Below are 115,343 nucleotides of genomic sequence, written 5' to 3' on the forward strand. Positions count from 1 at the left end.
GATCACTCCGAAGGGCTTTTGTGTTTTCAGGCCCCCAAGAAAAGGAACCCGAACCACCCATTATTCAAGCCAGCTAGATAGCTGGCTTTTTTTGTTCATCCTCATCCCATCTATTCTGGAGGATTCTGATGCCTAGTAACTTGTATAGATAAAGCCAACTGAATATGGTTTGCTGATCGCTGTTAGAAGTGTTTTGGCCTTGTTTAAGGGGTCTACTTAGGAGGATTGACCCTTTTCTTACCAACAATTAAATTGGCCTAAGTGGTGCTTAAAATGCTTCGGATGAAATAATTCCCATTCCTGGTGATTCAACATTCCAAAACGGGGATGATTCGTCAATCCATCAGGGTTTTCTTCAAAAAATGTATTGTATTCCCTGATCGCTTTTAACAACTGGATTTTTGCTTCCTGTAAGGAGGGGTACTTTAAAGGCATTAATTCATGTGTTTTAATTCCAGGTGCCTTAATCCCCTTTGGAAATTCCATGGGAGTAAACAATAAAGCCTGCTTCCATTCCAATTGTTGTTCACTGGGCGTGAAAGGAGGATAGGCAATTCTTCCAGATGCCAATTTAAGAGTGATCGTGAGGTGCTCTACCATATGCTGGGCAGTCATCATTCCAAATACTGCTTGACTTTCCTCATTCAATGAGGTCAGCTTTTGTTCTATCAGGGATAGGTCCATGTCTTTAATTTTAATTGGATATAAAAAAAGCGTTTGATATAATCAAACGCATTTTATCATTTAACGAACTCTAAATATTTTAACTTCCACACATTTCGCATCCTTCCGGATCATCTAATGAACAGGAAATAGCGTCTTGCTTTTGTGTTTTTGAATCAATTTCTACCTGCTGTGCTTTTTCTGCTTTTGGTTCTAAATTGGTTTTATCCAATGTGAACTTAATAGCACTTGCTGCAGCTTGAGATCTCAAATAGTACATACCGGTTTTTAGACCTTTCTTCCAAGCATAGAAATGCATGGATGTAAGCTTTCCAAAATTCGGATCCTGAAGGAAAACATTCATACTTTGAGATTGACAGATATATGCTCCTCTATCAGCTGCCATATCAATCACCACTTTCTGAGAAATCTCCCAAACGGTTTTATAAAGATCTTTAATATTCTGAGGTACTCCAGGAAGAGATTGAACAGAACCATTGGTAGAAATCAATCTGTTTCTCATGGTATCATTCCATAGACCCAATTGAATCAAATCTTTCATCAAATGCTTGTTCACTACAATGAATTCTCCGGAAAGGGTTCTTCTCGTGTAAATATTGGTAGTGTAAGGCTCAAAGCATTCGTTATTACCTAATATTTGAGAGGTAGAAGCTGTTGGCATTGGAGCTACCAATAAGGAATTTCTCATTCCGTTTTTCTTCACTTTCTCTTTCAACGAATCCCAATTCCAACGTCCTGATTTTGGAGTTACCCCCCACATATCAAACTGTAGAATTCCTTTAGAAGCTGGTGATCCTTCATATGTTTCATAGGTGCCTTCTACGGTAGCTAGTTCCATAGAAGTTTCTACTGCTGCATAATAGATCGTTTCGAAGATGTCTTCGTTTAGACCTTTAGCTTCCGCTGATTCAAAAGGCATTCTCAACATGATGAATGCATCAGCTAAACCCTGTACACCTAAACCAATTGGTCTATGTCTGAAATTAGATCGTCTTGCTTCTTCAACAGGGTAGTAGTTTACATCAATTACCTTGTTTAGGTTTCTGGTAGCGACCTTTGTAATTTCATACAATTTCTGATGGTCGAAGAATCGTTTACCATCAGGTCCTGTTCTTACAAATTTTGGAAGGGCCAAAGAAGCCAAATTGCAAACTGCTACTTCATCTGGAGCAGTATATTCAATGATTTCAGTACAAAGATTGGAAGACTTAATAGTTCCTAGATTCTTCTGGTTTGACTTTCCATTGGCAGCATCTTTATAGAGCATGTATGGGGTTCCAGTCTCAATTTGTGATTCTAGGATTTCGAACCAAAGTTCCTGTGCCTTGATGGTCTCTCGAGCCCTACCTTCTTTTTCATACTTTTCGTAAAGTCTTTCGAACTCCTCACCATGGCATTCAGATAATCCTGGCGCTTCATTTGGACAGAAAAGAGACCAGCTTTCATTTTGCTCTACTCGCTTCATGAATAAATCTGGAATCCAAAGCGCATAGAATAAATCTCTCGCTCTCATTTCCTCTTTACCATGGTTCCTTTTCAATTCTAAGAAATCCTTCACATCTGCATGCCAAGGCTCCAAGTAAATAGCAAAGCTACCCTTTCTCTTACCACCACCTTGATCTACGTATCGAGCAGTCATGTCAAAGTTTCTGAGCATTGGGACAATTCCATTGGAAACTCCATTGGTTCCTTTGATATAGGAGCCTTTTGCTCTTACATGGTGAATAGATAGACCGATTCCACCTGCTGATTGGGAGATTTTAGCACATTGCTTTAAGGTATCATAAATACCATCAATGCTATCATCTTTCATTGTCAATAAGAAACAAGAAGAGAGTTGAGGCTTTGGAGTACCCGCATTGAAAAGAGTAGGAGTCGCGTGCGTAAACCACTTTTCAGAAAGTAGGTTATAGGTTTCCAATACAGAATCCATATCCCCTTTATGAATACCTACAGCCACTCTCATCAACATATGTTGAGGTCTTTCTACCACTTTGCCATCGAGACGGATCAGATAACTTCTCTCCAAAGTTTTATATCCGAAATAATCATACCCGAAATCCCTTTTGTAGTCAATGGCAGCATCTAGTTTTGCTGCATTCTTTTTAATTATACCGTAAACTTCCGGATCAATTAAAGATGCGTTTTCACCAGTCTTAGGATTGATATAAGTGTACAATCTCTTCATGGTATTAGAGAAAGACTGACTAGTGGTTTTATGTAGGTTTGAAATAGCAATTCTAGCGGCTAGAATTGCATAATCAGGGTGCTTAACGGTAAGAGATGCACAAACTTCTGCTGCAAGATTATCTAGCTCAGTAGTGGTTACGCCATCGTACAATCCATCAATTACTTTTTTTGCTACCTCAATTGGCTGTATGAATTTTGGGTCTAATTCATAACATAGATTTTCGATCCGAGTCGTGATTTTGTCAAATCTAACGGACTCTCTTCTTCCGTCTCTTTTAATTACTAACATATACTTTGGAGATTTAGGGTAGGTAGATTGATATTGTTAAAAGTCCTCACCAATGGAGAATCTTGGGGATGAATCTGGTGCTTCAGTGGATTTCATCACCCCGGCTTTTTGGTAATCTCCAACCCTCTTCTCAAAGAAATTGGTTTTACCTTGAAGGGAAATCATGTCCATAAAGTCAAACGGATTAGTACTGTTCCAAACTTTTTCACAGCCTAGTTCCATTAATAATCTATCAGCAACAAACTCTATATATTGACACATTAAGTCCGCATTCATACCGATTAGTCGTACAGGGAGCGCATCGGTTACAAATTCTTTTTCGATGGTCACCGCATCGATGATGATTTCTTTTACAGTCTCTTTTGGCAATTGATTTACCACATGCTCCGTGTAGAGGTGACAAGCAAAATCGCAGTGTAGTCCTTCATCTCTTGAGATTAATTCATTGGAAAAAGTAAGGCCTGGCATCAAGCCCCTTTTTTTCAACCAGAATATTGAGCAGAAAGAACCTGAGAAGAAAATTCCTTCCACAGCGGCAAATGCAATTAGTCTTTCCTGGAAAGATCCATTATCAATCCATCGAAGAGCCCAGTCTGCTTTTTTCTTCACACAATCTATATGTTCGATTGCATTCAAAAGTTTATCTCTTTCAGCTGCATCTTTAATATAGGTATCTATAAGAAGGCTATAAGTTTCAGAGTGGATGTTTTCCATGGCGATTTGAAATCCATAGAAAAACTTAGCTTCTGTATATTGTACTTCAGCTACAAAGTGCTCGGCCAAATTCTCATTGACAATACCATCACTCGCGGCAAAGAATGCAAGTACATGGGAGATGAAATGTCTTTCACCATCATTCAGACTTTTCCAGTCTACCATATCTTGGCCTAAGTCAATTTCTTCTGCTGTCCAAAAACTTGCTTCAGCTTTTTTATAAAACTGCCAGATGTCGGCATGCTGAATTGGAAATAACACGAATCGGTTTTTGTTCTCTGATAAAATTGGTTCTTGCTGCATCGTTCTCTGTAAATTTGAATCCCTAATTAAGCTGTTTGGGTTTTCTATTTATTATTTAAATCTCCCTTTTGATAGGAAAAGCTGCCCTTTCAGTACAGCCCATGAACAAATATGTGAACCAAATCGGACAAATAAAACCCCTAAAGACCTACTTAAAGGTTAATATTGACCTTCGGTCAAAAGCTGTTTAAATTTCAGTATACCAATGAATTATAATGAGTCATATAAAGTAAGAGATAAGCTATAATGGCCGAAAATGGCGCTTTAAAATTTTTTGAGAAAGTTTAAAAAAGTTTTTTTTACCAAAATTCAAGCTTGTTTTTGAACGTTGGTCAAAAAATATTCTTTTCAAAAAAGAAAAATAATCAATTGATAATCAATCAATAGCCCGAGTGTCAGTTCGATTTTATGTCAAATGGGAAAGAAAATTTAGAAGGAATTTTTTATTCAAAATAGATCAGTTTATTTTAAGCGAATCCTACTTGGCAGGACGAAGGTACAAGACTTTAGATATTTTTCTGCATTGTTTTTTTGTTCCAATCATCTTCCTTATATTTGCACTCCGATTTCGACTAAGAATTCAAAATACTCATGTACGCAATTGTAAACATCGCAGGAAAGCAGTTCAAAGTAACAAAAGATCAGTTCGTCTTCGCTCCAAAGCTTGAAGGTGAAGCTGGCGCTTCCGTGGAATTTGACCAAGTCTTGTTAGCAGAAGCTGACGGCTCTGTGTCTGTAGGAGCTCCCTTATTAGAAGGAGCCAAGGTATCTGGGAAAATCCTGGATCATGTAAAAGGTGATAAAGTCATCGTCTTCAAAAAGAAGCGTCGTAAAGGCTACAAAAAGAAGAACGGTCACAGACAAGACTTCACTAAAGTTTTGATCGAAAATATTGTACTATAAGTTTTCTCTCTGAAAACATAAAAGAATAAAACCATGGCACACAAAAAAGGCGTCGGTAGTTCCAAAAACGGTAGAGAGTCACATTCCAAAAGATTGGGTGTGAAGAAATTTGGTGGTGAGCAAGTAATTGCTGGAAACATCATTATTAGACAAAGAGGTACAAAGCATCATGCTGGAGAGAATGTTGGTGTTGGTAAAGACCATACCTTGTTCGCTCTTTCTGATGGAGTTGTAACATTCAAGAAAAAGTTTGATGGTAAGTCTTATGTAAGTGTATTACCTGCAGAAGCTTAAAATCATCTAATATATAATGAAAGCCCCTTCGAAAGTTGGGGCTTTTTTTATGCCTTCATTTTTTTATTCTGCCGACAGTCATTTTTTTGAATGTTGTTCCAAAGACTTTTCCTATTTTTTGAATTGAAACCACCAAATTAATTCTTATGATTAAACTAATACGTTACGGAATACTAGGTATTCTGATGGGAATAGCAGCAGTTTCTTCTGCTCAGGAAATCCCTAAAACCGAAATATACGACGCCTTAGAATGGAGGCTGGTTGGACCTCATCGCGGAGGCAGATCTGATGGCGTTACCGGAGTAGAAGGGAGCGACCACACTTATTATTTCGCATCCACTGGAGGAGGTATTTGGAAGACTGTAGACTCAGGCGCTACTTGGAAGCCTGTATCCGATGGTTTCTTTGGAGGATCTATGGGAGCTGTAGCAGTTTCAAAAAGTGATACAAGTGTGGTTTACGCAGGCGGTGGTGAAAAAACCGTACGTGGTAATGTTTCTTTTGGCTATGGAGTTTGGAAAAGTGTTGATGCAGGGAAAACCTGGGAAAGAGCAGGGTTGGATAAAAGTAGATTTATCTCTCGAATGCGAATTCATCCAGACAATCCAGATGTAGTTTATGCTGCAGTGCTGGGAGATATTTTTAAGCCTGATGCCACTCGCGGAGTATATAAAACTACGGATGGAGGTAAAACCTGGGACCAGGTTCTTTTCGCTTCGGATGTAGCAGGCGCTGTAGATTTGGTGATGGATCCCAATAATCCTGAAGTCCTTTTTGCGACTACTTGGGACATTAAAAGAACTCCATATAGTTTAGAAAGCGGTGGGCCAAACTCTAAAATGTTTAAATCAACTGATGGAGGTCAGACTTGGGAAGACATGACCAAGAAAGAAGGCTTTCCAGAAGGATTACTTGGAATTATGGGGGTTTCTATTTCCCCCGTCAATTCAGATAGAATCTACGCCATTATTGAAAATGAAAATGGTGGTGTTTTTGTATCCAAGGATGGAGGAGAGTCATGGGAGAAAACTAATGAAGATCGAAACCTCAGACAAAGAGCTTGGTATTACACAAGAATTTTTGCTGACCCTCAAGACGAGGAAACAGTTTATGTGTTGAATGTGAGCTACCATAAATCTACCGATGGAGGTAAGACTTTTGAAAGTGCCAATGCTCCTCATGGTGATCACCATGATCTTTGGATAGACTCGGAAAATAACCAACGTATGATTATAGCGGATGATGGAGGTGCTCAAGTTACGGAAGATGGAGGGACTACCTGGTCATCCTTGATGAATCAGCCTACTTCACAGTTCTATCGAGTGACCACGGACAATAGTTTTCCATACAGAATCTATGGTGCACAGCAAGATAATTCGACAGTAAGGATTGCACATAGAAATGATGGAAGAGCCATTACGGAAGCAGATTGGGAGCCTACCGCTGGAGGTGAAAGTGGTTGGATTGCGCCTGATCCTTTGAACAATGATATTGTATATGGTGGATCTTATGGTGGTTATTTGACTAGGGAGAATCATGACAATGGTACCTCTAGGACAGTCAATGTGTATCCAAATAATCCAATGGGACATGGAGCTGAAGATATGAAGTACCGGTTTCAGTGGAATTTTCCTATTTTCTTTTCTCCTCATAATCCTAAACTGCTTTACACTACCAGTAACCAATTCCATCGATCTACAAACGAGGGACAAAGTTGGGAAGTGTTCTCGCCGGATTTGACTAGAAATGATAAAAGTAAGTTAGGTCCTTCGGGAGGACCAATAACGAAGGATAATACTTCTGTAGAATATTATGCAACCATCTTTACGGCTGCAGAATCTCCAGTGAAAGAAGGGGTCCTATGGGCTGGTTCTGATGATGGGTTGGTACATGTCACACAAGATAATGGTGTTACCTGGCAGAATGTAACTCCTTCCGAAATGCCAGAGTGGTTGCAAATCAACAGTATTGAAGCGAGTCCATATGACCCTGCTGAGGCTTATTTTGCCGCTACTGGCTATAAAAGTGGTAATTATGAACCATACCTTTATAAGACCAAGGATTATGGTAAAACCTGGACAAAAATTACCAATGGAATTGATCCAGAGCATTTCACTAGGGTTGTAAGAGCAGACCCTGTAAAAAGAGGTATGCTCTACGCTGGTACAGAGACAGGCATGTATTACTCCAAAGATGATGGAGCTTCTTGGCATTCGCTTCAATTAAATCTTCCGATTGTTCCGATTACAGATTTGGCGATCAAGGAGAATAATTTGATTGCTGCTACCCAAGGTCGTTCGTTTTGGATTATTGATGATTTGACCGTTTTGCATCAAGCTGAGCCTGGAATGGAAAACAGTTCCTTGACTTTATTCAAACCACAGGATTCTTATAGAATAGATGGTGTGAGTAGAAAAAGCGCAACTGCAGGAACGAATAGAGCAGGAGGGGTATTGGTTTATTACTACATCAAGGAAGAACCAAAAGAAGAGTTGAAAATCGAATTCTTTGACGCGAATGACATTCCATTGAGAGCATTCTCTACGAATGGGATTAATGGAGATACCTTGAAAGTCAAAGCTGGTAGCAATGAATTTAATTGGAACCTTCGTGTAGAAGATGCAGAAGGATTTGAAGGATTGATTATGTGGGGTGGAAATTTAAGAGGTCCAAAAGTTGTTCCTGGTACCTATAAAGTAAAAATGACCTTGGACGGGGAATCCCAAGAAAAGACATTCAAAGTGCTCGCTGATCCAAGGTATGAATCTTCGCAGCAGGATTTGGTCGCACAATATGACTATTTATTGGATGTCAGAGATAAACTGACTGAGACCCATCGAGTAATTAAATTGATTCGTCAATACAGAACTGAAATGGATAGCTTAGAGACGAAACCAGCCAACTTAGAATTGATCAAGGAGGAAATGGATGAAATTGAAAAGACCTTGTATCAGACTCAAAATCAAAGTCGTCAGGATCCGTTGAACTTCCCGATCAGATTGAATAACAAACTGGCTCATTTGAGCTCGGTAGTTGGAAATGGAGATTGGGCCCCTACGGACCAGTCGTATGAAGTGAAGGAGGAATTGACTGAGAAAATCAATGTTCAGTTAGCTCGCTTCAAGGAATTGGAACAAAACCAGATCTCCAAGATTTTCAATATTGATGAAATGAGGACCAAACTGGATATCAAGAAATAAATGAAAAAGCTCCCGATTTATCGGGAGCTTTTTTTAAAATGGTCTATACGACTTGATTTGTTCTATAAATTGTAAAAGACTCTCGGGTGAAATAATTAATATAAATAAGATCCCGAAAATAGCTCCATACAGGTGGGCGTCATGATTGATCGCATCATCTGAATTTTTTCCTTTCACGTAGGAGTAGATTAAGAAGATTCCACCTAGAATAAACCCAGGAAGACATAAAATCCCAAACAAACAGATGTCTGCTAAAGGCATGATGATGATACTTGCAAACACAGTGGCTGCAGTCCCTCCAGAAGCTCCCAGAGCCCTGTAGTAGCTGTTGTCTTGATTTTTTAAATAGGTAGGGATGTCAGAAACGATGATTCCTATTAAATAGAAAAGGATAAAGATGATTCCACCTGAAGTGCCTCCAAATTGATAGGCCAGAAACTGTTCCACAAAACCTCCAAAAAAATAGAAGGTGAACATGTTGAATAGCAGGTGCATGTAATCCTTATGGATAAATCCAGAAGTGATAAATCGGTCCCATTGTTTTCTGTTCTTTATCAAATAAGGGATGAACATCCATCGGTTGATAAACTCTGGTTTGTTAAAACCAATCATGCTGGTTGCAACCGTGATCATAATCAGGACCACTGTGATAGATAAATTCATGCTTATTTTTCTCGGTGAATTAGATCTTCGGTGATCTGCTTGAGTTCTTCAAAATAGGAGGAATGATTGCATTTGATGGAATCAAATAAATCAAATCCAGCTTGGAAATACCGATTCATTTCATCCTCTGCGATGGACTTAATTCCAAGTTTTTGATATACGTCTTTCACCGCTTTTACCTTCTCTTCTTTATCAAACTCCTCCAGAGATAACCAATAAGCCAAGTCCTCTTCATCTTTACCAGAAGCTAATTCCAAGGCTTTGATGAGTAAAAATGTCTTTTTGTTGGAGATGATATCTCCTCCCACCTGCTTGCCAAATTTGGCTTGGTCGGCATACACATCCAGTAAGTCATCTTTGAGTTGGAAGCCAATCCCGATATTCACTCCGAAATCATATATTTTATTGGCTTCTGACTCATTTGCTCCACCTAACAATGCTCCCATTTTCAAGGCACACCCCAAAAGTACCGCGGTTTTTAGGCGGATCATATTGATGTATTCCGAAACCTTTACGTTTGAAATACTTTCGAAATTCATATCGAACTGCTGTCCTTCACAAACCTCCGCTGCGGTCTTATTAAACAGCTGGATTACTTCGTGTAACAGGCTAGGAGGGGTTTCCAGAAGCAAGTCATATGCTCTTACCAACATGACATCTCCGGAAAGAATAGCAGTATTGGCATTCCATTTCTCATGGACCGTATCCTTTCCTCTTCGGAGCGGGGCTTGGTCCATGATGTCATCATGCATCAGGGTGAAGTTATGGAAAACTTCAATGGCAGAAGCTTGTTTCAGGATTGATTCAGGATCATTTTTATACATCCCATATGCCATTAGGCTTAATAAAGGCCTAATTCTCTTGCCTCCAAGGCTTAAGATGTATTCTAAAGGTTCATAAAGCTCTTTGGGTGATTCTCCAAAACGTTGTGACTTTAAAAAAGTCTCTAATTTATCTAATAGCTCGGCCGCGTGGCTTTTTTCCTTCATTGTCTGCAAATTCCAAATCTATTGTTCTACGGTCTATATCCGTGTTCACTACTCTGACCTTCACTTTGTCACCCAGAGTGATCATTTTCTTTGTTTTTGATCCGATCAATCTCATGTTTTTCTGATCGAAATCATAATAATCATCATCCATGTCTTGTACACGAATCATACCTTCACACTTCGTTTCCGAAATCTCCACAAATACCCCCCATTCAGTCACACCACTCACGATTCCTTCATAGTCCTTTTCTTCAGCAAGGGACATATATTCTACTTGCTTGTACTTGATAGATGCTCTTTCAGCATCTGCTGCTCTCTTTTCTCTTTCGGAAGAATGAACGCATTTTTGTTCCCATTCTTCCGCATCTGGAGATTTCCCTCCCTGAAGATAATGATCCAATAATCGGTGGACCATCATGTCGGGATATCTCCTGATGGGTGAGGTGAAGTGTGTATAATGTGCAAACGCTAACCCAAAGTGCCCTTTTGGCTCAGTGGTATATTTTGCTTTTGCCATGCTTCTTATAGCAAGTTGTTCGAGTACATTTTGCTCTGGCTTGCCTTGAATCTCATCCATTAACTTATTCAATGCAGTGGAGATTTTTCGCTCGTTCTCAATGTCGAATTCATGCCCAAATCGTTTGGCAAATCCTGAGAAAGTATCCAAGCGCTCCATGTCTGGGGAATCATGGGTCCGGTAAACAAAGGTATCAGTTCCTTTACCTTTTTTAAAGATAAATTCTGCTACATATTTATTTGCCAACAACATGAATTCCTCAATCAGTTTATGAATATCTTTCCGCTCTTTGACAATCAGGCCTAAAGGGGTTCCTTTTTCGTCCAGTTTGAATTTCACTTCAACGGTTTCAAAATTTACAGCGCCGTGATCAAACCTTCTTTTACGAACTTTTTTTGCCAAATTGTTTAAAAGCGTCAATTCACTAAAGAAATCACCGGATTGAGAGTCGATATTTTCTTGGGCCTCTTCGTAAGCAAATCTTCGATCGGAATGAATAACTGTTCTACCTATCCAATGTTTAATAACATTGGCATCTCTGTCCATTTCAAATACACAAGAGAAGGTAAGTTTATCTTCGTTGGGTCTTAAGGAGCACAAGCCATTACTTAGTCTTTCAGGAAGCATTGGAATCGTTCTGTCTACCAAATAAACAGAAGTAGCTCTATTGTATGCCTCTTTTTCCAAAGCAGTTTTAGGTTGAACATAATGCGTGACATCAGCGATATGAACTCCTACTTCTAAATTGCCATTAGGGAGCACTTGATAAGATATGGCATCATCGAAATCTTTGGCATCGGCCGGGTCAATGGTGAAAGTGGGAATATCCCTAAAATCCTTTCTTGCTTTGATTTCCTTTACCGTTATTTTATCTGATATGGCATTGGCCTCTGCATCTGGCTCCTGAGGGTATTCAAAAGGAAGACCGAATTCCGCCATAATGGAATGGATTTCCACTTCGTGCAAGCCTGCCTGTCCTAAAACTCTTGTGACTTTGCCAGTTGGATTTTTGTCACCATCTCTCCATTCCGTGAGTTTAACAACTACCTTTTGATTATGTTCTGCTCCTAAAAGATCTCCTCTGTGCACAAATATGTCTTTGTGCATTTTTTTGAAATCCGGAACTACAAAAGCGAATCGAGGAGATATTTCTACTCTACCCACAAATTCGTCCCGGTCTCTCTCAATGATCTCTAAAATTTTACCTTCGGATTTTCCGAATTTCCCCTTTAGGGGCTTGACCATGACTCTCACTTTGTCTCCATCAAGAGCTTGCTTCATATCAGCTTCTTTGACTAGAATGTCTCCATCGTTTTGAGTGGGATCATCCGGGATTACAAAGGCAAACCTCGGGTTGACATAATCAACCGTTCCAATAATAAAGTTTGGGTCTTTGGTAGAGGAATAATAGTTACGAGGGTTTTTTGAAACATGACCACTCTCTAACAGTTTGGAAAGCAAAGAATCTACCGCTCCTTTACTGAGGGAATCCCGTATTTCTAATTTTTTGATAATCTGTTTCGAGTTGAACTCTTCTCCATAGTTGGAGTCTAAAAATTGGACGATACGTCTCGTTAAATTTGCCGTATCGTTGCTATGTCCTCTTTTCTTATTTTTTGTTTTTTTTCTGTCTGATTTTCTTCCCATGTGTCGGGGTTGTTGTGTTAATCCAATGTATAAAGATTATGGTGCCTTTTGGCATTAATCTTTATGATCTTTTGGTGAATCTTCTAAGTGTACTATTTCTAGCTCCATCTCGTCTAATTGTGGATGCATGGCTAAATAAACGCGGGCAGTAACTTCTACGTCTTTGCGACAGTACTTCTTGATTCGGTTAATGTCTTTTTCTAAATGAAAAGTGGTGTTGACCTGGCTGCCATCCAAGTCTTCTTTGGAAGTGGGGATGCCAAAAACTGCAGCTAAAAGTTCCAGTCGGGTGTAATGTTTGTAATCGCCAAACTTCCAAAGTTCTAAAGTATCCAAATGCCTAACTTCCCAGGGCTTTTTCCCTGCTATTTGTAAGGGTTCAGGCAAGGAAACTCCTTGTACCAGCATTCTCCTACAAAGGTAAGGGTAATCAAACTCTTTACCATTATGCGCACAAAGAATCCATTTTTTCTTCCCTAATAAGCTATTAAATGACAAAAGAAGTTCCCGTTCGTCAGGATTTGCAAAAACTTTAGATCTAAAAATGAGCTTCTTGTCCTTTTTTTTCCACTGAAAATACCCTACTCCAATACAAATGACTTGGCCAAATTCAGCATGAATTCCAGCTTTATCAAAGTATAAGGCTCCTGGCTCTATCTTTCCATGATCACTTTGGATCAATTTTTCTTTTTTGACCCATTCATCCTGCAATCTGGAACTCAAGTCCTCAAATTTCTCTGTAAGAGATGCAGTTTCAATATCCAGAAAAAGGATGTCTCCTAATTGATCAAAAAAATTAGCCATAAACATTGGAGTTATGCGTGAAGAATCCCTTCTAAACCTAACTCAGGGATCATTTGAATGTTGGCAGGATCAAAGCTGCCTGGAGTAAATATAAACTTTTTATCAAATATCTGATCAAGGATATAATAACTCACCCAAAATTCATTGGTCAGCGAAAAGACTGCGGGATCAATTGGTTCAATCTTGGCCATTTCTTCTGGCCCCAACTCTTCAATCATATGGCGCAAGGTAGAAGTCTGTCTTTTCTCCCCATCCAATATCCCATATCCTTTGGATGTAATCATGATGGTTTTCAATTCTATCAAATTAAGATTGAAAATATAAACGCCCCATTCTACTCCATTAGCGGTCTCTTGTTTAGCAATAGCAAGTTTTACTCCTGTAACTGGATGAAAATCGATATCCTTTTTCATGTATTAATCTACTAATTCCATCTCAAATAAGTCGATGAGATGATTTTTAACTTTTTCTTTTACTTCTTGAAGATTAACCTCTCTTCCTAATTCTTGGCTCAAGGAGGTTACTGCTTTATCATCAATCCCACAAGGAATGATGTTTCCAAAATAACTTAGATCTGGGTTGACATTGAAAGCAAACCCATGCATGGTCACCCATCGACTGGACTTTACTCCCAAAGCACATATCTTTCTTGGATTCTTTTGTTCTATATAGTCAATCCAGACTCCAGTTAATCCTTCAATTCTTCCAGCCTCTATTTGGTATTCTTTCAGAGTCAGTATGATGGCTTCTTCTAAGAGCCTCAAATATTTATGGATGTCAGTAAAAAAATTATCCAAGTCCAGAATAGGGTATCCTACGAGCTGCCCTGGGCCATGGTAGGTGATATCTCCACCTCGATTGATCTTATAATAGGTAGCTTTTTTTTCTTCAAGACCTTTCTGGTCTAACAATAAATTTTCCTCTTTACCACTTTTCCCTAAAGTATAGACATGAGGATGTTCTACAAAAAACACATAGTTTTCTGTGGGTGTCTGTTGATCTACTGAAGATTTCCGGTTTTCAATTTTTTGGGCAACCGTTTTAGCAAATATTGATTCTTGAAAATCCCAGGCATCCTGGTAATCCATCAAACCCAAGTCTCGGAATTTTACCTTTTTATTAATAATTTCGTTCATTTAGTAGATTAATTGGTTTTCCTTAAAACCATTTTTGAACCTGTCTTTCAATATTTTTTCAAAATTAAGCAATTATTCAAGATGGCAGAACACAATAAATCAGGGAGAATGGCGGAGGAGCTCGCAGCTCAATGGCTCATTTCAAAAGGATATGAATTGAAGCAGATGAATTTCCGCCATGGTTATGCAGAAATAGATTTAATTCTTTCTTATCAAAAGCTGTTGTTTTTGTAGAAGTGAAATATCGCTCTGGCACTGGTTTTGGTTATGCAGAGGAGTTTGTAGACTACACCAAAAGGAAGTTAATCATCAAGGCTGCGGATCAGTATATACATGATAATAATTGGAATTTTGATATCCGATTTGACATTATTGGCGTTTACAGGAACAAATCAGGCGAAATAAACTTCAAGCATTTGAAGATGCCTTTTATTGAAAACAAACCATTTATTAGTTAGAAAAATGAAAAAGTTAGTATTCACCCTCAGTATGTCATTTTTAGCATGTGTTGCTTTTGCCCAAAATGATAAAGACAAGAAGATTATTGAAGACAGTGAAGAAGCAAAAGCTGCCTTTTTAAAAGATGATCCAGACATGCAGGAATTTTTCGATCACTCTTATGCCTATATTATTTTGCCAAATGTGGGTAAAGGGGGACTAGGAGTAGGAGGAGCTGCAGGAAATGGGGTTGCTTTTGAGCAGGGAGAAATGATCGGATATGCCAGAATGACTCAGGTGACTATTGGATTTCAAGCTGGTGGGCAGGCTTATAGTGAGGTAGTTTTTTTTGAATCTGAGGAAGAATTTGATCGATTTAAAGAAGGTAAGATTGAAATGGCGGCACAGGTTTCTGCTGTGGCAGCTGCATCAGGTGCGTCTTTAAATGCAGAATACATTGATGGTGTGGCGGTATTTACCAGAGCCAAAGGAGGGTTAATGTATGAAGCTTCTGTAGGTGGCCAGCAATTTAGATATAGAGAAAAATAAGGGATTACATCTCTTTTCTGTAAACCAAGTTTCCGTCCTTATCCCATTCTGCACGAATATAAGGGCGGAAATTTTTTGTATAGGGCTCCTCCTGATATTGGATTTCTCGCTTTCGAATCGCTTTCGTATTTCCAGTGTCCCAATATTCTGTCCAAAGTCCCACTTTTTCTCCGTATTGATATTCCCCAGTTACGGCAACTTGTTTGTCGTCGTAGAAATAGAAATAATTTCCTTCCTCCAAGCCATACTGAATCGGGATGATTTCTTCGACGGATCTTGAGCTAGATTCATAATAAGAGATTCGAGATTCTTTTGGCCAGCCTTCCGTATAATGGTTTTTGTCTTGAAGCACATTGTTAGAGTCGAACAGCATCCAGGTTTTATGCTTTGTCCCATAGTAGAACATGCCACTTTCTACTACCGTCTCATTGATGGTTCGCTCGTAAGGCCCATGCAATAAATAACCTTTTCCTTCCTCATAACCTGAAGTACGGATGCTTCTTTCTTGTGTATCAAACCAATATACATCTCGGATATAAGGGTCCAGTCTTCTAGAGTCTTCGGTATAGTTGAAGTACTCATAAATTTCCTGGCCGCGAATTTCTCTTTTGGCATACCCTCTCCTGGTTTTAATTCCAAACCAGATGTTTTTACGTTCCTTTTTCTTCTTTTCCTTTTTCTCTTCTTTTTCTTTGTTTTCGTCAAATAGGAGAAGAGGCATGGTGGTAGGCAATAGACTGGAGTTGACAACACCTGAAGAGTCAGGGTCTGCGTTGGAGTCATTATTTTGAGTCCATGCTACTTTACTAAGTAAAAGGAAGAATAGAAGAAGAAAAGAAAACTTGCTCATTATATGCAGAAAACGGAATTTCCTCCCGAGTATTTCATTTCAAAAATAACATTTCATTATCAAAAGCAGACAATTGTTTAGATTTTATAATCTTCTCTCTATTTTTGAGGGATTTTGAATAAACCACAGAAAATAATGAATTCTATTCTATCAGATCGGATTATTAATATGGAAGAATCAGCTACCCTGGCAATGGCAAAGAAAGCCAGAGAGCTGAAGTCCCAAGGCATTGACATCATTGGATTGAGCCTCGGTGAACCAGATTTTAAAACACCTAAGCACATCCAAGAAGCAGCCAAAGATGCGATCGATGAGGGGAAATATTTCTCTTATCCTCCTGTGGCAGGTTATCAGGATTTGAGAGAGGCTATCGCAAAGAAATTAAGAGAAGAGAATGAAATCTCTCAAGCGAAAGCAGAAAATATAGTAGTATCTACAGGAGCGAAGCACTCTATTGCTAATGTCTTCATGTGTATGATCAATGAAGGAGATGAAGTAGTGATTTTTTCTCCTTATTGGGTAAGTTATGCAGAGATTATCAAATTGGCTGGTGGTGTTCCGGTATTGATTGAAGGAACTCTTGAAAACAATTTTAAAGCTACTGCCGCACAATTAGAAGCAGCGATCACTCCAAAAACCAAGGCAGTGATTTACTCTTCTCCTTGTAACCCAACTGGATCAGTATTCAGTAAAGAAGAATTAGAAGCAATTTCTGAAGTGATTTTGAAGCATGATAATATCATGGTGATCGCTGATGAAATTTATGAATTGATCAACTTCGTGGGTAGAAATTACAGTATTGCTTCTTTCCCTGGAATGTTTGAAAGAACAATTACAGTAAATGGTTTCTCCAAAGGATATGCAATGACAGGCTGGAGAGTGGGTTATATCTGCGCTCCTTTGTTTATGGCAAAAGCAGTAGAAAAAATCCAAGGTCAGTTTACTTCAGGAGGCACTGGTATCGCTCAAAGAGCTGCTTTGGCAGGAATCTCTGGGGATCAGACTCCATCAAAAGAAATGGCGGAAGCTTATTTCAAAAGAAGAGAGTTGGTGATGGGATTATTGAAAGAGATTCCAGGAATCAAAACACATGTGCCTGAGGGTGCATTCTATTTCTTCCCTGATGTGACTGCCTTCTTCGGTAAATCCGCTCATGGCAAAACCATCAATAATGCAGATGACCTTTGTTTGTATTTGTTGGAGGTAGCTAATGTGTCATTGGTTACTGGAGCTGCTTTCGGTGCACCTTCCTGTGTGAGACTTTCTTACGCTGCTTCTGAGGAGGAGTTGAAAGAAGCCTTGGGAAGAATGAAAAAAGCCCTAGGAGAACTAGCTTAAGGTTTTGAATGTAGATAGAATAACCCTGAAGAATTTCAGGGTTATTTTTTTGCCTTGGCGGAAAGCCTTAATTTTGAACAAATCTTTTTTATGATCTACGCGATTGTCATCACCCCCGTTAAAAATTCCATTGAAACCACATTGGATACTGCAAGAGCAATTGCAGCTTCATCTGTTCCTGTAAAGCATGTGATTTTTAATGATTTCAGTACGGAAGAAACGAAATTGAAACTGAAGGAGGAACAGGCTGAAATTGGATATGAATTGATCCATATAGAAGACCTTACCGATCATCCATCTCCGAATTACAAATTGGTTTTGCAAATGGCCCAAAAGATGGGGCTTGAAGAGAACTTACCTGTGTTGGTGATAGAATCGGATGTGGTGGTAAAACCAGATACAATAGAAAGCTTATTGGAATTTCAAGAAAGCCATCCGAAATCCGGATTGGTGGGTTCTGTGACAGTAGATGAACAAGGGGGTGTAAATTTCCCTTATTTGAAGTTCAAAGGGGTAAAAGAATCAGTTATTTCAACTCATAGAAGCCTAAGCTTTTGCTGTACTCTTTTTTCACTTCCTTTTTTGAAAGCGTTTGATTTTACTGAATTGGATGAGGCCAAAGATTGGTATGATACTTTTATATCAAAAAAATCTATTGAGCTGGATTTTGAGAATTACGTCCTGATGGATTCTCCTGTATGGCATAGACCTCATGCGAGCAGACCTTGGAAACAATTGAAATATACCAATCCTTTGAAGTACTACTTTTTGAAATTCTGGAAAGGCTTGGATAAGATCTGATTAAAGTTTTCCAAAGAATTTTAAAAGGGTGTTGTAAGGTTTTGACCAGGTCCTTTGAAAACGTAATGGGCCATTTAATTCCCGCTCAAAGAATTCAGGGTATTTGGCATTGAGATATGCGATTCTTTTCCGTTTGGCTTCATCAGAACCAGTACGCTTTCTCAGGCTATTGATCCCTCCAGTGAGTCGATAATAGAAGCCTATGAATGGCAGTTGGACAACTTCCCCTCCATCTTTAAGCATGTTGATCCAAAATTCCCAATCTGCCCTTCCGAGATTATAATCCTCTGCATATCCTCCAATCTTTTCCCAGTCTTTCCTTCTATATAGTGCGGAAACAAAAATCATATTGTCTCTTGCTAGTGCATTAATGTCAAATGGTTTCAGCTTCCAATATTTTTTGCCCTTTGGGCCAAATTTCATTGCTTCACAATACACTACTTTTACTTGAGGATTGTTTTCCAAAACTTTTACTGCCTCACTGATGTAATTGGTTGCAATCAGGTCATCTCCATCTAAGGGAAGAATATAAGTTCCTGAGGCTGCTTTAATTCCAGTATTCCTTGCGATCTCTACTCCTTGATTTTTTTGATGAATATAACTTACCAATTCATGTTTGGAAGTAAGGTTTTTTGCGATTTCCTCACTGCCATCCGTCGATCCATCATTAATAATAATTATTTCTAAAGGAGAATAATCTGACGCTAAGGCTGATAAAACTGTCTCCTCTAAATATTCAGCTTGGTTGTAGCAAGGGATAATAATTGAAACTAGAGGGGATGGATTGCTCATAGGGCTTTGATTGTAGTAAAAGAGAAAGGTTGGCGTTCAGTAAAATCAGATTATTAATTATGCTATTAATCAAAGTTAAAGCCTTTTTTTATTTGAATAAACTAAAAAAATCCAAACAATAATTTGTTTAATTAAATGAATATGATAAATTTATAACGGTGATTAAACAACTTTTCTCTATTATTTGATTTTTTAAGACTTTGAATTCGAATAGAATTCCATTTTTCGAACTCTATCAGTTTTCAAAAATCCGGATTACGATCCGGATTTTTTTTTGTCAAAATTAAATAGAACTTTTAGGATTAATTCATTTGAATGGCTCGATTTCCTAAATACTTCATTTATCTATTTTTCTGTCTTGTTCCCATTTTAGCTGTTACAGCTCAGGAAAAGAAATCTGGTTATGATTCCAGCTATGTAGAGCGTGCATCTAATAAAATGTTGTTTCGCCTATATACCTCACGAAAATATACTGACTTGGTAGTAAATGTGCCTGGGGCAGATCAAGGCTATCGCTATAATCCAAATACTGGATTGAACTTGGGGGTGGGTTTCACCTATCAAGGGGTCACCATTAATGTGGCTGCTCCTTTAGGTTTCATGAATCCTAACCGATATAAGAATTGGCCAAAATACCTGGATTTACAAGCGCACACCTATCCTAAAAATTTCATTATTGATTTTTTAGGTCAGTTTTATAAAGGGTATTCCATAGATTCTGATTTCCTTCAAAATTCAACGGAACCTTATCCAAGGAGAGATATGAGGTTAATCACGGTTGGGTTAAATGTGAATTACCTGTTTTTTGGAGAGAAGTTGTCTCTTCAAGCATCTTTTACCCAAGAGGATATCCAAAAAAGATCAGCTTTTTCTCCATTTGTAGGTTTTGAAGCTTATGGTGGATCTATTGAAGGAGATTCTCTATTGATCCCTACCACAGAGCAAATAGACGCGAAATACAATTTTAGAAAATCTAGGTATTTCCAAGGAGGACCAAATGCAGGCCTAGCAGGAACCTTGGTTTTCGGAGGAGGTTTCTTTCTTACGGGAGTGGCTTCAGCAAACCTAAGTTTGGGATTCTCTGAATGGGAAAATCAAGATCAGGCAAAAAGTTGGGGGGTAGTCCCAACCTATTATTTGAGAGGGTTTTTCGGATATAATAATGACAGGTTTTCCATCAATGCAAACTATGTTTACAAGCAGTCCGATTTAGTAAAAGTAGCTGATTATAATAATGCAATCAATACTGGGAACTATCGAATCAATCTCATTTATAAAATTAATACTAGTGATAAATTTGATAGAGGGTTCAGAAAAATCAATCTCCTGTCCATCTTGGGGCTGAATTAAAGAGCAGGTTCTATAATGATTCCTTCAAATATTTTTAGCTTTGAAAGCATTAAATAAACAACCCAAATTATGACTGATCATTTTGGAATCCAGGAATCTTTAAAGAAGCTAGGGATTCAACCAAAAAATCTTGGTGCATCTACCGGAGTAAATTGGCAGGAGTCAGGAGAAACATTTATTTCTTCATATTCACCCGCTGACGGTAAATTGATTGCCGAAGTCCAATTGGCAAATAAAGATAGTTATGATGCCCTGATTGAACAGGCGCAAAAGGCTTTTATCCAATGGAGGAAAGTTCCTGCCCCTCAAAGAGGGGAAATTGTTAGAGAGATTGGAAATGCGTTAAGAGAGGTAAAGGCCGATCTGGGAAAATTGGTATCATACGAAATGGGGAAATCCTACCAGGAAGGGTTAGGAGAGGTTCAGGAGATGATTGATATCTGCGATTTTGCGGTAGGTCTTTCCAGACAACTTTATGGATTGACCATGCATTCTGAACGTCCAGGACATCGCATGTATGAACAATGGCATCCATTAGGGATTGTAGGGATTATTTCCGCCTTCAATTTCCCGGTAGCTGTTTGGTCCTGGAATGCTGCATTGGCATGGGTTTGCGGAGATGTATGTCTTTGGAAGCCTTCTGAAAAAGCACCTTTGTCAGGAATTGCTTGTCAAAAAATCGCCTCTGCTGTATTTGCAAAACATGGAATGCCTGAAGGAATTTGTTCCTTGATTATAGGGGATTACAAAGTTGGAGAAATGATCTCTCATGATCCTAGAGTTCCTTTGGTTTCCGCGACTGGTTCTACCCGAATGGGGAAATTGGTTGGTCAAGCTGTAGGGAGCAGATTAGGTCGGTCTTTGTTGGAACTGGGAGGCAACAATGCGATCATCATTACTGCGGAGGCTGATATGGATATGGCGATCAGAGGTGCCTTGTTTGGGGCCGTTGGGACAGCAGGGCAACGTTGTACTTCTACCCGAAGATTAATCATACATTCCTCTGTATTTGAGGAGGTAAAAACCAGGTTGGCAAATGCCTATTCGAAACTAGTAATTGGAAACCCCCTGGATGAGAAAAATCATGTAGGTCCATTAATAGATCAGGATGCTGTTAATATGTATCTGGCAGCAACCAAAAAAGTGATGGAAGAAGGAGGGAAGGTTGTGGTGGAAGGTGGTGTGCTGAAAGGGGAAGGCTATGAGTCTGGATGCTATGTGAAACCTGCAATCTATGAAGCAGAAAATCATTACCAGATTGTGCAACATGAGACTTTTGCTCCAATTCTATATTTAATCAAATATGAAACCATTGAGGAGGCAATTGCCATCCAAAATGGGGTGCCGCAAGGCTTGTCCTCAGCAATCATGACTTTAAATATGCGGGAAGCTGAAGCCTTCTTGTCTGTGGCTGGATCTGATTGTGGTATAGCTAATGTCAACATAGGGACTTCAGGAGCGGAAATAGGCGGAGCTTTTGGAGGTGAAAAGGAGACTGGTGGAGGGAGAGAATCTGGTTCAGATGCATGGAAGGCCTATATGCGTAGACAAACCAATACGATTAATTATTCTTCGGAACTTCCCTTGGCACAAGGGATAAAATTTGATATTTAAGAATCTGGTAAAAGGTCAATGGAGCAATTCATTGACCTTTTTTAATTTAATTCTTTTCTACTTTTTCATAGTGTGTTTTGAATCTGCCTAGGGATTGGTCTCTATTTAGGTAGACTAGGACGAGTTCTTTATCGTTGATTTTCATGATTTTTGCCTGAAGAACTTTAGGGGCAAATTTGGATTGCCAAGTAATTACAGAATCTGCTTCACGAATATTCCAAATAGACTTTTCCTGGATGATTTCGGTTCGATCCAAAATGGTGTTGGTCATAGAATCTCTGGAGAAAAAATTTTTGTAGCTCTGATCGTGAAGTCTGTCCATGAGCTCATAAAACTTTTCCATTTCGTCTTCTGGTCTGGATTGAGCGTCTGGTGAGTTAATGAAGAACAAGTAGCCTTCGTCTTTGGTGAGTTTCCATTTTCCTAATAATTGGTCCTGTATGTCTTGCGCATTTGATTTACCTGCAATTATTAAAATTAGTAAGATGAGGAGTCCTGTATACTGCTTCATTTAAAAAAAGAGTTTGTTTTAGTTAGTCAGATATATTGCCATTTATATGACAAAAAAGTATTAGAAATTTAGTCTTCTAGGCAAAAGGGGGGAGCTATTATAAGATGAAAAAGGCTTTTTTGATACCAACACGGTAATGGGTTAGAACAAAAAAAAAGCCCCAGAAAACTCTGAGGCTATTGTGGGAGTTGAGGGATTCGAACCCCCGACCCTCTGCTTGTAAGGCAGATGCTCTGAACCAACTGAGCTAAACTCCCAAGAAATGAACAATGCTCTAACTGAGCCGAATTTAAGATGTGGGAGTTGAGGGATTCGAACCCCCGACCCTCTGCTTGTAAGGCAGATGCTCTGAACCAACTGAGCTAAACTCCCATCTTTGTATTCCTTTCCTTTCGAAAGGGAATGCAAAGGTAGTTTGAAATTTATTTGTAGCAAATATTGGGTTGCTTTTTTTTAAACTCTCTAAATAATTGCTTGATAATGAGAGTGAAAATTATTTTTAAAGACAAGCCTTAATTGCCAGAGTCCAAATTCAACATAAACCCGGCTCGAAACCATCTTCCCGGCATTTGTATAGTGGCTGCCTCGATGTATTCGGTGTTTGTTAGATTAGATGCTTCGGCAAATAGCCCTATTTTTCCAATCCGATTATAGTCTACCCTCATGTCCATCAAGAAGTAAGGATCCTGATTCATCCTTTCTATGTATCGCATTTTGGTGTTCCATTCCAGTTTTTTTCCTATTCCTACCAATACTCCTCCGATCATTTGATTCTTTAAAGCAGTGAAGGCATACCTGGTTTCTACGCCAGGCTGCTGGATTAAATCTGCATGGATATAGTTGTATGAAAAGTTGAATTCCTTTACCTGAATAGTGGTAGCACTAGGATTGACGCGATAGTATAAAGAAGCTTCTATACCATTAAATTTCACCTCATTAAAATTTTGTGGCTGCCATGGGGTTTCTTCATCCGGCCTGGTCCATTCGATCAAATTTTCGGTATTTCTTAAGAAATAAACCAGTTCAGCTCTGAATCCAGACTTTGCCCATTTTGCCCCGATTTCAAAATTTTGTGCTTCCTCGGGAGTAAGTTGATCATTTCCGATATTCGTAGGTCCTACATAATAAAGGTCTGTGAATGTAGGAATCCTATAACTAACTCCGTATCCGGTATAGAGACGGAGTTCTTGGTTGGCCTGAAAGCCAATTTCTGCCCCAGGGAAGTGCTTCCATCCATATCCTGTGTTATAATTGGAGTATATACCCGCTCTAACATCTACTTTAGAACCCAGGTTGATTAATTGTTCCAAGAAAATTCCGCTCAAAGTTCTTTCACGATCACCTAGGTTATTGCTTTCTAGTTTTTCTTTTCTAGTCTCAATTCCAAATCCAGTAGTCCCGAACTTTGTTTTAAAATTGCCATTGGCTTCCAAGGCAAAAACTTCGGAGATATGATTGTTTTGATAAAATTCAGGTTCATTTCTCCTCAATCTATATTCATCCGCATTGTTTCGGTAGTACGCTCTTGTATTCAAATAGAAGTTAGAGAGACTAAGCGTATGACTTAAGGAAGCCAAAGTAGTTTGGATACTTTCCCATTGATCTGGAAAAGAACTGGAATAAAAACTATTTGCCCCAAATGTCCTGTCAGTATAGGCAATCATTCCTCTTAGGGCGTTTTGATTGTTTATCTCAATTCCACCCTCATAAAAGACATTGCTGACTTGGTAGTCCGTGTTATATTGATATCCATTGGAGTCATCATAGGAGATAGAAAGGTTTTGCTTGTAGTTACCAGTCGGCAAAGAACCCGCAAAATTGATCCCTTTCATACCAAAATCACCTGCGTAACCTTGCACTCTCAGGTACCGCTCATCAGTTAGACTAGTAATTACATTGATTGCACCGGCATAGGCATTTTGCCCAAAGATTCTTGATCCTGGCCCTTTCAATACTTCCACCCGATCTATATTCACCAAAGGGACGGGAATATTCATCATATGATGTCCAGTTTGAGGGTCAGATAATTTAATCCCGTTCAACAGCATGAGGGTTTGAGCGAAAGAACCGCCCCGAATGCCGATGTCCGCTTGTACTCCAGTTACACCTCTTTGCCTCACGTCTACCCCTGGAACAAATGATAAAATTTCTTGCAAACTCCTGGCGGGAGTAGTTTCTATCGCTTGCTTATCAACCAAAGCTATGTTTCTACTCTGTTTAGAAAAGGGAATTTGAATACGGTTTTCTTGAATGATAACTGTTTCAAGATTTTGGGTTGTGGTATCAGTTTGGGCTTTTAATTGGAAAAACAAGCCGAAACTAGTGATACATAATAGTGTTTTTTTCATATGAATTTTTAAAAATCCAGCCCAAAGAACTGGCTAAAAAAGTCTAAATCCAACCCTAGAATAATTGTGAAATTTAGTTAATGCTTAAATGCTAGTGTAAAAGAAACTGGGTGTTCCAAAGGATATCCTTATTTTTGGTGCCTATTATTTAACAAGTAGTATGAAAAGAAAACTAATGTTATCACTTCTTCTGGCCGGAATCGGTTTTGCAGAAGTGTCCAATTCATTTGCCCAAGAGGTAAAAGAAAATAATCAAAGTGTTTTTGGAGAGTTTATGGACCGAAGAGGGACCATCTCTAGAACGGCATCCGGCAAACCTGGTGTTGGGTACTGGCAAAATACTGCCGATTACCAAATTGAAGCTACCCTTGATGATCAAGCTCATACCTTGACTGGACAAGTAACCCTGACCTATACCAACAATAGCCCAGAGAGCCTGGATTTTATCTGGATGCAATTGGAGCAAAATCGGTTTAAGGAAGATTCTAGAGGTACCTTGACTACGCCGATTCAGGGAAATAGGTACAATGGAGATACTGATGGAGGATTTGATATCAGCAATGTGTCCGCTAAAGTGGGTTCCAAAGGAGCAGTTTCCAATAAGCACATTATTTCTGATACCAGAATGCAAGTTTGGTTTGCGGAACCTATTCCAGCAAAAGGTGGAAAAGCTACCGTGTCAATGAATTTTTCTTTCAAAATCCCTGAGAAGGGAATGGATAGAATGGGGAGATTGGATGTGGAGGATGGAACCATCTATGCATTGGCTCAATGGTATCCTAAAGTAGCGGTATTTGATCAAATCGAAGGATGGAATGTAGAGCCTTATCTTGGAGCAGGTGAGTTCTATTTGGAATATGGCGCTTTTGACTATAAAATCACCGTTCCTTATGACCATATTGTAGTTGGATCTGGGGAGTTGTTGAATCCAAAAGAGGTATTGAGTAAGGAGCTTCAAGATCGTTATGCAAAAGCAAAAGAAAGCGATGAAACAGTATATTTGGTTTCTCCCGAAGAAATCGGAAATACCGAACTAACCAGACCTAAGCAAGAAGGAATGGTGACTTGGCATTTTGCTATTGAAAACAGCAGAGACATAGCCTTTGCTTCTTCTAAAGCCTTTATCTGGGACGCAGCCAAGATCAACCTCCCAAGCGGGAAAAAGATATTGGCCCAATCAGTTTATCCAAAAGAATCGGATGGAATAGAGGCTTGGTCAAGATCTACTGAGTATTCCAAGGCATCCATTGAATACTATTCTGAAACTTGGTTTGAATTCCCTTACGCAACGGCCACCAATGTGGCTGCAGAAATTGGAGGGATGGAATACCCTGGCTTGAATTTCTGTCATTTTAGATCCAAAGGTAGAGGTCTTTGGGGGGTGACTGATCACGAGTTTGGTCATAACTGGTTCCCAATGATCGTAGGTTCAAATGAAAGGCGATATGCTTGGATGGATGAGGGTTTCAATACCTTTATCAACCACTACAGCACCTTGGCTTTCAATAATGGAGAATATCCTTCTAGATTACAGCAAACCAGAAGGTCATTGAATTATTTCAATAGCGAAACCAGAGAAGGAATTGATACCTACCCAGATGTAGTAAATACTTCCAATTTGGGAATGGTGGCCTATAATAAGCCTGCTATTGGCCTGATCGTGTTAAGAGAATATATATTGGGTCCAGAGCGATTTGACAATGCGTTCAAATCCTATATCAAAACTTGGGCTTATAAACACCCTCAACCTTCCGATTTCTTTAATCATATGGAAAATGTAGGTGGGGAAAACCTTTCTTGGTTCTGGCAAGGTTGGTTTTATGGAAACGGAAATATTGATTTAGGAATCAATGGTGTGTTCCCTTATTCAGGAAATTATTTGTTGAGTATTTCCAACAAAGGAGATATCCCTATGCCTGTTTTGTTTGAGGTGACCTATGAAGATGACTCTATGGAGCGATTTACTTTACCAGTAGAGATTTGGCAAAGAGGTGACACTTGGAACCATATCATCAAAACAGATAAGAAAGTGAAATCTGTAGTATTGGACCCGGATAAGATTCTTCCAGATGTCAACTTAGGCAATGACAGCTGGCCTCAGGAGATTTACGATAACTAAAAAAAATAGCCCGATCGATCAATCGGGCTATTTTTTTTGCTCTCCTTATTAGATCAATAATCATCGTTGATCTCCAACCACATTCCATCAGGGTCTTGGATATAAATTTGTCTGATTCCATCCACTCGAATAGTTACCTTCCCTTTTTCACCTACCCAGCTTTCGAAGGGGTAATTCGTGTCTTTCAACGTTTGAATAAAAGAGTCCATGTCTTCCATACTGAAACAAAGATGATTGACTTTGGAGATCTCCGTAGGAGTGTTTGGAGCTTCAATGATGTGTAGTGCGGCTCCACTGCCAATGTCATACCAAGCGTGAAGACCATCTTTAAAAGGTTCTTCAATTTCTTTAAGACCAACTATGTTTTCATAAAACTTTTTGCTGGCTTCTAATTCTGAAACATGAACCGCAATGTGATTGACTTTGATCTGCGAATGTGAGGTCATGATGACTCCAGAAAATAATAGGAAGGTTAAAAGGGCTTTCATTAGCTTATTGATTAGTTGAGGCTAAAATGTTTAAAGTGAAACTGGAATTCAATGTCATACATTTATAAAAGGTTTGAAAGGAAAATTTGATATAAAAAAAGAGCAACCCTTTCGAATTGCTCTTTAATTGGCTGGATAGGCCTCTATTCTTCTACACTACTTAAGTCTTTGGCCAAGGCTATTTTTTCTGCCTGGTCAAAAAGCTTTAGGGCTTGCATGTAGACTTCATTGATATCGTTGACCACCATATAGAAAGCACTATCATCGTACAACTGTCTTCCTAAGTGGGCTTTTACCAAAACCTTCAAATAGTCTTTTGATTTGTTGAAATCTTCTTGGTCAAACTTGACCTTGTTTTTCTCCCCAATAGAAATTAGATCTTTCAACATGGAATCACTCACTTCGAATTCATCTCTGTATTCTTCTACTGACATGTTTGCAAATTGATCCTTATGATCGTTGGCATATTCCAGCACAAACTCTCTATTGGAGTCTGAGTTGAATAATCTATTGATGTAAATACTGTTTTGAGTAGTGTCCAACGGAACAAAATAATCAGGCATGATTCCTCCGCCACCGTAAACAGTTCTACCTTTGGCAGTTTCATATTTCAAACTATCGTTGAACGTAATACTATCTGCAGAAAAGAATTCTCCGTGTTCGAACCTCTTAACGAAGTCTTTTTCATAATCTTCGTAATTGGCGCCATAAGGCTTTTGGATGGATCGACCAGAAGGGGTATAGTACCGAGCAATGGTCAGTCTCAATTCAGCTCCATCTGAAAGATCTATTGGTAATTGGACTAATCCTTTACCGAAGGATCTTCTTCCCACGATCAAACCTCTATCATTATCCTGAATTGCGCCGGCAAGAATTTCAGATGCAGAAGCACTTCCTTCGTTGATTAAGACGATGACTGGGCCTTCCTCAAATAGACCTGGTTTGTATGCGAAGGCTTTTTGGCTGTATTGATCTACTTTTCCTTCTTGAGATACGATCAAGGCTCTTTGGCCTAATAACTCGTCGGCCATGTTAATTGCAGCTCCCATATAACCTCCAGGGTTACCTTGAAGGTCAATAATCAATTTTTGCATTCCTTTAGACTTTAGATCTTCGATAGAAGTTCTGAACTCATCATAGGTAGTAGCTGCAAATCGTGTTACTTTGATATAGCCCACTTCATCATTGACCATATAGGAAGCATTGATGCTGTACTGTGGGATTTTATCTCGAGTGATTTCATAAGGAATTAATTCACTCTGATTTTTTCTTTTGATATCAATGGTGACTTTTGACCCTTTTGGTCCTCTAAGTAGGTCAAAAACATCTCGATTAGTTACTCCAATACCTGCTACTGTTTTACCATCCACATTAATAATCTGATCTCCAGATTGGATACCAAGTGCCTCTGAAGGACCGCCGGTCAAAGGAGCAACCACATAAATAGTATCTCTAATGATTCCGAATTCAACTCCAATCCCATCAAATTCTCCATCCAATTGGGATTGAGCCAAAGATGCGTCTCGGGCAGGGATGTAGCTTGAATGGGGATCCAGGTTTTCAAGCATTTTTGTAATCCCGTACTCTACCAGCTCATTGGTATTTACACTATCTACATAATCTCGATTGATATATGTCATGATCTCCTGAAGCTTATAAAGGGCAGCTCTCAGGTCATTTTGATTACTCTTGGGTTCGGCAAAAGTAGCCCCAATCCAGATTCCAGCCGAAATAGCCAGTGCCAAAATGATTGGAAGTCTTATTTGCGCTTTCGTGTTTTTAGTATCGCTCACGTCTATGCCTTTCTTTAATTTATTGCTATTGATTTATAAACTAGCATAATAAGCTAGTGTTTTGAAAGTGACTTTTGATAAAGTTAACGAATGTTTATACGAGGGGGGATGATAATGATCCAAATTATTCCCCTTTTTTCTGTTAAAAAAAATTATTTTTGTGACATGGGAGCTGAAAATGGATTTAATAAAGCTTTAGTAGGTGATTTGGTCTCTGAAAACTATGTTTTTGCAGCTGTGTTGCATTATTTCGGGATTAGCTTCTATCAGTATCAAACACAGTCATTAGAGACGGTCTGCAAAAAGCATAGAGTACATCCTAACCAATTAATTACGGAATTGGAGGAATGGGCTTTAAGAAAGGAGCCTACCAATGAAGAGTTATACCTCAATCCGATCGAAGTTCTTGTCGCCTATTTGAAGCGGAAGCATTATTTTTTTGTCAGGCAGGAGTTGCCTTTTCTGGCCAATATCATTTCAGGGATTACTCCTGAACCTGAATATTCCTCTCTGATTGCTGATTTGAGAATTATGTTCCCCTTATTTGTAGATGACTTCATTCATCATATTCATGAAGAAGAGAGCGGTTTATTTAACCGGATCAAGCTTTTACAGGATGTAGAGGAAGGCAATTACAGTATTGTGGATGCAATCAAAGTGTTGGAGAAGGATCCGATCCATTTACTGGCAGAAATGCATGAGGTTCATGATGATGAGATGGAGGGGATCAGGAAATTAACCCAAGATTATTCCTTACCTGAAAATGCGCCCCTAACCATGAAGGTATTGTATCACGAACTTCAAAATTTTGAGCGAGAGCTTACCATCCATGCCCAAATTGAAGATGAGTTGCTGTTTCCAAAAGCGATTCAATTAGAAAGAGAGGCACTTAGAAAAATCCGAAATAAAATAAGGACCAACTGATGCCAAGAATTCTTGCAATTGATTTAGGAACCAAACGAACTGGTTTGGCTGTTACAGATCCGCTTAAGATGTTAGCTAACCCCTTGGAAACCATTGAGACCTCCAAGTTGTTGGACTATATCAAAACCTATATTTCCAAAGAGGAAGTGGATACCTTGGTGTTAGGCTTGCCCACCCGCTTGAATGGGCAGGATAATGAAATGACGCCTAAGGTGTTGGCAATGAAGGAACAGTTGGAAAAAAGCTTTCCAAACCAAAAAATTGAATTAATTGACGAACGATTTACTTCTAAAATGGCCATGCAAAGTATGATAGCCATGGGAAGCAAAAAGAAAGATCGTCGTGAAAAAGCTGGCAACCTGGATAAGGTGAGTGCAGCGATTATTTTACAATCGTATTTAGAAAGACAATGATTTACCCAATAGTTGCATACGGGAATCCCATTTTGAAGAAAGAGGCGGAAGAAATTAATGAGGGAACAGAGCTTGATTCCTTGATCAAGGATATGTTTGCTACTATGGATAATGCCAGCGGTGTTGGATTAGCAGCTCCACAGATTAATCAAGGAGTCCGACTCTTTGTGATTGACAGTTCTCTGATGCTCGACGAAGAAGATGAGGAAGTTGGGATTAGAAGAGCGTTTATCAATCCCATTATTTTAGATGAATATGGTGATGATTACAGTTTTGAAGAAGGCTGCTTGAGTATTCCCGAGGTGAGGGCTGAAATCACCAGACCTGAGAAGTTGACCATAGAGTACTTTGATGAAAACTGGAACTTGAAAGAGGAGGAGTTTTCAGGAATGACTGCCAGGGTGATCCAGCATGAATACGATCACTTAGAGGGGATTTTGTTTGTAGATTACCTAAAAGGCTTGAAAAAGCGTTTGATGAAATCAAAGTTGATTGATGTCAGCAAAGGAAAAGTATCGACTGATTACAGAATGATATACCCGCTCAAATGAGCCGATCCCCCCAATTATCCATAGCGCTGGTACAGACGGATTTGTTTTGGAAAAACAAAACGGCCAATATGGCCATGCTAGAAGAAAAACTCTGGGGGATTCCTACCGGTATAGATTTAATAATTCTTCCGGAAATGTTTCCTACTGGATTCAGTATGGATGCTTCTGAATTAGCCGAACCCATGAATTTATCCATTTGCAAATGGATGAAACAGATGGCAGCCCAGTCAGGTGCAGTCATTACAGGGAGTGCTATTATTTCAGATAAAGGAAATTATTTTAATCGTCTGCTTTGGGTAACTCCCGAGGGAGAGATCTCCACTTACGATAAGAAGCATTTATTTCGAATGGCCAAAGAGGATGAAACGTTCTCTTCCGGAAAGAGCCTACCTATTTTTAACTTAAAAGGTTGGAAAGTCTGTCCTCAGATTTGTTATGATCTCCGGTTTCCAGTTTACTCCAGGAATGTTTGGACGGAAGAGGGAGCTTCCTATGACTTTCTTTTTTATGTAGCCTCTTGGCCTGGAGCGAGGACTTCTGCATGGGATGCATTATTGCCTGCAAGAGCGATAGAGAATCTAAGTTATGTGGCAGGTGTAAATCGTATAGGGCAGGACGGAAATAGAATTGATTACCTGGGACATTCTGCTTGTTATGATTTCAAAGGAGAGATAATTACCCATTTGGGAGAGTCCGAAGAAATCCAGGTTTTTCAGCTAGATGCTCATGAATTAGAAAGATATCGGGAGAAATTTCCTGCATGGAGAGATGCTGATAAATTCACAATTCGGTAATATGCTTTGACAAAGGGTCCATCTCATTGTATGAACCGGATTTGAAACAAGGATATTTTCTGTAATTTAGCCGCAAAATTTTCTGGCCCTGTTCTAAGTTTTCTTGATAACAAGAAAAATTAGAAGCAAAATGAAATTCATGGAGCTATAACAAGGTCTTACCAATCTTTTTAAGAATCCTGATCAAACCATGAGTAACCAAACTCCAAAAATCCTTTATACGCTAACAGATGAGGCGCCAGCCTTAGCAACGTATTCTTTACTTCCAATTGTTCAAGCATTTACTAGCTCTGCTGGGGTGCAGGTAGAAACAAGAGATATCTCGCTTTCGGGAAGAATTATCGCAAACTTCCCGGAATACCTAAAGCCAGAGCAACAAATGAAAGATGCCTTGGCAGAATTAGGAGCTATTGCCAAAACCCCGGAAGCGAATATTGTCAAGCTTCCAAATATTTCTGCTTCAGTTCCACAATTGAAAGCGGCAATTAAGGAGTTGCAAGCCAAAGGGTATGCACTTCCAGATTATCCTGAAGAGCCAAAAACGGAAGAAGAAAAGACCGTTAAAGGTAAGTACGATAAAATCAAAGGTTCTGCTGTAAACCCTGTATTAAGAGAGGGGAATTCGGATAGGAGAGCTCCTCAAGCTGTAAAAGCCTATGCGAAGAAACACCCACATTCCATGGGTAAGTGGTCTGCGGATTCCAAATCCCATGTGGATAGTATGGAAGAGGGAGATTTTTACGGAAGTGAAAAATCCCATACCATGACTCAAGCAGCTACTGTTTCCATTGAACTTAAAAAGAATGATGGTAGTACCGAGGTCTTGAAATCGGGTCTCAAACTACAAGAAGGAGAAGTAATCGATGCCTCTACTTTGAGCGTGTCTGCTTTGAAAGCCTTTTTAAAGAAAGCGAAAGCCGATGCGAAAGCGAAAGGGGTTTTGTTTTCTATCCATATGAAGGCAACCATGATGAAGGTGTCCGATCCTATCATTTTTGGGCATGCTGTGAAAGTATTCTTCGAACCGGTATTCGCGAAGCATTCTACTACTTTTGCTGAGCTTGGTGTAGATGTGAATAATGGTTTTGGTGATTTGCTAGCAAATATTGAAAAGCTTCCTGCAGATAAGAAAGCTGAAATTTTAGCTGATATTGATGCTTGTTATGCGGATAGCCCGGATTTGGCGATGGTAAATTCTGACAGAGGAATTACCAACTTGCATGTGCCTAGTGATGTGATCATTGATGCTTCTATGCCAGCCATGATCCGTACTTCTGGGCAAATGTGGAATAAGGAAGGGAAATCCCAAGATACCAAGGCAATTATCCCAGATAGAAGTTATGCAGGGGTATATCAGGCAACCATTGATTTCTGTAAGCAACATGGAGCATTCGATCCTTCTACTATGGGGAGCGTTCCAAATGTGGGTTTAATGGCTCAAAAAGCAGAAGAATATGGTTCCCATGACAAAACTTTTGAGATCTCAACCGCTGGAACAGTAGAAGTAAAGGACGAAAATGGAGTGGTTATTCTTTCCCATCCAGTGGAAGCTGGAGATATCTGGAGAATGTGCCAGACTAAAGATGCCCCTATTCAGGATTGGGTCAAACTTGCTGTGACCAGAGCGAGATTATCTGACACACCAGCTGTATTTTGGTTAGATCCAAAAAGAGGACATGATCAAGAGTTGATCAAAAAAGTAAATACCTATTTACTTGATCATGATACCAATGGTCTGGAAATTCATATTATGTCTCCTGTGGAGGCTACCAACTTCTCTTTGGCAAGAATCAAAGAAGGATTGGATACAATTTCTGTAACAGGAAATGTGTTGAGAGACTACTTGACAGATTTGTTCCCGATTTTGGAAGTTGGAACCAGTGCAAAAATGCTTTCCATAGTTCCATTGATGAATGGTGGAGGTTTGTTTGAAACTGGTGCTGGAGGATCCGCTCCAAAGCACGTAGAACAATTTGTGAAAGAAGGCCATTTAAGATGGGACTCTTTAGGAGAGTTCTTGGCATTGGCGGTTTCTTTAGAGCATTTGGGAAGAACATTCCATAATGATAAAGCTTTATTGCTAGGTGAAACCTTAGATGCAGCTACTGGTAAATTCTTGGAAAATGATAAGTCTCCTGCAAGAGTTGTAGGTAAGCTGGATAACAGAGGAAGTCATTTCTATTTGGCACTTTATTGGGCTCAGGCTCTAGCAGCACAGGATAAGGATGCGGAATTGAAAGCAAAGTTTACTCCTTTTGCTCAAAAGATGACTGAAAGCGAAGAACAGATTGTAGCAGAGCTTAATGGAAGTCAAGGTTCTCCAAATGACATAGGAGGATATTTCAAGCCGGATGAGGCATTGACTTCGGCTGCCATGAGGCCAAGTGCAACCTTTAATGCAGTACTTGAGAGCTTATAAGCTTTCTAACTTAAAATTAATAGCCTCGGTTACTTTTAATCGGGGCTTTTTTTATGCCTCCTCAAATGAAACCTGATGCTGCTTTAAAAATTCCTTGATGACACCAACATGAATACATTCTCCTAAATGGATAAAAGAGTAATCATTAATTTTCTTTTCTTTACCTCGGACAAGGATGGGTTTGTCCTCAATATCAAACCCTAGGTGTAAATGTTTGGTACGGCTTTGCATACCAATGATCCTTCCTTCTTTGTCAAAAAGTGGTCCTCCGCTTTGTCCTCTTAGCCCAGGAGTGCTCATTTCTATTCCATAAACTTTCCCTTGATTGTCTCCCAAAAACCGGGTGACCATACCTTCAATAGGAAATCGGGGTGATCTCGCATTACCGGTATTAATCCATTCCAAAATGTTTTGTTCCAAGTTGAGCTGGAAATTGGAAAACTCTGGAAAAGGAAAGCCTAGCCTACAGAGCATTTCTCCGGGGTGTATGGATTGAGTATCTTTTAAAAACTGTGGAGTGTTTGTGAATAATTTTTTATCAAATCCGTCAAATTTGATCAAAGCCAAATCGTATTCGGGATGAGTGTGGATTTTCAAGTTTTTGATGTGGTCTACACAGTCCACAAAAGTTACTCTCATTTCGGCGGTTTTATCATTGGCTAACCCCAGTTGATAGGCCAATTGCTTGGTTTGTTGACCATCATGATTCCCTTTTAAATACTGGGTATATACCTTGTTGATTTGATCTGCTTGCGAAAGCCATTGAGCTACGTGTTTGCAGGTCAATGCATATCCTTGTTCATTGACAAAGAATAAGGTGGCAGAGCCACGTTGAACTTGATGGGAATTGAAATTTCTAGAAATAGAGTGAATGGCTCTTGTAAATCCAGCTACTTCTTGGATGGCTTTTGCAAACATAATGGAAAGTCTTTACCCGAAAATAGCCATTTCTTCCAATAGTGGGTTTTACTACCTGTTTTGCAAAAATAATTGTGACTCCGAAATCGATTGATTTTCAAAATGTGGGCTTTCTATTTTCCTTGGTAAGCAATCTGTTTGGGCTAGCCAATTATTTATAATAACTTAGCCCTCCCTCAGCCACTTTTAGCCAAAAGAGGCATGCCTGAGGGGGAATGTTTGAAAAATCAAACCTATACGCTAATCAATATAAATTATGAGCAAAATTAAAGTTGGAATTAATGGATTCGGAAGAATCGGTCGACTAGTTTTTAGAGTGGCCCAGGAAAGAGATGATATCCAGGTAGTAGGTATCAATGACCTGATTGATGTGGATTACATGGCATACATGCTGAAGTATGACTCCACTCATGGCCAATTCAAAGGTACTGTAGAAGTAGTAGATGGTAAATTGGTAGTAAATGGTAATGCAATCAGAGTAACCTCTGAGAGAAGCCCTGCCAACCTTAAGTGGGATGAAGTAGGTGCAGATTATGTAGTAGAATCTACTGGTTTATTCTTGACCAAAGAAACTGCTCAAGGGCATATTGATGCCGGTGCAAAGAAAGTAATCATGTCAGCTCCTTCTAAAGATGATACTCCTATGTTTGTCATGGGTGTAAATGAGGATGCTTACACTTCTGATATGGTATTCGTATCCAATGCATCTTGTACCACAAACTGTCTTGCTCCAATCGCAAAAGTATTGAATGACAACTTCGGAATTGAAGAAGGTTTGATGACTACTGTCCATGCGACTACTGCAACTCAGAAAACTGTAGATGGACCTTCTGCAAAAGACTGGAGAGGTGGACGTGGAGCAGGTCAAAACATTATTCCTTCCTCTACTGGTGCTGCTAAAGCAGTAGGTAAAGTAATCCCTGAATTGAACGGTAAGTTGACAGGTATGGCATTTAGAGTTCCTACTCCAGATGTTTCTGTGGTGGATTTGACTGTTAGATTGAAGAAAGCTGCTACCTATGAGGAAATCTGTGCGAAAATGAAAGAAGCATCTGAAACTACTATGAAAGGAGTTTTAGGTTACACTGAAGATCAAGTAGTTTCCAATGACTTTATTGGTGATTCAAGAACTTCTATATTCGATGCAGGAGCTGGTATCCAGCTTTCTGACACTTTCGTGAAAGTTGTTTCTTGGTATGACAACGAATGGGGTTATTCCAATAAAGTTGTTGACTTATTAGCATTCATTGCTTCTAAATAATTTTAAGAGCCGGTCCTAGACCGGCTTTTTTATTAAAATACTTTTAGAATAAAACTATCTAGGTGGTTTGTTGCGTTTATCCTAAAAAAGATGAGCTATGAAATTGCCGTTGTTTCCCTTAAAGTTAGTTGCATTTCCGGGTGAAGAACTCAATCTTCATATTTTTGAACCTAGGTATAGACAGCTTATTTCCGATATCAGTGAGCAAGATCAGACTTTCGGGATTTGTGTTTATAATGATAAATTAACAGGCTTTGGTACAGAGGTAAAGCTAGAGGCAATTCATCATCGTTATGACGATGGGAGACTGGATATAAGAACCATTGGCTTGAAGGCTTTTAAAATCAAAGATTTTCAAAATCCAATGGAAGACAAGCTGTACGCAGGAGGTGAGGTGGAATACCTTGAAGATGATCCTAATCTTACGAATGTCCAATACTTCGAATTTCTATTTTACTTAAAAGAGATGCTTTATTTATTAAATCATCAGGTAGAAGTTCACCCAGAGACCACCACTTCATTTACCTATGCCCACAAAATAGGTTTAAAGCTGGAAGAGGAGCTTGAGTTGTTGGTGATGCCTTCGGAAAGCTTACGGGTAGATTATTTAATCAGGCATTTCAAGAGAATGATTCCTGCCATCAAAGCCTTAGAAGAAGCGAAAAGGAAAATCAGGCAAAACGGGCATTTTAAACATCTGGATCCCCTGGATTTTTAATTGCTACTTCTTGCTTGCAATTTTCTGCACACGCATTAGATCGTCGGTTGCCTGGAGGATTTTATTTTTTAAAATTGGATTAAAGTCTGGGTGTTCATTTAGAAAGTTTTTCACATCATTTGCAGCTTGCTCAGAAGTGTATTGGCCCACAGTACTACTGATCCATCTTTTTGGGAAAAATATATCACCGGTTTTCTGAATTTCCTCCAATAGTCCTAAAGAGAGAGGGACGTACTTTATACTATGTTCTTGGTGTAATGGGTGATGGATGTACCCACAAGCAGCCAGAACCCATGATTCTTTTTCTCGGTTTTTTGCATCTTTAAAAGACTCAAATAACTGATCCCTTTCTTCTGGATTTTGGGATAAAGCAGGTCTCAAAAAGTCAAATCGGTTGAGTTTGTCTGGATTGGAAAGTCTTGCCCTTTCCTCTTCTAGAATAGCTTCTGAATCTGGATGCTTATAAAGTGCCAACGTCATCGCCAAACTTGTAAAGTTGTCTGAGTTCAACTTTAAGTTTTGAATCTCTTGATCCTGATGCCAAATACTATAAAGTTTTTCAGTCCCTAATTTAGAATATGCAATTCCACTATATAATGAGAATAAGCTTTTTTTGATGTTGGAGTCTAAGTCTGATTGTAAGAGGTCCCAAATTTGGCTTTCAAATTCAGGTAAAATCTGTGTTCTAGAGTCTTCGGATAAATAGGTCCAGAAGAGGCTGTTAGCTTCGGAGGACAATAATCTCATCAGGATCTCATTTTGCTCCGTTGCTATCCCTTCTCTTATGACATTTAAGGCATTTTCAGCAGGTATATTGCCTAATAAGGTGTTTTCATAAAGGTTGATATAGGCATGGGCTCTCATGACTTCGTCTTGAAGCTGAGCATATCGAAAGGTGGCTTTCTGGTCAAGAGGGAATACTCCATAGCCAAGACCGTTGCTGTTGTATAGGATGGTCTCAGGTTTTTCAAGACCTTTAGCTTCCTCAATCACCAAGTTTTTGCCTTCAATGGAAACCGGAATAGTTATTTGACGATCTGGGTAAACTAAGGTAATGTCAAACAACTGGGGCCAAAGTTTATTGGATCCATCCTCTGCTTGTTGAGAAATAGACAGACTTGAAATAGTGCCGTCCTGAGCAAAGGAAATTTGTTCTGTGATAAGCGGTCTCCCTGATTGATTCACCCAAATGTCACTCCATTTTTGAAGGTCTAGGGGAGTCTCTTGGTCTAATAAACTGACGAGGTCATTCCAATTGGCATTGCCATTGGCAAACGATTTAATATAGGCTTGAATTCCTTTTTGAAATGCTTCTTCTCCCATGGCTGTTTCGAGCTGTCTCATCATAATAGGAGCTTTGCTATAGATGATACTGCCATAAAGAGAACCCGCATCTTTCAGGTTTGGCAAATTTTGTCTGATAGGATTGGTTCCCGCTGTTCTATCTTCTCCGTATGCTGCGGGATAGTTCGAAGTTAAGAATGCCAGATCGTGGTTTATTTTAGGGTAGTTAGGGTTTGCTATTTTTCCTGCCATGAATCCGGCAAATACTTCTTTCATCCAAACATCATTAAACCACTCGATGGAAACCAAATCCCCAAACCACATATGAGCAGTTTCATGGCCGATTAATTTTGCCCGGCTGAGCAATTCAGAGTCGGTGGCATTCCCATCCAGAAATAAAGCCGACTCCCTGTATTGGATTGCTCCAACATGTTCCATTCCTCCATATTGGAAAATAGGTATGGTGGCGAAATCTAACTTTTGAAAAGGGAAAGGATAAGCAGTATACTCCTCTAGAAACTCTTTGGATTTACGATGGAGCTCAAATACTTCTGGAATACTTGCCTCAATTTTTTCAGGATTGGTTTCCCTGTATAGCATCTTTTGGGGAAAAGCTTCCAAGGTATTGGCGGTATTGAACTCACCTGCCACAAAGGAGAATAGGTAAGTGCTCATTAGGTCTGTAGGACCAAACTCATGTTTAATAAAAGCTCCTTCCTGAGTACTATTGACCTCTGGAGCACCTGCAAGTACTTCCCATTCTTTGGGAGCTGTAATGCTTAACGTGTACCTTCCTTTTAAGTCTGGCTGGTCGAAACAAGGAAATAAGGTACTAGCCCTGTCAGGCACTAATAATGTATAGAGAAAATCCTCATTTCGGTTCAGAGAAAGGTTTCCAGCAATAAACTCAATGGTGATTTGATTGATACCTGATTTTAGGTATTTGGGAGCAATTATAATATGCTCCTGTTGATGAACAATAGGACTGTTGTTCCCATTTACTGAAATAGAAAGGATGTTTTCTGACTTTTCATTGAAATCCAGAATCAGTGGATGGTCAAGATTGGAAATAGCCAAGCTTAGCTGTAATTCAGATTGGATGGGGGCGTCTTTTCCATTAGGGATAGAGAAATCCAATGTGTAATGAAGATTAGAAAGCTGCTGCTTTCTATATTTTGCGAGCTCCATTGATATCCCCGGATCGTAAAAATGTTCGTCTGAAACCGTTTGGGTGCAGGAAGAAAGAAATAGGATCAAAAGTAGAAATGCCAGCAAATTTTTCATAATCCAACATTCTAAATAAATCCATGAATTCGCAAGAGAAAATCCATGAACCAAGTGACGATTTGGTTAGGCTGGAAACAAAAAAAAGCAATCCTAAAGATTGCTTGCTTGTGATCCTGTCAGGACTCGAACCTGAAACCTACTGCTTAGAAGGCAGTTGCTCTATCCAGTTGAGCTACAAGACCTGGAAAATGTTGATTTAACCAAAAAAAATCTAGCCAGAGCGACTAGATTTTTAGAGTGATCCCGCTGGGGCTCGAACCCAGGACCCATACATTAAAAGTGTATTGCTCTACCAGCTGAGCTACGGAATCATTTTTTATTGGTACCTGATGAAATCATGGCAACAAATGCTTGTAATATCTATAAATAAAAAGCGGAACGTGATTCCGCTTATGAAGTGATCCTGTCAGGACTCGAACCTGAAACCTACTGCTTAGAAGGCAGTTGCTCTATCCAGTTGAGCTACAGGACCTGGATAAAATTTAATTATCGATAGATAATTAAAGGTTAATAAAGTCGGGGTGGCAGGATTCGAACCTACGACCTCCACATCCCAAATGTGGCGCGATACCGGGCTACGCTACACCCCGAAACTTTTTTATGAACTCAAATACGTTTTAACTCCTTGCAAGTTAAATCAAGTGATCCCGCTGGGGCTCGAACCCAGGACCCATACATTAAAAGTGTATTGCTCTACCAGCTGAGCTACGGAATCATGTTGTCTGAATTATTTCAGAAATTTTAACCACCAAAATGTGATTTTTATACTTTCAAATTGACTCCCTAGCCTTGCTTTTTGCCAGATCATTGTCGTAATTGGACTGCAAATTTAAGCTACTGATTTATAAATGCCAAACCCTAATTCAATCTTTCTCACAAAACTTTTCATATTTTTTATCTTCCTTTTGCAAAGCTTTAATTGTCAGGCAGATGTGAAAGGTATAGAAATAGCAGATTCTTTGTTTCAACAAAGGAGTTACAAGGAAGCGATGGAAATTTACCAGGAAAACTACCAACTAGGAATTTATTCCCCTGCGATGTTACTGAAAATGTCCTTCATTTCTGAGGGGATAGGAGATAAAGAACATGCCACACTTTACCTGAGTAAATATTACGATCTTAGTCCAAACACACAGACCATTACTAAGATCAAAAGCCTGACAGGACAGAGTAACCTAGTAGGCTATGAGGTAAGTGATTCCGAGCGATTTATTTTGTTTTTAGTGGAGTATCAGGAAATAATGGTGGGACTGTTAAGTGTATTCCTTCTGATATCTCTTATTCTATTATGGACCAATAATAAAGGAGCTTCAGGATCCAGAGCTTACTGGCCTTCGCTATTATTGATCGTTTTGATTTTTGTTGCGAATAACTTCTTGAAGGCTCCGAAAACAGCTTTAATTACCCAAAGTCCTACCATGATTGTTTCTAAGCCTACTGCGGGAGGGGAATTGGTGGATCGAGTAGAGCCTGGCCACCGAGTCAAAATTAAATCCAGTAAGGATATTTGGTATGAAGTGGAATGGAAAAATCAAAAAGCATACATCAAAAAGGATAACGTGACTAGGTTATAAAAAAAGCTCCCAAACTTAATTTGGGAGCTTTTTTTATATTATAGCTTTTTGATTAGAAGGTTCTTGAAATAAACCAGATCCCCATGATCTTGCAAAGAGATTCGTCCTTTCTTAAAGGTGCCAAATCCTGGCATATCTTTGAATTTACTGTCAGCAATGAGTGCTTCCCACTCCGGAGTCCAAAGGGTAGTGCTTACCACAGTTGTTCCATTGAGAATTAGCTCAAGTTTGCCATGATCAGCAATGATTTCAGCGTGATTCCATTCACCATATGGTTTGACAGTCTCTTCGCTACTTACGATTAAGTCATATAAATCACCTGCTCTATGGCTAATGATCTTAGCATCTGGATGTCCTTCGTTGTCCAATACTTGCATTTCCATACCAGTATTCCAAGGGTACTGATACTCTGGAGCTTCATGAACATAGAATATGACACCACTATTCCCATTTTGAGCTATTTTCCAGTCGTATTTGAAGTGGAAATTATCAAATTCCTCATCCGTAACGATGTCACCACCATCTCCGGTTTGCCAGCCATCTTTATTGACTGCGTCCAAGTATATTGCTCCTTCTCCGTCGATTTTCCAGGCTTTCCCAACTTCTCCTCCTCCGTATTTATGCCAGCCATCGAAGGTGGCTCCATCGGATAAGGATATCCATTCAGATGTTTCTTCTTGAACTTCAGTTGTCTCAATAGCTTCGGTTTCTACAGTTTTCTCTCCTGTACAAGAGGCTAAGATTCCTGTCAGTGCAGCAATTGCTAAATAGGTTTTCTTCATTCTTGAATTACTTTAGCAAAAGAACATAAGCAACCATGTCTTTTGCATCCTCAAGACTCAAATTAGGATGAGGAGGCATTGGAACTTCTCCCCAAGTACCTACACCGCCAGCAATTACTTTTTCAGCAAGCATGGTGATATTTTCATCAGTGCTCTCATATTTTGCTGCGACATCTGCATAAGAAGGGCCAACAATTTTTCTTTCAACCATATGGCAAGAGGTACAATCAGAAGCTTTGACCTTCGCGATTCCTTTGACGTAGATAGGATCATCCTTGTACTTTTCTTCTAGGCTCATTTCTTGTACCGGCTCAGCTGGTTTTGATTCAGTAACTGCAGGAGTTGAAGTTTCAGTTGACTTTTCTCCACCACCACAAGCAAATGCCAATCCTGCCAATGCGGCAAGTCCAAGGTTTAACGGTTTTGTGATTTTCATTTTTATTTAATTAATATGGGTATTTAAATTCCTAAAATTTTCTTGTTAAATGCTTCGTCGGCGCCAACACCTGCGAAATCATCAAATGCTTTTTCTGTAACTCTGATAATATGTGAATCGATAAATGGTGCTCCCTCGGCAGCTCCTTGCTCAGGGTGTTTGATGGCGCATTCCCACTCAAGAACGGCCCATCCATCAAAATCGTATTGAGAAAGTTTGCTAAATATACCAGCAAAATCCACTTGTCCATCTCCTAAAGAGCGGAAACGTCCAGCTCTCTCTACCCAACCTTGGAAACCTCCATAGACACCTTGTTTACCGGTAGGATTAAATTCAGCATCCTTCACATGAAACATTTTGATTCGTTCATGGTAAAAATCAATGAATTGCAGGTAGTCTAAACATTGCAGGACAAAGTGACTTGGGTCATAAAGAATATTAGCTCTTTTATGTCCATTGACTTTGTCTAAGAACATTTCAAAAGTCACTCCATCATGAAGGTCTTCTCCTGGGTGAAGTTCATAACATACGTCCACGCCATTGGCATCAAACTCATCCAAAATGGGAGTCCATCTTTTTGCTAACTCTCCAAAGCCGGTGTCTACCAATCCAGCAGGTCTTTGAGGCCAAGGGTAAACGGTATGCCACATTAAGGCTCCACTGAAAGTTGCGTGAGCTGTTAATCCCATGTTTTGGGAAGCTTTCGCAGCATACTTCAATTGTTGGATTGCCCATTCAGTTTTGCCTTGAAGATTTCCTTTTAACTCTGCTGGTGCAAAACCATCAAATAATTCATTGTAAGCAGGGTGAACTGCGACCAACTGTCCTTGAAGGTGAGTAGAAAGTTCCGTAATCTGCATTCCTGCATCCTCAACGATTCCTTTTACCTCTTCGGCATAAGTTTTACTTTCAGCAGCTTTTTGAAGATCGATTAAACGACTATCCCAAGTGGGGATTTGAACGCCTTTGTATCCTAAGCCTGCTACCCAGTTACAAATGTTTTCAAGATTGTTAAATGGAGCCTTGTCGTCTGCAAATTGTGCAAGAAAAATGGCGGGTCCTTTTATAGTTTTCATTATCAAATTTGGTTTTTTCCAAGTCAGAATGTTTTATGAAGAAAGACTTGGGTGAAGGTTTGAATTTTTGAGTTTACTTAATTTTATTTTTCAACGATGAATGGAGTCCATTTTTGATCTGATTTATTGCTTTTTAACACATGATCAATGAAGGCCATTCCTCTGATTCCGTCTTCTATTCCTGGGAAATCCTCCCATTCAGGTTTAGGAGTTTCTCCTTTCTGTTGAGCATAAATGCATCTAGCGAAATTTCGGTACAAGTTAGCAAAGGCTTCGACATATCCCTCAGGATGACCTGCTGGAGTTCGGGTATTTTCATTCGCCAAAGATCCTAAATAGCCTGTGCCAGCCCTATAGATTTGATCCGGTTGGTCTGGCCAACGAACAAGAAGAGAGTTGTTAAGCTCTTGTTCCCATTCTAAACCGCCTTTTTCCCCATAGACACGAACTTTTAAATTATTTTCTGCTCCCGTATCGGTCTGTGAAGCCATCAACACCCCAGAAGCTCCGTTTTCAAATCTCATCAAAACAACTCCATCATCATCAATTGGTCTGCCCTCAACTTTAATGTATAGGTCTGCACAAAGTTGACTGACTTTTAGTCCAGTAATGTATTCAGCCATATGGAACGCATGCGTTCCGATATCACCCATACAACCTGCTAATCCATTTTTTGTTGGGTCTGTTCTCCAGGCAGCTTGTTTGTTTTCTTCTGATTCAAGCAATTTCCAAAGCCATCCTTGTGGGTATTCCACATATACTTTTCTTACTTCTCCAATTTGGCCTTCTGCAATCATTTGCTTGGCTTGTTTGATCATTGGATACCCAGAATACGTGTGGGTAAGCAGGAAAAATTTGTCAGAAGCTTTAACAGCCTTATAAAGCTCCTTAGCTTCTTGATAATTTAAAGTCAAAGGTTTGTCCAGAGCGACATGGAATCCATGTTTCAGTGCTTTTACCGTTGGGTCAAAATGCACATTGTTAGGAGTGACAATACATACCACATCAATTCTTTCAGATTCTGGAAGTTCCAACTCTTTTTCAAACATCTCATCATAACTCCCATACACCCGATTGGAAGGAAGCATTAATTCCTCTCCCCGAATCCTGGACTTTTCAGGGTCTGAACTGAATGCACCTGCGGCAAGCTCAAACATTCCGTCCATCAATGCTCCATTTAAATGAATAGCACCAATAAATGATCCTGGGCCTCCTCCGACTAATCCAAGTTTTAGTTTTTTTGTTGTTGACATGGGTAAAAGAGAGTTTATTTGAGGGTTTAACTTTTTGAAATAATTGATTAAATGCTGAAATTCCTTGATACTTTAATTGAGGCGATCCATTAATTGATTAATTGCCTCCTCGAGTTATGAATGGCTGTTAATAATCCCCACTTTAACCCGATGTTTGATTTATCAATCAGGGGCTTAAAATACAGCAAATTGCCAAAACTTTAAAATTCCCTTTCAAATAGAATCAACCCGTTTATCCCCAAACTTTCTCAAATGATACTCAAGACCAAGTTTCAGCTTTCTTTTATGATGTTTTTAGAATTTTTCATTTGGGGGGCATGGTTTGTGACATTAGGAACTTTCCTAGGAACGAATTTACAGGCGAAGGACTCGGAAATTTCATTGGCTTTTTCTACCCAATCATTCGGAGCCATCATCGCTCCCTTTATTGTTGGGATGATTGCCGACAGGTATTTCAATGCAGAGAAAATCTTAGGACTCATTCATATTCTTGGAGGAATATTGATGTTTTGGCTTTACAAGACCAGTGACTTTGGCCTCTTTTTCCCAATTCTCTTGGGCTACATGATTTTGTTTATGCCCACTTTAGCGTTGGTAAATTCCATCTCATTTAATCAAATGTCCAACCCTGAAAAAGAGTTTTCTGTCATTCGAGTTTGGGGTACCGTAGGATGGATTACTGCAGGTTTTATGATCAGTTTTTTAGGTTGGGATAGCCAAGAAGGATTGAGCCAGGGCATGCTTGGAAACACCTTGTTAATGGCTTCCGCAATGTCAATTCTTCTGGGAGTTTATAGTTTTTCACTCCCAAAAACACCTCCGAAAGGAAAAGACTCGGGTCCATTTGAGATTTCAAAGGCCTTAGGGTTAGACGCTTTGTCCCTGCTGAAGCATAAGAATTTCGCAATCTTCTTTGTTTGTTCTATTCTGATTTGCATCCCTCTGGCATTTTATTATCAGAATACAAGTCCATTTTTAACTGAGATTGGTTTAGAAAACTCTACAGGAAAAATGGCATTAGGTCAGGTTTCTGAGGTCTTGTTTATGTTGGCCCTTCCTATTTTCTTCTCCAAGTTTGGAGTGAAAAAAACCTTGATGCTGGGTATGTTTGCCTGGGCTGTAAGGTATTTCTTATTTGCCTACGGAGATGCAGAATCAGGAGTTTGGATGTTATTAATTGGGATTGCCTTACATGGGATTTGTTATGATTTCTTTTTTGTAAGTGGGCAGATTTATACCGACTCCCATGCAGGGGAAAAATACAAATCCTCAGCTCAAGGGATGATTACATTGGCTACTTATGGTGTTGGGATGCTGATAGGGTTTTGGATTGCAGGTTTGATTTCTGAGAATTATGCAGATTTGGCTGGGAATCATGATTGGAAGTCAATTTGGTTGATTCCTTCTGGTATTTCTGTAATGGTTTTGTTACTTTTCACGGCACTTTTTAAGAAAGAGCGAGTTCAACCCTTACAATAATTCAAAATGACCAAACCTATTGACAACGGAAGAAGAGATTCTTTCAAAAAATTAATTCTGGGTGGTGCCGCATTTGGCTCCCTATCATCCTTTGAAATGAAACAAGAACCCAAAGCTTTAAAAGGAAATATCAATCACGGAGTATGTCATTGGTGTTTTCGTGATTATAGTTTAGAAGATTTTTGTGTAGAAGTAAAGAAAATCGGAATCAAAGGTGTGGACCTAATAGGACCAAACGGATGGGATACCCTAAAGAAACATGGCTTGGATTCATCCATGTGTAATGGTGCTGAAATAAGTTTAACGGAAGGGTTTGGAGAAGAAAAATACCATGACCAATTGGTGGAGAATTATACCAAAATGATTCCAATGGTAGCAGAAGCAGGTTATAAAAATCTAATTTGCTTTTCTGGTAACAGAAGAGGGATGGATGATGAAACCGGTTTAAAAAACTGTCAAAAAGGATTGGAAAGAATCTTGCCATTAGCGGAAAAGCATGGGGTAATGATCCAAATGGAATTGTTAAACAGTAAAATAAACCATAAAGATTACCTATGCGACAAATCTGCGTTTGGAGTAGAGTTATGTAAAAGATTGGATAGTCCTAATTTTAAATTGTTGTTTGACATTTACCACATGCAGATAGATGAGGGAGATTTGATCAGAAACATAAGAGATTATCATCAATATTTTGGTCATTATCATACAGCAGGAAACCCTGGTAGGAATGAACTTGGTGATGATCAGGAAATTAATTACCCAGCAGTAATGAGAGCCATCTATGAAACTGGCTTTGACGGATATGTTTCACATGAATTCATACCCAAAAAAGAAGATAAAATGGCCTCCCTTGCAGAGGGAGTTGCAATCTGTGATGTATAAACCAAATAACTAACAAAAACCATATTTATGGCAAATCAAGCATATGATGCAATTGTAGTTGGCTCCGGGATAAGTGGAGGTTGGGCTGCAAAAGAGCTTACTGAAAAGGGCCTCAAGGTGCTCCTATTGGAGCGAGGTCCCATGGTAGAACATGTTAAGGATTATAAATCGGCTACCCTACCACCTTGGGAGGTGCCACATAGAGGAAGAAGAACTCAAGAGCAGTTGGAAAACCATCCAAACTTGAGAAGAGACTATGTTCTGAATGAATTGAATTTGGATTGGTGGGCACATGAAGATGAATCTCCTTATGTGGAGGAAAAACCATTTACCTGGTTCAGAGGATATCAAGTAGGAGGTCGTTCGCTCCTTTGGGGAAGACAGTCCTACAGATGGTCAGATCTGGATTTTGAAGGAAATGCTAAAGAAGGAATTGCGGTGGATTGGCCGATTCGGTACAAAGATATTGCACCTTGGTATTCCTATGTAGAGAAGTTTGCTGGAGTTTCCGGTTCCAAGGATGGTTTAGATGTATTGCCTGATGGTGAATTTATGCCTCCTATGCCAATGAACTGTGTCGAAAAAGATGCCGCTGCAAAAATTAAAGAGCATTATAAAGGAGCCAGAACTTGGACTATTGGCCGCCCTGCCAATATTACCCAGCCACTTCCAGGAAGACCAGGCTGTCAGTACAGGAACAAGTGTTCTTTGGGATGTCCTTTCGGTGGATATTTTAGTACACAGGCATCTACTTTACCAGCGGCAGATGCTACTGGCAATTTAACCTTAAGGCCATGGTCAATTGTAAGAAGATTGATCTATGATAAAGATACCCAGAAAGCAACTGGAGTAGAGGTTTTGGATGCAGAGACCAACCAAACCATAGAGTATGATGCAAAAGTGGTGTTCTTATGTGCATCTGCATTTAACTCCACTGCAATCTTGATGAGAACGGCTACAGATATCTGGCCAGGAGGATTAGGAAGTAGCTCCGGAGAGCTTGGGCATAACGTAATGGATCACCATTTCCGTCTTGGTGCAAGTGGTACTATGGAAGGGTATGATGATAAATATTACTTTGGAAGAAGACCTACTGGACTTTATATACCTAGATTCCGAAATGTCAATGGAGACAAGCGGGATTACTTAAGAGGCTTTGGTTATCAAGGAGGAGCTAGCCGAAGTGGCTGGAGTAGAGATGTAGCTGAAATCAATTTTGGAGCTCCATTAAAAGAGGCACTTACTAAACCAGGACCATGGTCCATGGGTATTACCGCATTTGGTGAAATTCTACCTTATCATGAAAATACCATCAAATTAAGTGATACTGTGAAAGATAAGTGGGGAATGGAAGCATTGGTCATGAATGCAGAGATTAAGGATAATGAACTTAAAATGCGTAAGGATATGATGGCTGATGCAGCTGAAATGTTGGAAGTTGCTGGATTTAAGAATGTAAACCAATGGGATGCAGGATATACCTTCGGTCAAGGTATCCACGAAATGGGTACTGCCAGAATGGGTAGAGATCCTAAAACCTCTGTACTGAATGGAAACAACCAGGTATGGGAAGCGAAGAATGTGTTTGTCACTGATGGAGCTTGTATGACTTCAGCTGCCGCAGTAAACCCATCTCTTACTTACATGGCTTTGACTGCCAGAGCTGCTGCATTTGCAGTAGATGAACTGAAAAAAGGAAATCTCTAATTTAAACGACGGAAACTATGACTATGAATAGAAGAGACGCATTGAAAAGCGTTGTCCTAATGATGGGGGGAACAATGGTAGGTGCTACCGCCATCCTCACAGGTTGTACTCCTGAGCATCAAATCGAAGGACTTGATTTCATGCCAGAGGATATTGCTTTCCTCGATGAACTTGGAGATACCATTATCCCAACCACAGATACTCCAGGCGCTAAAGCAGTGGGTATAGGTTCCTTTATGGTAATGATGGTGAAGGATTGTTATGATGCAAACCAACAGAAAACGTTTGTCGATGGCTTGAATACCATCAATAAAGAGTTTAAAGCTGAATATGGTAAAGCATTTGTAGAGGCCACTGCGGAGGAGAGAACGGCTTATTTGAATAAGATGTATGAAGCAGCCAAAGCCAGTGGGGATAGAAAACCTGAAATTATCTACATGTTGAAGGATCTAACTGTACTAGGTTATTTCACTTCAGAAATTGGTGCTACCCAAGCATTAAATTATGTTGAAGTTCCTGGAAGATACGATCCTTGTATTCCTTACAACCCAGGTGATAAAGCATACGCGATATAATATTTAAACAATTCCAATCATGCCTGCTCCAGAAAAGGGGCAGGCTTTTTACATGATGAACAACCCTAGAAGAAAATTCATTAAGATGGGAGCAATGCTGGGTGTGGGCTCTGCCTTCATGCCTTTACAGTTTTGTTCCCCCGCAAAAAAAGAAGAAAATGTAGCCTTAGAAACTCCTGAAGAGACCAAATCAAAATTGGAATCTTTTGGAATCCAGCTCTATTCCGTAAAAGACGAAATGGCAGCGGATGCGAAAGCAACCATGACTGCATTAGCTGGTTTTGGATATTCCCAATTTGAAGGATTTGACGGAGGGAAAGGAGTGTTGTGGGGGATGAAACCAGCAGAATTTAAAACCCTGACTACGGATCTTGGAGTGCAAATGGTAGCCTCCCATGCCAATGTTTTTGAAAATCTAGATACCCAAGCAGAAGAAGCCAAAGAGGCTGGTTTGGAGTATTTGATTTGCCCATGGATTGGGGCTCAGAAAACCATTGATGAGTATAAAATGATGGCAGAGAAATTTAACCAAGTGGGAGAGACTTTAAAATCGCATGGGTTGAAGTTTGCCTATCATAACCATGATTATACATTTGAAATGTTGGAAGGAGTACTTCCCCAAGATGTGTTGATGGATAACACAGACCCTGCTTTGGTAGATTTTGAAATGGATATCTATTGGGTGTATGTGGCAGGAGTAAATCCTGCAGAATACCTGGCTAAATACCCTGAAAGATTCAAATTATGCCATTTAAAAGATGCAGAAGCTGATCAGGGAAATGGAGAAGAAAGAGGAGTTTTATTTGGCTCAGGAGAAATTCCTTTTGGAGAAATAGTAAAAGACTCCAAATCGCTGGGAATGGACTATTTTATTGTAGAACAAGAGCGTTTTGTAAATTCTACTCCGATGGAAGCAGCAGAGAAAAACGCTGCCTACCTGCAAAACATCTTTATGTATTAATTAAGAAAACGTTTCTTGATTGGTACTAGGTCTTTTAAACAAGAAGATATAAATAACAATAATTAGAATGATCAGCAAAGCAACTTCGAATTGAGCCCAAATTTGGGAACGGTTAATTTGGACTTTTGCTTTGCTGATTAATTTTTCCCCTTCACTCATCTGGATTTTGCTCAAGTTCTCCAAGTCTTGTTTGGCCAAAGCGATCTTTTTGTCATATAGTTTTACTTGCTTTTCATTTACTCCTGAGGAATCTGTATACAAAAGATCGTAGTTTTTGATATTTAGATCATTTTCTATAATTCTTTTGAAATCCATTAAATAATCAGATTCTTCAACCGTCAAATTGGTTTTTTCAAAATCCACAATTAACTCCATGATTCCTTCTTCATGACCTTGTATTTCATTGATTACCCTAGTGTAGTCGTAATCAAGATTACAGTGGTCGATCAACTTTTGTATGGAGAAAAGACGATCTGATATTTCAAAAATATATCCTTCCACTACTAAGCGGTCCTGATAAACCTCTGTAAAAGTATTGCTGATACTTTTAAAAGCTTGCCTCTCAGTTAAGTTTTTACCATAAATCAAAAGCAAAAGAACAGAGATAATAGCTATTGCCTGAAATCTTCTTTTTTTCAAACCAGGGTTAATCATAATCTATTTTTTAATTCAAACTTTTAATTGAGGGGGTTCTTATTATAAACCCTAACATAATCAATTTCCATTTTCTGAGGCCAAATAGTAGGGTCAATTCCTTGTTGACCTCCCCATCCGCCACCTACAGCAATATTAAGAATCAAATGAAAGGGTTGATCAAAAGGCCATTCCTTGTAATCTCCCCCAGTATTCTCAAATGAGAAATAGAGTTGTTGATCAATATAGAAATCGATTTTCTCTTTTGTCCAATTGATGGCGTAAAGATGGAACTCAGAATCGAAATCAGCAACCATCAAGTAATTTCCTTTTTGGGTGCCGATTTTATGGTTAAATGCTTCTGTATGAACGGTTCCATGCACTTTCCCCGGGTCATATCCTACATGTTCCATGATGTCAATTTCACCATTTGCCGGCCAACCCCCATGGATGTTTTTTTCTGCCAGCATCCAGATGGCCGGCCAGGTTCCTCTACCTGTTGGAAGTTTAGCTTTGACTTCTATATAGCCATATTTCCAAGAGGCTTTGCCTTTGGTGACCAATCTTGCGGAAGTATATCCTTTTGGATAGGAAGGGTCTTGGATTGCTTCAATAATTAAAACACCATTTTCTACTCTCGCATTATCCAGATTTGCCTCCGTGTAATATTCTAATTCATCATTGCCCCATCCATGATCTCCAACATTATAACTCCAATTTTTAGGATTGGGCAACCCATCTTGATCAAATTCATCAGACCAAAGCAATTTTGCTTTCTGTGCTTGCACCTGATAACTCCAAATAAGAAGGATTATGAATGGGATTCTTTTCATGGGTTTATTGATTACGGGAAAATACAAAAACTTAAATGATTAAGTAATGTTTTAATGGAAGGATAAATCTCATTTGCATGTTTCATCATTGTAAACACAATATTCGTAATTTAGCTAGTATATAAACCCAAATACAAATGGCATATTATTATCGATTGGGAGAGATTCCCCCCAAAAGACATACTCAATTCAGACAGCCCGATGGAAGCCTTTACAAAGAGGAGTTAGTAAGCTCAAAAGGTTTTTCGGGGATCTACTCCAACTTGTACCATATTTTTAATCCCAATGAAGTAAAGTCCATAGGGAAGCCTAGAAAATATTCTTGGGAGCCGGTCAAAGAGCACGGTTTAAGTCAAACCCATCTAAAGACCTCTGGGGTGGAAATTACAGGGGAGGATTACCTAAGCGCCAGGAAAATGCTTATGATGAATTCTGATGTAATGATGGGAATTTGTACTCCTAGAAAACGCAAGATGGATTTCTTTTTCAAGAATGCAGATGGAGATGAATTAATCTATGTTCATGATGGTGAGGGAGTGTTGTATTCTCAATTTGGTAAATTACCCGTGAGGAAAGGGGATTATATTGTCATCCCAAGAACCACTATTTATCGATTTGAATTTAATGAAGAAGGACCATTAAGACTTCTAGTTATTGAGTCGCATGGCCCAATTGAGACAGTCAAACGATATAGAAATGAAGTAGGGCAGTTGTTAGAACATTCTCCTTATTGTGAACGGGATATTCGTACTCCCGAGGAATTGCATATTGAGCGTGAAAAAGGAGATTACCTGGTTCAAATAAAAAAACAAGGGATGCTTTATCCCTATACCTATGGCCACAGTCCATTGGATATCGTGGGGTGGGATGGTTATTTATATCCCTATGCACTTTCAATTTTCGATTTCGAGCCCATTACCGGAAGAATTCATCAACCGCCACCGGTTCATCAGACTTTTCAGGCATGGGGATTTGTGATATGTTCCTTTGTGCCAAGGCTTTTCGATTACCATCCATTGGCAATCCCTGCACCTTATAATCACTCCAATATTGACTCTGATGAGGTGTTGTATTATGCAGAGGGGGAATTTATGAGTAGAAAAGGAATAGACCGGGGTTCATTTACCATCCATATGGGTGGTTTACCGCATGGTCCACATCCTGGTACAGTAGAAAAATCCATTGGAGCCAAATCCACGGAGGAATATGCAGTCATGTTGGATACGTTTAAGTCTCTGGAAATTACCACCGAAGCAATGGAATTTGTAGATAAAAACTATCCGATGAGTTGGACCGAATAAGTGAAAAAAAGGCCTGAGGTATGAATTCAGGCCTTTTTGATTTTAGTTTATTTTTGGTCAGTTATTTCGGTAATCGGGTGCCCTGTCGTTCCATTTGGTAGTTTGATGTCTAACATCATGGAAAGGGTAGGAGCAATATCGGTGATGGTCACGTACCGAGAAGTTTCACCAGCCGGGATATTCCAACCATAAAATACCATAGGTACGTTGGTATCATAGCTATAGCCTGTGCCATGAGAGGTCCCTTTGGCTCCACCTGTTAACCAGCCCGGCTCCAGAGTAATCAAAAGATCACCTGAAGATTTTTGATTATACCCCATCTGTAACCTGCCTGCCCTTCCTGCTGTGAACTCTGAATTTTTCATGGCATATGCAGTATAGACTTCTTTAATACCACGGAATCTCAACAAGAAATTAGCTAGGTCATCTTGCATATCTTTTAGATTCATACCTTTTTCCCTGATCAATTCATGATTCAAGAATACTTGTTCATTTGAAAGGTTTTCTATCCAATCCCCTTCTCCATAAGTAAGTTGAGTGTATCCTTTGAGCTGTGCATAGATATAGCTGTTGTTGAGATTGCCTGCTGGGATGTTTTCACTGATCATATGTGTAGCTACGTCTGCTACAGCATGGTCAGCAGTAAGAAATACAAGGTATTCACCTTCCCCGTATTTTTCGTCTAGGTAGTTTAATAATCGCTCAAACTCTAAGTCCAGTCTAAGATAATTATCCTCCACCTCTTTGGACATAGGCCCGAATCGGTGACCTATGTAGTCAGGAGAAGAGAAACTCAATGCTAAAAAGTCTGTCTCCCCACGGTTACCAAGATCTTCACCTTCCATTGCCGCGATGGCAAAGTCTAGCGTTAAAGTATTCCCAAATGGCGTAGAGGCAATCAGCCCCAACTCACCATTGCCCTGTTTGAGAGAGTCTAGAACATATGGAAAAGTTGGAGTGTCTTTTCCAGCAAATGGTGCTTCAAAGTCGTTGTTATCAGCAATACTTTGAGTATAAGTCTCAATAGGGTAAAGTGTATTCCAAGTTTGGCTTAAATACTTTTCAGCTAATTTTTTCTCATTGAAATTCTGAACCCAATCAGGTAAAGAATCATAGTAATAGGTGGAAGTCATAAATTCGCCAGTTCCGCTATCATACCAATAGGCATCTCCCAGGTGACCAGCAGGTAAGCTTGCCCCTCTGTCCTTGATGGCAACCCCCACTACCTTAGATCTTTTATTAGTGGCATACCTTAATTCATCTGTAATGGTAGTAGTCAATAAATTTCTTGGACTGATTTGACCACTTGCGGCAGAACCTCCGACCGCAGTTACTGTTGAATCTTCAGCGCAGTATAGAGATCCTTTTAGACTTCTGACATACCAGCTGTTACTGATGATCCCGTGCGTGGCAGGGGTAGTTCCTGTATAAACGGAAGCATGTCCAGGTCCAGTGTAGGTAGGGATGTAGTTGTAATGACCGTTTTTCATCATAAATCCATCGTTCATTAGGCGTTTAAACCCACCTTCTTTGTATCGGTCAGCAAACCTGTACAAATATTCCTGACGCATCTGGTCGACAATGATTCCTACAATTAGTTTAGGCTTTTCAGTTTTGGTTTGTGCCAAAATGGGCCCAAGAGCCAACACTGTAAGGAAAAGTAAAATCCCGATTTTTTTCATAATCTGTAAAATTTGAACCTAAAGATAAGCATATGCTTTAATCTGTGTGTGCTGACTTTGTTAAATGGAGAAAACATGTGAGATTAGGCATCTTAATTTTGTTAACAATGAAAAATATTTTCGTCCTTATTTCGGTTTTCCTCTTTTCACTCAGTATTCATGCCCAGTCTTATTTTGAGGATGCCCTCAGCAGTGACTGGCACAAAGAAAGAAGAGCAATTCTAAGGAGTAAAATGCCTGCTAATTCAGCTGCGGTTATCTTTAATAATCCGGTAAAGAACAGGTCCAATGATGTTGATTATATTTATCATCCCAATACCGATTTTTATTATTTGACAGGGTTGAGGGAGCCCAATGCAGTTTTGGTGATTTTTAGTGAAAAGAGGGAACTGAATGGAGTAATGAGCGATGAAATGATCTACGTTCAGCCAAGAGACCCTATGTCAGAGATGTGGAATGGAAAGAGACTGGGAGTGGAAGGAGTAAAAGAGAAATTGGGCTTTGAACAGGTTTATTTGTACGAAGAGTTTACTGGGATCCAACAAATAGATTTTTCCTCATTTGATAAAATTTTGTCCTTTGATTTATCTGATGATATAGAAGGGAGTAGTGCCAATGCGGATTTGAAAAAGATGGTAGCTTCTTTTAAAACTTCTTCTGGTTACCCAAAGGAAGTTGCTCCGATTAACCTTCAGATGTATGAGATGATTAGGGCAAGTAACACAGATAATGCAGCAAATGTGGTACAAATCATCAACCGCGCGAAACAACGATATCCGGAAGTAGAGGATGATCCAGTTTTAAAAGATTTTGTGAATGCAGATTCTCCGGAACAAAGAATGGAAGTGAAAGGGAAGCTACCTCAACAAAAAGTGGATTTATTTCTATTGACAGAGATCATGGAAGGTCTTCGTGAAGTGAAGACAGTGGAGGAGCAAGAGTTAATGAGAGCAGCTGCCAGGATTTCAGCCATAGGCCAAATAGAGGTGATGAAGGCCGCTAAACCTGGTATGTCAGAGCGAGAGATTCAAGGGATTCATGAATTCATCTATAAAAGATATGGTGCAGAAGATGTAGGATATCCCTCTATTGTGGGTGCTGGAAATAACGGTTGTATTCTCCATTACATTGAAAATGATATGGAGCATATCAGCGATAGATTATTGTTAATGGATCTTGGAGCAGAATGGAAAGGATATACCGCAGATGTTACCAGGACCATCCCAGTAAATGGTACCTTCAATGAAGAAGAAAAAGCCATTTACGAATTGGTATTGAAATCTCAGGATGCAGGGATCGCTCTTAGCAAAATCGGAGTGGATTTCGCAACTATAGGCACTGAAACCAGGCGAATCATTGATGAGGGATTGGTCGAGCTTGGAATTATTAAAGCAGGACAAAGGCATACTTATTTTCCTCACGGAACCAGCCATCACGTAGGATTAGACGTGCATGATCGAGGGGCAAGAGGTCCTTTAAAAGAGGGGGCGATTATTACGGTGGAACCGGGGATTTATATACCTGATGGTTCGGATTGTGACCCCAAATGGTGGGGGATAGCGGTGAGAATTGAAGATGATATTTTAGTCACCAAAGAAGGGCCGGTTAATTTGTCAGGAGATGCCCCTAGAACGGTGGAAGCAATAGAGCAAATGATGAAAATCCCAAGCGTCTTGGAAGAGTGGGTCTTGCCAGAGTTAAAATAAAATTCACGAAATGTCTCAGCCCCACCACGTCAGAAAGTTTAGGAGAGATGGTGAAAGTTAAAGGAGACACAGCTATGAAGATTTTAGATAGGTATTCCTAATTCACAAAGAACAAAGTCAGTGTTATTGAAAAGATGGAATAAAGAGTTTGTTAATACCCTCTGATCAAGTTAAGCTGTTAAATCCAGCGTTCTGCCGTTGGGTTTTGCGCGAGGCCAGTAGTTTTAATCCTTCTTCTTCAGATCACCTCTCTTAATGGATCGGATAAATTGCCCCCAAGCAAATGGATCCAGAAGCCTAAGGGGTCTAGGTCCGTACAAATCCTGATTCTGAAGTACTTGGCCTTGCTGGAAGTACCTAAAATTCTCTCCTCCTGAAGCAGGCATGCTTTCAGCCCAACGAAGTAGCATTTCAGGGCTCATGTTGGCCCTACTGATCGACATTGGATCTACCACATTCATCGCAATTACCGCCTGCTTAAATTCCTCTTCGGTGGGATAAGGTAAAACTTCCACCTCAGCCAAAGCGATTTCATCCACCTCCATTGTTAAAATCAGGCTGATTCTGTCATTTTCAACTGATTCAGGAACTTTGAATGTCTGACGTTTTAATCCGATGAAGCTGAACACCACACTATCACCTTCTAACACAGGCATGGAAAAATAACCAAACCGACCACTACTTGTACCCCTTCCTTTCTTTGGTACGTATACGTTTACGCCTGCTACCGCATCGGTACTATCTGCATTTAAGATAATTCCAGATAGCTGAATAACCTTCTTTTCTTGCTGATCTTGGGCAGAGGCAAACTGAACTGAAAAAATAAATCCCAGTAGGAAAAAGAAAGTGGATCTGATGATTATTGAATTATTCACAAATAAATTAACTAATTGAACGACGAAAGGTTGGTAAATCGGACGCGATTATACCCTAATTTCGCCTGAAATTTTATTTAATAAGCATAAACTGAGTTAAAACTTACTAAATGAGACTTAAAAATATCAGTTTAAACTATGGACTCCGAATATTTAAAGCACTTTCTGAGGAGTCTAGGGTGAGAATCATCCATTTATTAATGTTGAACAAGGAATTGTCCATTTCTGACTTGGAACATATCTTGGATTTCACCCAAACGAAAACAAGTAGGCACTTAATTTATTTAAAGAATGCAGGCTTGCTTGGAAGCAGGAGAGTAGATCAATGGATGTTTTATTACATCCTGGAGGAATACCTCGAAATCTTTCAGGCGGTTTTTAAGTTTATTCAAAAAGACTCCAGTTTGATAAAAGACCAGGAAACATTCGAAATCCTCAAATCCAACCGGGAACTTGCAATAAATAAAATTCAGAATAATCAATACAGAAGATAATTACCTTGAAGACTTACCAACATATATTCTTTGATCTGGACCATACCCTTTGGGATTATGATCGGAATGTCTCTGAATCCCTTTCCGAATTATATGAAATTTATAAACTGGAAGAACTGGGTATTCCAACTTTTGAGACTTTCTTCAGTTCATTCCATCATGTCAATTTCCAACTATGGGATTTGTACAATGTGGGAAAAATAGATAAGTATAACCTTAGATTAGAGCGGTTTAAACGCATTTTTTCACACGCTGGAGCCTATGAAGACTCGGTGCCTACCCCTTTTGAGGAGGATTTCATGCATCGTACATCCTCTAAACCACATGTATTTCCTTATTCAAAAGAGATATTGACCTACCTCAAACAAAAATATCCCCTTCATGTGATCACCAATGGTTTCAATGAGTCCCAAGCCAAGAAATTAAAAGCCTCCGGATTGGACCAATATTTTGACCTGATTGTCACTTCAGAGACCACAGGCCATAAAAAGCCAGATCCAAGGATTTTTTATCATGCGATGGAAACTCTTGGTACGGATCCGGAACAATGCATCATGATCGGGGATAATCCCAATTCAGATATTTTGGGAGCCCAGAATGCATCCATAGATCAAGTGTATTTCAATCCAGATGGGAAAGCAATAGAATTGAAGCCAACATATACGATTTCACATCTCCGGGAACTAGAAAGCATCTTATGATGCTTTTGTTATCAAAATCACTAGTCAATAAAATTCGGTTGGTTATCTTTGCCAACATCAGAAAATCATAACCCCAGATATCATGCTCAAAGGTTTTTTCAATGTACCCACTCCGGTTAACGAACCGGTAAAAGCATATGCACCCGGAAGCCCGGAAAGAAAAGAATTGCAAGCAGCTTTAGCGAAGGCAAGAGCGATGCAAGTTGATGTACCCATGTATATCGGTTCAGAAGAGGTAAGAACAGGCAATAAACATCCTATGTCTCCCCCTCATGACCATCAACATGTGTTAGGTCATTTCCACGAAGGAGATGCTTCCCATGTAGAGCAGGCAATTAATGCTGCGTTGGGAGCCAAGCATGCTTGGGAAAATATGGCTTGGGAACAAAGAGCTGCTATTTTCTTAAAAGCTGCTGACCTAATTGCTGGTCCATATAGAGCTAAAATCAATGCTGCGACCATGTTGGGCCAATCCAAAAATGCCATGCAGGCTGAAATTGATGCAGCTTGTGAGTTTATTGACTTCTTGCGTTTTAATGTGAAATACATGACTGAGATTTATGCTCAGCAACCACCAGTTTCTGGTAATGGAGTTTGGAATAGATTGGAACAAAGACCATTAGAAGGGTTTATTTTTGCCTTGACTCCTTTCAACTTTACAGCTATTGCTGGTAACTTGCCAGCATCCGCTGCAATGATGGGAAATACCATCGTATGGAAACCTGCTTACACCCAAATTTATTCTGCCAATGTGTTGATGGAGGTGTTCAAAGAAGCAGGAGTGCCGGATGGTGTGATCAACCTGATCTATGTAGACGGTCCAGTGGCTGGAGATATTATTTTTAAACATCCAGATTTCGCGGGTATCCACTTCACAGGTTCCACAGGCGTATTCCAACACATTTGGAAAGAAATTGGAGCCAACATCAATAAATTTAAGTCTTACCCAAGAATTGTTGGTGAGACCGGTGGAAAAGACTTTGTGATTGCTCATAAATCAGCGATTCCTAAAGCAGTGGCTGTTGGTTTAGTAAGAGGCGCATTTGAATACCAAGGACAGAAATGTTCCGCTGCTTCCAGAGCTTATATCCCATCCAATATTTGGGATGAAGTAAAAGGGTATATGTTGGAAGATTTGGCATCCATGAAAATGGGAGGTACGGAAGACTTCACCAATTTTGTCAATGCGGTTATCGACGAAAAAGCTTTCGATAAAATCTCCAGTTACATTGCGAAAGCAAAAGAAGCCCCAGGAGTAGAAATCATTGCAGGTGGGAATTACGACAAGTCAAAAGGTTATTTTATCGAGCCAACTGTCATTGTGACTCAGGATCCGATGTATACCACCATGTGTGAGGAGATCTTTGGCCCAGTTTTGACCATTTATGTATACAATGCTGAGAACTTTGAAGAAACCTTGGAATTGGTAGATCAAACAGGACCTTATGCATTGACAGGTGCCGTATTCTCTCAGGATCGCTATGCGATTGAATTGGCTACCACAAAATTAAAGAATGCTGCAGGTAACTTCTATATCAATGACAAGCCAACCGGTGCAGTGGTAGGACAGCAGCCATTTGGAGGAAGCAGAGCTTCCGGAACCAATGACAAAGCTGGATCTATGATCAACTTACTTCGTTGGGTTTCTCCTCGAACCATCAAAGAAACATTCGTTTCCCCAGAAGATTACAGATATCCATTCTTGGGAGAGGATTAATAATTCTTAAATGATCTTAGATCAAAATCAATTTTCAAGAGCCTCAGATTTATTTCTGAGGTTTTTTTAGTTTGAAGCATTAAGTTGATCCAGACTTTTTTGTAAATGAAAAAGGCCAGCGATTGCTGGCCTTAGTCGGTGGGGTGAATTTAAACAACTTAGTTCACTTGTCCTCTTAACTCCCCACCAGGGAAATCGTCAGAATGAACATTGACATACGCATTTCCAGTTCTGAAAGCCTCTCTTAGGATTTCTAAATCTCCTCCTAGCATTTGACCAGAGAAGTTAGCAGGCATTATTTCGCCCTTTGCATAGACTCCAGAAACAGGACCTACCACTTTATCCATCCTTAAAGTAAAAATTACTCCTCCATTGGATCCAGCTTTTGCTAAATGAATATGAGCGAATCGTACGTCTTCAATGCCATCAACATTTACTTGGAAGGATAAGGCACTTCCGTCGTTGGAAAAATTGAATTTTGCAACCCCTGTGGCGTCTGTCATTGCAGCGGGCACTTCATTAGCTCCGCTTAATTTGGTGCCATAATTTTTATTATCACTGGCTTCAACCATACTTACCTGTCCTCGAAGTTCGCCGCTGGGATTACCGGAGGTATGTAAATTGACATAGATATTTCCTGATTCAAATTCGGCTGTTAAATCAGATATCGACATTCCGGCTAATGGCCCAACTAATTTGGACGCATCGATCATGCCTTCAGCAATCAATCCATTGGATAAGCCCGGTATAGGAGTTGTTAACAAGGCAACTACAACAGGTCCATTGGTACCGGCAGCTGCATAATGAAGGTGAGCAGCTGCAATATTAGAGGTATTGGCTACTCTAAGTTCAAATTTTAAAGTGCCTTCATCGATTTGAGAAATTTTGGCAGCACCAGATCCAGGAGAACTTACTGAAGGAACTTCTTCAGACCCTATTAGAAAGGCCCCGAATTCAGCGAGCTGTCCTTTTCTGGCGTTAAGATCTGATTCAGATGCGAAAGCGGATGAATTGTCATCTCCAAGTTGATTCATTGTTGGAGTCTCCTCCTGAAAGTTTTGGCAGGCAAATGCGAAAAATGCTAAAAAAGATAGCAATGCGAGTTTTTGAAAAGACGTTTTCATAAGACGATTATTTAGGTTAGTTAATTGATAAAAGTATGTACGTAACCTACTGTATAATCGGATTGTTTTGATAGTCAATTATTTATCAATTTCTTTAAATAAGAAGAGTTCCCTGTTAAGAAGGGGGGGCAAAAATCACATGGCCCCAAGTAGTGTTTTAGGAAAAGCGGTCTAGCTTCTAGTTCTTTTTGTATGAAAATCGGAAACAAAAAAAACGGCTGAGTTTCCTCAGCCGTCCATATTTCAAATTGCTTGCTTCCTATTTCATAATTCCGATTTAGGTATACATTGCTCCATTCACATGAAGCACTTGACCTGAAATATAAGTACTCATGTCAGAACCCAAGAATACGCAAGCATCTGCAATTTCTTCTGGTTTACCACCTCTTTTCATTGGGATGGCATCTCTCCAGCCTTGTACTGTTTTTTCATCCAGAACTTCTGTCATCTCAGTTTCGATAAAACCTGGAGCAATGGCATTGCATCGGATATTTCTGGAGCCTAATTCCAAAGCTACTGACTTGGAGAAACCGATGATTCCTGCTTTGGATGCAGCATAATTAGCCTGACCTGCATTTCCTTTGGCACCTACCACAGAAGTCATGTTGATAATAGAGCCTGCTTTAGCTTTCATCATAGTTCGGGTCGCAGCCTTCACCGTATTGAAGCAGGATTTCAAGTTCACATTCATGATCTCATCCCAAGACTCCTCTGTCATTCTCATCAATAAGTTATCTCTGGTGATTCCAGCATTATTGATCAAAATATCCAGCCCACCGAAATCAGCTACTACACTGTTAACTAATTCCTCTGCAGCTTTGAAGTCTGATGCATCTGAGCGATATCCTTTCGCTTTGATACCAAAAGCTGCCAATTCGCCTTCTAGCGCCTGGCCTTTTTCTACACTGGACAAAAAAGTGAAGGCTACGTTGGCGCCTTCCTGAGCATATTTGATCGCAATGGCTCTTCCGATCCCTTTAGAGGCACCGGTGATCAAAGCAGTTTTTCCGGAAAGTAATCCCATTGATTCTAAAATTTTGTTTTGCCAAAATTAGAAAAAAACTGAAAGTTTCCGATTTGAAAAGTAAAGCCTTTTGGAAATCGGCTTTCTCCCTTCGTATTTTTTCTCAAAAATTGTTTTTGTAAAATAAAATTGGATGAAAGTCGACTTTGATGAAATTCTGTATTTTCATCTGGCTTTTGCTACAGGATTTACGAAATCATTTGCGTTTTTGTGAAGGGCTGCAAATTTTTTTCTGAAGCCAAAAGGTCTATTTTTGCATAGTTTCAATTCGTTATAAAACAATATTTAGATATGTCTTCGACCAAATTTGACTTGATCGTGGTGGGTAGTGGGCCAGGTGGCTACGTTGCTGCTATTCGTGCTTCCCAGCTCGGTTTGAAAACTGCTGTAGTAGAGGCGGCTGAACTAGGTGGTATTTGCCTTAATTGGGGTTGTATTCCTACGAAAGCATTGCTGAAAAGCGCTCAGGTATTTGAATACATCAACCATTCAGCTGATTATGGCATTACTGTTAAGGAGGCCAAAGCTGATTTTGAAGGAATGGTGAAGCGAAGTAGAGGAGTAGCTGATGGAATGAGCAAAGGCGTGACCTTCCTGATGAAGAAGAATAAAATCGAAGTGATTTCTGGATGGGGTAAAATCCAGCCAGGCAAGAAAGTTGAAGTAACTGACAAAGACGATAAGAAGACAGTCTATTCTGCAGACAATATTATCATCGCGACAGGAGCAAGATCAAGAGAGCTTCCTTCTATGAAAATCGACGATAAAAAAATCATCGGTTATAGAAAGGCAATGACCTTGGAAAAGCAGCCAAAGAAAATGGTGGTTGTGGGTTCTGGAGCAATCGGAGTGGAATTTGCCTATTTCTATGCTTCCATTGGAACTGAAGTAACCATTGTGGAATACCTAGATAGAATTGTTCCTGTGGAAGATGCAGAGGTATCCAAGGCTTTGGAAAAAATCTATAAGAAGGCAGGTATGACCATCATGACATCTTCAGAAGTGACTGCGGTGGATACCAAAGGATCAGGCTGTAAAGTGACCGTGAAAACCGCAAAAGGTGAGGAAACTTTAGAGTGTGACATCGTGCTTTCTGCTGCTGGTGTCGTTTCAAACCTTGAAAACATCGGTTTGGAAGATGTAGGTATTTTGGTAGATAAAGGTAAGATCAAGGTAGATGAATACTACAAAACCAATATGCCGGGTTATTATGCCATCGGTGATGTGATTCCGGGGCCTGCTTTGGCACACGTTGCTTCCGCAGAAGGAATTATCTGTGTTGAGAAAATCGCAGGACATTCTCCTGAACCATTGGATTATGGCAATATCCCAGGATGTACCTATTGCTCTCCAGAAATCGCCTCAGTAGGGATGACGGAAGCAAAAGCCAAAGAAGCCGGGTATGACTTAAGAATTGGTAAATTCCCATTCTCAGCATCTGGTAAAGCTTCTGCTGCTGGAGCAAAAGACGGTTTTGTGAAATTGGTATTCGATAAGAAATATGGAGAATTACTTGGAGCTCACATGATCGGAGCCAACGTAACTGAAATGATTGCCGAAATCGTTGCCATACGAAAACTGGAAACTACAGGGCATGAGTTGATTAAAACAGTTCATCCTCACCCAACCATGTCAGAGGCGATTATGGAAGCTGCTGCTGCAGCATATGATGAGGTGATTCACTTGTAAAAACCCACATTTTTGAAAATAAAAGACACAAGACTGAAAACATTCGGTCTTGTGTTTTACTTTTAGGGTAAACCCATTGTAAACAACCAACTTTTGGAGGAAGAACAATTAATAGCCGGGCTCAGGGCGAAAGACAAGAAAACCACGGAATACCTCTATGAGAAATATTCCCGTGCGCTTTTTGCAGTCATTTCCAGAATAGTCCATGATTCCGATATAGCCGAAGAGGTTTTTCATGACGCATTTGTCAAAATCACCAAGAAAATAGATCACTACGACGAGTCAAAAGGTCGTCTATACACTTGGATGGCAAATATTTGCAGGAATTCAGCCATTGATAAATTAAGGTCCAAGGAAATTTCTCAATCTAGTAAGACCAACGCAATTGATGACTTCGTATATGGATTAGAAAGCAAATCTGGGACGGAAGCAATGACGGATGGAATCGGAGTACGTGAGTTAATGGACCAGCTTAACGAAGATCAGCGCTTCATTATTGAGTATATTTATTTCAAAGGATATACACATTCGGAAGTTTCCGAGGAATTTGAAATTCCTCTCGGCACCGTCAAGTCCAGAGTAAGGGCTTCATTACAAGTTTTGAAAAAGAATTTAGACAGAATCTAGTGGATATTCAATCATACATAGCATCAGGCAAATTAGAGCTTTTCCTCTTAGGAGAGCTCAATGAGCGCGAGCGTGAGGAGGTTCTGACCTTGGCGAAATTGCATCCGGAGATCAAAAAAGAACTGGAAGAACTAGAGCAGACCATTTTTGCCTTCGATGAGTTGACCGGGACCCAACCTTCCAAAGCGGTAAGAGATAAAATCTTTGCCAGTTTGGAACAGGAGTTTAGATCGACTGAAGAGACCACTCCGGAAGTAGAAGAACCTAAAGTTGCCAAAGTAGTTAGACTTTCCCTTTGGAAAGCCTATGCAGCGGCAGCTTCTGTAGTGGCAGTATTGGCAGTAGGTGCAGCAATATTTTTTGCAAATAAGTTCTACGAGAAAGAGGAACAGTTTACGGCCCTACTTCAAGAACAAAATGTGATGGCTGACAATTTGAACCAGGTGAAAATGGAATTTGAACAGAAGGAAACCCAACTGGATAAAATTGTTGCCGGAGATTACAAACGGGTAGAGATGAAAGGTGAAGGTTTTGACATGCAAAAAGACGCGAAAGTAGATGTCTTCTGGGACCAGAATGCCCAGGAAGTTTTTGTAGCAGTAAATAACCTTAATTCTCTTAGTGAAGAATACGATTATCAATTGTGGGCCATAGGAGATGATGGGCCGATCGGGATTGGTTTGGTAAATCCAGGAGAAAAATTCACCCTACAACAAATGGAAGCGGTGGCACAAGCAGGAGCATTTGCTATTACCATTGAACCGAAAGGTGGTTCCGAATCACCAACCCTTGAAAAATTGGTAGTGCTAGGTGAGGTGGCATAGCTAGGCGAGGTGGCATAAGTAAGTAAAAGAAGATTTGAAAAAGAGCCTGTTCTAAAAGGACAGGTTTTTTTTCATTTAAAGGTTTTTGATTGATCTTTAGTAAGCTAATTTAGGCCTATGGAACTTCAACTTTCTACACCCGCCTTACTTTTTTCAGCCATTACCTTACTCATGTTGGCATTTACCAATCGTTTTTTGGCAATAGCCAGTTTGATTCGAGGCCTACATAAGAACTACATGGATGCACCTGACAAGGAAATGATCGTGGATCAAATCCATAACTTAAGGAAGCGATTGACATTGATCAAGAATATGCAGCTCTTTGGAGTATTTAGCTTTTTATTATGCATCGTCTGTATGTATTTATTGTTCCATGGATTTATAGAAGCGGCCAACTGGGTGTTTGTAGGTAGTATGGGGTCATTATTGATTGCTTTGGCTTTATCATTAATAGAAATCCAAATTTCTACCAAGGCATTGAATTTGGAATTGAAGGATATGGAAGAAGTTTTTAACAACCGAAGTAGTGGGTTGGATTTTATCTTTAAAAAAGAGACAAAAAAAGATGAGAAATAGCCTTCTTTTTACTTTCCTGTGGATCGTAGGATTACTTGGTTGTAATTCCAAATCAACGGTTGAAACCGCATCTGTGGAACAAAATTCCACCAATGCGACTGTAGATGGGTTGTACATTGATTTGGAAGGAGTAGGGACTGCCTACGATTTTTATACTTGGACTTCTGATCGGATTCCTATGGTTTCTGCCCATAGAGGTGGACCCTATCCAGGATTTCCTGAGAATGCCATTGAAACATTTGAAAATGTCTTGAACTATACTTCATCGATCATCGAACTGGATGTGGCAATGACCAAGGATTCAGTATTGGTATTGATGCATGATGACGACTTGGACCGAACCACCAATGGAACAGGCAAAGTGGAGGAGGTGACCTATGAGTATATTCAATCCCTCTTTTTGGAAGACGAAAATGGGCAGTTGACTAGCTTTCGGGTACCGACTTTAGAAGAGGCATTAACTTGGTCTAAAGGGAAAGCATTATTGACCGTAGATATCAAGCGATCTGTTCCTTTCGAAAAGATCATTGAGGAAGTTCGCAGCACAGATTCTGAAGGGCATGCAGCTTTGATCACCTATACCTTTCCGGCTGCGAAGAAATTACATTCTATGGCTCCGGATTTAATGCTTTCCATTACCATCAGAAATGAAGAGGAAATCAAAAGGTTAGAGGAGACAGGAATTCCTTGGACCCGTGTAATTGCATTTACAGGTTTGGCCGAAAGGCCTAGGGAATTTAACCAGGCTCTCCACCAGAGAGGTGTTTTTACCATATTGGGAGTGTTGGGCAACTTGGATCAAAGTGCAGTTAGTCGAGGAGATCAAATCTATGCTAGTTTTGTGCAAAATGGAGCAGATATCTTGGCAACTGATAGACCCATTGAAGCTGCAGAGGCTATTAAAACCATGACTCCATCGCAAAGTTCTAAATCTAAGTATTTCATAAAATGATCATTGACCTACGTAGTGACACTGTCACAAAGCCTACTAAGGGTATGAAAGAAGCCATGTTTTCAGCTCCTGTAGGAGATGATGTCTTTGGAGAAGATCCAACGGTTTCGGCTCTGGAAGAGAAAATTGCGAGTCTTTTTGGGATGGAAGCTGCGATTTTCTGCCCTTCCGGTACCATGACCAACCAGATAGCAATACGTCTTCATACCCGAATTCAAACTGAGGTAATCTGTCATAAATATTCCCACATCTATTTGTATGAAGGAGGGGGGATTATGTCAAACTCTCTGGCCTCCGTCAAATTATTGGAAGGGAATCTAGGTAAAATTACCGCCTCTCAAGTGGCAGCCTCTATTAATCCAGATGATATCCATGCTCCTGAGACCACCATGGTTTCTCTGGAGAACACGATGAATAAGGGAGGGGGGAGTATTTATGAATTGGAAGAAGTCATCCCGATCAAAAAGGTTTGTGAAGAGTATGGATTGAAATTGCATTTGGATGGAGCGAGATTATTCAATGCATTGGTAGAAACCGGAGACAATCCAAAAGAATGGGGCGCCCAGTTTGATACGATATCCATTTGTTTGAGTAAAGGCTTGGGTTGTCCCGTAGGCTCTCTTCTACTCGGCTCAAAAACCGATATAAAGCGGGCTAGAAAAGTACGGAAAGTAATGGGCGGAGGAATGCGGCAGGCAGGATTTCTGGCAGCTGCAGGAATCTATGCTTTGGATCATCAAGTAGCGCGTTTGAAAGAGGATCACGCAAGAGCAAAAGCTTTAGGAGAAATGTTATTGAAAAAATCCTTTGTTCCTGAAGTATTGCCAGTTGCTACCAATATCGCTATTGCCAGGTTGGATGGAATCACACCAGAGTTCTTTTTGGAGAAGTTGGGAGAGAAGCACATTAAAGCGGTTAAATTCGGTCCAGACTTGGTTCGATTTGTTACTCACCATGATTTTGGGGATGATCACTTGGAAGAGTTTGGAAAACGAATTGGGGAATTATAAATCGAAGACAGTTTTTGTCATAAAAAGGGGGCTTTGCGGTCCCTTTTTTCATTTCTCTGTATCTTGCCGATAGAATCTAGATTCCAACAAATGAATAATACACCACTGGCAGAGCGAATGCGTCCAATCCGCTTGGAAGATTTGATTGGCCAAGAGCACTTGTCTTCCTCTAATTCATTTTTATATAAAGCCATCAAGTCGGGAAATGTCCCTTCATTGATCTTATGGGGCCCTCCAGGGGTTGGGAAAACGACCATTGCCAATATCATTGCCAATGAAATCAAAGCACCTTTTTATACGCTTTCGGCGATTAGCTCTGGGGTCAAGGATATCCGTGAGGTGATTGAAAAAGCAAAGTTTCAAATGGGAGTGGTACTTTTTATCGATGAAATCCATCGTTTTAATAAATCCCAGCAAGATGCGCTATTAGGAGCTGTGGAAAAAGGGATTATCCGCTTAATTGGTGCAACTACAGAGAACCCTTCCTTTGAGGTGAATGCTGCTCTTTTATCCAGATGCCAAGTATTTACCCTTAATTCCTTGGGGAAGCCGGAACTGGAGGCGATGATACATCAGGCTTTGGAAAGGGATTTGGAGCTGAAGAAACTGGATGTACAGTTGAAAGAGACGGATGCCTTGTTGAGAATCTCTGGTGGGGATGGAAGAAAGTTGCTAAATCTTTTAGAAATAGTCATTGATGGGATCAACGAAGATCCATGCGTGATCACAGATGAAAAAGTGATGCAAATTGCACAGCAAAAAGTGGCTTTGTATGATAAATCCGGTGAGCAACATTACGATATCATTTCTGCTTTTATCAAGTCAATCCGAGGTTCAGATCCAAATGCAGCCGTGTATTGGTTGGCTCGAATGATCGAAGGAGGGGAGGATGTGAAATTTATTGCTAGGAGATTGGTGATTTTGGCGTCGGAGGATATAGGTAATGCCAACCCTAATGCCTTGCTGTTGGCGACCAATTGTTTTGAGGCGGTCAAATTAATCGGGTACCCCGAATCCCGAATCATTCTATCGCAATGCGTGACCTATTTGGCCAGCTCTCCCAAAAGCAATGCCGCCTACATGGCCATCAACCAAGCGCAGTCTTTGGTGCGGGAAAAAGGAGATTTGTCTGTTCCACTCCATTTGAGAAATGCACCTACCAAGTTGATGAAAGATCTGAATTATGGGAAGGCTTATAAATATTCCCACGATTACCCTGGCAACTTTGTGGAGCAGGAATTCATGCCTGATGAAATCAAAGGAACCAAGTTATATGAACCTGGAGAAAATGCCAGGGAAAATGAGCTCCGAAAAAACCTAAAAAGAAACTGGGGAGATAAGTATGGGTATTAATTGTTTATCCTACGAATTTCTAATCCTATGAACTTTTGGAGTTGCTTCTCGGATAAACAGGAAAATATTCGACTCATGTTAATCTCAGTGTTTACCTTCACCTTAGGAGCTGGAGGTTAGATCACTTTTTTGATTCATACCCTATAGAAATGTTGGGGCTGCATAAAAAGTAATTCGATCCATTTTTTTGCATATGGAGTTAAGATTATGGGTTTATAGGAAAATTGGACGCCTCTAAAGATCAATCACTGTAAACATAAATTCGGTATTTTCTGCTTTTCCATTGTTTCCTTTAATCAGAACAAGGAATCCAGTTGCATCTTGCGTGCCATAAACCATTGAATTCCCGGCTTCATTCGTAAGTTGAATGATATAATTTCCGTCGGACATTGGTGTTGTAAAGTCAATACGGTAAACCCCTGTTTGAATAAGGGTGGCTGTAGCTCCTTTTATTTTAGCAGTTGATCCATCTGCGCGGACTTTTCCGAAGGCTTTGATAAAGCTATCTCCAGGAGGTCCGGCTGCTGGTAGGGAGACAGTGTTCCCTCCTGAAATGGTTAGATCAGTACCGCTGACGGATAAGGTTTGAATTTCATTGGTGGGATCGGCATCGGCGTCATTCACATTCACTGTGACCGTATTTCCGTTGGTTAATCCAATTACACCAGGCTGAGAGGGAGCCTCGACAAGCGCTTGAAATTCATTGGTAGGATCGGCATCGGCATCATCCAGACTAGGCACGCTGACGATATAGGGATCGGCCGTGGTCCCCGTACCTGTGACAGTGGCATTGGTACCGGCTTGAAGATCAGTTTCAGAGCCGTCGCTAAGCAGGGCAGAGAGGTCTACGTTTACAGGAGCCCCATTTTCAATGGCAATGGTCAGCACATTGTTAGCGGCAAGAGTTGCCGAAGTCAGGTCCTGCTCATCGGTGTTATCGAGGTAAGCGGATAGATCGACCGTTACGGGATCCCCATCTTCGATTTCAATGGTCAGGATGTTTCCGGAGATGGTTGCCGAGGTCAGGTTCTGATCATCGGTACCGGAGTTATCGAGTGCGGAAAGGTCTACGGTGGTGGTTCCACCGGCATCGACGATTTCCAGGTCGGTACCATTGAGGGTTCCGGAGGTAATCAATTCATTGGTGGGATCGGCATCGGCGTCATTCACATTCACTGTGACCGTATTTCCGTTGGTTAATCCAATTACACCAGGCTGAGAGGGAGCCTCGACAAGCGCTTGAAATTCATTGGTAGGATCGGCATCGGCATCGTTAACATTTAGGTTAAGGGTATTTCCATTTTCGATAGAGATATTACCAGCTCCTCCAGAAGTAGAAAGAATTTGGTTATCTGAACCTGCAGGACCTTGAGGACCTTGATCACCGGTATCTCCCTTATCCCCTTTTAGCGAAGCTAGCCATTCGGCTTCAGTTCCTACAAATCCATTGGCTACTGCGACTTCATATGCGGAGTCGCCATCAGCACCGTCTGCACCGTCTGCACCATCTAATCCATTGGCTCCATCAGCACCTTCAAGAGATGCGAGCCATTCTGCTTCAGTTCCTACAAATCCATTGGCTACTGCTACTTCATATGCGGAGTCGCCATCAACACCTGGGGCTCCAACAGGTCCTTGAGGTCCTACATCTCCTTGGTCACCCTTTGGACCTTGAGGCCCCGTGGAAGTAGGGAGAGTCACAGTATTTCCATCGGAAATGGAAAGCTGGTCACCGACAATAGATAAATTTTGAAGTTCATTCGTCACTGATCCGTCAACTATGGCACTATTCCCAAAATCATCATTTATGGTAAAGGTTCCATTTCCATTATCTACGATTTGAGTACGCCTGGCATCAAAGTTTAGACTAATTCCTGCGGCATTGGTAAATGTAAAAGTCCCGTTTCCGTTGTCTAGAAGGTCATTATTTGCATTAAAGGTAACTGCGGTACCGTCTTCAGAGGTGTAAGTAAAAGTGCCATTCCCATTGTCGGTAAGTGTGGTAATGGTTTGTAAGTTTTGTACAATTTCTTCGAGGTCTAAGGCAATGAAATCGCCATTTTCATCAAAATAACCTATCGTACCATCTTCATTCAAAACTAGGCTCCCTTGCATCTTCATACGGATATCCTCCAGTTCTGCGTCTACTACGGCAAGTTGATCTTCGATATTGTCGAGGTTATCTGAATCCAATACTCGATTCCAACTCCCATCTCGCCAGAAATAGAAGCCGGGCGCAATAGTTTCACTTTGAGTGATGTTGAAAACCAAAAGGCCATCCACAGGTCCTCCAGGAAGCAATGCCGCATCCTCTGGGGAATTAAGTGAGAGTCTTGGGATCAGAATCCCAAGATTGGAAGATTCAATATGCAGAATAGTAGATGGATGGGGATTTTCTGTCCCAATCCCTACCTGCGCATGGGCTACACCGACAAATAGCGCCAAGAAACTTACAAGTAATACCTTTTTCATAACCTCTATATTTACTAAACTTTTAATGCGTTGATTTTGACCGTGAAGACGGCTTTTTGTGGTTTAATCTTTCTTAATTACTTGGATCCAACCCTTAAATGACTGAGTACTTCCATCTTCTTCTACTACATCTAAGATGTAGAAGTAGGTGCCTGCCACAAGCCCTTCTGCTTCCCAGTTGTTCGAATAATTATCTTCTTCAAGGATGCTATCCCCCCAACGCGAGAAAATAGTAAGCTTGTTAGAGACAAATTTGTTGAGTCCCTTTATTTCAAATTGATCATTGAATCCATCAGAATTTGGTGTGATGACATTTGGAATGAAGAATGATTTCACCTCATTTTCATCTGTATCTAGGTTGTCACTAGGATCTTCATCTGGTTCAAAAGAGCTTACCTCAGCCACATTGATGATTCGGCCTGGATCAGCTGCCCTTACTCGCAGTGTAAAAGTGGCCTCATCGCCGCCGATAAACTCGGGGATACGGATGATAACAGACTGGCCGACGACCTCTACGTCAAACTCAAGTAGGCCAAAAATCGATTCTCCTTCTACGCTCACAAACTCAAGCTCTCTAGGAAGGTTATCAACCAGAACCACGTCTGTGGCCGCAACTTGGCTATTGTTTTGAAGGGTGATTTGATAGTCAAATTGATCGCCCTCCCAAATGGAAAGGTCGAATGAGGTTTTTGTTAGCCCCAAATTAGTAAACCCAGTGAGGACCCCTAATGTATAAACAGAAGTGCCACTAAGCGTGACAGCCGAGCTTACAAGTTGTCCTGGTAAATCTATTTCTCCACCTTCACTGACCCATTGAGAATCAGTTTCGTCCCATCTTACAATCCCAATTTTGTTGAGATCTCCTAGGATAAAAGGAGGAGTGGTTACATCACGCCAAGAGAGAGTTAGGCTTAAGTCGCGTTTACTTTCCTCAAGATTTTCTAGTTCCCAATATTCAGCATCATCTACTAAAACAACGTTTAGGGCCGTTTGATCTCTAGGATAAAGGTTGCCTGGATCTTCTAAAAAATATCGAGCAGTGACATTCAATTTATTCCCCGCCGGAATTGGAGAAGCAAAAAGAATCCGACGAAATGCTGCATTTCCTGTAGGAAAAAGAAGCTGCCTCTCTATGGCCGCACCAACTTTTCCATCTACAAAGCTTTCATCAGAGGAATTCTCAGAATTTGCACCCACTGCAAAACCAAAAATATCGTCAGCTGAAGAGGCCCTAACTACCCCTGCCTGAAAGTCGGCTAAGCCAGATACCTGCAGATCATTGGAAAGGATGAAGTCGGAATTGTTGCTTAATAATAGATTCCGAGTGTTGATCTGTGAAGAGCCTGTTAAACTTTGGCCACTAAGCCCTTCTAATCGGAGCAGTCCGGTTTCTTCGGACTGGCTAAAAGTAAACTCTCCTTCATTGGCTACATCAGACAAGAATATTACAGTCCCATCGTTTATAAATGAGGCATTAGTACGATTTTCAAATGGAAGAGCAGACCAAATAATTGCTCCTTCCTTGACGGATAGTTTACCCGTATTGACGAATTGTGCAAAAACAGTTTGGCCGCAGCACAAAAGTCCTACAAAAACCGGTAAACACTGATATAATAAGCTTCGAGTCATTTTGGGTAAAATTGTAATTCTATATGGGTAAAATTTAAGCTAGGATCTTTCACCTTCGGCATAAATTATTCCATTAGTCCTTCCGATTTAATACAAAGCCCTTTTACAAATAATATAAGTATCTGTTGATCTGTATTTTATGAATAAATGAAGCGAAAATTAAGGGAGATTTAGCTTATTTTTTTTAATTATAAATTGGGGTTTAGACAAAAAAAGAACATAAAACTGTATTTCAAAATCTTTTTTTTGAATTCAAACCAAATGGCCAATGCAAAATTTTGCTTGACCTAGCGGCAAAAATAAAAGCTATTACAGAAAAAATGGTTAAAAAAAAAACAAAAAAAATTATGTAAAGCTTGGTATAATTTAACCAAATGACCGATTCGGTGAGATTTCGGTAGAGCGAATGATGCTCTTAGATCGTGTAGTGTTTTAATCACCACTCTGAAATCAGTAGTTCCGATTCAACCCGAAATCTTTCCCCATAAACTCCTTCTGGAAGTCCTTTGCCGCAGCCGATAATCATGCAGATTTCGGATCCTTTGGGAAGGTTTAGAAGATTCGATACTCGTTTGGAGTCATAGCCTTCCATCGGGCAAGTGTCATAGCCGGAGGCTTTCATTCCTAACATAAAAGTCATGGAGGCCAAAGCAGCGGATTTATGAACAGAGATTCGTACATCAGTTTCGCTGACTTCACGGACCATAGGCCTTCTTAACCCAACCCACCAAGCAATAATTTTTTTGATGATAGTCCAGCCGGGAAAACGGGAATATAGTTTGGGTATTAAGTTTCCATAATAACTCAATGCCTGTTTTTGTTTCTTTTCAGATTGGTTTTGAACCGTGGTTTTGATGTAATTGTAATTGGCATCAGCCCTAGACTTCCAAAGATCTCTTCGGGTTACCACTACCACCAATTCTCTGGCAGTGACTGCTGCCTTTTGACGCATGCATAGGTTGGCTAGCGGAGCTTTAAGGGAAGAGGATTCCGGGATACGGATGAATTGATAGAGTTGTAGATTGGAGCTGTTTGGAGAGAGGATAGCTGCTTCCAAGCATTTTTTGACTATTTGGTGATCGAATGGGCTTTCTTGATCAAAAATCCTCACCGACCTTCTTGCCTCTACAGCTTCAAAAAAACCTAACTCTTTAAGTAATTCCATCAATTAACTATATTGTTTATTCAAACAACAAAAATTTATGTTGATTGATTATTTTGAAGCAAATTTAGAAAGAATTACCAACTACCATTTAAATGATTTTTGAATTAATAAGGCTACAATTCTTGAAGAGTGTCCGATCTACCTCTTTTGCCAAGAGCTTATTGATCACCATATTTCTGGCTTTTCTCGCATTACTCTTACTCAGTTATATTTTGATGGCAGGGATTTTCTTACAAAAAATCCTGGGTGTGATAGCTGAAGGACAAGATCCATTAGAGGTCCTCTGTTCAGGGCTGATCTTTTTCTTTTTGACGGAGTTTATGTATCGCTATTTCCTGCAAAATCTCCCAGTAATCGAACTGGAAAGCCTCTTGCATTTACCGATTGGTAAAAAGAAGATTATGCACATGCTGCTCGTAAGGTCCTTTATCTCCCCTATCAGTGTGATTGCATTATTACTTTTTTTACCATTTGGAATTCAGGTGATATTGCCTTCAATGGGGATGGCTTCTTTGATTTTCTGGATCGGTAATATCTTGATGATCAGCTGGTCCCTTCATTGGTTTATGCTTTGGTTTAAGCAACGGTTTGAAGATAGCCTGATAGGAGTATTTATCGTTTTCGCAGTTTTATTGCTTGGTGGAGGCTCTACCTATATGGGCTGGTTTAATCTAGGGGATTTAGTGGCTCCATTTTTCACTTGGTCGCTTACTAGTATAGTTCCTTTGATGATTACCACGATCCTTTGTGTGGGACTCTATTTCATAGCCTATACATTTTATCTAAACAATGCTTACCTAGAAGATTTGTCCAAAGAGGAGGAAGTTAAATTCGCCAATAAAAGCTTTGGTTTCTTTTCAAGATTCGGTTTGGCAGGAGAGATGGCTAATCTAGAGTGGAAATTAATCATCCGCCATAAGAAGAGTAGGACATTTTTAATGCTCAGTGCATTCTTTTTATTGTATGGAATGATTTTCTATGAAAATCCCCAATACCAGACAGAGGGAGGAGGCTTTAGCTTCATCTTTATTTTTGTGGGGGTATTTATAACCGGGATATTTATGATTCAATACGGGCAGTTGTTTTTAAGCTGGAACTCTGGAAATTTTGATTTTTTCATCAATCAAAAGGATGGAATAGCGGCGCTGATTCGAGGCAAGTATTTGTTGCTCATTGCCGTTTCTTGCCTTTGTTTCTTGTTGTCAGTGCCCTATGTGTATTTTGGGTGGAAGTTTTTATTGATCCATTTAGCTACATGGCTTTTCAATGCAGGGGTGTTGATTCATTTGATTGTCTATTTAGCCTTATGGAAACCTAAACCCATGGATTTAAATAAAGGAGCCATGTTCAATTATGAAGGAGTTGGAGCTGCTCAGTTTTTGATGATCATACCTATGATGTTAGCACCATACGCAGTTTATCTACCTTTTGCTTTGTGGGTCAATGAATATGCAGGCTTAGCTGCCCTGGCTACCATTGGAATCATTGGCATTCTTTCATTTAAAAAATTATCCCAAATCAATATTAATCGAGTGCTTTCCAATAGATACGAGATTTCATCTTCATTCCGTCAAGAGTTATGATTCAAGTAAAAGACCTTAAAAAACAATATAAAGAAGCTGTTGTGCTGGATGTTCCAAGTTTAGAGATTCCTAAGTCGGAATGTTTTGGATTGGTAGGTAATAATGGAGCCGGAAAAACCACCTTGTTTAGGATCATGTTGGACTTGGTTCGCGCCACTACAGGAAATGTAACGATTGACGAAGAGGATGTGAGTAAAAGTGAAGCTTGGAAAAGTGTGACAGGTGCGTTTTTAGATGAGCATATGCTCTTGGCCTACTTAACACCAGATGAATACTTTGAGACGCTAAGAAAAATTTATGGAATGTCGGAGGCCGATCTCCAAAACCACTTAGCCAAGTTCACGGATCTGTTTAATGAAGAAATCATTGGAAAAAAGAAATACATACGAGATTTGTCCAAAGGAAATTTGAAGAAGGTAGGAATAGCTGCTGCTTTGATGGGAAGTCCTCAATATGTGTTTTTGGATGAACCTTTTGAAAACCTAGATCCGAGTTCGCAAATCAGATTAAAGAAATTAGTGCTTCAGGAAAAGGAAAATTCACAAGTGACATTCATGATTTCCAGTCATGATTTGAACCATGTAACTGAAATTTGTGATCGCATCGTCTTGTTGGAAAAGGGAAAAATCATCAATGACCTGAGGGAAAAATCAGCGATGATGTCTGAATTGGAGGCGTATTTCACAGGTTGATTTAGATTACATATTCGAAAAGAAAGCCCCTTAGGAACATCCTGAGGGGCTTTTCTGTAAGCTATCCCATACTCTCTACTAAGGATAGCAATTCAACCTTTATTCAACTTTAACTAGTACCAACCGCCTCCAAGTGCTTGATATATATTCACTTTGGCATGCATTTGTTTCATTTTAGTTTCTATCAGATCAAATCTGGACTCCAACGCATCTCTCTGTGTCAATAACACTTCCATGTAATCAGCTCTTGCTGATTTAAACAAGTCATTGGAAATATCTACAGATTGAGTCAATGCATTTACTTGTTGCGTTTTTAAATCATAGGTTTTTTCCAAGTTGTCAATGTTGGAAAGCTGATTTGCCACTTCGATGTATGCATTCAAAATCGTTTGCTCGTAATTATAAATCGCCTGAATCTGCATGGCATTGGCAGTGAGGTACCTAGCTTTGATCGCATTTCGATTGATCAATGGCGCTACCAACTCACCCGCGAGCGAATAGATCAGGGATTGAGGAGAGGTGAACAAATAAGAAGGATTGAATGCATTAAAACCTAACCCAGCAGAAATCTCCAATTTAGGATAGAAGTCAGCTTTGGCCACTTGGATATCAACCTTCGATGCAGCCAATTCAAGCTCTGCTTGTCTGATATCCGGTCTGTTTTGTAATAACTGGGAAGGAATCCCCGCATGAACCATTTCAGGGACTAAGTCCGTGAAAACACGGTGATCTCTTTCCACTCTTTGAGGGAATCTACCTACCAAGAAATTGATCCGATTTTCAGTTTCTATAATTTGCTGCTGAATTTCGTATTGAATACTTCTGGTGTTTAGCACTTGTGCTTCAAATCGTTTGACTGCCAGTTCGGTGACCCTTGCAGCATTTTTCTGATACTTGACAATTTCCAAGGCATTGTTTTGGATCTCGATGTTCTGTTGAACAATCTCCAATTGATTATCCAACGCCAGTAGTTCGTAATAAGAATTGGCAATTTCAGCGATTAAGTTGGTAACCATGAAATTTTTGCCCTCTATGCTTCCTAGATATCGAGTCAAGGCTGATTTTTTCGCATTTCTCAGCTTTTTCCAAATATCCACTTCCCAGGTGGCAAATGCACCGACCACATAATCTTGCAACGGATCTGGCATTTCTTTCCCTGGTTTGATTTCAGTATTGGCATCATTGGCTCCTTGACTGGTATATCTCCCCACTTTATCCACTCCTGCACCTACCCCGATATTCACAGAGGGTAAAATTTCACCCTTTCGGACACGGACTTCATTTTGAGCAATCTGTATCTCCTGCAAGGTAATATTCAACTCCTGATTCTTGCTCAAAGCCGTATCAATCAGGGTTCGAAGGTATGGGTCGGAAAAGTATTCCTTCCAATCCAAAGTAGCGGTATTCGTGGTATCCTGAGAGCCATTAAAGCTTTCTGGAACTGTATCATTTATGGCTTTTTCGGCCAATTCTGGAGTCTTACAAGAGGTCACCGCAAAGGAAAGACTTGCTACTCCAAGACTTATATAAAGGATTCTTTTAAGCATGTTTGTGGTGAGTTTGTTCGGATAATGGACTTTCGTCTTCATTCTTGATTAAATGACGGCCATCTGCCAAAGACCCGAAAATGTAATAAAGGCCAGGGACAATGATTACCCCGAATATGGTACCGAAGAGCATTCCTCCCATGGCAGAAGCACCGATGGTTCTGTTACCAATTGCACCTGCTCCGGTTGCTAGTATCAATGGAACCAATCCCGCAATAAAGGCAAAGGAAGTCATGAGGATAGGTCTAAATCGAACCTTTGCACCTTCAATAGCTGCCGCAAGGATGGTTGCACCTTCCTGTCTCTTCTGTACAGCAAATTCCACAATCAATACCGCGTTTTTACCCAACAGCCCCACTAACATGATCAAACCAATCTGGGCATAAATATCATTGTCAAGTCCCATCATCTTCAGCAAGAAGAAGGATCCAAAAACCCCGACAGGTAAAGAGAAGACTACCGCAAGTGGAATGATAAAGCTTTCATATTGTGCTGCTAACACGAAGTAAACGAACACCAAAACGATGATAAATACATAGAGTGCTTCATTACCTCTGCTAGCTTCATCATAAGACAAGCCTTCCCATGCAATATCATACCCTCTCGGTAGTGTTTCAGCAGCCACTTCACGAATGGCTTGAATGGCATCAGCCGTAGTATAGCCTGGAGCCGGAAGACCTCTGATCGCCGCAGAGTTATACATGTTGAAACGGGTAACCTCATTAGGGCCTTGTGTTTTCTTCATCGTCATGAAGGCAGAATAAGGCACCATTTCGCCCGCTTCATTTTTCACGAAGAGATTCAGAACATCAGATGGTAATCGTCTGAAGCTTGGATCTGACTGCACATAGACTTTGAAAAATCGACCAAATCGGATAAAACCTTGTTCGTAGGTACTACCAATCAGAATGTTTAAGTTCTCCATGGCTTTACCAATAGATACCCCTTTCTGCATGGCTTTATTATTGTCTATCTCCAGTTCGTATTGTGGATAGTTGGCCGCGAAGAAGGTGAATAGACCAGTGATCTCTTTACGTTCTCTTAGGTGATCCATGAAGTCTTTGTTGATCTTATCAAACTCCTGATAATCTGTATTGGTAGTTTGATCCAATAATCTCATGGAGAAACCGCCAGATGAACCGAAACCCGGAATAGCTGGAGGTTCGAAGAATTCGACAATTGCACCAAGTCCTTTGGATTCTTCTTCCAGTTCTTCCATGATTTCTTTCACCGTGTGCTTACGCTCACCCCAAGGCTTCAAGTTGATCAAACAAGTACCAGCGTTGGATCCACGGCCCTCAGTCATGATCTCGTATCCTGCCAAGGAAGAAACAGATTCCACTCCATCAATTTCCTCGCAAATCTTTTGAAGCTTCTGGGAAACCTGATTGGTTCTTTCCAAAGTTGCTCCTGGAGGTGTCTGGATAATTGCATAGATGGTTCCCTGGTCTTCACTAGGAATAAATCCTGCAGGAAGAATCTGGTTTTCGAAGAAAATTCCAGCTCCAAATAGTAGTAGGATTCCAAAGGTTAACCACCTTCTACTCACCATGGATTTTAAAAGGCTTACATATTTACCTGTCAACTTATCGAAAACGCTGTTAAAGCTATCCAGTGATTTGGTCAGGAAGTTTTGCTTTTTCTCATGTCCATGGTGATTTTTAAGCAACATGGCACAAAGCACAGGAGTCAAGGTTAATGCGATCACCGCTGAAATCACAATGGAACTGGCCATAGTGATAGAGAACTGTCGATAGAAGGTGCCTACTGGGCCTGACATGAAGGAAATTGGAAGGAATACTGAAACCATAACCGCAGTAATGGCGATGATGGCTCCACTGATTTCTCCCAAAACTCTTTTTACAGCTTGGTAGGGAGTCAGGTGAGGGAAATCCTCCATTTTGGCGTGTACGGCTTCCACCACTACGATCGCATCATCAACCACAATACCAATTGCCAACACCAGAGCAAATAAAGTGACTAAGTTGATCGAGAGACCAAAGAATTGGATCACAAAGAAAGCTCCAACCAGCGAAACCGGTACAGCTAGAATAGGAATTAAAGTAGACCTCCAATCCCCTAGGAAAATAAATACAACGAGGGCTACGAGGATAAATGCGTCGCGTAATGTATGAACTACCTGTTCGATAGATGCATCTAGGAATTGAGAAACGTCATAACTGATTTGATAATCCATTCCTGGAGGGAAGGATTCTTTCATGACTTCCAGTCTTGCTTTCACTTCAGCGATTACATCACTGGCATTACTACCATAGTTTTGCTTCAATACAATAGCCGCGGAAGGATGACCGTCTAGGTTGGAATAAATATCAAAGAATTCACTTCCTAACTCAGTTCTAGCGATGTCTTTGAGTTTGATGCTTTCACCATCAGGGTTTGCCCGGATGATGATGTTATCGTATTGTTCAGAGGTATTGAAACGGCCCTTGTAGGTTAAAACATATTCAAGAGACTGGGCTGCGATACCGGAACTTTGACCGATTCTTCCCGGGCGTCCTACGATACTTTGCTCTTGCATCGCTTCCATGACATCTTCTACAGAAAGGTTGTAGGCACGCATACGGTCTGGATTTAACCATACCCGCATGGCATAAGTTCTACTGCCCAAAATTTGAGACCTAGCAACCCCTTTGATCCGGTTGATCTCCGGAATCATATTCACGTTGGCATAGTTGTACAAGAATTTTTCATCCATGCTTTCACTCGTCGAGAAAAGGTTGACGTACATCAACATACTTGGCTGGATAGGGGTGATAATCACACCTTCTCGTTGTACCAATTCTGGTAAGAGAGGCATTACCTGATCCACCCTGGTCTTGACTCGTATGACGGCCTGGTTGGGGTCGGTGCCTGGATCGAAGATTACGTTAATGGTTGCCTCACCGGCACTGGTAGCATCTGTGGCCATGTATCGCATTCCTTGAACCCCGTTGATGGAGTTTTCAAGCGTAATAAGCGTGGACTTTACCAGCACGTCGGCACTGGAACCTGGATAGGCGATAAATATACTTACCGTTGTTGGAGCGATTTCCGGAAACTGTGAAATAGGCATCTGCTTCATGGCCAGAGAACCTACAAACACAATGATAATGGAGATTACAATCGCTAAAACTGGTCTTTTAATGAATTTTGTAAACATCAGTTTGTTGTTTTAGGATTGGAATTACTCGGCATACAGATCCAGACTCGAAATCACAGATTTCGGCTCTAGAAAATCATACTGGATTTCTTGGTTTTCTTTTACTAGTCGAAGACCTTCCAATAGTATTTTGTCTGTAGGCTCTAATCCTCCTACTACTGCGTAAATGTGTGGTAACTCTGCAGAGATTTCGATTTCTCTAGAGTGGATTACATGATCTTCATCAATGACAAATACATACTTCTTATCCAACACTTCAAAGGTTGCCTTTTGTGGAATCAACAAGGTGTTTTCAAGAGGGATTGTCATTTGGATGTTTCCGGTTTCCCCATGTCTTAACAAAGCATCAGGATTCGGGAAAGTCGCTCTAAAAGCGATGTTACCAGTTTCATTGTTGAAATCCGCTTCAATAGTTTCTACTACTCCTGGATATTCAAACATTTTGTGGTTGGCCATTTGGAAGGCCACTTGCACTTTTTCATTGGATTTTACCTGAGCTTTGTAATCTAGGTATTCCGCTTCAGGCACGTTGTAATAAATCCACATTTTACTGTTGTCAGAGAAGTTGGTCAATAATTCACCTTCTTCTAGCAAACTACCTTCTCTTACCAGGAACTTGTCAATAATTCCGTCAAAAGGAGCTCTGATTTCAGTAAACTGTAAATGGGTTTCTGCCAATAGTCGTTCGGCATTGGCTTTGTCTACTTTTGCTTTGGCCATGGCCAATTCATTGGGTGCAACAATATTTCTATCTGCCAAAGATTTGGTGTTTTCAAATTCAATTCTTGCAAATTCAGCTTCAGCTTTTGCTCTTGCTAGCTCTGCTTCGTAGACATTGGGCATGATTTTGAAAAGCAGTGTGCCTTTTTTAACAAACTGACCTTCATCTACATAGATTTTTTGTAAGTAGCCCCTTTCTAGGGCTCTAAGCTCAATGTGCTGGATCGCATGGACCTGAGATACATATTGCTTGGTGATCAATGTGTCCATGGGTAATGGACTGGTTACCTGAAAGGTGGTTTCTGCTTCATGGTGCTCCTCTCCGTGAGAGTTGCAGCCTGTGTGGAAGAGTAATGCACACAAGCCTGCGAGCATGATAATTCTCGATTTCATAAAATAGATGTTAGACGGTATTTATTCTTGATTTTTAGAAACGTGTAAAGAATTGATACACGTGATTGCGTCCTTCACTTTGGAAATTGAAGCAACACAAAAAGGGTAGGGTAAGAAGAGCTATAGATTAAATAGCCTTACTTGAAAAGTAGTATCATATAGTAAACACCTGATTGATGAGGTGCATCCTATAGGACGATATAAGATAGAAATGCTTACTAAGGAATAAGCGTCTTTGAATAAACCGGAATAAAAATCCGAGAATTAGGGTGCAAAAAATTGCAATAAAGTAATTGCTGTTTTCTACATACTTTTTAAATGAAAAAAGGATGTCATCTTCCTCCTCGATTTCAGTAGGATCTAACTTGATTTTACCGGACTCGTGGATTTGAATGATTGGGATTTGTTCGGAGTTGCTTTGGGCTATGTGAGAATTTTCTAACCCGGAAAAATTTTCTTCCTGAACATACTGATGACCCTCCCCCATTTCATGGGCGTATAGTTGACTATACCCGCTTGAAAGTAGGATGCAAAATGATAGTACAATTCTTGTAATCAACTTTGTCATCAAGGTGCGAATTTATAAAGTTTTTCTCTCAGTCAAGAAAACTTCAGTTAAATCCTGTTAACGACTCAACTGTTCCTCTCAATCCAATATAAAATTTAAAAGGCATTTGAATCAATGGTACTAAATCAAATTTTATTTTGGTTTGGTGCCATGCTTAACATTTTTTTATAAAATTCTATATTTTATTGAGAATCTTCAAACTATTTCGGTTAACTATTTTTGTTTTTTTTATTTAATGAGGGAAATAATTTGGTTTATGATTTGCTAGAAAAGGTTTTTTATTTTACCTGTAGCAAGTTATTTTACTGAGTTAAAAAAGAAGAATGATCCCTATCTGCAATTAACTGATTTTTTAAACCATTCTTGAAATTTGCCTCTAAAGTCTTTTTCAAATGCACTTTGTGGAGTAATTCCATATAAAAATTATCACGTTTATATAATTGGCAGAAAATGAATAGGATAGATTGTTAAATTGAGGATTCTGTAAATATCAATAAATCATGAACAATAAACCCTTATTTCTAATTCTTTGTATGGTGCTAGCCTCCTTTCAGGTGATGGCACAAAATACGTACAATCTTGTCGTGGAAGGCTTTGACTGGGGTCCGGCTGTGAACAAAGTTATTTTGTCCAAAGGCAGCACTGATTTAAGTGTAGATCCATCAGTTTACCATGTCTATGCTACAAGAAGTTCTGAACTTTCAGAAGGTCCTATTAATCCTTCTGGAGGAGAAAGAACAGTACTATCTGCTTATAATTCGGATGGTCAAGGAAACAGGCAGGAGGACGGAAGTTATGTCACATTGAATCTGGCAGTAGCTCCTACTATTCGTGTGAGTTCACCCTTTCAATACATGCGTGGTCATGGCAACGTCTGGGTAGACTATCAATTGTTAATTACCAATACAGAGACCTTGGAAGTCTGGAACAAAGAAAGTGACCGGATCATTCCCTTGATCGATGAATTTGATTTGGATGGTACATTCACTCATTCCAATGTCGAACTCACCTATGCCTCATTTACACCGGATACCGATCAAGATAAGGCCCCATTGATTATTTGGTTACATGGAGGAGGTGAAGGAGGGACAGATACCACCATTCCATTACTGGGAAATCGGGCTGCCAATTATGCATCACCGGAAATTCAACAATATTTTGACGGGGCTTATGTGTTGGTACCACAAACACCTACTCGTTGGATGGATAGCGGAGATGGTTCAACTAGTGGTCAGGTAGATGATATTTACTTTGAGGCGTTGAAGGGCTTATTTGATGATTTTGTAGCGAAAAACCCCAATGTAGATACGGATCGGATTTATGTAGGTGGATGTAGTAATGGAGGGTATATGAGTTTGAAATTGATCTTGGAATACCCTGATTACTTTGCTGGAGGGTATATCAGCGCTTTAGCCTATCGGGCGGCCTATTTATCAGATGACCAAGCTAAAAGTATCAAGAATGTACCGATCTGGTTTGTGCACTCCAAAGATGATTCGACCACTGTCGCGGATCAGACTGTATTACCCGTCTATGATAAACTAATCAAAGCTGGAGCAAAAGATGTTCACTTGACTTTTTATGACCATGTGGTAGATATCACAGGCTTATTAGGAGGAGAGGATTACCATTATCCGGGGCACTGGTCATGGATTTATTCACATGCAAATAAGAGCCAAACAGATTTTGATGGTAGTCCCGTGAAAGTAGATGGAGTTCCCGTGACTATTATGCAATGGCTTTCTTCCCAATCAAATTAGTCCTCAGTAAGTAGGAGAAGTTAAGGATTTATAGAGGCTGCTAAAAACCATGCGATTTCAACTTGGAGTAAGAGAACCAGTTGGAAAAGCGGTTTAGGCAGCTTCTTTTTTTTAAATTAGTCTAGATTCCCTCCTTTTACACATAGGGATAAAACATCAGGAGTTAGAAAAATAAGTAGGAGATATGTTGTTGATTATGGTCATGGGACTTCCCGGTTCCGGGAAAAGCTATTTTGCTTCTAAGCTATCAGAACGGCTAAAGGCAGTCCATTTGGAAAATGATGTGATCCGAAAAGAACTTCATAAAATGGGGAGCTATACGAGGGAGGATAAAATGGAGGTGTACCGAGAACTGTGTCGACGTACAGAAAAGTTGATCAAGGAAGAGAAATCGGTGGTCGTAGATGCTACCTTTCAATTGAAGGAATATCGAGAGTTCATTTATCAACTTTCATCCAGGTTTGAAGTCTCTTTGAGTACCATTTTGGTGGAGGCAAATGAATCACTGGTAAAAAAAAGGCTGGCAAAGCCAAGAAAAAGGAGCGAGGCAAACTATGAAGTGTATTTGAAAATGAAAGGAGATTTTGATCCAATCCGTTCGCCTTACATTGCTATTACTTCTGGAGAATCAAACCTGGAATCAATGCTTCGGCAGGCGATGGACTATATTAATCCTGATCAATGAATTCTTCTGAAATCAAAAGCTTATCGCAATTGGGCACTTTCAAAGGGCTGGCCTTAAAGGGAAAATTGATAGAGACTCATATTTCTTGGGTCATCCTATCCGGAGACCATGCTTTTAAAATTAAAAAGCCTGTTCACTTGTCTTTTGTTGATTTTTCCAGTTTGCAAAAGCGGAAATATTACTGCGAAATGGAAGTGAATCTCAATGCAAGGTTTACTGATATTTACTTGGGAGTGGAACCAATTTATTTTGAAGAAGACCATTGGTCCATTGGCGGGGAAAAAGGATTGCCTCGGGATTATGCTGTGGTGATGAAGAGAATGGATGAGGGAATGCGGATGGACCGACTTTTGGAGAAAGCAGAGGTGTCTTCAGAAGCCATAGAAAAATTAGCCCATCAGGTGGGGAGATTCCACAAAAAAGCCCGGGTGATTCATCGGTCTTTTGAATTGCAAAACTCGAAAGAGACCTTCAATGATATTTTGAGTATAGAAAAAGTATTGGAAGATCTCCCTAATTATGATGAACTCAAAGAGGAATTACATAGGGCAGTTAGGTTGAGCGACTTTTTTTTGACCAGCAACTCAAAACTCCTAGAAAAGCGATCTGCAGAAGGGTTTGTAAGAGATGTTCATGGGGACTTGCATGGGGGGAATGTATTTTTAATGGAAAACCCTGTCCTTTTTGATTGTATTGAATTTAAAGAAGACTTCAGGCAGATCGATGTGTTGTATGAAGTGGCTTTCCTCTGTATGGATTTGGAAAGTTGGGGACGAGAAGATTTGGCGAAGATTTTTTTGACTACTTATTTTGAGCAACAAGGTACGTCCATTTCTGTTCAGGAAGAAAAATTGTTCAATTATTATAAGTGCTTGAGAGCCAATATTCGTGCAAAAGTTTACGCCATCGAGATTTCCCAAGCCCAGGAGGGAAATGAAAGGAAAGTTTACCTTGATGCCTTCAACAGGTATTTTTCATTGTTTGGAAGTTATTTGGAGAAGCTTGAAAATCAGGGTTGAATCTGCCCTCAACCAGGCATATGTTTGCAACTACGCCTGACTGACCTTTCGGATTTGCAATTTGGGCTTGTCCAATTTGAAATTGGTTTGGATAGTGGGGAGGAATAACAATTTCCTCCCAGCAAGGGTTACAAGCGGAGATAACAAGATTCAAGCCCGGAATACATTAACTTTTTTAAGCTAATTAGAAAATTCTAACTAAAACAATAATCATTATCTACCTTTAATAGAAATTCTATTTTTCGATTTCATAATCCAAATCCAGAATCCAGGGTTTATAATTTGGGCTGTCATGATTTTGTGGATTCTTGGTTCTTTGAAGAACACTTTCGTGTATAATCGGGCGGTCTTTCCTGCTGGTATCCCATTGTCTAATTCGTCTCCTATAAATTCGCTCCCACCATTTCTGCCGGGAATTATGCATATGACCATTGGGGTTTAATCCAATAACTTCGCCATCCTTTTTGTAAATGATTAAGCCACATGCAATGGCCTGTTCTTTTAACCAGCGAAAAGTAATGTTGGATAAGTCATCGATCTCGTATCCCCCGCCCACATCGGTATGCATGCCCAGGAACCAAACCTGTTTTACTTTTTGGTAATCTTTGACTTCGTAATCCCATAATACTGGATGAAAAGTAAGTCGCTCATCGTCAATGGCCAGAGCGTGATAAGCGTTACTCACACTTTCACTCAATCTAAAATCATGAAATGAATGCCGTGTGAAGGGTAACTTATCTAGTATGGAACTCATCCAATTAATGGGAAATCCAAGAGCTGCCACCGTATCATAACAGCCCAAAAAATGGATTTTTGTCCACATGGTATGATGTCTGGCTATAAAAGACTTTACTTCATTTTCTCTCTTTTCAGAATTCTTAATTCTGTATATACGGTAAGCTTTTGCGATGAGTTCCGGTCTCGAAGAAGGTAGAATTCCAAAATGATGAATGAAACTAGATAGGCTTCGGACGGTCGCCGCTCCTCGGCTAAAGCCAAAAAGAAATATTTTATCTCCAGATTGGTAATTGTCAAAAATGAATCGGTATGCCTCTAAAATATTTCTCTGTATCCCAGACCCTCCCACGGAGCCAGTAAACTTTTTCCAGCCCGTACCTAGCCCACGATCATAGAATGAAACCTGGTTTGGTGTCCGATGTTCTATTTCCTTAAAAAGCTTATAAATATTGGTATCTGGCCCTTTTCCTCCTTCCTGACCAGTACCATCTGAAAAAATCACAATATTTTTCGACATACTACAATCTGATTTAGAATTTAAAAATGTTGTTTTCTTGCTTAAAATGATCGGATTGATTAATGCCAGACCACCCTAAAAATTAGGGATAGAAATTAAAAAATCCTACTAAGATCAATGGGGGAAGATAAAACCCTCTGATAATCTATGAAATATCAGAGGGATGTGGAGCTGGCGAGATTCGAACTCGCGTCCAGATAAGGAAACACCGTACCGTCTACATGCTTAGTCACCTGTTAGGTTTTCGACCGAAATATGCTGGATGACACACCTTGTTCCGGCTTAGCTATTGATCTTAGACTTGCTTAATAGCATCACAAGCCGCAACCCGGTCAAGTCGACACCTCAAATCCGTCCGGACCAGATAACGGACGGTGAGATGTGGCTGGGGAATTACTCTAGTAACTCAACCCTTTAAGCGATCTATCCTAAGAGGGTAGATTAGGCAGCCATGGCGTAAGAATTTTCGCCAATTATAGTTCGTATGAATCTTTCAAGGCCGTACATACTCCAGCCTGCATGCGAGCCCGATCTTTACACTTACTGTCAATACCGGTCAGCCCCATTTGATAAGGATGACAAAAGTAATAGATTTTTGGTTCCAAGAGTATATAGTTTTTTGTTTCTCCTCCTCCAATTGGGCTTTTTTAAAATTCTTGAATTGGAAATCAACATTTTATCAGAAATTGTCGCAGATCACATACATTTAGGCTTCCCGAATATGGAGTTTTTTATATCTTGCGGTGATGGAAAACTTCGTCGTTTCGGCAAGAAAATACAGACCAGCAGATTTCAAGAGTGTGGTTGGGCAGCAGCACATTACCACGACTCTTCAAAATGCGATTAAAAACAATCACTTAGCTCAGGCTTTCCTATTTTGTGGACCTCGTGGTGTAGGTAAAACTACCTGTGCCCGGATTTTGGCAAAAACCATTAACTGCGAAAATCGGCAAGCAGATCAGGAAGCATGCGGTGAATGTGAATCCTGTGTTTCTTTCAAAAACAACAGTTCTTTTAATATCTATGAGCTGGATGCGGCATCCAATAACTCGGTAGATGATATTAGAAACCTGGTGGACCAAGTGCGCTATGCGCCTCAAAAAGGTCAATACAAGGTATATATTATTGATGAGGTTCATATGCTTTCCAATCAGGCCTTCAATGCCTTTCTGAAGACCTTGGAAGAGCCTCCGAAATATGCGATTTTCATTCTTGCTACCACAGAGAAGCATAAGATCATCCCGACGATACTTTCCCGGTGCCAGATTTTTGATTTCAACAGAATTCAGATCAAACATATTGCTGAGCATCTAAAATACATTGCAGAGAAGGAACAGGTAGACTACGAAGAAGAAGCCTTGAGATTGATAGCCACCAAAGCGGATGGTGCGCTCCGTGATGCCTTATCTATTTTTGATTTGATCGTCACCTATTCTGCGGGCAAGAAAGTCACCTATCTGGAAACCATCGACAATCTTCATATCCTCGATTACGATTACTATTTCAAAGTAGTAGATGCCTTGATTGAGGAAGATTTATCAAAGGCATTGTTGATTTTTGATGAAATCCTGAAGAAAGGTTTTGATGGTCATAATTTCATTGTTGGTCTATGTGAGCACTTTAGAGATTTGTTGGTGGCAAAAGATCCCGCTACCGTTGAGTTAATCCAGGTTTCTGAAAGTGCAAAAGAAAGATACTTACAACAGACGGGAGCCACTTCCGTGTCCTTTTTGTTATCAGCTCTAAATATCGCCAACCAATGCGATATCAATTATAAGACCTCCAAAAATCAACGCCTCCATGTAGAACTGGCATTGATGAAAATGGCCAAACTGCCCCAGGTCTTCAAATTGGCAACTCTGGCTGCCGAGGAATCAAAAAAAAAAGTCTGAGTAAATCAGAGTCTAAAGCAGCTCCTTCCGATTCAAATTCTACCCCAATAACTAAAGCTAAGTCTGTTCCTGTTCAGAGGACCATGTCTATTCCTACCAGCTTGTATCATACCAAAAAGATTTTGGAGGAGAAAGCAAAGGATGAGGAAAAAAGAATTGAGCAGCGGAAAGCGGAGGCAAAAGTGGTTGAGCCTGTTAATACGCTTCAATTAACTCAAACCATGTTAGATGAGGTAATGCCAAAGGTATTGGATCATTTTAGGGTGGAAGGGAAAGTATTGGAACATGCGATTTTGAACCAACCGATCAAGATGGAAGGACATGAAATTTGTCTGGAAGTCATGGGGCATGTTCAGGAAGAAATTGCGCAGAAAATGAAGCCGGAATTATTGACTTTAATCAGAGACTTGACTGGAGCGGGTAAACTGGCGATCAAATTAGTGGTAAAAGAGGAGCTGGAATCCGCTACCAATAAACTCTATACCAGTTCCGATAAGCTTCGATTCCTGAAGGAAAAGCATGCGGCATTAGCCGAGTTTCAGAAAAGATTTGGTTTGGAAACAGACTACTAGAAATCAAGGGATATCCCAAAATTTATCAAATTCTGGAGCTGAACTGCCTGTTTAGAACTGCCGTCATCTTGTTTGATAAACACCTCCTCATCGTAGATAATTCTGGTTTCCATCCTGGTGGAAATGTACTTGTTTACTTTCATCCGAATGGTGGAGTTGAAATTCACGACCATGTTACCAAACCGTTCGTAATTCGAGAAAAGATTGAGATCTGCTTTCCAAGTGATATTTTCCATGAGCTGAATATCTGCCACGGAAGTTGCCAATGACATACCTGCTTCGGCACGTACATTTTCTCCCGGAACTACCCCAAAAGCCCCCGCACGACTCAATGAATCGTCCATCACAATCGTAAAACGACCTGTAAATGGAGATAGAATGACTGACAATTTACTTTTATCTGAATAGGTCCTTCTGTAGTTCAAACCTGTAGAAGATTGAACATAGCCAGGAGAGAGTAAATCCGATATTTTCGTTCTTACATCTTGATCACTACCAGAGGGTCTTGAATATTTATAACCTGCCAGCAGTTGCGTTCGGGCATCCAATTGGGTAGAGAGGTAAAATTTTTCCGAAAGCTCACGGCCATAATTACTGACGAAAATAAAGTTGTCATTACTTTTCCGCGTTCTAAAATCACGGTCATCTTGACGGTTCATTCCTAAGTTAATGGTGACTTGTGTGTCCCAAACTTTTTTATCCTTCTTATAATTCGCAAAAATGGAAATCCCTGAATTGAGTGCAAAAGAGCTTGCTCCACCTGCTGCCCAGTTACTTATTGTCACTTGTTGGATGTTCAAATTATAATTACCTCCGGTCTCCCAGAAAATTTCTTTTTTGGGTTCTTCTACCAACAAGGAGTCGCCGAGCATTAATAAGGTGTCCCCATTGATCAGAACTGTATCAGGGATAATCAGACGATCTTGAGCCAATACCTGATGACTCATTCCAAACAAAAGAAATCCTATAAAAAGGAGGTAATTACGCATTCAAAAATGAAGATAATAGGATCAGGGCGTGAAGATAACCAATTTCTGACCGATGCTAATGATGTTTTGACTGCCAATGTTATTCCAGGATTTTAAGTCATTGACTGTAACCCCATATTTTTTACTGATCGCAAAAAGCGTATCACCTTTGCTTACCACATGGGTAATCTTTCCCTGGGAACTTGAATTGGATGCGGTGGAGGTCCTTGCTTGCTGTGAAGGTCCAGTGGAACTTGAGCTGCTGGCAACTACCGCCTTCTGGGCTGGAGGAGCTTTCTTGATATTGACAACCCGGATATCCTCCCCACGTTTCCTGTGATCTTGAAGATTCAATACCATACCTACTTTCAGGTCAGAATCTTTTCTGATGCGGTTTTTGGATTTCAAAGAAGAAAGCTTGATTCCATACTTTTGAGAGATGCTCCAAAGTGTTTCTCCCGGCATCACTATATGGTGCTCAACTTCAGCTTTGGATTTCTTTTTCTTGGTATAGTAGTATTCTCCCGCTTCAATTCTTTCTCCAGGATCAAGATCATTGAGTCTTCTAAATTTCTTCTCCCTGATACCAATCTTATCAGTGAAGTTACTCTGTGTAGTAGTCTGTGAGGCTTGAACTCCTTCGATATCATTGACGGTGATCTGGTCTGGCTGACTCGCCTTTGTCGTATTGCCGCTGATCCTTGGATAGGAGTTAGCCTGCTTATAAGCTGGTGAATTGGCAGACGAATTGTTACTGTTAGAACTGTTTTTGGATGGACTACTTGTAATAATAGCAGGTTGTACGGGTAGTGTTCCATCCTGGATATAAACTAATCCATAGGTTCTATCGCCTGGGATTTTACCATTAGAGGTCCATTTATTGTATTCTTTTAAATGTGACTCAGATACTCCATATTTTTTGGCCAAGGCAGCTAGGGTAGTTGGACCTTGAATAGGGACTTCTACCATTCTAGAATTGGAAGTGAGTACACCTAGTTGGTTTTCAAAGGCAATTTTATGGGCCAAGAACTTTTTGAAATACCAATGAGTATTCCTGTCTACATCTACCACACGCTTTCCATTAAATCTTGTTCCAAAATAGGCTTTTGCACCACCTAGTCCCATTTGATAGGAAACCAAAGCACACATCCAATTGTCAAAAGTGTTGTTATGCTTTTTTAAATACAAAGCCGCACCACGGGTAGAGGAAACAATATTCTTTCGTTCATCGATCTGATTGTCCACGCGAAGAAATACTTCCTCTGCAGTACCCTGTTTGAATTGCCAAAATCCAACAGCGTTGGAGGTAGAAACCGCATCGGCTATGAGGGAGCTTTCTTGGATTACCAGGTATTTTAAATCTTCAGGAACTTGATTGTCTCGGAGTATATCTTCGATAATCGGCATATATAAATTGACCCTTTCCCGCTTGATTTTGAAATATTCGGGATTTCGATATTGAGCATCTACATCCAGTTGAATTTCCCTTCTCGCTTGTGGATTAATTCTTACAATTAAATCTGCAAACTCCAATTCAGCAGGTACTTGCGGAATCTGCGCAAGCAAAGAAAAGCTACTGAAGAGCGTGAGGATGAAAAGAAGGCTTGAAAATTTATTTTTACTCATTCCAAAAAGGCTTTAATCTGGTGCTCAGCCTCTTTTTAGCAAAAATGATTCCCTTTTTGAATATGCTATAATTTTCTCGCCATCATAATGCCATCCCGTATTGGTAATAGCACATTTTCTACCCTTGGATCCTGGGTTATTTTGGCATTAAAGTCCAGAATTGCCTGGGTGTCTTTATCGATTTTCTTTCCCTCTTCAACCAATACTTTTCCAGACCAAAGTACATTGTCAGCCATGATGATCCCTCCTGTGTTCATTTTCTCCAGAATCAGCTCGTAGTATTTTTCATTATTGATTTTATCGGCATCGATAAAAGCCATATCAATTGGTCCATCCACGTTTGGAAGCAGGTCCAAAGCATTGCCTAACCGGTAATCAATTTGATCTGCCAAGCCACTTTCCTCAAAAAAACCTCTGACCATGGTTTCCAATTCATCATTGATGTCCATGGTGATCAATTTGCTGGATTTATTTAATCCTCTTGCAATACAAATGGCAGAATAACCGGTATAGGTCCCCACTTCCAAAGCAATTTTTGGATTGATCATTTTGGTAAATAGTTCCAGCATTTTCCCTTGAAGTTGACCGGAAAGCATTCTCGGTTTCAAGACTTTCAGCTGGGTCTCCCGTGTGATTTTTTGAAGCAATAAATCCTCTTCGCTGGTGTGATTTTCGCAATATTGTAATAAGTCATCGGAGATAAATTCCATGATTATTGGGGCTTATACGTTAGAAAACTCATGTTTTCAGGATTGAAAATCTCATTGGCAATCTCCTGAAGTTCATCAGCTGTCGTGTTCTTTATTTTTTCAAAGATACTTTCTAAAGGATCTACTTTATCATGATCTAGAAGGCTTTTTCCATATACCAGCATCAAACCTGCATAATTCTCTTCGGCCATTGCCATTTGCCCGATGGCTTGTTCTTTGGCCATTTGAAGCTGGATTTTCCCAAGTTTCTTCTTTTGAAGCGCCGCCATTTCTTTCATGACCAGACTTTGGGCTTTTTTCAAGGTTTTCTCTTCGGTACCGAAATACACTCCAAAAAAACCAGTATCCGAAAAAGGAGAGTAGGTAGACTCGATGTTGTACACATAGCCATACCTTTCTCTTAGAGTCAAATTCAATCGGCTATTCATACTGGGCCCACCCAGAATATTGTTAAGTAAAAACAACTTGTATCGATTGGGGTCATGTAAGGAATACGCGGGTCTTCCTATGGCACAAAGAGACTGAGAAATTTCACGCTCAATGATTTTGGTTTTTGGCAGGTAGCTATGAAAGCCATTTCGCACATAGAGGCTTCGCTTTTCCTGGATTTCATTTAAAGGACCTTCTATGGATTTCAATACTTTGGAGAAGGGAATATTGCCAACTACCGAAAATATGATCTGATGGGTATCCAGTAGGGTAGAAATAAAATCGATGAAGTCCAAATGTGAAAAACTACCTACAGTCTCTTCATTTCCCAAAATATTTCTTCCAAGAGAGTGATTTTCAAACACCAATTCGTCCAGTTCATCTTGAATAGAATCCTCCGGAGAATCCCGATACATGGCCATTTCCTCTAAAATGACCTGCCGTTCCTTTTCTATCTGTTTTTGAGGGAAGGTGCTGTTAAAAGTGATGTCATATAGCAAATCAGCTGCTTTGGAATAATGCTCCTTCAAGGTAGAAGCATAGAAGCAAACTTTCTCTTTGGTGGTATAGGCATTTAACTCCCCACCCAGCGATTCCAGTCTATTGAGGATATGGAATGTTTTTCTTTTCTTGGTTCCTTTGAAGGCCATGTGTTCCCAGAAGTGGGCTAGGCCTTCCTGCTCTTTCGTTTCATCTCTGCTGCCTATGTTCAATATAAAGCCGCAATGTACCAACCGGGTATGTGTGACTTCCTGATGAACGATTCGGATTCCGTTCTTTAACTCCTTGATGTTTAAATCCATTTTTGAATACCTTCTCGGTAAAATACAAAGAAAAGCATCAATTTGTTTCCCACCTTGTTTTCCTCTCCTTTTGAAGCAGATTTTAGTAACTTCGGCTTTGAAAAAATCAGAAAGGATTTATGAAATATCAACCATTACCCCAGAGTTTATACATAAAAAATAGAGCCAAATTTGCAGCTAAACTGAAAAAGAACAGTGTAGCCATTTTCAATGCAAATGACATCATGCCTACCAATGCAGATGGGACGATGAAATTTCGTCAAAATAACGACCTATTTTATCTCTGCGGAATAGATCAGGAAGAAACGATTTTATTATTGGCTCCTGATTGTCCCAATCCAGCCATGAGAGAGGTCTTGTTCCTTCGAGAAACCAGCGAGCTGATCGCTATTTGGGAAGGTCATAAGTATACCAAAGAAGAGGCTGAAGCGGCTTCTGGTATTCAAAATATCCAGTGGCTTTCCAGTTTTGATCAAATTTTCGGAACAGTTATGGCACTCTCCGATCAGGTGTACTTGAATACCAATGAACATCTGAGAGCAGGTGTGGTGGTCGAAACCAGGGATGCCCGATTTATCAAGACCTGTAAGGCTCAATTTCCTTTGCATGAATACGAGCGAGCTGCCCCTATTATGCATGAATTAAGAGGGGTGAAGGAGCAGGAGGAGATCGATCAGCTGCAGATTGCTTGTGATATCACCAACAAAGGATTCAGAAGGATATTGTCTTTTGTAAAACCTGGGGTGACTGAATATGAAATTGAGGCGGAGTACCTGCATGAATTCGTCAGAAATCGAAGCAAAGGTTTTGCATACGAACCGATCATTGCCTCAGGGGGTAGTGCCTGTGTGTTGCATTATTTGGAAAATAACAAAGAGTGTAAGGATGGTGAATTGATTTTAATGGATGTGGGAGCAGAGTATGGAAACTACAATGCAGACATGACGCGTACCATTCCAGTGAACGGAAGATTTACCAAGAGACAAAGAGCAGTATATGATGCGGTTTTAAGAGTGAAGAATCAAGCTTCCAGTATGCTTACCCCTGGCCAAAATATACAGGATTATCATAAGGAAGTGGGGTTGATCATGCAAAGCGAATTAATTGGATTGGGATTGATTGATCAGACGGATGTAAAAAACCAAGACCCAAATTGGCCAGCCTATAAAAAGTATTTTATGCATGGGACTTCCCATCATCTGGGATTAGATGTGCATGATGTAGGGACGATGCATGGACCGATCAAGCCAGGAATGGTCTTTACTGTGGAGCCAGGAATTTATATTCCTGCCGAGGGAATGGGAATTCGATTGGAGAACAATATTGTCGTCCAGGAGAATGGGTATCTTGACTTGATGGGAGATATTCCGATAGAGGCGGAGGAGATAGAGGAGTTGATGAACTCTTAAGTTCAAACCGAGAAATAAAAAATCCCCTTCAAAATTAATTGAAGGGGATTTTTTTATGATCTAGAATCGGGATGAATTATCCGATAGAGATTCTCTTGAAGGCAGAAACTGTCAAACCTTTGCTTACGCTGTCAAGGTATTGAGCAATAGTTTTGCTGCTATCTTTAACGAATACTTGGCTCAACAAAGTATTTTCTTTGTAGAACTTGTTCAATTTACCCATCGCAATTTTCTCAAGCATTTCTTCAGGCTTACCTTCAGCTCTAGCTTGCTCTTTACCAACTTCGATTTCTCTTTCTACAACAGAAGCATCTACTCCGTCTTTATCCAAAGCAACTGGGTTCATTGCAGCAATCTGCATAGAAACGTCTTTTCCAGCTTCTTCAACATCAGCACCAGAAGTGTTAACCAATCCTACCAATACACCTAATTTACCGTTAGAGTGAATGTAAGGAACTACTGCTTCAGCAGTGATCACCTCGTAATTGGAGATTTCGATTTTCTCACCGATTTTACCAGTCATCTCAACGATTTTCTCAGCAACAGTGATGTTTTCGAAAGGCAATGCATGGATTTCTTCAATAGAAGAAGCTCCAGCTGCAACAGCCATGTCAAGAAGTGTGTTAGCGAAAGCAACATACTCTTCGTTTTTGGCAACGAAGTCAGTTTCGCAAGTCAAAGAAAGCAAAGTTCCTTTAGTTCCGTCTTCGGATACGTTTGTTACAACTACACCTTCTTTAGTTTCACGATCAGCTCTAGAAGCTGATACTTTTTGACCTTTTTTTCTAAGGATGTCCACAGCTTTTTCAAAATCGCCTTCAGCTTCAGTCAAAGCTTTCTTGCAATCCATCATACCGGCACCGGTCATTTGTCTCAGTTTATTTACTTCTTGTGCAGTAATTGCCATTGTATTATCGGTTTAAATAGTAAACAGAATATTTTTATTGGAGAACCTTTCCTTACAAGAAGGGCGAAGGTTGTATTATTAATGTTTGACGATTAGATTGGCTCTAATAGTCTTTTAAACAAAAAATTGAACATAGGCCGAAGCCACATGTTCAATTTTTTATATTTCAAATCAAGTGTGGATTATCCTTTAGTTTCAGTGTCCACAGCTTTTTTAGCTTCTTCCTCTTCAGAAAGTTTAGCTTCTTCTTTGTCCTTCTTTCTTTCTGAAAGACCTTCTTCGATAGCTGCACCAAACGCTTTCACTAGCAAGGATACGGATTTGAATGCATCGTCATTGGCAGGGATTGGGAAATCAACCTCGTTCGGGTTAGAGTTCGTATCAACCAATGCGAAAACAGGGATACCAAGCTTCTTTGCTTCAGCAATTGCAATGTGTTCTCTCTTGATGTCAACAATGAAAAGTGCTGCTGGAAGTCTGCTCAAGTCTGAGATACCACCAAGTACATCTTCCATTTTGTCTTTTTGACGGGAGATCATCAAGCGCTCTTTCTTAGCTAAGTTAGTATAAGACTCTTCCTTCATCAATTTGTCCAAACCGGACATTTTCTTCAATGATTTACGGATAGTGGCGAAGTTGGTCAACATACCACCTAACCATCTTTCGGTTACATAAGGCATGTTAAGACGCTGAGCTTCTGCTGCCACTAGGTCTTTTGCTTGTTTCTTTGTAGCTACGAACATCACTTTTTTGCCTGAGCGTACTACTTGCTTGATTGCGTTAGATGCTTCGTCGAGGCAAGCAAGCGTTTTATTTAGATCGATGATGTGGATACCATTTTTCTCCATGAAAATGTATGGAGCCATTCTTGGATCCCACTTTCTCGTCAAGTGTCCGAAGTGAACACCAGCATCTAGTAAGTCTTTATATTCTAATTTGGCCATAATAATATTTTTATAAAAGGAAGAACTTCCGGATTAACGTTTAGAGAACTGGAATTTTCTTCTTGCTTTTCTACGTCCTGGCTTCTTACGTTCAACCATTCTAGGGTCACGAGTCAAGAAACCTTCTTTTTTCAATGCTGGTCTGTGCTCTTCGTCAAATTGACATAAAGCTCTAGAGATAGCCATACGAGCAGCTTCCGCTTGCCCTTTGATGCCACCACCGTCTACATTGATCTTAATATCATAATTACCCTCCACGCCAACAAGAGCCAATGGCTGCTTCACAACGATCTGGTGAAGATCAAATGGGAAGTAAACTTCGATTGACTGATTGTTTACGGAGATTTGACCGCTTCCTGGAGCCATGTAAATTCTGGCTACAGAGGTCTTTCTTCTACCGATTGTATTGATCATTTCCATGATTTAGCGATTAAAGAGTGATAGTTTTAGGCTGCTGTGCTTCGTGCGGATGTTCAGATCCGTTATACACGTACAAGTTGCCGTATAATTTTCTTCCTAATCTATTCTTAGGTAGCATGCCTCTTACAGCTTTCTCAACCAAGATAGAAGCAGACTTGTCCTTCAATAACCTTGGTGTAGAAATGCGTTGTCCTCCTGGGTATCCAGTGTGTCTCACATAAACTTTGGAGTTCCACTTATCACCAGTCAAACGGACTTTGTCTGCGTTGATTACGATGACATTGTCACCACAATCCACGTGAGGAGTAAAGCTTGGCTTTGTCTTACCTCTTAAGATTTTTGCGACCTCACTTGCCAATCTACCCAAAACTGCAGCTTGGGCATCCACTACGACCCATTGCTTTTCTACAGTCGCGGCATTGGCTGATACGGTCTTATAGCTCAAAGTATCCACTGTGTAACTGTTTAATTTTTAGCTTGTTAAATTTATTTCACCCTCAAAAAGGGACACAAAGATAGAAGTATTTTATTTTTCATGCAAAATATTTTGAATACTAAGTCCTAATTTTCATTGGCTTAGCCCAAAATCCCCTTCTAGAGATCGATTTTCCATACTTTTTATTTTGAATTAGTTGGGTTAAGCGGTTTTAGCTAATTGTTTGACCAATACCTGAAAATCTTTCGGGTAAGGTGCTTCAATTTTCAGCTTTTTACCATCCAATCCCTCAAATCCAATAGAAAAGGCATGGAGAGAAACCCGCTGCATGATAGGTAACTCTTCTGTGTCCTTCTTAAGATTGAATCGGCGCTTGAGTGAAGAAAGTAATAAAGGCTTGCCTCCATATAAAGTGTCCCCACATATTGGTGACTTCAGGTAAGCCAAATGAACACGGATCTGATGCAATCTGCCCGTGACAGGTTTGCATTCTACCAACGTATGCGCATAATATGTTTTCAACGTATTGAAATAGGTCTGCGCAGGCTTTCCATCTTTAGTGACTTTGGCGATTCCTTTTTTAGTAGCGGCCAGGTTTCGATCTACCAGTTCATTCTGGAAATCCTTAATCCCTTCCACTACCGCATGATAGACTTTGTCCACTTTTCTGTTTTCAAACTGAATAGCCAAATGCCTGTAGGCCTCCGGATTCTTGGCAATCACCAGGCAGCCTGACGTTTCCTTGTCCAGTCGATGGCACAGTTGGGCATCGGGAGTGTGTGCCTTGGCAAGGTCAAGTATGTTCTGCGCTTCGTGCCGATCGTCTAAGCTCGATAGGTACGGTGGTTTGTTGATTACCAGGTAATCCGCATTTTCAAACAGAATAAGTTTTTGAAAATCAATTTTCTTCATGGATTCTCCTGCCTCTTCAAAGAGGGTGCAAAAGTAGGTAAAAAAAAGTAGGTAAAAAATTTACATCCAATTAATATTTAGTCAGTTGAAGACTTCTCTTTATCGGATGCTGAATTGGTCTTGACATAAGGAAGTGAAAAACTAAATATCGACCCCTTGCCCACCGTGGAGCTCACAGATATTTTGCTTTTATGTCCTTCTAGAATATGCTTGACAATTGCCAAGCCCAGACCGGTTCCGCCCTCTTTTTTGGATCGGCTTTTTTCGACTCGATAGAATCGCTCGAAGATTCGCTTGAGGTCCTCAGGCGGGATTCCTTGTCCATCATCCTTGATGTCCACCTGAATACTGTTCTTGCTAGTCTTCAACGTTACCTTAACCTCTCCTTTATTATTATTGTATTTGACAGCATTGAAAATCAGGTTTTGGCAAACCCGATAAATTTTTTGCCTGTCAGCGGTCGTAATGTAATTTTTGCCTTCCTCGTAATTGAATTTGATCTCCACATCTCTTTTGGAGGCTTTATGTTCCAATTGATCGATTACTTCCAGGATGAGATCCTTTAAATCAAATTGGGTAAAGGTGAATTTAATCACTCCGCTTTCCATTTGGTTTAGAGTTAATAAATCCTGAACCAATACATCCAAGGAATCCAAACTCTTTGCGGCACGTTTCAGAAATTTCATCCGCACCTGCTTATCATCAATAGCTCCATCCAATAACGTGAGAATATATCCTTGGGTAGCAAAAATCGGGGTTTTTAATTCGTGGGAAATATCTGCAATGAACTCCCTTCGAAACGCCTCGTTTTTTTGAAGGGTTTCGATTTCCTTCTGCTTGGTCAAGGCATAGGAGTTGATCACCTTATTGATTCTCCGTAAAGGAGAAATGGAGGATTTTGAATATTTGTCGCTGATTTCGGAAAAATCCTTCTTTTGTATTTTTTCCAATAAGGAATAGATATTTCCGATCTCCTTAAAGACTAGAAATTCAAATGTAATATTGGTCAATAAATAGGCAACAGAGAAAGAGATGGCCCCAGCCACCAGCAAGATGGTGGTGTCGACTGCATTTAATAAGGATAGAAATGCAACGACCATCGCAGAGATGGCCAATGCAAGAATTAACGCAATACCCCGGGAATTAGTTAGCATATTAGCCTAGGTCGAACTTGTATCCTACTCCTTTTACAGTAGTGATATAGTCCTCTCCAATTTTTTCTCTGACTTTTCGGATATGTACGTCCACGGTTCTTGCGAGAACAAACACATCTGCTCCCCAGATATTTTGAAGAAGTTCATCTCTACTAAAAACCATATTAGGGTTTTTAGCTAGGAAATACAATAATTCAAATTCCTTCTTCGGTAAGGTGATGGTTTTTCCCGATTTATCGATCGTATAACTTCCTCTATCAATTATCAAATCTTTGATTTTGATCTGAGTTTGTTCTTGTTCTTTTTTGGATTCTCTCCTGAATAAGGCCGCAATCCTACTCATCAAGGCTCTAGGCTTTATAGGTTTGGTGATGTAGTCATCTGCCCCCACATCAAATGCAGCCACTTCTGAATATTCTTCCATTCGGGCAGTCAAGAAGATGACAAATGCATTTTTTAACTCGGGAATTTGACGAATCTGTAAACAGGTCTCCACGCCATCTTGCCCTGGCATCATGATGTCCAAAAGAATGACATCCGGTAAAAATTTGGATGCTACCTTCACCGCCTTAATTCCATCTTCCGCAGTAGCCACTTCGTAGCCTTCTTTTTGCAAATTGTATTTTAGGATTTCTACAATGTCTGGCTCATCATCTACTACGAGAACTTTTATCTTTTGCTTATCGCTCATGCTAGCATTTCTTAATAATTCGCTTAAAAATAAGGAATATTTGAAGATTGAAGCCAAATAAAAAGCGGGATATGGTAGCGCTTTTTTAGGTTTCCAATGATTTATTCTGTTTTCAAAAGGAGAGGTTAAGCAAAGGTTAAGCGAATCTTACTTAATTGTTTCTTAATCCCTTTGCATTGATGATGTCAAAATTCAATGACCCTAAAAATAGATTGGCCTTAATTTTAACAGGGATTTTATTCTGATCCTTAGTAACCCATACTTTTACTGGATACTCTCCTCGAAACAATTTGTTTTTGGGGAGTTGGGGAGAGAATATATAAGTCTCTTTCTCACCAATTTCGGTTTCCAGCTTTTCAGTGCCCTCATATATTAACTTTATGTTATATATCTCTTTGTCAAAGAAACCTTTGATTAAAATCGTTTCTCCAGGCTTGAGCTTTCTTAAATCCAGTGTTCTTAAATAGTAAAATCCACTGACCAAATCCTGGACTGTTCCTGGCAAATCATATTCTTTCACGCTCTTGAGCGTCCTGTTATCCTTTTCATAGAGTTCTACCAATGCTTTATTATTGGCTTGGTCAAAGTACACTTTTTCATGTTTCCTGTACTTTCCCTCTTCGATATGTCTATACGATACGGAAGGTTGAATGGTATTGGTATCCAAGTAGGTTCCCCAATTGTCATTGACTCTTCCGAAAATCGTAGCGGCTCCTTTGGTCTTTCCATACACGTCTATTTTATAATGGGGACGGTTGTTTTGGGTCTGGGAACGTCTATTGATTTGCAACTTCGCATCCGCAAGATTCAGCCATCCATAGCTCACTTCAAAGTTGAGCTCCTCACCAAAAGTGAAGGCCTCATTTAATGGGTATTGTTGGGAAAATGAATTGGAACTCCACAGAATTAGGATCAAGAAAAAAATTCCGGATAGTTTTCTCATAAATTTTATTGACAATACCTGACAAAAAATAAGTTTTTCATAAGGTATTACGGAAAAAAGCGTCGTTTGGTGAATAAAATTACGAATTTGCCCATCGAAAACAATGGCTGATCCTTCTTTGGTTATCGCATGTTGTTTAACTAAATTCACCTACAATAGATTCTTAAAATAAAACTCATGAGTAATAACGCAGAAAAACTAAAAGCGCTCCAACTTACCATTGATAAATTGGAGAAAACCTATGGAAAAGGTACTGTGATGAAGCTTAGCGACAACAAAGTACTGGATATTCCTGCTATTTCCACGGGCTCTCTAGGACTGGATATGGCGCTAGGTGTGGGAGGGATTCCGCGTGGCCGGGTGATCGAAATTTATGGACCGGAATCTTCTGGTAAAACCACACTCACCATGCATTGTATCGCCGAAGCCCAAAAGGCCGGAGGTTTAGCTGCGTTTATTGATGCTGAACATGCATTCGACAAAACCTATGCCGAAAAATTGGGGATTGACACAGAAAACTTGTTGATTTCCCAACCTGACAATGGGGAACAAGCCTTGGAAATTGCCGAACATTTAATTCGTTCTGGCGCCATCGACATCATCGTAATTGACTCTGTTGCTGCCTTGGTTCCCAAGGGAGAGCTGGAAGGGGACATGGGAGATTCCAAAATGGGATTGCAAGCTAGATTAATGTCTCAAGCCTTGAGAAAATTAACTGGAGCGATCAATAAAACAGGATGTTCCTGTATCTTCATTAACCAGCTGAGAGAGAAAATCGGGGTGATGTTTGGGAATCCTGAAACCACAACTGGGGGTAATGCATTGAAATTCTATGCCTCTGTCAGATTGGATATCCGTAGAATCGGCCAAATCAAAGAAAGCGCTGACAATATTTTAGGAAACCGTACCAGAGTGAAGGTGGTGAAAAACAAAGTTGCTCCTCCTTTCAAAGTCGTAGAATTTGATATCATGTATGGTCAAGGGATATCAAAAGTGGGAGAGATCATCGACCTGGGTGTAGAGTTCGATATTATTAAGAAGGCAGGTTCCTGGTTCTCCTACAATGGAGAAAAGCTGGGACAGGGAAGAGATTCTGTGAAGAACCTTCTTTTGGATAATCCTGAGTTAATGGAAGAATTGGAAGTGAAAATTAAAGCAGCAGCAGGATTAGGAGCGGTCGCTGAAGAAATAAAAGAATAAGTGAATACTATTCGTGAAATGAAAAAGGGAAGCGTCAAGCCTCCCTTTTTTTTTGTCTTATAATTAATATTCTTACGTCGTTCTGATGGCTTCCACAGGATCCATTCTGGCAGCAAGTGTAGCTGGAACAATCCCGGAAACTACCCCAATAATGGAGGAGACACCCAGGCCAAGCACAATATTTTTAAAGGATAAAATCAGCTCCAAACTACCCAGCTGAATAAAGCTCAGGCCAAACACGATCAAGATTCCGGTGGCCCCTCCAATTAAACTTAGAAAGACCGATTCAAAAAGAAATTGGAATAGAATAAAGTAGTTTTTGGCACCCAAAGATTTTTGAATACCGATGATATTGGTTCGCTCCCTGACTGACACAAACATGATATTTGCGATTCCAAATCCTCCGACCAATATGGAGAATCCTCCAATCACCCAGCCTGCAATGGAAATTACATCGAATATAGAGCCGATGGCATTTTGAATAAACTCAGTCTTATTCAAGGCGAAGTTATCCTCTTCAGTAGGTTTCAGACCTCTTTTGGCTCTGACTAATCCTGTTAATTCATTTTCCAAAGCTACCAAACCGATATCATCTTCTTTTCCTTTTGCGGCTATGGTCGGTTCAATTCCATTTTTCCCGGTGTAAAACATTTTACTGAATGCTCCATATGGAATCACGCAAGCCTCGTCTTTGGATGGTGCATCAAAAAGTCCTTCGCCTTCCTCTTCAAAAACTCCAATGACGGTGAACTTGATTCCTTTGATCTTTATTTCCTTTCCTAAAATCGGGAGGTTAGGGTACAGGGTATTGGCAATTTTTCTACCTACGATGGCCAGGTTTCTGGAAGCGTTGATCTCAGACTCCAAGAAAAATCTCCCTTCTTCCAAAGGTAGGTCATAAACGTCAGGGTAGGTGTATTCCACTCCGGTCAACTGCATACCTTGATACGCATTACTGCCTGCCTGAACTGTAGTGCTGGCAGACGCAGAAATAGTAACCGCTTCAGCGGATTTTAAACGCTCTTGAAGAAAACGATATTCAGAGAGGGTTCCCGGAGGTCTCCGGAAATATTTCCACCAAGGGTAGTCCTGAGGTCCGCTGGCAAAAGGAAAACGATCCACCCGCATCACGTTGGTTCCCAAAAACGAAAAAGAAGATTTAATATTATTCTCTAAAGAATCTACTAAAGTAAATACAGCGATGATGGCAAAGATGCCGATCGTAACCCCTAATAGAGAGAGGATAGTTCTAGTTATATTGGCTTTTAAGGCAGTTAATGCGAACCGAAAACTCTCCCAAGTCAATTGGAAAAAGAGCATGTTTAATATAGTTGGTTAAAACAATTTGTTAAGATAGCTGAAATTGGGCATTATTGTTATTATCTTTGCATTTTTTAGAGTTAATCTAAAATAAACAAATCAAGCTCAGACTACTAAAGCTTTCCTATGAAATTATCGGATTTCAAATTTGACGTTCCAAAAAAACTGGTTTCCCTTTATCCAACTGAAAACAGAGACGAATCCCGTCTGATGGTATTGCACCGCGACACAGGGAAAATCGAACACAGAGTTTTCAAAGATATCGTAGAATACTTCGGTGAAGGTGATGTTTTCGTCACCAACGACACCAAAGTATTTCCTGCCAGATTGTACGGAAACAAAGAAAAAACAGGTGCAGAAATCGAAGTTTTCTTATTGAGAGAACTGAATTCTGAACTGAGACTTTGGGATGTCCTAGTGGATCCTGCTCGAAAAATCAGAGTAGGAAATAAATTGTACTTTGGAGATTCTGACCTCGTGGCAGAAGTCATTGACAATACGACTTCCAGAGGAAGAACTATCCGTTTCCTTTTTGATGGAACGGAAGAAGAATTCCATAAGACCATTGATTCTTTAGGTGAAACTCCTTTGTTGAAAGAGTTTATCGAAAGAAAAGTAGAAGCAGAAGATAGAGAAAGATATCAAACTGTATTTGCAAAGAATGTAGGAGCGGTGGCAGCACCTACTGCAGGTTTGCACTTTACCCCACATTTATTGAAGAGATTAGAACTTCAAGGAGTAGACGTAACTCCGATTACCTTACACGTGGGATTGGGTACTTTCCGCCAAGTTGATGTGGAAGATTTGACCAAACATAAAATGGATTCAGAGAATTACAGCATTCCTGAGGAGACTGTAGCTTTGGTAAACAGAGCGTTGGATGAGAAAAAACGCGTAGTGGCTGTAGGTACTACTTCTTTGAAGACGGTAGAATCCTCCGTAACTGCGAATGGCAGATTGAAAGCTAGCGCAGGATGGACAGATAAATTCATCATTCCTCCTTACGAATTCAAAATTGCAAATGCACTAATCACTAACTTCCATTTACCTGAGTCTACCTTGTTGATGACTGCATCAGCATTCGGAGGTTATGATTTGGTGATGAAAGCATATAAAGAAGCCATCAAGGAAAAATATCGCTTCTTCTCTTACGGAGATGCCATGTTGATCCTCTAATAAATTGAAAGCTCCCCTTGGGAGCTTTTTTTATTTCTTGATGGTTTGATAATTTGCAGTGAAAATCTAATCGGACAGATTTAGATACTTTTGTCACAAAATTCACAAAATGAACAAAGCAGCGGTTATTGTTGCAGGAGGTAAAGGCACCCGCATGGGTGCACCAATTTCCAAGCAATATTTGCCAATTGGAGGAGAGCCGGTATTGATGCGGACACTCCGGGTTTTTCATGAGGTAGATTCCTCCATCAAATTGATTCTTGTCATTCCTGGAACCGATTTTTCTTATTGGGAAGCTTTATGCGACCAATACCAATTCCAAATACCACACGTGCTAGTTGCTGGTGGTAATTCAAGGTTTCAATCGGTACGAAATGGCTTGGATACCCTGACATGGGAAGAAGGGTTGGTAGCAATCCATGATGGGGTTCGTCCTTTTGTTAAAAAAGAGGTGATTGAGCATTCCTTCCGGGAAGCCTTGCAATCCGGAAGTGGCATTGCTGTCATTGCACTGAAAGACTCTATTAGAAAGCTAGGAGACGATGGCAAGTCTTGTTACCAGGAAAGACAGGATTTTAGATTGGTACAAACCCCTCAGACCTTCTTGTTGTCCAAAATCAAAAAGGCTTTTCAAGTGACTGAAATCCCTCAGTTTACCGACGATGCCACCGTTTACGAACATCAGGGCTGGCAAGTGTCTTTGATTGCAGGGAATTTGGAGAATATCAAAATTACCACTCCGGAAGATTTGGCCTACGGGGAATTTTTGCTTTCTCAGGGAAAAGCAAAATGACCCTTTCATTTTTACCGACTTTTTAGTGGCGCTTACCGACCTTCGGATTCACCTGGCCTATTTGTCGTTTCTGGATTAAGGGGATAGAGATACATTTGATTATCAATTTAATCAATGCTGTCATGAAAAATTATTCTTCTCCACGCAACGACGGAGGCATCATATTCGGATTCGTAATCCTGATAATCGGTGTTCTTCTTTTACTTAAAAAAGTAGGCATTTTTATTCCTTCTTGGGTCCTCACTTGGCCGATGATATTAATCGCTATAGGTTTGTTTACCTTGATCAAGCACGAATTTAAAAGTCTTTTTGGTGGCTTTATGCTTTTTCTGGGTTCCTATTTCTTATTGAGAAATGAATTTGGTTTTAGTCTCGCCTTAGACCGATACATTTTCCCAATCGCCTTAATTGTACTGGGAGTGTACCTGATTACCAAAAAGAAAAAAGAACAAGATTTGATTCGGGATATTCAGGCCAAATGGCAAGTCAATCAAAAGAAAAGCACGTTGGGGGCTTCCAATGAAGAGGTCGTAGAAGATCCTTCTGATCCCAAAACAGATTCTGGGACTGGTGCTAAATCAAGTTTTGGAAACATGTCTGGTGCCTCCTTTTCGGATACGCTAAACATCGATGCCATCCTAAGCGGGGTCAATAAGCGAATCTTGACCAAGAACCTCAAAGGAGGTAAATTGACTGCTGCCTTCGGTGGGATTGATTTGGATTTGACCCAAGCGGATATTCAGGGACCGGTAACCATTCAGGTGGATGTTATTTTTGGAGGTATGAAATTGGTAGTACCACCGCACTGGGATGTTAGATCGGAGGTAAGCAATATCGCTGCTGGTATTGACGATAAGCGTGTGTACAGAGATTCAATGATCGATCCGGAGAAAGTGTTGATCTTAAAAGGAACGGTGCTCTTCGGAGGTTTGGAAATCAAATCTTATTAATGAAATTCGGTCCAACTAAAGCAAAGAAATTTTGATTTTTAAGGCGTTTACAAAACCCCAGCTTATCAAATACATCATCTCAGGAACCGCCTTTGGTTGGTTTCTGGGATGCTTTTTTATTTTGAGAAACTTTGGAGTGGAAGCCAATCTTGCTTGGCCGGATGCGCTGGCGTATACTGGAGTGTTTTTGGCTGGGGTATTTGTACTGGAGATCATTTTTGGATTTTACATGCCCAAAGGAAGAAACAGTTGGTTGCTTTTCAGTATTCCCTTGGTATTGAGCTTCGTAGGAGTTCTGGTGCACAAGATGATCCTTCAATGGCTCTTTAGTGAAGAGATTTTTTATTTAGAGCTGCTTCAGGAGAGTTTTTACCTCCGTTGGGCATTTTTAGCCGTACCTGAAATTCTGGTAGCGGTTATTGCTTTGGTGATCTCCAGACTGGAGCTTCAGGAGGAAACGCAAAAAAGAGAAGCCACAATCAACCAACTTTCCAGGGAAGCTGAGTTGACTTCCATCAGGCAGCAATTGCAGCCTCATTTCTTGTTCAATAGTTTGAATTCCATTAGTGCTCTAGTGGTATCCCAACCTCAAAAAGCCAGGGAAATGGTACTCCAACTCTCCGATTTCTTGAGAGGGACCATTCGAAAAGATCATAAAGAATGGGTAAGCCTGGAAGAGGAGTTGGGGTATCTGAAAATGTACCTGGACATCGAGCGTGTCAGGTTCGGACATCGCTTGCATGTGGAGATCGATTCTGGAGAGCTCTCAGAGGAGTTAAGGCTTCCGCAACTCTTGGTTCAACCCTTGTTGGAAAACGCCATTAAACATGGTTTATATGGTCTTACAGGAGACGTGGATATTCAGGTCAAAGCTTTCAAGGAACAAAATTACCTGATGATCCAGATTGCCAACCCTTTTGATGAAGAAAGCACTCCCTCTTCAGGGGTGGGATTTGGATTGAGTTCAGTCAAACGAAGACTTGAATTACTTTTTGGAAGAACGGATTTGCTGAAGACAGATTCCAATGCAGGGAGATTTACAGTAACGCTTAAAATTCCACAATTGAAATGATCAAAACACTAATCATAGATGATGAGCCACTAGCGGCTTCCATCGTACAGGAATATTTAAAAGCATTTCCACAATTTGAAGTGATGGAAATATGTCAGGATGGGTTTCAGGGATTAAAAGCAATTCAAACTCATCAACCGGATCTGATTTTTTTGGATGTTCAGATGCCTAAAATCACCGGCTTTGAAATGTTGGAATTGTTGGATGAGCCACCGGTAGTCATATTTACCACTGCATTTGATCAATATGCGCTTAAGGCATTTGATTCGAAAGCGATTGATTACTTACTGAAACCGTTTTCCCAATCTCGGTTTAATCAGGCTATTGAGAAATACCTCAATCAATCCCCGGAGGTTTTACAGGAGGGGGTAAATCAATTGGCAGAGAAAAGCACGCGATTGGTAGTGCGGGTAAAGAATGAAATCAAGATCATTCCGATCAAAGAGGTGCTGTATTTTGAAGCTGAAGACGATTACATCGCCATTCATGTGAAAGAAGGAAAATACCTGAAAAAGATGACCATGAAATCCCTTGAAGAAGTATTGGATCCCTCCAGATTTTCAAGAGTGCATAGGTCTTTTATGGTCAACTTAAATGAAGTGACCCAAATTGAACCCTATGAGCGGGAGAATTTCTTGATTAAGCTCAGAAATGGGAAGCAAGTGCCAGTCAGTAAATCGGGTTATTCTCGACTTAGGCAGGTACTAGGATTATGAAAAGTAGAAAGCCCCAGGCTAGCCAGGGCTCTCAATTTAATATTCGTCCTCGTTAAAGAAGAAGTCGTCTTTGGTCGGATAATCAGGCCAAATTTCCTCAATAGTTTCATAAGGTTCGCCGTCATCTTCTAATTCCTGGAGGTTCTCGACCACTTCAAGTGGCGCGCCAGATCTGATGCCGTAATCAATTAACTCATCCTTGGTCGCAGGCCAGGGAGCATCTTCTAAATAAGAGGCAAGTTCAAGTGTCCAGTACATAGTGTTTATTTAATTAATAGGTGTTCCGGATTTTAATAGGGTTGCAAAATTATCTTTTTTTTGAAATATGTAATCAAGTACTGATTATTTAAAAGAAAGTTGTCTCAAAATATAATTTTTTACATCCACTTTTCTTTTCAGTCCTGAAAGTTTTTTTCTCATCATAATCTCAAAATCCTGAGTCTGAATGCGGAAATTATCAGAATTACTCTGTGCCGTGTCCAATTCAGTCTGATCTCTATGAAGTAGATCCTTTAATAAAGCAATTTTTATTTGTATTTGCTCTTCTGCAGGTTTTTCGTCAAAACCCTCGTATTTACCGTGTACGAGTTTTTCCAAAAAAGCTTTCTCGAAAACGATATCCATGAAGAATTGGTATGATCTTGCCGTCAAATTCACTTCTTTCGGCTTTCTCATCGGAAGTTTCTTCCATTCTTCCTGAATTTTTTTGGCTTGACCGATCAACTCATAGGAAGTAGGCTGACCTGCCAACTTCTTGATTTCGTCCGTCAGCTGCTCCGCCTTTCGAATGATCTCTCTAGGATGCATCGATGGCCCTGGATTCAAGGTCCGCTTGTACCTGGAGAAAATCCGGTTATTAAGTCTGGAAAATTCATCCCATAAAGGTTGACGTTTTTCAGCAGGGACTTTTCCGGATGCTTTCCATTCCTTTTGAATTTTTTTACTGATTTCAAAAGCTACTTTGGCATCTGGGAAATCATGCGCCTCTCTGGCTTGCACCACCAAGGCTTCATATACTTTGATATTTTCTTCCGCCTGTAGAGCCAATCCTTCGTAATAATGTCTTCTATTCTCGAAGAAATGCTGAACGGCATCATTAAATTTCTTTTCAATCTCCTCTTCCAACTCTTTTTCCACCGGACCTGTTTTGATCCAACGCATTTTGAGATCCTTGTAAGCCTCAGTGGTTTCTCTCCAGTCCGTGTTGTCTTTCATTTCTTCTGCTTCCAGAATCAATGCTTTCTTAACTTCCAAGTTTTTGGAACGGTTGGCCTGGATGATTTCACTTAGGTATTCTTCTTCCTTATTGAGTTCCTCAATCAGCGGAATAAAATCGCCCAAGGCATCCGCTTGCATTAAGGAATCTCTCAGATGAATCAACTTCATCAAAAAAGAACCTTTGTTTTGGTTTTCTTGAATATCGGATTTTAGCTTTTCGACCTTCTCCTTGAGTTGATCGAATCTCGCTTCAAAATAGCTGATCGTGGAGGCTTCGTCTTCCTTAACCTCTCCAATCACTCTGTCATCCTGACCTAAAAATCCTTTTAAATAAACTTTGTTATCCTTTATATATCCATACGGATGCTCCATTGCTCTACAGTAGGTTAGGTGGTCGTTTCCAATTTTTGGCAAATTAATTAATTCAAAAGCACTTATCCTAAGAAAGGGGTTTTTTTGCCATCTTTACCATTTAGTGAATTTGTAACGCAAAATATACCACATGAGTGCAGAAAAAATCATCTTTTCTATGGCTGGAGTCTCAAAAATCTATCCGCCGCAGAAAAAAGTATTAAAAGATATCTATCTCTCATTTTTTTATGGAGCTAAAATTGGGGTCCTCGGACTCAACGGTTCCGGTAAGTCTTCCTTGCTGAAAATCATCGCTGGGAAGGATAAAGAATACCAAGGTGAAGTAGTTTGGTCTCCAGGGTATTCCGTAGGAATGCTAGAGCAGGAACCTCAATTAGACCCTTCTAAGACTGTGAAAGAGGTAGTGGAAGAGGCTGTAGCCGAGACGGTTGCTTTGCTAAAAGAATTTGAAGAGATCAATGAGAAGTTCATGGATCCTGCCTTGATGGAGGACCCGGATGCCATGGATAAACTGATCACCAAACAAGGAGAGGTACAGGAAAAACTGGATGCTGCCAACGCTTGGGAACTCGATGTCATGCTGGACAAAGCCATGGATGCTTTGCGACTTCCTCCTAGTGATGCCAACGTGGCCAACCTTTCAGGTGGTGAAAAAAGAAGAGTGGCACTATGTCGACTTTTATTACAGGAACCGGATGTCTTGTTACTTGACGAACCAACCAACCACCTGGATGCTGAATCGGTACACTGGTTGGAGCAACATTTACAGAATTACAAAGGAACGGTCATTGCCGTGACACACGACCGTTATTTCTTGGATAATGTGGCAGGATGGATTTTGGAACTGGACCGTGGGGAAGGTATTCCTTGGAAAGGCAATTACTCTTCTTGGTTGGACCAAAAACAAAACCGATTGAAGCAGGAGGAGAAAACAGAGTCCAAGCGACAGAAGACTTTGGAACGGGAGCTGGAATGGATCAGAATGACTCCGAAGGCCCGTCAGGCCAAAGGAAAGGCACGTTTGAGTGCCTATGATAAATTGGTAGGAGAGGAAGCCAAGGAGAAAGAAGCGAAACTGGAATTGTTTATCCCACCAGGACCACGATTGGGTGCCAAAGTGATTGAGGTAAATGGTGTTTCTAAGGCCTATGGAGATAAACTCTTGTTCGAAAATCTGACTTTCGCTTTGCCACAAGGTGGGATTGTCGGAGTGATCGGCCCCAATGGTGCAGGTAAATCCACCCTTTTCAAATTGATTACAGGACAGGAGAAACCAGATGCCGGTAATTTCGAAGTAGGAGAGACTGTACAACTAGCGTATGTAGATCAGGGACACGATATTTTGGACCCTAATAAGACGGTTTATCAGACCATTTCGGAAGGAAATGAGCTGATGAAGCTAGGTAACAAGGAAGTGAATTCAAGAGCTTATGTATCTAAATTCAACTTCGGTGGAGGAGATCAAGAGAAGAAAGTAGGAGTGCTTTCTGGTGGAGAGCGTAACCGGGTTCATTTGGCATTGACACTAAAAGAAGGCGGCAACTTGTTGTTACTCGATGAACCAACCAACGACTTGGATGTAAATACCCTGAGAGCTTTGGAAGAAGCTCTGGAGAACTTCGGAGGATGTGCCGTAGTCATTTCCCACGACCGTTGGTTCTTGGATAGAATCTGTACGCATATTCTGGCTTTTGAAGGAGATTCTGAAGTGGTATGGTTTGAAGGAAACTTCTCCGATTACGAAGAGAACAAGAAAAAGCGTCTGGGTGATGTGACACCGAAGCGGATTCGATATAAAAATCTAAAATAACCTTTGAGGTCTTTGGGACCTCGAAAGTATTATTTGAATTAGATAATCGCAGTGTGAAGTCTAAGTGATCAGCAAGCAGAGTAGTAGTCAGGTCATTTCGAAGGAGGGATAACTGATAAACCTTTTTGATAATGCATCATAGCTGAAAAATGTGAACCTCCGGAATCGAGAAGATTTCGGAGTTTTTTTTTCTTTCCGCTCTTCTTTACCCGATAAAATTACAGTTGTAATCCCAAAAAATGATCAAAAGGAATAGAACTTTCTCGATCAAATCTATTTCAAATGAATAGTATCCAGGTAAAAGAATATGACTGTTTGGAGCATTCCCTTGTGGTCTCCGTGTGAGAATTTATTTAAATTAAGGGGAGGTATCAGTTTTGATTTCATCCCATTGTATTTATTTGTGTTGAGGGCAATATTTTTATTCTAAATCTCTTGTATTGCCTACTTCCCTATGAAGTTTCCAAACTCCGTCACGCTTGTCTTTTTTCATAATTGCAAGAAAGGTTGCGATAATTTCAACTGGCTCGCCCTGTTCATTGGTATAATAGGTGGAGCTAGTTCCAAAATCATACGCAATGCTATCGCTAACAATCACTGTCTCTCTTGGCCTCATCACCAAGCTGTCATAATTAAATTTGCCTTTAGGATTTCTTCTTAATTCTTTAAATTCTGCCCAGGGACCACAGTCCGGATCCGAAGCGATGACATCTATTCCATAATTTTTCAAATCGCCAGGTCTACCTTCCTTAATTGCTAACTGAAATGCTGATCGGGACTCTTCTATTTTAACCAACTCCACTTCAACATCGAAATCATTTTCTTTTTCGATGATTGATTCTTCTTTATCATTCATACTACATGAAACCATTAAAAGGAATAAAGGCATAATTAATTTTTTCATAACGGTAATTTTAATGTTCAATCTTATTTGTGCCAAAACTTGAATACATGTAACTCCAAAAATCAAAGGCGTACCTATCACAATCCCAAAAGTAAGGTAGGCGGAGTGTTTTTCTTAAAAATAAGAATTTCAGGTACTTCTACCTTTGTTCAATTCAAAAAAGTGCCGTTCAAAAAGCTTTTGATCAATTTTTAAACCTCAAATGAGGTATGGCTGAGAAATCTTAGGTTGTGTGCCTGTAAGTAGGTAGGAAGTTCAAGACTAACTTTACACAAAAAAACCTTTTAAGAGAATCCTATTTGGAGTCGAATTAGATCAGAGATAGGAAACTCCTCAAAGGTTTTTAATTTTTTTATGTTCAATAGCTTTATACAAATGAAATCCCATGGGTTCCACAGATCTTGGCCACTTTTTCAAAATCAGGTGGACCTGCAGGTAGTTTTGCCAAATCCCTAAACATATGTTCTATTCCAGACGGAAAAGCACTTGTGATCATTTTGGCTTTTTCTGTTCCCACTACTTTCCAGGAATGAGGGATGTTTTTTGGGGCAAAAGCAGTGTCTCCAGCTTCCAGTACAGAAACTTTTCCATCGACCATGATTTCAACCT

General features: G+C 40.1%; 101 protein-coding genes, 7 tRNA genes, 1 other RNA gene and 1 pseudogene (1 of these 110 running past the window's edge). 50 read left to right on the forward strand and 60 right to left on the reverse strand.

The genetic code is table 11. The features are described 5' to 3' along the window. Positions 1-237 precede the first annotated feature (237 nt). From BUR11_RS00005 to BUR11_RS00015, 3 genes are all read right to left on the reverse strand, one after another. A complete protein-coding gene (locus BUR11_RS00005; protein WP_074222817.1) occupies positions 238-684 on the reverse strand; it encodes a DUF1569 domain-containing protein in 447 nt (148 codons plus the stop codon). Positions 685-763: 79 nt separating this feature from the next. Further along, positions 764-3,163, reverse strand: coding sequence for a ribonucleoside-diphosphate reductase subunit alpha (locus BUR11_RS00010; RefSeq protein ID WP_074222818.1), 2,400 nt, complete (start codon positions 3,161-3,163; stop codon positions 764-766). Positions 3,164-3,199: 36 nt separating this feature from the next. Then, positions 3,200-4,180 (reverse strand): ribonucleoside-diphosphate reductase small subunit, encoded by a 981-nt coding sequence (locus tag BUR11_RS00015; RefSeq protein ID WP_074222819.1) that lies wholly within the window; start codon positions 4,178-4,180, stop codon positions 3,200-3,202. A gap of 591 nt (positions 4,181-4,771) precedes the next feature. Here BUR11_RS00015 and rplU point away from each other — a divergent pair. From rplU to BUR11_RS00030, 3 genes are all read left to right on the forward strand, one after another. Then, positions 4,772-5,083, forward strand: a complete 312-nt coding sequence (rplU, locus tag BUR11_RS00020) for a 50S ribosomal protein L21 (protein ID WP_074222820.1) — start codon at positions 4,772-4,774, stop codon at positions 5,081-5,083. A gap of 33 nt (positions 5,084-5,116) precedes the next feature. Beyond that, entirely contained in the window at positions 5,117-5,377 is a 261-nt protein-coding gene (rpmA, locus tag BUR11_RS00025) for a 50S ribosomal protein L27 (RefSeq protein WP_074222821.1), read from the forward strand. 146 nt (positions 5,378-5,523) lie between these two features. Then, complete coding sequence (locus BUR11_RS00030; RefSeq protein ID WP_074222822.1) at positions 5,524-8,577, forward strand: WD40/YVTN/BNR-like repeat-containing protein; 3,054 nt, start codon at positions 5,524-5,526, stop codon at positions 8,575-8,577. Positions 8,578-8,610: 33 nt separating this feature from the next. On the opposite strand, the gene BUR11_RS00035 is transcribed toward BUR11_RS00030, so the two are convergent. From BUR11_RS00035 to lipB, 6 genes are read right to left on the reverse strand one after another with little or no spacing between them, the layout of a single operon-like run. Continuing rightward, a complete protein-coding gene (locus tag BUR11_RS00035) occupies positions 8,611-9,240 on the reverse strand; it encodes a rhomboid family intramembrane serine protease (protein WP_074222823.1) in 630 nt (209 codons plus the stop codon). 2 nt (positions 9,241-9,242) lie between these two features. Beyond that, positions 9,243-10,229 carry a polyprenyl synthetase family protein gene (locus BUR11_RS00040; protein WP_074222824.1) on the reverse strand — a complete coding sequence of 329 codons (987 nt, stop codon included), beginning with the start codon at positions 10,227-10,229 and terminating at the stop codon, positions 9,243-9,245. Continuing rightward, complete coding sequence (gene rnr / locus BUR11_RS00045; protein WP_074222825.1) at positions 10,192-12,393, reverse strand: ribonuclease R; 2,202 nt, start codon at positions 12,391-12,393, stop codon at positions 10,192-10,194. Before rnr ends, BUR11_RS00040 begins: the two co-directional genes overlap by 38 nt. A gap of 54 nt (positions 12,394-12,447) precedes the next feature. Beyond that, positions 12,448-13,197: a 3'-5' exonuclease gene (locus BUR11_RS00050; RefSeq protein WP_074225027.1), complete on the reverse strand. Its 750-nt coding sequence runs from the start codon at positions 13,195-13,197 to the stop codon at positions 12,448-12,450. Between the two features lie 11 nt (positions 13,198-13,208). Beyond that, positions 13,209-13,610 carry a hypothetical protein gene (locus BUR11_RS00055; protein ID WP_074222826.1) on the reverse strand — a complete coding sequence of 134 codons (402 nt, stop codon included), beginning with the start codon at positions 13,608-13,610 and terminating at the stop codon, positions 13,209-13,211. Between the two features lie 3 nt (positions 13,611-13,613). Further along, entirely contained in the window at positions 13,614-14,333 is a 720-nt protein-coding gene (lipB, locus tag BUR11_RS00060) for a lipoyl(octanoyl) transferase LipB (RefSeq protein ID WP_074222827.1), read from the reverse strand. Between the two features lie 81 nt (positions 14,334-14,414). Here lipB and BUR11_RS21435 point away from each other — a divergent pair. Together BUR11_RS21435 and BUR11_RS00070 are read left to right on the forward strand one after the other, a co-directional pair. Further along, positions 14,415-14,769, forward strand: a pseudogene (locus BUR11_RS21435) (YraN family protein). Positions 14,770-14,795: 26 nt separating this feature from the next. Next, positions 14,796-15,320 carry a YSC84-related protein gene (locus BUR11_RS00070; protein ID WP_074222828.1) on the forward strand — a complete coding sequence of 175 codons (525 nt, stop codon included), beginning with the start codon at positions 14,796-14,798 and terminating at the stop codon, positions 15,318-15,320. A gap of 4 nt (positions 15,321-15,324) precedes the next feature. Here the strand turns inward: BUR11_RS00070 and BUR11_RS00075 are convergent, their stop codons facing one another. Then, a complete protein-coding gene (locus tag BUR11_RS00075; RefSeq protein ID WP_074222829.1) occupies positions 15,325-16,170 on the reverse strand; it encodes a toxin-antitoxin system YwqK family antitoxin in 846 nt (281 codons plus the stop codon). Between the two features lie 135 nt (positions 16,171-16,305). Between BUR11_RS00075 and BUR11_RS00080 the strand changes: the two genes are divergently transcribed. Both BUR11_RS00080 and BUR11_RS00085 read left to right on the forward strand, forming a co-directional pair. Next, positions 16,306-17,508, forward strand: coding sequence for a pyridoxal phosphate-dependent aminotransferase (locus tag BUR11_RS00080; RefSeq protein WP_074222830.1), 1,203 nt, complete (start codon positions 16,306-16,308; stop codon positions 17,506-17,508). Positions 17,509-17,598: 90 nt separating this feature from the next. After that, a complete protein-coding gene (locus tag BUR11_RS00085; RefSeq protein ID WP_074225028.1) occupies positions 17,599-18,309 on the forward strand; it encodes a glycosyltransferase family A protein in 711 nt (236 codons plus the stop codon). Here the strand turns inward: BUR11_RS00085 and BUR11_RS00090 are convergent, their stop codons facing one another. After that, the gene (locus tag BUR11_RS00090) at positions 18,310-19,101 is read right to left on the reverse strand and encodes a glycosyltransferase family 2 protein (RefSeq protein ID WP_074222831.1); all 792 of its coding nucleotides are present in this window, start codon (positions 19,099-19,101) and stop codon (positions 18,310-18,312) included. It lies immediately after the preceding gene. A 315-nt stretch (positions 19,102-19,416) separates the two neighbouring features. Between BUR11_RS00090 and BUR11_RS00095 the strand changes: the two genes are divergently transcribed. Both BUR11_RS00095 and amaB read left to right on the forward strand, forming a co-directional pair. After that, entirely contained in the window at positions 19,417-20,451 is a 1,035-nt protein-coding gene (locus BUR11_RS00095) for a DUF4421 domain-containing protein (protein WP_074222832.1), read from the forward strand. Between the two features lie 69 nt (positions 20,452-20,520). Beyond that, on the forward strand, positions 20,521-22,065 hold the full coding sequence (gene amaB / locus BUR11_RS00100) for an L-piperidine-6-carboxylate dehydrogenase (protein ID WP_074222833.1): 1,545 nt from the start codon (positions 20,521-20,523) through the stop codon (positions 22,063-22,065). Between the two features lie 46 nt (positions 22,066-22,111). On the opposite strand, the gene BUR11_RS00105 is transcribed toward amaB, so the two are convergent. The 4 genes from BUR11_RS00105 to BUR11_RS00120 form a co-directional block, all read right to left on the reverse strand. After that, entirely contained in the window at positions 22,112-22,576 is a 465-nt protein-coding gene (locus BUR11_RS00105) for a hypothetical protein (protein WP_074222834.1), read from the reverse strand. 182 nt (positions 22,577-22,758) lie between these two features. Continuing rightward, positions 22,759-22,833: transfer RNA gene (locus tag BUR11_RS00110), tRNA-Val, on the reverse strand. A 40-nt stretch (positions 22,834-22,873) separates the two neighbouring features. Next, a tRNA-Val gene (locus tag BUR11_RS00115) sits at positions 22,874-22,948 on the reverse strand. Between the two features lie 140 nt (positions 22,949-23,088). Beyond that, positions 23,089-24,924: a TonB-dependent receptor plug domain-containing protein gene (locus BUR11_RS00120; RefSeq protein ID WP_074222835.1), complete on the reverse strand. Its 1,836-nt coding sequence runs from the start codon at positions 24,922-24,924 to the stop codon at positions 23,089-23,091. A gap of 160 nt (positions 24,925-25,084) precedes the next feature. On the opposite strand from BUR11_RS00120, the gene BUR11_RS00125 reads away from it, so the two are divergent. Beyond that, positions 25,085-27,043 (forward strand): M1 family metallopeptidase, encoded by a 1,959-nt coding sequence (locus BUR11_RS00125; RefSeq protein ID WP_074222836.1) that lies wholly within the window; start codon positions 25,085-25,087, stop codon positions 27,041-27,043. A 53-nt stretch (positions 27,044-27,096) separates the two neighbouring features. Here the strand turns inward: BUR11_RS00125 and BUR11_RS00130 are convergent, their stop codons facing one another. Further along, positions 27,097-27,531 carry a VOC family protein gene (locus BUR11_RS00130; protein WP_234982029.1) on the reverse strand — a complete coding sequence of 145 codons (435 nt, stop codon included), beginning with the start codon at positions 27,529-27,531 and terminating at the stop codon, positions 27,097-27,099. Between the two features lie 143 nt (positions 27,532-27,674). Next, positions 27,675-29,324 carry a S41 family peptidase gene (locus tag BUR11_RS00135; RefSeq protein WP_074222837.1) on the reverse strand — a complete coding sequence of 550 codons (1,650 nt, stop codon included), beginning with the start codon at positions 29,322-29,324 and terminating at the stop codon, positions 27,675-27,677. Between the two features lie 165 nt (positions 29,325-29,489). Here BUR11_RS00135 and BUR11_RS00140 point away from each other — a divergent pair, with 165 nt between their 5' ends. The 5 genes from BUR11_RS00140 (at position 29,490) to BUR11_RS00160 (ending at position 34,425) form a co-directional block, all read left to right on the forward strand. Continuing rightward, on the forward strand, positions 29,490-30,248 hold the full coding sequence (locus BUR11_RS00140; RefSeq protein WP_074225030.1) for a hemerythrin domain-containing protein: 759 nt from the start codon (positions 29,490-29,492) through the stop codon (positions 30,246-30,248). Then, complete coding sequence (gene ruvX, locus BUR11_RS00145; protein WP_074222838.1) at positions 30,248-30,661, forward strand: Holliday junction resolvase RuvX; 414 nt, start codon at positions 30,248-30,250, stop codon at positions 30,659-30,661. The genes BUR11_RS00140 and ruvX overlap by 1 nt, the downstream gene beginning before the upstream one ends. Next, positions 30,658-31,212, forward strand: a complete 555-nt coding sequence (gene def / locus BUR11_RS00150) for a peptide deformylase (protein WP_074222839.1) — start codon at positions 30,658-30,660, stop codon at positions 31,210-31,212. Before ruvX ends, def begins: the two co-directional genes overlap by 4 nt. Then, on the forward strand, positions 31,209-32,006 hold the full coding sequence (locus tag BUR11_RS00155) for an amidohydrolase (protein ID WP_074222840.1): 798 nt from the start codon (positions 31,209-31,211) through the stop codon (positions 32,004-32,006). The genes def and BUR11_RS00155 overlap by 4 nt, the downstream gene beginning before the upstream one ends. Before the next feature lie 190 nt (positions 32,007-32,196). Continuing rightward, positions 32,197-34,425: an NADP-dependent isocitrate dehydrogenase gene (locus BUR11_RS00160; protein ID WP_074222841.1), complete on the forward strand. Its 2,229-nt coding sequence runs from the start codon at positions 32,197-32,199 to the stop codon at positions 34,423-34,425. Positions 34,426-34,476: 51 nt separating this feature from the next. Here BUR11_RS00160 and BUR11_RS00165 read toward each other — a convergent pair whose 3' ends face one another. Then, positions 34,477-35,343, reverse strand: a complete 867-nt coding sequence (locus BUR11_RS00165) for a S1 family peptidase (RefSeq protein ID WP_074222842.1) — start codon at positions 35,341-35,343, stop codon at positions 34,477-34,479. 256 nt (positions 35,344-35,599) lie between these two features. Here BUR11_RS00165 and gap point away from each other — a divergent pair, with 256 nt between their 5' ends. Continuing rightward, the gene (gene gap, locus BUR11_RS00170) at positions 35,600-36,604 is read left to right on the forward strand and encodes a type I glyceraldehyde-3-phosphate dehydrogenase (RefSeq protein ID WP_074222843.1); all 1,005 of its coding nucleotides are present in this window, start codon (positions 35,600-35,602) and stop codon (positions 36,602-36,604) included. A gap of 97 nt (positions 36,605-36,701) precedes the next feature. Beyond that, positions 36,702-37,322 carry an LON peptidase substrate-binding domain-containing protein gene (locus BUR11_RS00175; protein ID WP_074222844.1) on the forward strand — a complete coding sequence of 207 codons (621 nt, stop codon included), beginning with the start codon at positions 36,702-36,704 and terminating at the stop codon, positions 37,320-37,322. A 3-nt stretch (positions 37,323-37,325) separates the two neighbouring features. Here the strand turns inward: BUR11_RS00175 and BUR11_RS00180 are convergent, their stop codons facing one another. The 6 genes from BUR11_RS00180 to BUR11_RS00205 all read right to left on the reverse strand — a co-directional run bounded on the left by BUR11_RS00180 (position 37,326) and on the right by BUR11_RS00205 (position 40,608). Beyond that, positions 37,326-39,890, reverse strand: a complete 2,565-nt coding sequence (locus tag BUR11_RS00180; protein WP_074222845.1) for a M1 family metallopeptidase — start codon at positions 39,888-39,890, stop codon at positions 37,326-37,328. Between the two features lie 111 nt (positions 39,891-40,001). Continuing rightward, a tRNA-Arg gene (locus BUR11_RS00185) sits at positions 40,002-40,075 on the reverse strand. Between the two features lie 56 nt (positions 40,076-40,131). Further along, positions 40,132-40,204 (reverse strand) — tRNA-Lys (locus BUR11_RS00190). An 87-nt stretch (positions 40,205-40,291) separates the two neighbouring features. Beyond that, a tRNA-Arg gene (locus BUR11_RS00195) sits at positions 40,292-40,365 on the reverse strand. Positions 40,366-40,409: 44 nt separating this feature from the next. Next, positions 40,410-40,483, reverse strand: a tRNA-Pro gene (locus tag BUR11_RS00200). A gap of 52 nt (positions 40,484-40,535) precedes the next feature. Beyond that, a tRNA-Lys gene (locus BUR11_RS00205) sits at positions 40,536-40,608 on the reverse strand. Between the two features lie 217 nt (positions 40,609-40,825). On the opposite strand from BUR11_RS00205, the gene BUR11_RS00210 reads away from it, so the two are divergent. Continuing rightward, complete coding sequence (locus tag BUR11_RS00210) at positions 40,826-41,467, forward strand: SH3 domain-containing protein (RefSeq protein ID WP_317045198.1); 642 nt, start codon at positions 40,826-40,828, stop codon at positions 41,465-41,467. Between the two features lie 38 nt (positions 41,468-41,505). Here the strand turns inward: BUR11_RS00210 and BUR11_RS00215 are convergent, their stop codons facing one another. From BUR11_RS00215 to BUR11_RS00230, 4 genes are all read right to left on the reverse strand, one after another. Beyond that, positions 41,506-42,249, reverse strand: coding sequence for a 3-keto-disaccharide hydrolase (locus BUR11_RS00215; protein ID WP_074222847.1), 744 nt, complete (start codon positions 42,247-42,249; stop codon positions 41,506-41,508). 7 nt (positions 42,250-42,256) lie between these two features. Next, entirely contained in the window at positions 42,257-42,685 is a 429-nt protein-coding gene (locus BUR11_RS00220) for a c-type cytochrome (RefSeq protein ID WP_074222848.1), read from the reverse strand. Positions 42,686-42,708: 23 nt separating this feature from the next. Continuing rightward, positions 42,709-43,761: a sugar phosphate isomerase/epimerase family protein gene (locus BUR11_RS00225; RefSeq protein WP_074222849.1), complete on the reverse strand. Its 1,053-nt coding sequence runs from the start codon at positions 43,759-43,761 to the stop codon at positions 42,709-42,711. 83 nt (positions 43,762-43,844) lie between these two features. Further along, positions 43,845-45,014 (reverse strand): Gfo/Idh/MocA family protein, encoded by a 1,170-nt coding sequence (locus BUR11_RS00230; RefSeq protein WP_074222850.1) that lies wholly within the window; start codon positions 45,012-45,014, stop codon positions 43,845-43,847. A 252-nt stretch (positions 45,015-45,266) separates the two neighbouring features. On the opposite strand from BUR11_RS00230, the gene BUR11_RS00235 reads away from it, so the two are divergent. The 5 genes from BUR11_RS00235 to BUR11_RS00255 are packed head-to-tail and all read left to right on the forward strand — an operon-like array spanning position 45,267 to position 50,618. Beyond that, entirely contained in the window at positions 45,267-46,493 is a 1,227-nt protein-coding gene (locus BUR11_RS00235) for a nucleoside permease (protein WP_074222851.1), read from the forward strand. Positions 46,494-46,499: 6 nt separating this feature from the next. Continuing rightward, positions 46,500-47,375, forward strand: a complete 876-nt coding sequence (locus tag BUR11_RS00240) for a hydroxypyruvate isomerase family protein (protein ID WP_074222852.1) — start codon at positions 46,500-46,502, stop codon at positions 47,373-47,375. Between the two features lie 27 nt (positions 47,376-47,402). Then, a complete protein-coding gene (locus tag BUR11_RS00245) occupies positions 47,403-49,082 on the forward strand; it encodes a GMC oxidoreductase (protein ID WP_074222853.1) in 1,680 nt (559 codons plus the stop codon). Between the two features lie 17 nt (positions 49,083-49,099). Then, a complete protein-coding gene (locus tag BUR11_RS00250) occupies positions 49,100-49,657 on the forward strand; it encodes a gluconate 2-dehydrogenase subunit 3 family protein (RefSeq protein WP_074222854.1) in 558 nt (185 codons plus the stop codon). Between the two features lie 19 nt (positions 49,658-49,676). Next, positions 49,677-50,618 carry a sugar phosphate isomerase/epimerase family protein gene (locus BUR11_RS00255; protein ID WP_234982031.1) on the forward strand — a complete coding sequence of 314 codons (942 nt, stop codon included), beginning with the start codon at positions 49,677-49,679 and terminating at the stop codon, positions 50,616-50,618. Here the strand turns inward: BUR11_RS00255 and BUR11_RS00260 are convergent, their stop codons facing one another. Further along, on the reverse strand, positions 50,619-51,257 hold the full coding sequence (locus BUR11_RS00260; RefSeq protein ID WP_084560944.1) for an MCP four helix bundle domain-containing protein: 639 nt from the start codon (positions 51,255-51,257) through the stop codon (positions 50,619-50,621). A gap of 38 nt (positions 51,258-51,295) precedes the next feature. Then, positions 51,296-52,084, reverse strand: coding sequence for a glycoside hydrolase family 16 protein (locus BUR11_RS00265; RefSeq protein ID WP_074222856.1), 789 nt, complete (start codon positions 52,082-52,084; stop codon positions 51,296-51,298). 137 nt (positions 52,085-52,221) lie between these two features. Between BUR11_RS00265 and BUR11_RS00270 the strand changes: the two genes are divergently transcribed. Then, positions 52,222-53,385, forward strand: a complete 1,164-nt coding sequence (locus BUR11_RS00270; protein WP_074222857.1) for a homogentisate 1,2-dioxygenase — start codon at positions 52,222-52,224, stop codon at positions 53,383-53,385. Positions 53,386-53,432: 47 nt separating this feature from the next. On the opposite strand, the gene pafA is transcribed toward BUR11_RS00270, so the two are convergent. Then, positions 53,433-55,067, reverse strand: coding sequence for an alkaline phosphatase PafA (gene pafA, locus BUR11_RS00275; protein WP_074222858.1), 1,635 nt, complete (start codon positions 55,065-55,067; stop codon positions 53,433-53,435). 107 nt (positions 55,068-55,174) lie between these two features. Between pafA and BUR11_RS00280 the strand changes: the two genes are divergently transcribed. Further along, complete coding sequence (locus tag BUR11_RS00280; protein WP_143185772.1) at positions 55,175-56,773, forward strand: aminopeptidase P family protein; 1,599 nt, start codon at positions 55,175-55,177, stop codon at positions 56,771-56,773. Between the two features lie 224 nt (positions 56,774-56,997). On the opposite strand, the gene BUR11_RS00285 is transcribed toward BUR11_RS00280, so the two are convergent. Further along, complete coding sequence (locus BUR11_RS00285) at positions 56,998-57,648, reverse strand: carboxypeptidase-like regulatory domain-containing protein (RefSeq protein ID WP_074222859.1); 651 nt, start codon at positions 57,646-57,648, stop codon at positions 56,998-57,000. A gap of 110 nt (positions 57,649-57,758) precedes the next feature. Here BUR11_RS00285 and BUR11_RS00290 point away from each other — a divergent pair, with 110 nt between their 5' ends. The 3 genes from BUR11_RS00290 (at position 57,759) to pruA (ending at position 60,560) form a co-directional block, all read left to right on the forward strand. After that, a complete protein-coding gene (locus BUR11_RS00290; protein ID WP_074222860.1) occupies positions 57,759-58,142 on the forward strand; it encodes an ArsR/SmtB family transcription factor in 384 nt (127 codons plus the stop codon). Positions 58,143-58,147: 5 nt separating this feature from the next. Further along, positions 58,148-58,843: a YjjG family noncanonical pyrimidine nucleotidase gene (locus BUR11_RS00295; RefSeq protein WP_074222861.1), complete on the forward strand. Its 696-nt coding sequence runs from the start codon at positions 58,148-58,150 to the stop codon at positions 58,841-58,843. An 82-nt stretch (positions 58,844-58,925) separates the two neighbouring features. After that, positions 58,926-60,560: an L-glutamate gamma-semialdehyde dehydrogenase gene (gene pruA / locus BUR11_RS00300; RefSeq protein WP_074222862.1), complete on the forward strand. Its 1,635-nt coding sequence runs from the start codon at positions 58,926-58,928 to the stop codon at positions 60,558-60,560. 158 nt (positions 60,561-60,718) lie between these two features. Here pruA and BUR11_RS00305 read toward each other — a convergent pair whose 3' ends face one another. After that, complete coding sequence (locus BUR11_RS00305; RefSeq protein ID WP_074222863.1) at positions 60,719-61,684, reverse strand: CHRD domain-containing protein; 966 nt, start codon at positions 61,682-61,684, stop codon at positions 60,719-60,721. A gap of 277 nt (positions 61,685-61,961) precedes the next feature. Beyond that, entirely contained in the window at positions 61,962-62,708 is a 747-nt protein-coding gene (gene fabG, locus BUR11_RS00310) for a 3-oxoacyl-[acyl-carrier-protein] reductase (protein WP_074222864.1), read from the reverse strand. Positions 62,709-62,999: 291 nt separating this feature from the next. Between fabG and lpdA the strand changes: the two genes are divergently transcribed. The 7 genes from lpdA (at position 63,000) to BUR11_RS00345 (ending at position 69,739) form a co-directional block, all read left to right on the forward strand. Beyond that, positions 63,000-64,397 carry a dihydrolipoyl dehydrogenase gene (gene lpdA, locus BUR11_RS00315; protein WP_074222865.1) on the forward strand — a complete coding sequence of 466 codons (1,398 nt, stop codon included), beginning with the start codon at positions 63,000-63,002 and terminating at the stop codon, positions 64,395-64,397. A gap of 93 nt (positions 64,398-64,490) precedes the next feature. Beyond that, on the forward strand, positions 64,491-65,024 hold the full coding sequence (locus tag BUR11_RS00320) for an RNA polymerase sigma factor (protein ID WP_074222866.1): 534 nt from the start codon (positions 64,491-64,493) through the stop codon (positions 65,022-65,024). After that, complete coding sequence (locus BUR11_RS00325; protein ID WP_074222867.1) at positions 65,024-65,848, forward strand: anti-sigma factor; 825 nt, start codon at positions 65,024-65,026, stop codon at positions 65,846-65,848. The genes BUR11_RS00320 and BUR11_RS00325 overlap by 1 nt, the downstream gene beginning before the upstream one ends. Positions 65,849-65,965: 117 nt before the next feature. Further along, positions 65,966-66,424 (forward strand): DUF2721 domain-containing protein, encoded by a 459-nt coding sequence (locus BUR11_RS00330; RefSeq protein ID WP_074222868.1) that lies wholly within the window; start codon positions 65,966-65,968, stop codon positions 66,422-66,424. Beyond that, positions 66,414-67,376, forward strand: coding sequence for a glycerophosphodiester phosphodiesterase family protein (locus tag BUR11_RS00335; protein ID WP_074222869.1), 963 nt, complete (start codon positions 66,414-66,416; stop codon positions 67,374-67,376). The genes BUR11_RS00330 and BUR11_RS00335 overlap by 11 nt, the downstream gene beginning before the upstream one ends. Continuing rightward, a complete protein-coding gene (locus BUR11_RS00340) occupies positions 67,373-68,386 on the forward strand; it encodes a threonine aldolase family protein (protein ID WP_074222870.1) in 1,014 nt (337 codons plus the stop codon). The genes BUR11_RS00335 and BUR11_RS00340 overlap by 4 nt, the downstream gene beginning before the upstream one ends. A 90-nt stretch (positions 68,387-68,476) precedes the next feature. Next, positions 68,477-69,739: a replication-associated recombination protein A gene (locus BUR11_RS00345; protein ID WP_074222871.1), complete on the forward strand. Its 1,263-nt coding sequence runs from the start codon at positions 68,477-68,479 to the stop codon at positions 69,737-69,739. 234 nt (positions 69,740-69,973) lie between these two features. Here BUR11_RS00345 and BUR11_RS00350 read toward each other — a convergent pair whose 3' ends face one another. From BUR11_RS00350 to BUR11_RS00360, 3 genes are all read right to left on the reverse strand, one after another. After that, on the reverse strand, positions 69,974-72,211 hold the full coding sequence (locus BUR11_RS00350) for a collagen-like domain-containing protein (protein WP_074222872.1): 2,238 nt from the start codon (positions 72,209-72,211) through the stop codon (positions 69,974-69,976). A 63-nt stretch (positions 72,212-72,274) separates the two neighbouring features. After that, entirely contained in the window at positions 72,275-73,840 is a 1,566-nt protein-coding gene (locus BUR11_RS00355; RefSeq protein WP_084560823.1) for a T9SS type B sorting domain-containing protein, read from the reverse strand. A 436-nt stretch (positions 73,841-74,276) separates the two neighbouring features. Beyond that, the gene (locus tag BUR11_RS00360; RefSeq protein WP_074222873.1) at positions 74,277-75,005 is read right to left on the reverse strand and encodes a nitroreductase family protein; all 729 of its coding nucleotides are present in this window, start codon (positions 75,003-75,005) and stop codon (positions 74,277-74,279) included. A gap of 122 nt (positions 75,006-75,127) precedes the next feature. Here BUR11_RS00360 and BUR11_RS00365 point away from each other — a divergent pair, with 122 nt between their 5' ends. After that, the gene (locus BUR11_RS00365; protein ID WP_317045199.1) at positions 75,128-76,588 is read left to right on the forward strand and encodes a DUF5687 family protein; all 1,461 of its coding nucleotides are present in this window, start codon (positions 75,128-75,130) and stop codon (positions 76,586-76,588) included. Further along, positions 76,585-77,280: an ABC transporter ATP-binding protein gene (locus BUR11_RS00370; RefSeq protein ID WP_074222875.1), complete on the forward strand. Its 696-nt coding sequence runs from the start codon at positions 76,585-76,587 to the stop codon at positions 77,278-77,280. Before BUR11_RS00365 ends, BUR11_RS00370 begins: the two co-directional genes overlap by 4 nt. Before the next feature lie 113 nt (positions 77,281-77,393). Here BUR11_RS00370 and BUR11_RS00375 read toward each other — a convergent pair whose 3' ends face one another. The 4 genes from BUR11_RS00375 to BUR11_RS00390 form a co-directional block, all read right to left on the reverse strand. Next, positions 77,394-78,827, reverse strand: a complete 1,434-nt coding sequence (locus BUR11_RS00375) for a TolC family protein (protein WP_074222876.1) — start codon at positions 78,825-78,827, stop codon at positions 77,394-77,396. After that, positions 78,820-81,987: an efflux RND transporter permease subunit gene (locus BUR11_RS00380; RefSeq protein WP_074222877.1), complete on the reverse strand. Its 3,168-nt coding sequence runs from the start codon at positions 81,985-81,987 to the stop codon at positions 78,820-78,822. Before BUR11_RS00380 ends, BUR11_RS00375 begins: the two co-directional genes overlap by 8 nt. A 24-nt stretch (positions 81,988-82,011) precedes the next feature. Then, positions 82,012-83,100, reverse strand: a complete 1,089-nt coding sequence (locus BUR11_RS00385) for an efflux RND transporter periplasmic adaptor subunit (protein WP_074222878.1) — start codon at positions 83,098-83,100, stop codon at positions 82,012-82,014. Positions 83,101-83,254: 154 nt separating this feature from the next. Continuing rightward, positions 83,255-83,668 (reverse strand): hypothetical protein, encoded by a 414-nt coding sequence (locus BUR11_RS00390; RefSeq protein WP_143185774.1) that lies wholly within the window; start codon positions 83,666-83,668, stop codon positions 83,255-83,257. Positions 83,669-84,168: 500 nt separating this feature from the next. On the opposite strand from BUR11_RS00390, the gene BUR11_RS00395 reads away from it, so the two are divergent. From BUR11_RS00395 to BUR11_RS00405, 3 genes are all read left to right on the forward strand, one after another. Then, positions 84,169-85,428, forward strand: a complete 1,260-nt coding sequence (locus tag BUR11_RS00395) for a prolyl oligopeptidase family serine peptidase (RefSeq protein ID WP_074222880.1) — start codon at positions 84,169-84,171, stop codon at positions 85,426-85,428. 184 nt (positions 85,429-85,612) lie between these two features. Then, positions 85,613-86,113: an AAA family ATPase gene (locus BUR11_RS00400; protein ID WP_074222881.1), complete on the forward strand. Its 501-nt coding sequence runs from the start codon at positions 85,613-85,615 to the stop codon at positions 86,111-86,113. Next, positions 86,110-87,132: a phosphotransferase gene (locus BUR11_RS00405; RefSeq protein WP_074222882.1), complete on the forward strand. Its 1,023-nt coding sequence runs from the start codon at positions 86,110-86,112 to the stop codon at positions 87,130-87,132. Before BUR11_RS00400 ends, BUR11_RS00405 begins: the two co-directional genes overlap by 4 nt. A gap of 235 nt (positions 87,133-87,367) precedes the next feature. Here BUR11_RS00405 and BUR11_RS00410 read toward each other — a convergent pair whose 3' ends face one another. Together BUR11_RS00410 and ssrA are read right to left on the reverse strand one after the other, a co-directional pair. Beyond that, positions 87,368-88,387 carry a DUF2235 domain-containing protein gene (locus tag BUR11_RS00410; RefSeq protein ID WP_074222883.1) on the reverse strand — a complete coding sequence of 340 codons (1,020 nt, stop codon included), beginning with the start codon at positions 88,385-88,387 and terminating at the stop codon, positions 87,368-87,370. 163 nt (positions 88,388-88,550) lie between these two features. Next, positions 88,551-88,951, reverse strand: a transfer-messenger RNA (tmRNA) gene (gene ssrA / locus BUR11_RS00415). A 182-nt stretch (positions 88,952-89,133) separates the two neighbouring features. Here ssrA and BUR11_RS00420 point away from each other — a divergent pair. Both BUR11_RS00420 and BUR11_RS00425 read left to right on the forward strand, forming a co-directional pair. Then, positions 89,134-90,279, forward strand: a complete 1,146-nt coding sequence (locus tag BUR11_RS00420; protein WP_074222884.1) for a DNA polymerase III subunit gamma/tau — start codon at positions 89,134-89,136, stop codon at positions 90,277-90,279. 83 nt (positions 90,280-90,362) lie between these two features. After that, positions 90,363-90,851: a hypothetical protein gene (locus tag BUR11_RS00425; protein ID WP_074222885.1), complete on the forward strand. Its 489-nt coding sequence runs from the start codon at positions 90,363-90,365 to the stop codon at positions 90,849-90,851. On the opposite strand, the gene BUR11_RS00430 is transcribed toward BUR11_RS00425, so the two are convergent. The 4 genes from BUR11_RS00430 to BUR11_RS00445 all read right to left on the reverse strand — a co-directional run bounded on the left by BUR11_RS00430 (position 90,848) and on the right by BUR11_RS00445 (position 95,387). Then, positions 90,848-91,840: a DUF3078 domain-containing protein gene (locus BUR11_RS00430; RefSeq protein WP_074222886.1), complete on the reverse strand. Its 993-nt coding sequence runs from the start codon at positions 91,838-91,840 to the stop codon at positions 90,848-90,850. The two genes, BUR11_RS00425 and BUR11_RS00430, sit on opposite strands and share 4 nt — an antisense overlap. 21 nt (positions 91,841-91,861) lie before the next feature. Then, positions 91,862-93,445 carry a lytic transglycosylase domain-containing protein gene (locus tag BUR11_RS00435; RefSeq protein WP_074222887.1) on the reverse strand — a complete coding sequence of 528 codons (1,584 nt, stop codon included), beginning with the start codon at positions 93,443-93,445 and terminating at the stop codon, positions 91,862-91,864. A gap of 65 nt (positions 93,446-93,510) precedes the next feature. Then, positions 93,511-94,155, reverse strand: coding sequence for an O-methyltransferase (locus tag BUR11_RS00440; protein ID WP_074222888.1), 645 nt, complete (start codon positions 94,153-94,155; stop codon positions 93,511-93,513). 2 nt (positions 94,156-94,157) lie between these two features. Next, positions 94,158-95,387 carry a M16 family metallopeptidase gene (locus BUR11_RS00445; RefSeq protein WP_074222889.1) on the reverse strand — a complete coding sequence of 410 codons (1,230 nt, stop codon included), beginning with the start codon at positions 95,385-95,387 and terminating at the stop codon, positions 94,158-94,160. 119 nt (positions 95,388-95,506) lie between these two features. Between BUR11_RS00445 and BUR11_RS00450 the strand changes: the two genes are divergently transcribed. Further along, positions 95,507-96,796, forward strand: coding sequence for an aminopeptidase P family protein (locus BUR11_RS00450; RefSeq protein ID WP_074222890.1), 1,290 nt, complete (start codon positions 95,507-95,509; stop codon positions 96,794-96,796). 76 nt (positions 96,797-96,872) lie between these two features. Here the strand turns inward: BUR11_RS00450 and tsf are convergent, their stop codons facing one another. The 8 genes from tsf to BUR11_RS00490 all read right to left on the reverse strand — a co-directional run bounded on the left by tsf (position 96,873) and on the right by BUR11_RS00490 (position 103,203). Further along, the gene (gene tsf / locus BUR11_RS00455) at positions 96,873-97,703 is read right to left on the reverse strand and encodes a translation elongation factor Ts (protein ID WP_074222891.1); all 831 of its coding nucleotides are present in this window, start codon (positions 97,701-97,703) and stop codon (positions 96,873-96,875) included. A gap of 182 nt (positions 97,704-97,885) precedes the next feature. After that, positions 97,886-98,647, reverse strand: a complete 762-nt coding sequence (gene rpsB, locus BUR11_RS00460) for a 30S ribosomal protein S2 (protein ID WP_074222892.1) — start codon at positions 98,645-98,647, stop codon at positions 97,886-97,888. A gap of 33 nt (positions 98,648-98,680) precedes the next feature. Further along, positions 98,681-99,067 carry a 30S ribosomal protein S9 gene (rpsI, locus tag BUR11_RS00465; protein WP_074222893.1) on the reverse strand — a complete coding sequence of 129 codons (387 nt, stop codon included), beginning with the start codon at positions 99,065-99,067 and terminating at the stop codon, positions 98,681-98,683. A gap of 10 nt (positions 99,068-99,077) precedes the next feature. After that, positions 99,078-99,521, reverse strand: coding sequence for a 50S ribosomal protein L13 (rplM, locus tag BUR11_RS00470; RefSeq protein ID WP_074222894.1), 444 nt, complete (start codon positions 99,519-99,521; stop codon positions 99,078-99,080). Between the two features lie 183 nt (positions 99,522-99,704). Further along, positions 99,705-100,415 (reverse strand): RluA family pseudouridine synthase, encoded by a 711-nt coding sequence (locus BUR11_RS00475; protein WP_074222895.1) that lies wholly within the window; start codon positions 100,413-100,415, stop codon positions 99,705-99,707. A gap of 77 nt (positions 100,416-100,492) precedes the next feature. After that, positions 100,493-101,569 (reverse strand): sensor histidine kinase, encoded by a 1,077-nt coding sequence (locus BUR11_RS00480; RefSeq protein WP_074222896.1) that lies wholly within the window; start codon positions 101,567-101,569, stop codon positions 100,493-100,495. Between the two features lies 1 nt (position 101,570). After that, positions 101,571-102,260 carry a response regulator gene (locus BUR11_RS00485; protein ID WP_074222897.1) on the reverse strand — a complete coding sequence of 230 codons (690 nt, stop codon included), beginning with the start codon at positions 102,258-102,260 and terminating at the stop codon, positions 101,571-101,573. A 151-nt stretch (positions 102,261-102,411) separates the two neighbouring features. Further along, positions 102,412-103,203, reverse strand: coding sequence for a DUF3108 domain-containing protein (locus tag BUR11_RS00490; protein WP_074222898.1), 792 nt, complete (start codon positions 103,201-103,203; stop codon positions 102,412-102,414). A gap of 177 nt (positions 103,204-103,380) precedes the next feature. On the opposite strand from BUR11_RS00490, the gene recA reads away from it, so the two are divergent. Continuing rightward, entirely contained in the window at positions 103,381-104,403 is a 1,023-nt protein-coding gene (gene recA / locus BUR11_RS00495; RefSeq protein ID WP_074222899.1) for a recombinase RecA, read from the forward strand. A gap of 72 nt (positions 104,404-104,475) precedes the next feature. Here recA and BUR11_RS00500 read toward each other — a convergent pair whose 3' ends face one another. Further along, positions 104,476-105,723 (reverse strand): ABC transporter permease, encoded by a 1,248-nt coding sequence (locus tag BUR11_RS00500; RefSeq protein WP_074222900.1) that lies wholly within the window; start codon positions 105,721-105,723, stop codon positions 104,476-104,478. 126 nt (positions 105,724-105,849) lie between these two features. Here BUR11_RS00500 and queA point away from each other — a divergent pair, with 126 nt between their 5' ends. The 5 genes from queA (at position 105,850) to BUR11_RS00525 (ending at position 110,430) form a co-directional block, all read left to right on the forward strand. Continuing rightward, the gene (gene queA, locus BUR11_RS00505; protein ID WP_074222901.1) at positions 105,850-106,899 is read left to right on the forward strand and encodes a tRNA preQ1(34) S-adenosylmethionine ribosyltransferase-isomerase QueA; all 1,050 of its coding nucleotides are present in this window, start codon (positions 105,850-105,852) and stop codon (positions 106,897-106,899) included. 109 nt (positions 106,900-107,008) lie between these two features. Next, positions 107,009-107,692 (forward strand): 2-C-methyl-D-erythritol 4-phosphate cytidylyltransferase, encoded by a 684-nt coding sequence (locus BUR11_RS00510; protein ID WP_074222902.1) that lies wholly within the window; start codon positions 107,009-107,011, stop codon positions 107,690-107,692. A 122-nt stretch (positions 107,693-107,814) separates the two neighbouring features. Continuing rightward, on the forward strand, positions 107,815-108,642 hold the full coding sequence (locus tag BUR11_RS00515; protein WP_074222903.1) for a LiaF transmembrane domain-containing protein: 828 nt from the start codon (positions 107,815-107,817) through the stop codon (positions 108,640-108,642). Positions 108,643-108,673: 31 nt separating this feature from the next. Next, positions 108,674-109,714: a sensor histidine kinase gene (locus BUR11_RS00520; protein WP_234982034.1), complete on the forward strand. Its 1,041-nt coding sequence runs from the start codon at positions 108,674-108,676 to the stop codon at positions 109,712-109,714. Beyond that, on the forward strand, positions 109,711-110,430 hold the full coding sequence (locus tag BUR11_RS00525; protein WP_074222904.1) for a LytR/AlgR family response regulator transcription factor: 720 nt from the start codon (positions 109,711-109,713) through the stop codon (positions 110,428-110,430). The genes BUR11_RS00520 and BUR11_RS00525 overlap by 4 nt, the downstream gene beginning before the upstream one ends. Before the next feature lie 36 nt (positions 110,431-110,466). On the opposite strand, the gene BUR11_RS00530 is transcribed toward BUR11_RS00525, so the two are convergent. Then, positions 110,467-110,688 carry a DUF2795 domain-containing protein gene (locus tag BUR11_RS00530; RefSeq protein ID WP_008202749.1) on the reverse strand — a complete coding sequence of 74 codons (222 nt, stop codon included), beginning with the start codon at positions 110,686-110,688 and terminating at the stop codon, positions 110,467-110,469. Between the two features lie 84 nt (positions 110,689-110,772). Continuing rightward, positions 110,773-112,020: a DUF349 domain-containing protein gene (locus BUR11_RS00535; protein WP_074222905.1), complete on the reverse strand. Its 1,248-nt coding sequence runs from the start codon at positions 112,018-112,020 to the stop codon at positions 110,773-110,775. 130 nt (positions 112,021-112,150) lie between these two features. Here BUR11_RS00535 and ettA point away from each other — a divergent pair, with 130 nt between their 5' ends. After that, a complete protein-coding gene (gene ettA, locus BUR11_RS00540) occupies positions 112,151-113,830 on the forward strand; it encodes an energy-dependent translational throttle protein EttA (RefSeq protein WP_074222906.1) in 1,680 nt (559 codons plus the stop codon). A 421-nt stretch (positions 113,831-114,251) separates the two neighbouring features. Here ettA and BUR11_RS00545 read toward each other — a convergent pair whose 3' ends face one another. Together BUR11_RS00545 and BUR11_RS00550 are read right to left on the reverse strand one after the other, a co-directional pair. Continuing rightward, entirely contained in the window at positions 114,252-114,734 is a 483-nt protein-coding gene (locus BUR11_RS00545) for a Cif family virulence factor (protein WP_074222907.1), read from the reverse strand. A 367-nt stretch (positions 114,735-115,101) separates the two neighbouring features. Beyond that, positions 115,102-115,343 carry the end of a cupin domain-containing protein gene (locus tag BUR11_RS00550; RefSeq protein WP_074222908.1) on the reverse strand. 304 nt of this gene lie beyond the right edge of the window, so only the last 242 of its 546 coding nucleotides appear in the window; its start codon lies off the right edge, out of view; it ends in the stop codon at positions 115,102-115,104.

The organism is Algoriphagus halophilus (genome assembly GCF_900129785.1).
Classification (GTDB): domain Bacteria; phylum Bacteroidota; class Bacteroidia; order Cytophagales; family Cyclobacteriaceae; genus Algoriphagus; species Algoriphagus halophilus.

What these genes read in the sequence shown, in the direction of transcription:
- BUR11_RS00070 (WP_074222828.1), top strand. Translation starts at nt 14,796, where the DNA reads ATGAAAAAGTTAGTATTCACCCTCAGTATGTCATTTTTAGCATGTGTT.
- BUR11_RS00445 (WP_074222889.1), bottom strand. Translation starts at nt 95,387, where the DNA reads ATGGATTTAAACATCAAGGAGTTAAAGAACGGAATCCGAATCGTTCAT.
- BUR11_RS00040 (WP_074222824.1), bottom strand. Translation starts at nt 10,229, where the DNA reads ATGAAGGAAAAAAGCCACGCGGCCGAGCTATTAGATAAATTAGAGACT.
- BUR11_RS00375 (WP_074222876.1), bottom strand. Translation starts at nt 78,827, where the DNA reads ATGCTTAAAAGAATCCTTTATATAAGTCTTGGAGTAGCAAGTCTTTCC.
- recA (WP_074222899.1), top strand. Translation starts at nt 103,381, where the DNA reads ATGAGTAATAACGCAGAAAAACTAAAAGCGCTCCAACTTACCATTGAT.
- BUR11_RS00390 (WP_143185774.1), bottom strand. Translation starts at nt 83,668, where the DNA reads ATGACAAAGTTGATTACAAGAATTGTACTATCATTTTGCATCCTACTT.
- BUR11_RS00010 (WP_074222818.1), bottom strand. Translation starts at nt 3,163, where the DNA reads ATGTTAGTAATTAAAAGAGACGGAAGAAGAGAGTCCGTTAGATTTGAC.
- BUR11_RS00005 (WP_074222817.1), bottom strand. Translation starts at nt 684, where the DNA reads ATGGACCTATCCCTGATAGAACAAAAGCTGACCTCATTGAATGAGGAA.
- def (WP_074222839.1), top strand. Translation starts at nt 30,658, where the DNA reads ATGATTTACCCAATAGTTGCATACGGGAATCCCATTTTGAAGAAAGAG.
- pruA (WP_074222862.1), top strand. Translation starts at nt 58,926, where the DNA reads ATGCTCAAAGGTTTTTTCAATGTACCCACTCCGGTTAACGAACCGGTA.
- BUR11_RS00215 (WP_074222847.1), bottom strand. Translation starts at nt 42,249, where the DNA reads ATGAAGAAAACCTATTTAGCAATTGCTGCACTGACAGGAATCTTAGCC.
- BUR11_RS00380 (WP_074222877.1), bottom strand. Translation starts at nt 81,987, where the DNA reads ATGTTTACAAAATTCATTAAAAGACCAGTTTTAGCGATTGTAATCTCC.
- BUR11_RS00035 (WP_074222823.1), bottom strand. Translation starts at nt 9,240, where the DNA reads ATGAATTTATCTATCACAGTGGTCCTGATTATGATCACGGTTGCAACC.
- BUR11_RS00160 (WP_074222841.1), top strand. Translation starts at nt 32,197, where the DNA reads ATGAGTAACCAAACTCCAAAAATCCTTTATACGCTAACAGATGAGGCG.
- lpdA (WP_074222865.1), top strand. Translation starts at nt 63,000, where the DNA reads ATGTCTTCGACCAAATTTGACTTGATCGTGGTGGGTAGTGGGCCAGGT.
- tsf (WP_074222891.1), bottom strand. Translation starts at nt 97,703, where the DNA reads ATGGCAATTACTGCACAAGAAGTAAATAAACTGAGACAAATGACCGGT.
- BUR11_RS00430 (WP_074222886.1), bottom strand. Translation starts at nt 91,840, where the DNA reads ATGCGTAATTACCTCCTTTTTATAGGATTTCTTTTGTTTGGAATGAGT.
- BUR11_RS00355 (WP_084560823.1), bottom strand. Translation starts at nt 73,840, where the DNA reads ATGACTCGAAGCTTATTATATCAGTGTTTACCGGTTTTTGTAGGACTT.
- BUR11_RS00400 (WP_074222881.1), top strand. Translation starts at nt 85,613, where the DNA reads ATGTTGTTGATTATGGTCATGGGACTTCCCGGTTCCGGGAAAAGCTAT.
- BUR11_RS00500 (WP_074222900.1), bottom strand. Translation starts at nt 105,723, where the DNA reads ATGCTCTTTTTCCAATTGACTTGGGAGAGTTTTCGGTTCGCATTAACT.
- BUR11_RS00225 (WP_074222849.1), bottom strand. Translation starts at nt 43,761, where the DNA reads ATGAAAACTATAAAAGGACCCGCCATTTTTCTTGCACAATTTGCAGAC.
- queA (WP_074222901.1), top strand. Translation starts at nt 105,850, where the DNA reads ATGAAATTATCGGATTTCAAATTTGACGTTCCAAAAAAACTGGTTTCC.
- BUR11_RS00420 (WP_074222884.1), top strand. Translation starts at nt 89,134, where the DNA reads ATGGAAAACTTCGTCGTTTCGGCAAGAAAATACAGACCAGCAGATTTC.
- rpsB (WP_074222892.1), bottom strand. Translation starts at nt 98,647, where the DNA reads ATGGCCAAATTAGAATATAAAGACTTACTAGATGCTGGTGTTCACTTC.
- BUR11_RS00015 (WP_074222819.1), bottom strand. Translation starts at nt 4,180, where the DNA reads ATGCAGCAAGAACCAATTTTATCAGAGAACAAAAACCGATTCGTGTTA.
- BUR11_RS00255 (WP_234982031.1), top strand. Translation starts at nt 49,677, where the DNA reads ATGCCTGCTCCAGAAAAGGGGCAGGCTTTTTACATGATGAACAACCCT.
- BUR11_RS00350 (WP_074222872.1), bottom strand. Translation starts at nt 72,211, where the DNA reads ATGAAAAAGGTATTACTTGTAAGTTTCTTGGCGCTATTTGTCGGTGTA.
- BUR11_RS00250 (WP_074222854.1), top strand. Translation starts at nt 49,100, where the DNA reads ATGACTATGAATAGAAGAGACGCATTGAAAAGCGTTGTCCTAATGATG.
- rnr (WP_074222825.1), bottom strand. Translation starts at nt 12,393, where the DNA reads ATGGGAAGAAAATCAGACAGAAAAAAAACAAAAAATAAGAAAAGAGGA.
- BUR11_RS00395 (WP_074222880.1), top strand. Translation starts at nt 84,169, where the DNA reads ATGAACAATAAACCCTTATTTCTAATTCTTTGTATGGTGCTAGCCTCC.
- BUR11_RS00245 (WP_074222853.1), top strand. Translation starts at nt 47,403, where the DNA reads ATGGCAAATCAAGCATATGATGCAATTGTAGTTGGCTCCGGGATAAGT.
- BUR11_RS00240 (WP_074222852.1), top strand. Translation starts at nt 46,500, where the DNA reads ATGACCAAACCTATTGACAACGGAAGAAGAGATTCTTTCAAAAAATTA.
- amaB (WP_074222833.1), top strand. Translation starts at nt 20,521, where the DNA reads ATGACTGATCATTTTGGAATCCAGGAATCTTTAAAGAAGCTAGGGATT.
- BUR11_RS00480 (WP_074222896.1), bottom strand. Translation starts at nt 101,569, where the DNA reads ATGCTAACTAATTCCCGGGGTATTGCGTTAATTCTTGCATTGGCCATC.
- BUR11_RS00510 (WP_074222902.1), top strand. Translation starts at nt 107,009, where the DNA reads ATGAACAAAGCAGCGGTTATTGTTGCAGGAGGTAAAGGCACCCGCATG.
- BUR11_RS00080 (WP_074222830.1), top strand. Translation starts at nt 16,306, where the DNA reads ATGAATTCTATTCTATCAGATCGGATTATTAATATGGAAGAATCAGCT.
- BUR11_RS00515 (WP_074222903.1), top strand. Translation starts at nt 107,815, where the DNA reads ATGAAAAATTATTCTTCTCCACGCAACGACGGAGGCATCATATTCGGA.
- BUR11_RS00030 (WP_074222822.1), top strand. Translation starts at nt 5,524, where the DNA reads ATGATTAAACTAATACGTTACGGAATACTAGGTATTCTGATGGGAATA.
- BUR11_RS00165 (WP_074222842.1), bottom strand. Translation starts at nt 35,343, where the DNA reads ATGTTTGCAAAAGCCATCCAAGAAGTAGCTGGATTTACAAGAGCCATT.
- BUR11_RS00485 (WP_074222897.1), bottom strand. Translation starts at nt 102,260, where the DNA reads ATGAGCGATAAGCAAAAGATAAAAGTTCTCGTAGTAGATGATGAGCCA.
- rpmA (WP_074222821.1), top strand. Translation starts at nt 5,117, where the DNA reads ATGGCACACAAAAAAGGCGTCGGTAGTTCCAAAAACGGTAGAGAGTCA.
- rplU (WP_074222820.1), top strand. Translation starts at nt 4,772, where the DNA reads ATGTACGCAATTGTAAACATCGCAGGAAAGCAGTTCAAAGTAACAAAA.
- BUR11_RS00280 (WP_143185772.1), top strand. Translation starts at nt 55,175, where the DNA reads ATGAAAAATATTTTCGTCCTTATTTCGGTTTTCCTCTTTTCACTCAGT.
- BUR11_RS00140 (WP_074225030.1), top strand. Translation starts at nt 29,490, where the DNA reads ATGGGAGCTGAAAATGGATTTAATAAAGCTTTAGTAGGTGATTTGGTC.
- BUR11_RS00090 (WP_074222831.1), bottom strand. Translation starts at nt 19,101, where the DNA reads ATGAGCAATCCATCCCCTCTAGTTTCAATTATTATCCCTTGCTACAAC.
- BUR11_RS00330 (WP_074222868.1), top strand. Translation starts at nt 65,966, where the DNA reads ATGGAACTTCAACTTTCTACACCCGCCTTACTTTTTTCAGCCATTACC.
- BUR11_RS00085 (WP_074225028.1), top strand. Translation starts at nt 17,599, where the DNA reads ATGATCTACGCGATTGTCATCACCCCCGTTAAAAATTCCATTGAAACC.
- BUR11_RS00270 (WP_074222857.1), top strand. Translation starts at nt 52,222, where the DNA reads ATGGCATATTATTATCGATTGGGAGAGATTCCCCCCAAAAGACATACT.
- BUR11_RS00535 (WP_074222905.1), bottom strand. Translation starts at nt 112,020, where the DNA reads ATGGAGCATCCGTATGGATATATAAAGGATAACAAAGTTTATTTAAAA.
- BUR11_RS00345 (WP_074222871.1), top strand. Translation starts at nt 68,477, where the DNA reads ATGAATAATACACCACTGGCAGAGCGAATGCGTCCAATCCGCTTGGAA.
- BUR11_RS00435 (WP_074222887.1), bottom strand. Translation starts at nt 93,445, where the DNA reads ATGAGTAAAAATAAATTTTCAAGCCTTCTTTTCATCCTCACGCTCTTC.
- BUR11_RS00180 (WP_074222845.1), bottom strand. Translation starts at nt 39,890, where the DNA reads ATGAAAAATTTGCTGGCATTTCTACTTTTGATCCTATTTCTTTCTTCC.
- BUR11_RS00385 (WP_074222878.1), bottom strand. Translation starts at nt 83,100, where the DNA reads ATGAAATCGAGAATTATCATGCTCGCAGGCTTGTGTGCATTACTCTTC.
- BUR11_RS00220 (WP_074222848.1), bottom strand. Translation starts at nt 42,685, where the DNA reads ATGAAAATCACAAAACCGTTAAACCTTGGACTTGCCGCATTGGCAGGA.
- BUR11_RS00370 (WP_074222875.1), top strand. Translation starts at nt 76,585, where the DNA reads ATGATTCAAGTAAAAGACCTTAAAAAACAATATAAAGAAGCTGTTGTG.
- BUR11_RS00425 (WP_074222885.1), top strand. Translation starts at nt 90,363, where the DNA reads ATGTCTATTCCTACCAGCTTGTATCATACCAAAAAGATTTTGGAGGAG.
- BUR11_RS00440 (WP_074222888.1), bottom strand. Translation starts at nt 94,155, where the DNA reads ATGGAATTTATCTCCGATGACTTATTACAATATTGCGAAAATCACACC.
- BUR11_RS00155 (WP_074222840.1), top strand. Translation starts at nt 31,209, where the DNA reads ATGAGCCGATCCCCCCAATTATCCATAGCGCTGGTACAGACGGATTTG.
- BUR11_RS00175 (WP_074222844.1), top strand. Translation starts at nt 36,702, where the DNA reads ATGAAATTGCCGTTGTTTCCCTTAAAGTTAGTTGCATTTCCGGGTGAA.
- BUR11_RS00055 (WP_074222826.1), bottom strand. Translation starts at nt 13,610, where the DNA reads ATGAAAAAGGATATCGATTTTCATCCAGTTACAGGAGTAAAACTTGCT.
- BUR11_RS00105 (WP_074222834.1), bottom strand. Translation starts at nt 22,576, where the DNA reads ATGAAGCAGTATACAGGACTCCTCATCTTACTAATTTTAATAATTGCA.
- BUR11_RS00335 (WP_074222869.1), top strand. Translation starts at nt 66,414, where the DNA reads ATGAGAAATAGCCTTCTTTTTACTTTCCTGTGGATCGTAGGATTACTT.
- ruvX (WP_074222838.1), top strand. Translation starts at nt 30,248, where the DNA reads ATGCCAAGAATTCTTGCAATTGATTTAGGAACCAAACGAACTGGTTTG.
- pafA (WP_074222858.1), bottom strand. Translation starts at nt 55,067, where the DNA reads ATGAAAAAAATCGGGATTTTACTTTTCCTTACAGTGTTGGCTCTTGGG.
- BUR11_RS00410 (WP_074222883.1), bottom strand. Translation starts at nt 88,387, where the DNA reads ATGTCGAAAAATATTGTGATTTTTTCAGATGGTACTGGTCAGGAAGGA.
- BUR11_RS00545 (WP_074222907.1), bottom strand. Translation starts at nt 114,734, where the DNA reads ATGAAAAAATTAATTATGCCTTTATTCCTTTTAATGGTTTCATGTAGT.
- BUR11_RS00120 (WP_074222835.1), bottom strand. Translation starts at nt 24,924, where the DNA reads ATGAAAAAAACACTATTATGTATCACTAGTTTCGGCTTGTTTTTCCAA.
- fabG (WP_074222864.1), bottom strand. Translation starts at nt 62,708, where the DNA reads ATGGGATTACTTTCCGGAAAAACTGCTTTGATCACCGGTGCCTCTAAA.
- BUR11_RS00095 (WP_074222832.1), top strand. Translation starts at nt 19,417, where the DNA reads ATGGCTCGATTTCCTAAATACTTCATTTATCTATTTTTCTGTCTTGTT.
- lipB (WP_074222827.1), bottom strand. Translation starts at nt 14,333, where the DNA reads ATGAACGAAATTATTAATAAAAAGGTAAAATTCCGAGACTTGGGTTTG.
- BUR11_RS00450 (WP_074222890.1), top strand. Translation starts at nt 95,507, where the DNA reads ATGAAATATCAACCATTACCCCAGAGTTTATACATAAAAAATAGAGCC.
- BUR11_RS00230 (WP_074222850.1), bottom strand. Translation starts at nt 45,014, where the DNA reads ATGTCAACAACAAAAAAACTAAAACTTGGATTAGTCGGAGGAGGCCCA.
- BUR11_RS00125 (WP_074222836.1), top strand. Translation starts at nt 25,085, where the DNA reads ATGAAAAGAAAACTAATGTTATCACTTCTTCTGGCCGGAATCGGTTTT.
- BUR11_RS00475 (WP_074222895.1), bottom strand. Translation starts at nt 100,415, where the DNA reads ATGAAGAAAATTGATTTTCAAAAACTTATTCTGTTTGAAAATGCGGAT.
- BUR11_RS00490 (WP_074222898.1), bottom strand. Translation starts at nt 103,203, where the DNA reads ATGAGAAAACTATCCGGAATTTTTTTCTTGATCCTAATTCTGTGGAGT.
- BUR11_RS00130 (WP_234982029.1), bottom strand. Translation starts at nt 27,531, where the DNA reads ATGAAAGCCCTTTTAACCTTCCTATTATTTTCTGGAGTCATCATGACC.
- gap (WP_074222843.1), top strand. Translation starts at nt 35,600, where the DNA reads ATGAGCAAAATTAAAGTTGGAATTAATGGATTCGGAAGAATCGGTCGA.
- BUR11_RS00235 (WP_074222851.1), top strand. Translation starts at nt 45,267, where the DNA reads ATGATACTCAAGACCAAGTTTCAGCTTTCTTTTATGATGTTTTTAGAA.
- BUR11_RS00340 (WP_074222870.1), top strand. Translation starts at nt 67,373, where the DNA reads ATGATCATTGACCTACGTAGTGACACTGTCACAAAGCCTACTAAGGGT.
- BUR11_RS00360 (WP_074222873.1), bottom strand. Translation starts at nt 75,005, where the DNA reads ATGGAATTACTTAAAGAGTTAGGTTTTTTTGAAGCTGTAGAGGCAAGA.
- BUR11_RS00265 (WP_074222856.1), bottom strand. Translation starts at nt 52,084, where the DNA reads ATGAAAAGAATCCCATTCATAATCCTTCTTATTTGGAGTTATCAGGTG.
- rpsI (WP_074222893.1), bottom strand. Translation starts at nt 99,067, where the DNA reads ATGGAAATGATCAATACAATCGGTAGAAGAAAGACCTCTGTAGCCAGA.
- BUR11_RS00290 (WP_074222860.1), top strand. Translation starts at nt 57,759, where the DNA reads ATGAGACTTAAAAATATCAGTTTAAACTATGGACTCCGAATATTTAAA.
- BUR11_RS00405 (WP_074222882.1), top strand. Translation starts at nt 86,110, where the DNA reads ATGAATTCTTCTGAAATCAAAAGCTTATCGCAATTGGGCACTTTCAAA.
- BUR11_RS00530 (WP_008202749.1), bottom strand. Translation starts at nt 110,688, where the DNA reads ATGTACTGGACACTTGAACTTGCCTCTTATTTAGAAGATGCTCCCTGG.
- BUR11_RS00305 (WP_074222863.1), bottom strand. Translation starts at nt 61,684, where the DNA reads ATGAAAACGTCTTTTCAAAAACTCGCATTGCTATCTTTTTTAGCATTT.
- BUR11_RS00075 (WP_074222829.1), bottom strand. Translation starts at nt 16,170, where the DNA reads ATGAGCAAGTTTTCTTTTCTTCTTCTATTCTTCCTTTTACTTAGTAAA.
- BUR11_RS00050 (WP_074225027.1), bottom strand. Translation starts at nt 13,197, where the DNA reads ATGGCTAATTTTTTTGATCAATTAGGAGACATCCTTTTTCTGGATATT.
- BUR11_RS00525 (WP_074222904.1), top strand. Translation starts at nt 109,711, where the DNA reads ATGATCAAAACACTAATCATAGATGATGAGCCACTAGCGGCTTCCATC.
- ettA (WP_074222906.1), top strand. Translation starts at nt 112,151, where the DNA reads ATGAGTGCAGAAAAAATCATCTTTTCTATGGCTGGAGTCTCAAAAATC.